A 112,918-nucleotide genomic window follows, 5' to 3' on the forward strand; every position below is an offset into this window, starting at 1 on the left:
ATGGAGGTCGGCAGGATCAGCAGCGTCGCCGGAATATTGATGTAGCCGAGGCTATAGGGTGGCAGCCCCGCCTTGCCCCAGCCGGTCAGGATGAAGCCGAGGGCGCCCGGAATACCGATGATGAAACCGATAGCCGCCGCCGTGCCGACCGCGCGGATGATCGGATAGCCATAGAGGCTGAGGATCGGCACCGAAAGCGTCCCGCCGCCGATGCCCATCATCGCGGAAACCGCGCCGATGAAGCCCGCCAGCGTATGTTTGCCGACACCGCGCGGCAGATCGTTGGCGATACGCCAGCTTTCCTTGCCAAACGCCATATGCAGGGCAACGACGGTCGCGATGGTGGCGAAGACGGCCGACAGCTCCGGCCCCTTCACATAACCCGCGACGGCGGTGCCGACGATGACGCCAACGAAGATCGCAGGCCCCCAGCTTTTCAGCAGGGCATCATCGACCGCACCCCGCTTGCGATGGGCGCCAATGGATTTGGCCGAGGTGGCGATGATGGTCGCAAGGCTGGTGCCGACCGCGACATGCATGCGCACATCTTCCGGTACGCCCAGTTCGGTCAGTACATGGAACAGCACTGGCACGATCACGATACCGCCGCCGACGCCAAGCAGGCCTGCGATCAGACCGGCCACGGCCCCGACCGCCAGCATCACAACTGCCAAAATCGCAAGATATTCCGGACTTACCGCCATTATTCTCTACTCTGCCGGTTCTGTTTCGGATGGGAGGGCGACCGGAGTCGCCGACTTTGCAAAAAATTCCGCCGATGCCCCGCCAGCCTTGGCCAGATGCCCCTGCATGGCCCGCCAGGCCCCCTCGCCGTCCCCTTTCAGGATCGCGGCAACCAGGGTCTGATGTTCGGCAAAGCTCTGCTCGATACGGCTCTTGTGGCGGAACTGGGCGCGCCGGTACGGCGTCGTCTGCCCCCGTAGACGCGCCACGGCATCCACCAGAAACTCATTCCGCGCGCCCTCATGGATCAGGGCGTGAAGCTGGCGATTGAGGCGGTCATAGCCATCGAAATCGCCCGATTTGACCATCGCGATGCTGTTCTCATGCAGCGCGGCTAGCCTTTCGCGCTGATCCAACGTCATCCGCAGCGCCGCATGCCGCGCGCAGGCGGCTTCCAGATCGGCGACCGCTTCGAACATCGAGGCCAGCCGCTCGGGCGAAACCTGACTGACGAAAACACCGCGATGAGGCTTTGCTTCAGTCAGCCCCATGACGGCCAGTTGCTTCAGGGCTTCGCGAATCGGGGTACGGGACACACCGTAGCGCTCGGCGAGTCCATGCTCGTCAAGTCGCACGCCCGGCGCAAACGTGCCCAGCAGAATTTCGTCCGCCAGGCGCTCGCGCACTTCGTCGGTAATCGTGCTGCGTTTCAGCACTGTCACGTCCGCCACCCCTTTGACCCTTCCCGACCGTTCGCTCTTATGGCGAAACTGTGGCCGGTTGATATGCATATTGCATACAATTTCCGGCAGACCAAGTAGCGAATCGACGGCACTGCCAATTAAATAAGCCGCTAAAAAACTAGCTAAATTTTGTGCAGATCCTGCGCGTCGGCTCACACAACCCCGGATACCGGGTTGTTTTTGTAATTAAATTCCGATTTCTGGCCGATTGGTCAAAGTTTCTTATCGGCACGCCAAAGCGCGGCTTTGCGTAAAGACGTTGACAGAATATCGACAATTTAATGATGATCCAACGATATCGGGCGCCGTGATGCGTCCCGCCGAAAACACGAGGAGACCATTAAATGGGGCAAGCGGACGATCAGGCATCGGGCTCTGCGCCCTTGCTGTCCCTACGTTCGCTGTCGATCGAATTCCAGACCGAGTCCGGCCCTTTGCGGGCGGTGCAGGATTTAAGTCTCGAAGTTTCTCCCGGCAAGACTCTGGCCATCGTCGGTGAAAGCGGCTCAGGCAAATCGGTCACTTCCCTCGCTATTCTGCGCCTCACCGACCATACCGGCGGCAAGATCGCCGGTGGCCGCATGTTGTTCCGGCGCGAAAACGGCTCGACGGTCGATCTATCGACCCTGGATGAGGCGTCGATCCAGCAGATCCGCGGCAACGAGATCGCGATGATCTTTCAGGAGCCGATGACCAGCCTCAATCCGGTCTTCACCATCGGCGATCAGATCGCAGAGGCGATCATTCTGCATCGCGGCATCTCGCGCAAAGAAGCGCGGGCCGAAGCTCTGGCACTGCTGGAGAAAGTCCGCCTGCCGGATGCCGATCAGATGCTGGACCGCTACCCTCATCAGCTGTCCGGCGGGATGCGCCAGCGCGCCATGATCGCCATGGCGCTGTCCTGCCGTCCCAAGCTGCTGATCGCGGACGAGCCGACGACCGCCCTCGATGTCACCATTCAGGCACAGATCCTGAATACGATCCGCGAGCTTCAGGCCGAATTCGGCACCGCCGTGATCTTCATCACCCATGACATGGGCGTGGTGGCGGAAATGGCCGACGATGTCGTCGTCATGTGGCGCGGTCGCAAGGTCGAACAGGGGCCGGTGTCGGAGATCTTCGCCACCCCTAAACATCCCTATACCAAGGCGCTGCTATCTGCCGTGCCGCGCCTCGGCAGTCTCACCGGCCAGCCCCTACCCAAACGCACCCCGCTGATCGTTATGGACGGCGAAGCTCAGCGCACCATCGGCAGCGAACAGATCCTCGACACGGCCGACTATAAGGCGCCGATCTTAAGCGTGCGCGACCTCACCACCCGCTTCACCATCAAGAAAAACCTGCTGGGTCAGGCGACCCACAACGTCCATGCGGTGGAGAAAGTCTCCTTTGATCTCTATCCCGGCGAAACCCTGGCGCTGGTCGGCGAATCGGGCAGCGGCAAATCCACCATCGGCCGCACCATTCAGCAGCTGGTGCAATCGACGTCCGGCAGCATCAGCTTCGAAGGCCGCGACCTTGCCAGCATGAGCAAGGGTGAGCTGCGCAGCTTGCGCCAGCAGATCCAATATATCTTCCAGGATCCCTTCGCCTCGCTCGATCCCCGCCGCACGGTGGGCTTTTCCATCGCCGAGCCGATCCACACCCATAAGCTGCTGGAAGGCAAAGCGGTCGAGAAGCGGGTGCATGAACTGCTGGAGCAGGTAGGGCTCAAGCCCGAACATGCCCGGCGCTACCCCCACGAGTTTTCCGGCGGCCAGCGCCAGCGCATCTGCATCGCCCGCGCCCTTTCCTGCGATCCCAAACTGATCATCGCCGATGAAAGCGTCTCCGCCCTCGATGTCTCAATCCAGGCGCAGATCATCGATCTGCTGATGGAACTGCAGCAGCGGCGCAAGCTCGCCTACCTCTTCATCACCCACGACATGGCCGTGGTGGAGAAGATCAGCCACCGGGTCGCCGTGCTCTATATGGGTCAGATCGTCGAGATCGGCCCCCGACCGGCCGTACTGGAAACGCCCCGGCATTCCTATACTCAGAAGCTGCTGTCCGCGGTGCCGGTGCCTGAGCCCGGCCGCCATGTAGACCGTCGCCTGATCACCGGCGAAATCCCCAGCCCGGTCAGGAAGGCCGGGGACGAACCGACGCTGAACCAGATGATCGAGATCGCGGGCGGCCATTGGGTCGCAGCCGAATCCCGAACCCCCTAAGGCTTCCAGAACAACAAGGGCGGTTTGCGCCCGAAATTCACAGGAACAGAGGAGAATTACGTGACACGCTTCACCCCCGCCCTCACCGCCCCCGCTCTAACTGTATGGGCGCTAGCCGCCACGGCCCTGGTTTCGCCGGTTTCGGCCTTCGCCGCTGGCACCCTGACGGTTGCTCAGCCGCAGGATCCGGGTTCCTGGGATCCCATCGACACCTTCGTCGTCAATTGGTCGACGGTTGCCGAGAATGTCTTCGACGGCCTGATCCGCCGCACCCCCGATATGAAGCTGGTCCCCGGCCTCGCCACCTCCTGGGAAGTGCGCGAGAACAACACCAAGATCCGTTTCAAACTGCGCGAGGGCGTGACTTTCCATAACGGCGAGAAGTTCGATGCTTCGGTCGTGAAATACAGTTTCGAACGCCTGCTCGGCCCGGAAGGCGCCAAGGGTCCGCAGCAGTCGAACTACAACGCCATCGGCAGCGTCGAGATCATCGATGCGAACACCGTCGATCTGGTGCTGAAGCGCGCAGACCCCGTGCTGCTGACCAAGCTGGCCGGTTATGGCGCCATGATGGTGCCGCCGAAGTATATCGCCGAAAAGGGTGAGGATTTCTTCAACGCCAATCCGGTCGGCACCGGCCCCTTCAAGATGACCGCCTATGAGCCGAAGGTCAACGTCACGCTGGAACGGTTCGACGGCTTCTGGGGCGATAAGGCCAAGCTGGACAAGGTGATCCATCGCTTCATCGCTGAACCGGCAACCGCCTCTGCCGAACTGCAGGCTGGCCGCGTCGACATCTTCGACAACGTCCCGGTGTCGCTGGTCCCGACCATCGCCAAGGATCCGAAGCTGACCGTTGCCAGCGTCACCGGCCCGACCGTGAACGCCGCCCGCTTCAACACCCAGCAGGGCATCGCCAAGGACGTCAACGTCCGCAAGGCGCTGATCATGGCCGTCGACCGCGACACCATCGTGAAGCAGATCCTGCAGGGCCACGCCAAGAGCATCGTCAGCTTCCAGGCCGACATCTCCTTTGGCTATGACCCCGCCCTGAAGGCTGTTCCCTTCGACCCGAAGACCGCCAAGGAACTGCTGACCAAGGCAGGCGTGAAGCCCGGCACCGAACTGCAGTTCGACATCCGCGGTTCCGACGCCACCTTCCGCGAAGTAGCCCAGGCTGTTGCCGGTTACCTCCAGGCCGTCGGTATCAAGGTCAACCTGAAGCCCTATGAAACCAACGTGCTGATCAACGAGATCATTCCGAAGGGCAAGGCGGGTGAAATGTACCAGAACGCCTGGGGCGGCTGGACCTTCGACTACGACAATACCGCCTACCTGATGTACCACACGGGCGAGCATTGGAACGCCAACTACTCCAACCCCAAGATCGATGCCCTGCTGGAAGCTCAGCGCGCCACCTACGATGTGGCTGTGCGTGAGAAGACCCTGCGCGAGGTAGCGGCAGCCGTGGCCGACGAGGCCCTGGAAATTCCGCTCTATAACCTCAACACGATCTATGGCGTCTCCAAGCGGGTGAAGGGCTTCGTTCCGCCCTCCGACCGCCGCTTCCGCCTGAACGAAGTCACTGTCGACTAACGAGCGCATCCGGTCATGGTCAGTTTCCTCATAAAGCGTCTGGCACAGGCAGCCTTCGTGGTGCTGGCCGTGACCTTGCTCGTTTCCTATGCCGTGCGGCTATCCGGCGACCCTGCGATCATGATGACACAGGGCGCCGGTAGCTTCACCGCACAAGATCTTGAAAATATTCGTAAAGCCCTGGGTATCGATCAGCCCTTCGGCGTCCAGTACACCAATTTCCTCAAGGGGCTGTTTGTCGGCGATTTCGGCAAAAGCTTCTTTGGCGGAACTTCGATCAACCTCTTGATCGGAAAGGCTTTACCGGCAACGCTGATGCTGGCTGTCACCTCGCTGTTCCTGGCGTTGCTGCTGTCGATCCCGCTCGGCATCCATTCGGCCGTGCATCGCGGCCGCTGGCCCGATCAGGTGATCCGTATCTTCTCGCTGATCGGCCTCTCCTTCCCGAATTTCTGGCTGGCCGTGATGATGGTGCTGGTCTTCGCGATCCAGCTTGGCTGGCTGCCACCCAGCGGCGCGGATGGCCCCGAAAGCATCATCATGCCCGCCTGCACCATGGCGATCATCCTGACGGCCACCAACGTCCGTCTGGTCCGCACCTCGATGCTGGACACCCTGTCGGCGCAATACATCATGGTCGCGCGCTCCAAGGGGCTGAAGGAACGCATCGTCCTCTACAAACATGCCCTGCGAAACAGCGCCATTCCGCTGATCACCTATGTCGGGGTGCAGTTCGGCAATCTGGTCGGCGGCATCGTCGTGGTGGAGCGCGTGTTCAACTGGCCCGGCATGGGCAGCCTCGCCTTCGAAGCCGTGGGCGCCCGCGATTATCCCGTGCTGCAGGCGGTCATCACCGTGCTGGCCCTGATGATCGTCTCCGTCAACCTGATCATCGACATCGTCTACGGGCTTGTCGATCCGCGCATCCGGACCGAATAGCATGAGCAGCGCAACCATCCGTCCACGCTGGGTTCGCCGCCTGCGCAGCCTTGAATTCATTGCGGGCATGGCCCTGGCCGGCAGCATGATCCTGGCCGTGCTCTTCTCCGGCCTGATTTTCCCCGGTGGCGGCGAAATGATGGATCTGACCGCGCGTCTGGTGCCGCCCTTCGAAAGCTGGGCCCATCCGCTGGGCACCGACCCCATTGGCCGCGACGTGCTGGAGCGCGTGGTGGTTGGTGGCAAGATCTCGCTGACCGTCGGTTTCCTGTCCGTGCTGGGATCGATGGTGGTCGGCACGATCATGGGTCTGATCGCGGGTTATTATCGCGGTTTCTGGGACATGCTGGTGATGCGCTTTGCCGATATCCAGCTGGCCCTGCCCTTCATCCTGCTGGCGATCACCTTCACCGCGATCCTGGGCGCCGATCTTTATAAGCTGATCCTGTTCATGATCATCTCGCAGTGGGTGCAATATGCCCGCCTGATGCGGGCCAGCGTGCTGTCCTTGCGCGAGCGCGAGTTCGTGTTGTCGGCCCGCTCCTTCGGCGTGCGCGATATCCGCATCCTCTTCCAGCACATCCTGCCGAATGGTTTCGGTCCGGTGCTGATCCTGGTGATGCTGAATGTCGCCAATAACATCCTGCTGGAAAGCAGCCTGACCTTCCTGGGCCTGGGCGTCGACCCGCTGATCCCAAGCTGGGGCGGCATGCTGGCCGACGGGCGCACCTATATGCAGTCCGCGTGGTGGATCAGTGTCTTTCCGGGCATCGCCATCATGTTGACCGTGCTGGGGCTCAATCTGCTGGGCGACTGGCTGCGCGATATTCTCGATCCGACCGCGAAGGTTCTTTAGATGACCACACTGCTCGACATCCGCGTTCCCCGCACCCTCGACGGCCTGGTCGAGCGCCTGGCCGACCAGAAGGGTGCGACGGTCGAGATCTGGACCTTCGACGATGCGCCGTCCCGCGCGGCCTATACGCGCCGCCTTGCCGATGTGGGGATCAAGGCGATCCTGCGCAGCGCCTATAAGCCGCTGTTGCATTTCTTCCTGGAGGAAGTCGGCCAGGGCGACCTCGCCTCCGCCGCAATCCGCTATCCCGTTCATGCAGAGGCGGCAGAGCGCCGATTTTTGTCTGAAGCCTATCCGCTGGCAGCCCTGCTGCCCCGCACAGCCCTGACGTTCGAAGCCGGTATCGCTAATCTGACCTATGAAGTCGGCATGAGCGATGCCGCTGGGCGGTCCTGCATGCATCCGGTCTTTGCCCCCAACCGGATCACGACCGACCATCTGGATCAGACCGTCCTGGCTCCCACCGGCTGGCTGCGCATTACGCCCGAGGGCGCCGATGTTCCCACCGTCGATGTCGCCCTGGAAACGGATTTCGAGATCCTCTTCAACCGGATCATCGCGGCCCTGCAGACCCATCCCTGGGGCAAGCAGGAACCCTATTTCAAGCGGCTCGATATCAGCGTCGACATGCCGGGCGAAGATCGACCGCTGCCCTATCAGGACGAAGTCGTCAGCCTGCGCGAAGCCCTGCATGAGGAGCTGTATTTCTCGGCGCTAGAGGTCTTCAAGCGCCATTCCGGCAAACCCGCCGACGACCGCACCCTCCAGCCTGGGCAGATCGTTCCCAATATCCGCCAGTCCAGCGGCGCCATCCGCGCAACGGTTTCCTTGGGTGGCTTCATGGAAGAAGCCCTCGCGCCCGTGTCGGACCATTCGCTGGCCGATAGCCATGCGCCGCTCGATACCGGCCGCATCCGCCAGGAACTGCATGCGTTGGGGGGCGAGAGCTTCTCCTCGACCTCCGTCATCGGCCGTCCGGTCGAAGGACGACTCTTCCCCGGCAACGCACCGGGGGTGCTGGTCTCCGCTGCGCAGCATGCCAACGAGACCTCGGGCATCGTCGGCCTGCTCCGCGCAGCCCCGCAGCTGCTGGAACGCGGCGAGGATAATATCGGCTTCATCGCCCTGGAGAATCCGGACGGCTATGCGATGCATCGCGAGCTGTGCCGCGACAATCCCCGCCACATGCATCATGCCGCGCGCTATACCGCGCTGGGCGACGATCTGGAATATCGCGCGGGCGAACCCTATTACGAGCGTGGCGCCCGTCTCGAGGCTTTCAAGCGCCTGAACGCGCGCCTGCACATCAATCTGCACGGCTATCCGGCGCACGAATGGACCCGGCCGTTGACGACATATCTGCCCCGCGGGTTCGAGCTTTGGAGCATCCCCAAGGGCTTCTTCCTGATCCTGCGCCACCATTCCGGCCTCGAAGCCCAGGCCGATGCGCTCATCCAGGAACTGACCACGCGCCTTGCCGCTTCACCGGCCCTGTCCGCCTATAATGCCGAACAACTGGCGACCTATCGCACCCATGCGGGTGAGGTGCAGTTCCCCGTCTATAACGGCATTCCGTGCCTCGTTTCGGTGAACGACACCCAGGGAGTGCCGTTCACCCTGATCACCGAATATCCGGACGAAACCGTCTATGGCGACGCCTTCCGCCTTGCCCATACGACCCAGATGGAAACGGTACTGAATGCCGTCGACATCTTCCGGCGGCTTGAGAGCAACGCGTAAAACACTTCGTCATCCCGTGGCTCGACCACGGGATCTCCTCCGGGAGCCTATCCATTTTTTACCCCGACAGCGCGAAAACGCCCCGGAGGAGACCCCGGGATCAAGTCCCGGGGTGACGGCCTTAATTCCCCCTCACGCCGCAGCGATTGATCCGACAAAGGCGTTCACTTCCCGCGTCAAGTCCTGCCCCTGCTGCGACAGCGACCGGATCTGGTCCAGCACATCGCGGGAGGCGGAGCGGTTCTCCGACACCTCGCCCGACACCCGGCCGATGCTGATCGTGACGTCATCGACAGCCCGCGAGGCCTCGCTGATGTTGCGGGCAATCTCGGATGTCGCGGCCCGTTGCTGTTCGACGGCACCGGCGATGGATGAGGTTACGTCGCGTACCTGATCGAACACCCGCACCACTTCGGCGATTTCACCCGCCGAGGTCTGGGTTTCGCTTTGGATATTGGCGATCCGGTTCGCAATCTCCTCCGTCGCCTTCTGGGTCTGGGAGGCCAGTGCCTTCACTTCCGAGGCGACAACGGCAAAGCCTTTACCCGCCTCGCCCGCACGGGCAGCCTCAATAGTAGCATTGAGGGCCAGGAGGTTTGTTTGGCTGGCGATATCATTGATCAGCCCGACAACCGATCCGATTTCCTGAGCCGAAACGGACAGCGCACGCACGCGCTCGGTCGCGCTGGCGATGGCGGAACTGGCCCCGGCCATAAAGCGCGAGGTATCCCCTACCTGCCGCGAAATCTCGCTGATCGAGGCAGTATACTCTTCGGTCGCCGACGCCACTGTCTGAACGTTCGAGGACATTTCTTCGGCCGATACCGACACTGCCCCAGCAAGCTCAGTCATGCTGTCCGCCGATTTTGCCATCGTCTGAGTACGCCCGCCAACGGCCGAGACGGCAGAGTTCAAAGTCACGACGATACTGCCGACCTTGCCTTCAAAATGCTTGGCGAGATCCTGCAGCGTCTGCTTGCGGGTAGCTTCAGCTTCGGCGCGCAGACGCTCTTCCTGATCCAGCATGCCCTGGTGCCGGGCCTCTTCCTCTGCGGCGCGATCCTGTTCCGCCCTGATCATCTGGCGCCGCCAGCCGAACAGGATATTGGCGAGAAACCCGAAGGAAATCAGGATCGCCACCAGACCGCCTGTCGACACCAGGATATCGAGCGTTCCACGGCGGGCCGAGGACGCTGAAGCATCCGCTACAATCGTGTCCACCAGCTTGGTCAGATCATCCAGCCCTTCAGCGAACTGGCGCTTGGCCGACCGATAGCTCTCGCCTGCCAGCAGTTTTTGCGCATCCTCTAGTTTTCCCGCCTTGGCAGCGTCAAAGGCCTTGGTCTCGATATCGACCATCGTGTTGTTGGCCGCATTGATTTTCTTTTCCGCCGACGCCCGACGTTCCGGCCCGACATAGTCCATCGCATCGGCAATCGCGGCATCGATCATCGGAACGGCTTCATCATAAGCCTTCTGAAACTCCGGCTTACCGCTATAGGCCGCCAGAGTCACCGCATCGGTCAGGCGCTGATCGCTGAGGCTTAGACGCTTGACGATATCGATGCCCGTCCCGGTTCGCGCCAGTGCTTCCTTACCGGTGGATCGGGTAACAAAACCGCTCTGGATCAGAACCCCCAGGACAGAAAGGCTCACGATCACGGCCGCCGCAAAGGCGCGGTAAGGAAATTTCGGGGCTCCGGAAATTGCTGTCACGACGGTCTGTCTCCTGCAAGAAAAGCGCTTCGAACAGCGCTATTCGCGACAGCTTTCTCCCAAATTTCTTAAAAATTCGTTGAGTTATTCTTTGTTTTAAGATGATATTATTTTGATAATTGCTCATTTCCGCGTTGTTGAACTAACGTCATCGCAAAAATACCTCCGCCAACTGACCAGTCCGAGTAATCATTTTCATGCATGAAAATGAAAATATCGGCAGGTTTGACTGCGGCATGCTGCCCGAGGTTACGGGCAATCGCCGCATAAAGGTCGCGTTTCATGGCGTCGCTGCGCCCGCGACGGAGGGTTATTTCGACCACCACGACGCCGTCGGATCGGCTATGGCCGTTGAAGGTACGGCTGAAATAGAAGCTGTTGTCGTCGAATTCCTCGACCAGATTGAACAGCTCGTCGTCAGGCATGTTGATAGCTTCAACCAGGGCACGGTGGATACCATGGACGATGGCCTCCTTGACGGCATCGGAGGTGCCTTTGCGAATGGCGGTGCGGATGAACGGCATTAGAATTTCCTCACTTAGGGGTCCTACAGAACGCCCTAGAAATCGTCGTTTTGAGCCGCTTTGAAAAACGAGTTTTTTCACCCTCTATGTGCTAATTTCTCAAATATGAAACGCCAGTTGCCTCCGTTAAATGCCTTGCGTGCCTTTGAGGCGGCGGCGCGCCATGGCCGCATGAACGCCGCTGCCGATGAATTGGGCGTGACGCCGGGCGCGGTCAGCCGACAGGTCGCGCTGCTGGAAGAAACCCTCGGCATCACGCTATTTGCCGGAACCAAGGCAAAACCCGAGCTGACCGATGCCGCCAAGGCGCTGCTGCCGGGGCTGTCCGCCGCCTTCGACCAGATCGCCCAAACCGTTCAGCAGGCCCGGCAGGCAGCAGCTGAGACGCTGGACGTTTCTTGCCTCGGTACCTTTGCGTTGCGTTGGCTGATCCCTCGCCTGCATCGCTTCCAGGAGGCCGAACCGACCATCACCGTGCGCCTGACGCCAACCAGCGTTCCCGTCGATATCACGCGGGAGGGCTTCGACCTTGCGATCATGCTGGACAACGAGGGCCGGGGCGACTTGATGCAGGTGGAGTTATTCGGCGAGGAAATCGGGCTTGTGACCGCCCCTGCGCTGGCCGCCGGCCTTAAGATCGACAGCATCCTGCCGCGCCTTTCCACCCGCACACGCCCCGACGCCTGGAACGAATGGGCGCGGCTCGAGGGCGTGCTGCTGCCCGACAGCGGGGAGCGCGAGTTCCAGCATTATTATTTCACCCTGGAGGCTGCCGTGGCGGGCCTGGGGGTTGCCATCGCGCCCCGCCATCTGGTGGCCGAAGACATCCGCGCCGGGCGCCTGGCCGCGCCCTTCGGCTTCCGTGCCAGTGGCGGACGCTACGTCGCACGCCATCGCCGCCGCCCCTCGCCCGCCGTCCAGCGTTTTTGCGAGTGGCTGCGGCAAGAGGCCGCCGGATAGAGGCTTTGCCTTGTTTTTGCCGCGCAGGGGCGGTTAGCTGGGGGCATGGCTCGATGGGCAAAAACACTCCTGGTCGCAATCCGTATGATCGTCGCGGTGCTCGCGCTCGTCTTAGGCGGCCCGGCGATGCACGCAGCCCAGGCACAGCCGCCTTCCCATGAGCACCACCACGGGCAGGATCATTCCAAGGTTGCCCCCGTGGTAGCCGCCTGCCCCATGGTCTGCTGCCCCTGCCTGCCTAACGGGCCTAGCGTCTCGACGCCAGCCCTCATCCCGCTCGAGAGAGTCGATCCGGCGACCTTGGTTTTCACGACCCGCACTCTCTTGCCGCCGACACCGCCGCCGCGCGCGGTTTGATATCGACAGAAACTCAACGATGTCAAACCATTGGAGACTAAAATGATCCGTTTTTCGACGGCGATGCTGCTTGTCGCCCTATCCGCTGGCCCGGCCCTGGCACAGGACCATTCCCACCACCCGGCGTCGCCCGCCACGGCCGCATCGACACAGGGCTTTCAAGCGGCAAATGCGAAGATGCACAAAGACATGGATATCGCCTTCAGCGGTGACGCGGATGTCGATTTCATGCGCGGGATGATCGCCCATCACCAGGGCGCCATCGATATGGCCAAGGTGCAATTGCAGTACGGCAAGGATCCGATTGTCCGGCAATTGTCTGCAGACATCATCAAGGCGCAGGAGTCCGAAATCGCCATGATGCGCGACTGGCTGGCCAAAAAAGGCAAGTAGCGGCTAGGAGATAGCCCGCAGATCGGCCCGTAGGCGGTCGGGGTCGCCGCTCTCCAGCAGCGTCTCGACCGCCGCGTGGGTTTCCGTCCAGATCGGCAGAGCCCTTGTCAAAACCTCCCTGCCCGCCGATGTCAGAGACAGGAGTTTGGCGCGCCGATCACCGGGATCGACGGAAATAGACAGTAATCCCCGGCGCTCCAATGGCTTCAAAGCCGCCGTCAAGGTGGTGCGGTCCATGGCGAGAACGTCAGCGACCGAACTCATGCTGGCTGGCCCGGGGCGGTTCAGCGACATGAGCAGCGAAAACTGCCCATTTGTCAGCCCCACTGGGCGCAACCCATCGTCAAACCGGCGCGCCAGCGCCCGCGCCACCCGCTGCGCATGCAGACAGAGGCAGGTGTCGCGCACCAGCAGGGTCATCTCAAACGGAATGTCATTATTTTTTGACATGCCGATATTATGTTGATATCAACCCAACCAGTCAAGCCTATAGCGATAGACCGGAGGAAGCCGATGCAACCCCATACGATCGTTACCCGCGAAGAATGGCTGCAGGCCCGCAAGGCCTTACTGACAAAAGAAAAAGAGGAAACCCGCCTGCGCGACGAAGTGCGCGCCCAGCGGGAGGCCCTGCCCTGGGTCAAGGTCGATAAGGATTATGTGTTCGAGACACCGGCGGGCAGGAAGTCGCTGGCCGATCTGTTCGACGGCCGCAGCCAGTTGGTGATCTATCACTTCATGCTGGGGCCGGGCTGGGATGCTGGCTGCCCAGGCTGCTCGTTCCTGGCCGATCATCTGGACGGCACCTTGCCCCATCTCAACAACCACGATGTGACCCTGATGGTCGTCTCCCGCGCGCCATTGCCAGAGATCAAGACCTATCAGAAGCGCATGGGATGGGAATTTCCCTGGGTTTCGTCCTTCGGATCGGATTTCAATTTTGACTACCACGTCTCCTTCACCAAGGAGGATCTAGCCAAGGGCAGCGTCGACTACAATTATCGCCAGACGCCCAGCAAAGAGGCGCATGACGAACTGCCGGGTCTCTCCTCCTTCTACAAGGACGAGGCGGGCCGCGTTTATCACACCTATTCCTCCTACGCCCGCGGCGCAGAGGAGATCATATCCACCTTCATGATCCTCGATCGGGCGCCTAAGGGCCGGAACGAGGGGGAGATCATGGATTGGGTGAAGCGCCACGACGAATACGAGGCGCAGCCAAAAGCCAACAATTCCTGTTGTGCTTAAAAAACAATAACTTATCTGGGGAAGAGATAATGAAAGCCGAATTGCAGAACGAACACCGCTGGCTGGAACAACTTGTGGGGACCTGGGTTACGATCCATGAGACCCCCGAGATGGATGGCAATCCAGCCTCGAGCGTGGAATGGACCGAAACCATCCGCTCGCTGAACGGTGCATGGCTCGTCTTCGAAGCGTCGGGCCCCATGGGTCCGGGTGAAACCGGTGCCAGCGTGATGACGCTGGGCTATGACCCCGCCAAGCAGCGCTACATCGGCAATTGGGTCGGCACGATGATGACCCACATGTGGGTCTATAGCGGCAGCGTGGATGCCAGCGGCAAGGTGCTGACGCTGGATTGCGAAGGGCCGGATTTCGAAGATCCTAGTAAAACCCTGAAATATCAGGACATTCACACGATCAAAAGCAAGGATGTCCGCAATCTCACCTCCCGCTGCCAGCAGGCCGACGGCAGCTGGCAGGAAGTCATGACCATGGATTATCACCGCAAGAAATAGCCCTCGCGAGGAGAGCGTCATGATGCAAAATAAATTTGTCTGGTACGAACTGCTGACAACCGACACGACCGCGGCGGCCGATTTCTATGCCAAGGTCGTGGGCTGGCGTGCCGAACAGCAGACTATGACCGGCATGGCTTATACGATCCTGTCGATGGGGGAACACCCTATCGGCGGATTGATGGCACTACCGGAAGCGGCCAAGGCTCAGGGCGCCCCCCCTGGCTGGATGGGCTATATCGCCGTCGATGATGTCGATGCCGAAACGAAGAAGGTCCAGTCCAAAGGTGGCAAGGTCTATCAGCCGCCGGTAGATATTCCGAACGTCGGCCGCTTCTCGGTGGTCGCGGACCCGCAGGGCGCGCCGTTTTATCTGTTCAAAGGGTCGAACGAGCCGCCGCCGCCCTATCCGCCGATGGCTCCCGGTAATATCAGCTGGCATGAACTCCATGCCGGCGACCGGGAACCCGCCTTCGCCTTCTATGCCGATATGTTCGGCTGGCAGAAATCCGATGCCTTGGACATGGGACCGGAAGCTGGGATCTATCAGCTCTGGAGTTATAACGGCGGCGATGCCGTCGGCGGCATGATGACCAAGATGCCTACTCTGCCGATGCCCTTCTGGCTCTACTACATCGGCGTGCCGGACATCGACGTTGCCATCGAGACGGTGAAAGCCAACGGCGGCACCATCCTGTTTGGCCCGCAGGAAGTGCCGGGCGATGCCTGGGTCATTAATGCTCTCGATCCGCAAGGCGCTATGTTCGCCCTAGTGGGGATGAGGAAGTAAGTAGGGCTTCTCTTTTTCTTCGTCATCCCGGCCGAAAAGCCGGGATCCCTCTCCGGCCATACAGCTTGAGTGAGATCCCGGATCGAGTGCGGGGTGACGAGAAAAAGAGTGCCTCCTACCCGCGCAGCGCCTCGGCAATCTTCAGCCCCAACATGTCTAGGGTAAAGGGCTTCACGATCAGATTGACGCCCTGATCCAGTACGCCGTTATGGACGATGGCATTGCGGGTATAGCCGGTGGTGAACAGCACCTTCAGATCCGGCCGACGCTTCAGCGCCTCGTCCACCAGCTTGCGGCCATTGAGTTCCGGCATCACTACATCGGTGAAGAGCAGCCGTACCTTGGGTTCGGCGTCGAGGATCCGCAAAGCAGCGGCGGCGCTATTGGCTTCCAGCACGCGGTAACCTAACTCGCGCACGAGCTCCACAGTCGTAGCGCGCACGGCGTCATCATCCTCGACGATCAGGACCAGCTCGCCTTCGGCCGAAGTCTGCAACGGCACCTGCGCCCCTGGGGCTTCCTCGGTGTCCTCGCCAAAGAAGCGCGGCAGATAGAGCTTCACCGTCGTGCCAAGGCCCGGTTCGGAATAGATCTTGATATGCCCGCCGGACTGCTTGATGAAGCCATGCACCTGGCTTAGCCCCAGGCCTGTCCCCCGCCCATCGGGCTTGGTGGTGAAGAAGGGATCGAACGCCCGGCTCAGCACTGCAGGCGGCATCCCGGTGCCGGTATCGGTCACAGCCAGCAAGACATATTGCCCTGGCGTCAGATCGCCATGATCGGCGGCGTAGGCCTCGTCCAAATAGGCGTTAGAGGTTTCGATCGTCAGCTTACCGCCTTCTACCATCGCGTCACGCGCATTGACCGCAAGATTGAGGATCGCGTTTTCAAGCTGATTGGCATCGACATGGATACGCCAGGCCCCAGCCGCCAGCACCGTTTCCATGCTGACCAGTTCCGGCATGGTGCGCTTCAGCAGTTCGGACATGCCCTGGATCAGCTTGTTCGGCTCCACCGGCTTGGGCGAGAGCGGTTGCTGACGCGAGAAAGCGAGCAATCGCTTGGTCAACTGGGCCGCGCGATTGGCGCTGTCGATCCCGCCTTTGACCAACATTCCGATATTGGTGTCGCCCTTCGCCATCCGGCTTTCAATCAGGCTGAGACTGCCGAGGATTGCCGCCAGCATATTATTGAAATCATGGGCTATACCGCCGGTAAGCTGGCTCACGGCCTCGGATTTTTGCAGCTGCCGGACCCGCTCCTCCACATCTTCGCGCTGCTTCATTTCAGCGATCAACCGCGAGTTGGTGGCCTGGAGCTCGGCAGTGCGTTCCCTGACCTGATCCTCAAGCGTATTGTTCAGGCTCAACAGGGCTGATTCCGCAAGGTCGCGCTGCTCGGTCCGTTCGCGTAGTTTATCCGCCGCCCGTTTGAGGCTGACCCAGGCGCTATGGATTTCCTTGACCGACGTTGGGCGGATCTTGATCGGTTGCCCCTGTCCCAGCGCATCGGCACCGACCGCCAAAGCCTCGATAGGACGGGAGAACATCCGCGCTAGGATGATGGCGCTGCCGACCGAAATCACGAGCAATATCAAGCTGATGATCGCCACCAGTTTGACCGTCCGCACAACGGGCGCTTCAAGGTCGGTGATGGGAACCGAGATTCCGATGGTCCAGTTGGACAGGTCGGACCGGCTGAAGAAAGTCACCACCGGCTCGCCATTGAGGCTTTCCGCGATGATGCGCCCCTCGCGCCCCGGCGCCCGCATCATGGCGCCCTTGGACGGGGTCGCAACCGCAACATCATTATCGCGCGAACGCGCCACGATTATGCCATTGCCGTCGATAACCGCGGCGATCTCGCCCCCTTCGAGGTTCGAGCGCAGCAGAATGTCGGTGATATATTGGGTGGCGAGGCTGAGACTGAGGAAATAGGCGAGCTTATCGCCCTGCACTATTGGGGAAACCACGGCAAAGGACGGGCGGCGCACCTGAAGACCATGAAAAAGCTCCGACACCTCAACCCGCAGCGAGGATGCTACTCGCTCGTCGGTGGAGCGCAGGGCCGTTGCAGGCGGCAGGGGCTGCCCCCATTCGATCACATTGTTAAGCACCTGCTGGCTCTGCCGATTGCGCAGAACGACGATGGCGTTGCGGGCCGATCCGACCTGCTTGATATATTCGTGAAAGGACCGAAGATCCTGGGTTTCCAAAGCTGGGGCGCTGGCAAGCGCATAAAGTGTGTATTGAAGCCCCGCGAGTTCCCGATCGATGGCGGATTTAACGGTCCGCGCCTTTTCCTGCATGCTCGCTTCGCTGCGCGCGCGCTCAGCCTCCGCCCAACTGAAAAAGAGTACGGCTGCCAGGATCAAGACCGGGGCAACGATGATTGCAACCAGGATCGCAACATGAATCTGCGTGGAGAGCAGCGCTCGGCTTTTGGGGAACATCCCGACTTTCAATCCTGGCGTCATCAATTAGTGCACCAATAGACAGTAGCGACATGCCGAGCCTGGACGAAGCTTATTTATCCAACTTGCGAACCGCTCGCACTTCTGTCTATAAAAGCAGCGGCTGATACAGCCTGCCGCTCGCGCCCGATTTCGGGTTTGGTGAATGTATCTCACAAGATTTCGCCCTCATCCGTTCATCGGCGAACCGTCGGCAATGCGAGCTCCTGACATAGATTTCGCCAGAAATACGGATTGAAGATGCGCAGCTTCCTCGACGCCAAAAATATCGCCAAGACTCTGCAGGCTTCCCTTGCCGAACGGAAGGTTGAGGTCTCCCACAGTGAGAGTCTGGAACTCGTCGCCAAGCAGTTCGAGTTTCGCGACTGGAACACCATGTCCGCCAAGATCAAGGCCGAGACCTCGACCGACGGCATTGATTTCGCCCGCACCTGCCCGCTGATGCGGATCTTCGACGAGGAAAAAGCCAAGGAATTCTATGTCGATTTCCTGGGATTCACCTTGGATTGGGAGCATCGCTTCGGCGATAATTTCCCGCTCTATTGCCAGGTATCGCGCGGCGGCCTCTATCTGCATCTGACCGGCCATAGTGGCGATGCTACCCCCGGCAATACCATCTGGGTCCTGATGCGGGGGATCCGCGACTATCACAAGGAACTGCACGCTAAGCAGTACAAGCATATGAAGCCGGGCATCGAGGAAGCGCCCTGGGGTTTGGAGATGACGGTCATCGACCCCTTCAACAACCATATTCGCTTCTGCGAACAATAGGATAAGGGAGGCCGCCGAGATAATCGGCGGCCTTTTTAGCCATGCGCCCCTGTCTTTTTTGCGCTATCGCCAATGAGACTATTCCAGCCCATATCGTCCATCAGGACGAACGGCTGATCGCCTTCCTGGATATCGGCCCGATCCGGCCCGGACATGTCCAGATCGTCCCGCGCGAGCATTTCAGCTTCTTCGACGATCTGCCACCGGATCTGGCGGCGGAGATCGTGCATCTCGGTCAGCGGCTGGCCAAGGCGTTGAAGGAGATTTATGGCGTGCCGCGTGTCGGCTTCCTGTTTACCGGCAGCGACGTGCCTCATGTGCATGCGCACATTGTGCCGCTGCATACCGGCGACGACATAACCTCACGCCGCTATATCGTCGAAGAGACGGTGACCTACCGTAATCCGCCGCGTCCACCCGAAGACGAGATGGCGCAAACGGGCACCCGCCTTCGGGAGATGCTGAAACCTTAAGCCCGGATACGGCTGAGGAAGCCGTCGACTTCCCCATGCAAGGCTTCGGACTGGCGCGAGAGCTCCTGCGCGGCAGCCAGTACTTCCACAGCCGTTGCGCCGGTCTGAGTGGCAGCCTGACGCACCTCATTCAGGCCCGAGGAAACACTGCTGGTGGCATGGGAGGCCTGGCTGACCGACCGGCTGATTTCGCCAGTTGTCGCCTGCTGCTGGGTGATCGCGCCGGAGATTGCAGTGCTGATCTCGCTCATTCGGGCGATGGTGCCGGAAATGCCGCGGATGGCACCCACGGCAGTCTCGGTCACCGTCTGCATGCCCTGGATCTGAGCGGAGATTTCTTCGGTCGCCTTCGCAGTCTGCCCGGCGAGGTTTTTCACCTCCGATGCGACGACAGCAAAGCCCTTGCCCGCCTCGCCTGCCCGTGCCGCCTCGATGGTCGCATTGAGGGCCAACAGATTGGTCTGGGCAGCGATGCTGTTGATCAGTTCCACCACTTCGCCGATACGCTGGGCGGACTGCGTGAGGTCGCCGACGACGCCGTTGGTCTGCTCTGCCTCAGTCATCGCCGAAGCCGCAACGCGGGTGCTTTCTTCCACTTGGCGAGCGATTTCGGCGATAGAAGCATTCATCTCCTCCGTCGCGCTAGCAACCGTCTGAACGCTGCTGGAAGTTTCATGCGAGGCATCGGCCGAGCTTGACGCCTGCTGCAGCGAGCGTTCGGCAATCGTGGTCATGCCGCGTGCCGTGCCTTCAAGCTGGACAGCCGCGCCCGCAACGCCCCGCAGGATGCCGGAGAGGTTCTGATCGAAGTTGCGGATCATGGCTTCCCGCTTGGCGGCCAGATCCAGGGTCTGCTGACGCTCGCGGTTGGTAGCAAGTTCGAGGTCGCGGCCTTTCACCAGCCCCTGGCGGAAGCTTTCGACCGACTGGGCAAGCGCGCCGATCTCGTCCCCACGGCCGGTATCCGTGACGGTGCGATCGATATCGCCATCACCCATGCGACCAACCGACTCCATCAGGCGACGCAGCGGCAGGACCAGCCCCAAGCGGGTGATCAGGACGGTGAAGATGGCACCGATCACCAGCGACAACACCGCCGTCGCCACGACAATCGTTTTCATCGTCTGCGATACCGCTACGGCCTCGGCCACCACGGCATTGGAGCGATCGGTGACAGCGTTGTTATAGGCCTTCACGGCATCGGTCATCGCCATCTGACCCTGGCGGCTGCGCTTCAGAGCATCAAGAATGGTCTGACGGTCGCCACTGAATTTGCGAGCGCTATCAATCATCGCCCGAACACTGGCTGCATAGGCCGCGTGACCCGCCTTTACGCCTTCCAGCAGCTTGCGCTGCTCGGCACTGCCGCGACCGCTGAGTTTTTCCAGACGGTCGGTAATCTCGCCGATGCGCTTCTCGCCCTGGGCGGCATATTCGTCGACTTTCGACGGGTCGTTCCCCAGTTCATATTCCATGCGCGACAAAGCAATAATGTCGACCCGCAGATCCAGGGCTTCGAACTGCGCGCGCTGCGTATCTATGAGGGCCCCGACGTTCTGCTCCTCCCGCTCCAGTCCATAAAATCCGGCAGCGGCGATGGCGACAGCGAACAGACCGATCAAAATAGTATTGAGCGCAATTTTAGTGCGCATGCGCATGTTGGAGAGCATGTTTTGATATCCCAAGAGAAGGCTAAGGGGAAAACTCCACCGTCAAGCCGTAGATTTTGGGCATGCTTATAGGGGCTCTTCATTACGCACATATTAATGCTGCAAGTTTTTGCCAATTATCTAGTGCACCCCTGCCATTCGTGGGCAGAAGACTTGAAAAGAAAACATCGGATGCACGCATGATGACAGAGACGCTGACGGGATCCTGTGCCTGCGGGCGCGTCCGATACGAGATCCGCGGAACCCTGGAAGGACCGGTCACCTATTGCCATTGCTGGCGTTGCCGGTTGAAGCCAGCGGCCACACTTTTTGGGGAGCGCGATTAAGGAACCGCGCACCCTCTCCACCGTTCCTTTCGACAGAAAAGAAACGTAAGGGAGTGACGATATGGCGGACGACACGCGCGGAGTTTCCCGCCTCCTGGTTCTAGGAGCGGGCATTATTCTGGGTTACGCGGCGGCGCTTTATCGTCGGCCCAGCGGTTTTCCGGCGAGGCTGCGGGCAGAGCCGCCGGAATGGATCTCCGACTATCGCAAACAGCCGGATGGAACCATCCATCCTGACGATCTGGTCGATGGGACCGGCGAAGATTCCTTCCCCGCCAGCGATCCACCGTCCTTCAATCGCTTCGCCTAAGCCTGGGCGGTCCGGGGCGCGGTCGAGGCCACGACCCGCGCCAGCAGCAGGGTCATCGTCCCGCAGACGGCAATCGCCCCCAGCATCGGTAGCACCGAGCCATCGAAGAAGGGTGCCGACAGGGCAACCATCAGACCACCCGCCAGCATTTGCAGTGTGCCACCGAGCGAGGACGCCAGACCGGCAATCTCGCCATGCTCCTCCAGCGCCATCACCATGGCCGTCGGAATGACGAGGCCGAGGCAAGCGTTGGCGCAGAAGAGACCGGCCATGACCACCGGCAGGCTGGCATGGCCGCTGATTCCGATCCCCAGGAGGATCAGGGTGGCGAGCCCGAAGCCGGTGCTGGCCCGCACCATCACGGGCATGGCGCCGTAACGCATGCCAAGCTTGGCCGCGAATTGCGAGCTGGCGAAGAAGCCGACCGCATTCAGCGCGAAAGCCAGCGAGAATTGCGTCGGCGTCAGGCCGAAAGCCTGGGAATAGACGAAGCTCGCCTGGGCAATGAAGACGAAGAAGCTGGCCAGACCGAAGCCGCCGAGGAAGGTCAATGCCAGGAAGCTGCGATGGCGCAGCAGCTTCAGCATGCCGGTGCGCATCGCAGCCAGCGACACCGGCTGACGTGCCGAGGGCGGCAAGGTCTCGGGCAACAGCGTGCGGGTGATCACCAAGCTGATAAGGGCGGCAGCGGCGAGAACGGCGAAGATTGCCCGCCAGCCCGCCAGATACATGAGCCCCGCCCCCGCCAGCGGCGCCAGGAACGGCGAGATGGAAATCACCAGCATGATAGCGGCCATCAGGCGGGTAGCCTCATGCCCTGTGTGGAGATCGCGGATGATCGCACGCGGCACCACCATAACGGCAGCCCCGCCCAGCCCCTGGATGAAACGCCCAACAATCAGCATGGTCGCACTCGGCGCGAAGGTGCAGACGAGCGAACCGATCATGAAGATCAGCAACCCGACATAGATCGGCAAGCGCCGTCCCGCCTGATCGGCCCAGGGGCCATAGATCAGCTGCGCCAGACCAAAGGCCAGGAAGTAGCTGGTGATCGTCCCCTGCATCACCGACGCACTGGTCCCCAGGCTCGCGCCGATATCCGGCATGGCGGGCAGGAACATATCGATGGCGAACGGCCCGACGGCAGACAGGAGGCCCAGGACGAGCGCCGGGCGCAGAATGGAAGCGGACATAAGACGATCTCCGAAACGATGCGCCCCGCTTATTACATAGAACCAGACTCGAAACAATCCCGATATCGGATGAGTCTGTTCAAGGCAGGTTTTCGCGCAGGATGATTTCGGTCCGGGGATGGGTCGTGCCGTGGAGCGCCGCCCGCCCTGCCCTCAAGTTGGCAAAGATCGACACACAATCCATCAGCGCGCTCTGGGGATGCTGGGTGATCACGGCATCCATGGTGCCGTCGATCAGCAGCTGTCGCGTTTCCGGCGTCAACCCATGGCCGACAAACGCCACCTCCTGCTGGCGGCCGGTTTCTTTCAGCGCCTTTGCGATGCCTTCCGGCGCACCACCGATATTATAGATGCCTGCAAGGTCGGGATGCTGGGCTAACAGGGTTTTCGTCTGGCGATAGTTCTTGGCTTCCTCGTCATGGCCTTCGCGCAGGCCCACCACCTCGATCTGCGGAAAGAACTCCTGGAAGAGGCGCAGGAACCCCATCTCGCGTTCCTCATGGGCGCGATAACTGAGGCTGCCCGCGATCATCGCGACCTTGGCAGGGCGCTGACCGATGAAACGCGCGATGAGATAGCCCGCCGTCCGCCCGGCGGAACGGTTATCGAGCCCGACATAGGCGACCCGTTTGCTGTTCGCGATATCGGAGATCAGGGTCACGGTCGGCACCCCACGATCCGCCAGATGATCGACGGCATCGCGCACCGATGGATGCTCCAGCGCCATGAAGGCAATTCCATCAACATCGCGCCCAACTTTGCGCAACTGCTGGGCCAGCAGTTCGGGTTTGAAGCTTTCGATATAATCGACCCGCGCCCGCATATTGAAGGAGGCCAGCTGGTCCTGGGACGAGGCGATCAGCCGCCCCAAAAGACCTAGGAAGCGATTGGTTCCGGCAGGCAGCAGGAACGCCAGCCGCAGGGGGCGCAGCGCCTGGGCCGGAAGCGCGCCATCCATCACATAGCCCAGCTCCGCCGCCGCTTTCAGCACGCGCTGAACCGTCACCGCCCGCACGCCGGGCCGCTGGTTCAGCACGCGGTCAACGGTGGCGGTCGAGACACCGGAGAGGCGCGCCACATCATCGACCCTCGCCGTTCGGCGACGGCGCGGCACTCGGTTACCAGTCTTCTCGGCAGGCTCGTCGTCTTGCGGTAAATCCATCAAAAACCATCAGTAAATGAGTTTGACGACCATCTTTTTCGATCCCTATCATTTCACCAAGAAAACCACAATCAATCAGATCGACTAACGATCCTTTGGGAGAGAAACGATGACCATGATCACCCGTCGTGCGGTGTTGAAGACGCTTGCCGCCACTCCGGCCGTCCCCCTGCTGGGCATGCCGATGATTGCCAAGGCCGCCGAGATCGAGCTGCGCTACGGCAACAATCTGCCGCTCAGCCATCCGCTGAATGTCCGCGCCCAGGAAGCTGCCGACAAGATCAAGCAGCAGACCGGCGGCAAGGTCGAAATCAAGATCTTCCCGAACAATCAGCTGGGCGGCGATACCGACATGCTGAGCCAGGTGCGCAGCGGCGGCATCACCTTCTTCACCCCCTCGGCCCTGGTCATCGCGACTTTGGTCCCTGTCGCCGCCATCAACGCGGTGGGCTTTGCCTTCAAGGATTACGACCAGGTCTGGAAGGCCATGGACGGCGGCCTCGGTGCCCATGTCCGCGAGGCGATTTCCAAGCTCAACCTCTTCGCCTTCGAAAAGATGTGGGACAACGGCTTCCGCCAGATGACCACCAGCGGAAAGCCGATCGAGGAAGCCAAGGATATGGCGGGCCTCAAGATCCGCGTGCCGGTCAGCCCGCTGTCGATCTCGATGTTCAAGGCGCTGGATTCCGCCCCGGCCAGCCTACAGTTCTCGGAAGTCTATTCCTCGCTGCAGACCAAGATCGTCGACGCCCAGGAAAACCCGCTGCCGATCATCCAGGTCGCCAAGCTCTATGAAGTGCAGAAGAGCTGCGCCCTGTCGAACCACATCTGGGACGGGTTCTGGTTCATCGCCAACGGTCGGGCCTGGAAAGGCCTGTCGGCCGAACATCAGAAAATCATCTCCGACGCGATCAACGAAGCGGGCCTGAAGCAGCGCGCCGACATCAAGGGCCTGAACGAGACGGTCCAGGCCGATCTTCAGTCCAAGGGTCTGGCCTTCAACAAGACCAATCCCGACAGCTTCCGCGCCAAGCTGCGCGACGGCGGTTTCTACAAGGAATGGCAGGAACGCTTCGGCCCCGAAGCCTGGGGTCAGCTGGAAGCGGCGGTCGGCAAGCTCGCCTGACCCCTGACAAAGCCCGCTCCCTTCCGCCAGCATCTTTAGGAATACGTGATGGAACACCCCAGCGCAGCCATGGCCGGTCTGCCCGCTTCCGGCATTCTCAACCGTATCGACCGCACCCTGGGCGTTACGGTGGAGATGGCCGCCGCCCTGCTTGTCCTCCTGGAAATCATCATTCTGGGGGCAGGCGTCACGGCCCGTTACGTCTTCCATGCCCCGCTGATCTGGTCGGACGAGCTGGCCTCGATCCTTTTCCTCTGGCTGTCGATGCTGGGGGCCGTCGTTGCGCTGCGCCGGGGCGAGCATATGCGCATGACGGGACTGATTGCCCGCGTCTCCCCTGAAACCCGGGCCCTTCTGGAGGCGGTGGCGGTCACCGCCTCCATCTCTTTCCTCCTGCTGATCCTGCCGCATGCGGTGGAATATGCCGAGGAAGAGCATTTCATCGTCACCCCGGCGCTGGAAATCTCCAATGCCTGGCGCGCCGGGGCTATTCCCGTCGGCATCGCGCTGATGCTGGCCGCAGCCGTCTTCCGCCTCGCACGCTTCGGATCGCGGAAGCCCGTTCTGCTGGCTCTTGGCCTGACCGCCGCCCTGATTGCGCTGTTCTGGGTCGCCGGTCCGGCCCTGAAGCCGCTGGGCAAGCTGAACCTCATCATTTTCTTTGTCGGCATCGTCGCGGTGAATGTCTTTGCCGGGGTGCCGATCGCCTTCTCCTTTGCGCTCGCCACCTTCGGCTATCTCGCCTGCACCACCTCGACCCCGCTGCTGGTCATGGTCGGTCGCCTGGATGAAGGCATGAGCCATCTGATCCTGCTGGCGGTGCCGCTGTTCATCTTCTTAGGGGCCCTGATCGAGATGACGGGCATGGCCAAGGCCATGATCCAGTTCCTGGCCAGCCTGCTGGGTCATGTGCGCGGCGGTCTTTCCTATGTGCTGATCGGCGCGATGTATCTCGTCTCCGGCATTTCCGGCTCCAAGATCGCCGATATGGCCGCCATCGCCCCGGTGCTATTTCCGGAAATGAAGAAGCGCGGCGCCAAGCCCGGCGATCTCGTAGCCCTGCTGTCGGCAACCGGCGCGCAGACGGAAACCATTCCGCCCTCCATCGTGCTGATCACCATCGGCTCGGTCACCGGCGTCTCCATCGCCGCCCTCTTCACCGGTGGCATGCTGCCCGCCGTGGTGCTGGGTCTTGCCCTCTGCTTCGTCGTCTGGAAGCGCCATCGCGGCGAGGATCTGAGCCAGATCACCCGCTATTCCAAGCGTGAGATCGGCAAGCTGGCCGTCATCGCCCTACCCGCCATCGCCCTGCCCTTCGTCATCCGGGCCGCCGTGGTGGAAGGGGTTGCGACGGCGACCGAGGTGTCGACCATCGGCGTCGCTTATTCGGTCGTGATGGGCATCCTGGTCTATCGCCAGTTCGACTGGCGCCGCCTGCCGGCCATGCTGGTTGAAACCGCATCGCTGACCGGCGCCATCATCTTCATCGTCGGCTGTGCCACCGCGATGGCCTGGGGCCTGACGCAATCCGGCTTCTCGCAGGATCTGGCGCAGGCCATGGCGAATATTCCCGGCGGCACCTGGGGTTTCCTCGCCATCTCCATCGTCGCCTTCGTGATCCTGGGCAGCGTGCTGGAAGGCATCCCGGCCATCGTGCTGTTCGGCCCGCTGCTGTTCCCCATCGCCAAGCAGGTCGGCGTGCATGAGGTCCATTACGCGATGGTCGTCATCTTCGCCATGGGCATCGGCCTGTTCGCCCCGCCGCTGGGCGTCGGCTACTACGGCGCCTGCGCGATCAGCAAGGTCAACCCGGACGAAGGCCTGAAATACATCTGGGGCTATGTCGCAGCCCTGCTGGTCGGCCTGGTCGTGGTCGCGGCCATTCCCTGGATCTCCACCGGCTTCCTCAAGTTTTAATCCCGTTCAAGAAAGCATCCATCATGAGCCGTTTTTTCGGTCAGATCCGTCAGGCTGGCTATGTCGTCCCCGATATCGAAGCCGCGATGGACTATTGGAGCCGTGTGCTCGGCGTCGGCCCCTTCTTCTATAACCCCAAGGTTCCGATCAAAAACTACCGCTACAAGGGTGAAAGCTACGAGCCGCATAACTCGGTCGCTCTGGCCAATTCCGGCCCCCTTCAGGTCGAGTTGATCCAGTGCCGCAACGATGTGCCGTCGATGTATCGCGACTTCACGCAAGCGGGTCACACCGGCCTGCAGCATGTGGCCTATTGGACCGATACCTATGACGAGGATCTGGAGCGCCTGACCAAACAGGGCTTCAAGTCGGTCATGAGCGGCGAAGTCGGCGATAAGGGGCGGTTCGTCTATTTCGACACCCATTATCACCCCGGCACCGTGATCGAACTCTCCGAAGTGGCTGGCCCCAAGGGCGAGATGTTCCGCATGATCCGCGAGGCAGCGGAAACCTGGGATGGCAAGGATCCCGTCCGCCCCTTCCCGGACCTGAGCAAGCTCTGATCCCATGGAACGGTTCGAGGCGACTTATCTGATCGAAACCCCGCTCGACCCTGGCAAAGTGGCCGAGGTCATGGCGGGGGAACAGTCCTGCGGCACCTTCACCCGTGTCGAAGGCGAGACGGAGGAGCTGCGCAACCGCGCCCGCGCCCTCGTCACTTCCGTCACGGAGCTGGAGAGCGCGGCCGAGCCAAGCCTGCCGAACGCGTGGCTGGCCCGCAAAGGCGTTCAAGGACCCTGGCGCCGGGCGCGGATTGCGATCTCCTTCCCGGTCGATAATGTCGGCGCGAACCTCTCCACCCTCGCCTCCATCGTTGCGGGGAATCTGTTCGATCTGGGCGAGGTCACAGGGCTGCGGCTCGACACCATCACCCTGCCGGCCTCTTACCGTCGGCTTTTCCAGATGCCGCGCCAGGGCATCGCCGGGACACGTGCCCTAACGGGCGCGACATCGGGCCCTTTGATCGGGTCGATCATCAAGCCGAACGTTGGCCTGCATGCCGACGAGATCGCTGCCCTGGTGACGCGCCTGTGCGACGCCGGTCTGGATTTCATCAAGGATGACGAGATCGCGGCCGATCCCGTCCATGCGCCGCTCGCCAAGCGGGTGCCAGCGGTGATGGAGGCGATCCGTCGCCATCAGGACAAGACCGGCAAACATGTGATGGTCGCCTTCAACATCACTGACGAAACCGACGCCATGCGCCGCCATGCCGATCTGGTGGCGCGCGAGGGCGGCTCCTGCGTAATGGCGAGCCTCAACTGGTGCGGTTTCTCGGCCGTCGAGACGCTACGCCGCTCCACAGACCTCGCCCTGCATGGCCATCGTAACGGCTATGGCGCCTTCTCGCGCCATCCCCTGCTCGGCATCTCCTTCCAGGCTTATCAGACGCTGTGGCGGCTGGCCGGGGTCGACCATATGCATGTGCATGGGTTGCAGGGGAAATTCGCCCAGGAAGACGAGGAAGTCGTCAGTTCCGCCAAGGATTGCGTCACGCCGCTGGCCGAGGGGATCGACGACCGGGTCATGCCCGCTTTTTCTTCCGGACAATGGGCAGGCACCGCGCAAGTCACCTGGGATGCCATCGGCCACACCGACCTGCTGTTCATGGCGGGCGGCGGCATTCTCGCCCATCCCATGGGACCGGCGGCCGGGGTTGCGAGCATCCGTCAGGCCTGGGAAGCGGTTGCAGCCGGGCAATCGGTGGCTGACGCCGCCAAAGCCCATCCGGAACTGCAGTCCGCCCTCGATTTCTTCGGCAAGGTAGCGGGATGAGTGCCGCCCGCTACGGCTGGTATGGCGACGATTTCACGGGGGCGAGCGATACGCTGGCCACCCTGGCGGAGCGAAACCTTGCCGCCCTACTGTTCCTGAAGGTACCGACCGCTTCGCAATTGGAGCGTGCCGGGCCTCTGGACGCCATCGGTATCGCCGGAGCAGCGCGCTCTATGGCACCGGAGGCTATGACAGCAGAACTGGAGGCTGTCGGGCGGTTCTTTGCCGCCGCAGGTGTGCAGATCCTTCACTACAAATGCTGCTCGACCTTCGATAGCGCCCCCCATGTCGGGAGCATCGGCGTAGCAACCCGCGCACTGGCGCCGCATTTCCCCAATCCGTTTGTGCCGATCCTGGGCGGTCAGCCGAACCTCGGCCGTTTCTGCCTATTCGGCACTCTCTTTGCGGCCGCCGGGGATGGGCAGATCCATCGCATCGACCGCCATCCGACCATGAGCATCCACCCCGTCACCCCGATGGCCGAGGCAGACTTGCGCCGCCATCTGGCGCTCCAGGGCTTGGCGGATCTGCGGCTGGTCGATTACCGCGCCTACGGCTCGCCGCTCGACATTCCGTCAGCACCTACTCTGCTGGATGTTTCGCGAGCCGAGGATCTGTCGGTCATCGGTCCCTTGTTATGGGCAAAGGCCGGAGCAGGTCCGATGCTGGCTGTTGGGGCAAGTAGCGTGGCTCAAGCCCTTGCCACCGCCTGGACGGACCGCCGGGCCAGCCAACAGCATCAGAAGCCTCCGCGGCACGATGGCCCGGTACTGGCCTTGGTCGGCAGCCTCTCGCCCGTCACCCGCGCCCAGGTCGAAGCGGCGCAAGGCTATCGGCACCTTGCCATCGATCCCCATCGCCTCTTGCAGGACCCAGACTACGTCCCGGCATTGCAGCGGCAGGTTGTGGACGCGTTGGGGCTGGGCAACGTCATGCTCGTCACCGATCCGCCCGGCGCCACGCCGGTGAATGCCGGTGCACTTGCGAGCGCAACCGGCCAACTGCTTGGCAATATTCTGAAAAAAGCCCGGATCTCTCGTCTGCTGATTGCCGGGGGCGACACATCGAGCCTCGCCGTGCGAAGCCTAGACATGTGGGGACTTTCCTATATCGCGCCTCTGGTACCTGGGGCGCCGCTCTGCCGGGCCCATAGCGACGACCCTAGCCTCGACGGGTTGGAGATCACATTAAAAGGCGGCCAGATGGGGCCGACTGACTTTTTCACCCTCGCCGCCCGATAGAGTCGGAACCTTCGCCCGACACCCGGTGTTTATCCGTTGCGACAACCATCCTTCCAAGGAGCGGATCATGCAGGATAAAGACCGCGAAAATGCCCCCCGTATCGCCGAAGACCGGGAACGTCCGGACAATCGGTCGGCCGAAGATTGGGTCCAGGCGAAACGTGATTTCGCCTTCAAATCGGAACAATCGACCCGGCGCGCACCTCCGCCCTATTTCGCTGAAACCACGGAAGAAGCGAATGCACGGGAGGAGGAAACCCGTGACCGAAGATAACGAGGTCTATGAAGCCTACCAATGTCTGTAAGAGGCGATGACCCTGCTTGAGCGCGCGTCCAAGCTTCTGCAGGGAGCCATCGTGAATCCCAGGGACCTTGAGACGTTAGACTAGAGATCATTCTCATATGGAATGATCTCTTGAGGAAGCATCGCTAACATCTGGCAAGATCCAGCAGCTACCCTGCCGCTCAGCATGAAGGATGGGCATAACCTCCGTCCTTTACTGAAAGTGACGCAGAGGTAGGCCCCATGACCCGCATCCATCTTCCGCCCGACGAGATCCGCACCCTGTTTTCCAGCGCGATGTCGGATATGTACCGGGCGGAGGTGCCGCTCTATCAGGACCTGCTGGATCTCGTCGCCGACGTTAATAGCGACACCCTGGAGCGCGATCCCGCCCTCAAGGCATCGCTTCAGGAGAGCGGCGAACTCGACCGGCTGGATGTGGAACGCCATGGCGCGATCCGTCTGGGCAAAGCGGAAGAACTCTTCACGATCCGCCGCCTCTTTGCCGTCATGGGCATGCAGCCGGTTGGCTATTATGATCTGTCGGTCGCCGGGATCCCCGTTCATTCCACAGCCTTCCGCCCGATTGGCGATGAGGCCCTGCGCAAGAACCCGTTCCGCGTTTTCACCTCGCTGCTGCGCCTGGATCTGGTCGACGACGCACAGTTACGCCGGGATGCTGAGGCGATTTTGGCCAAGCGCGATATCTTTACGCCCCGCGTCCGCGCCCTGATCGACGTTTGCGAAACCCACGGCGGCCTGACCCGCACCGAGGCCGAAGAGTTCGTCCGCGAAGCCTTGGAGACCTTCCGCTGGCACAAGGACAGCACGGTTTCCGCTGCGACTTATCAGCGGCTGCATGATGCCCATCGCCTGATCGCCGATGTGGTCAGCTTCAAGGGACCGCACATCAATCACCTGACGCCCCGAACCCTCGATATCGACGCTGTGCAGGCGGGAATGCCTAAGCGCGGCATTACGCCCAAGGCCGTGATCGAAGGGCCGCCGCGCCGCGACTGCACTATTCTTCTGCGCCAGACGAGCTTTAAAGCCCTGGAAGAAGCGATTGATTTTATTGACGAAGATAACGCTTCATCAACTGGAACGCATTCGGCCCGCTTTGGCGAGATCGAGCAGCGCGGCGTCGCGCTGACCGCCAAGGGCCGCAAGCTTTACGACGAGCTGTTGCTGTCGGTCCGTACGGCGAAGGCTGGCGACTATAATGCTGAGCTCGCCCAACGCTTCAAAGCGCTGCCGGACGATTGGGCGGAGTTGCGCCGCCAGGGTCTTGCCTATTTCCGCTATCGCGCCACCCCTGCAGGCATCGCCGATGCCGGGCGACTGCTGGCCGATGTCGAGGCCCTGATCGCCGCCGGTTATCTGATTGCCGAGCCGATGATCTACGAGGATTTCCTCCCCGTCAGCGCCGCCGGGATCTTCCAGTCGAACCTGGGCGGCGACACGCAGCAGAACTTTACGGAGAGCGCCAATCGCGATGCCTTCGAGGAAGCTCTCGGCGCTGCAGTCAGCGACGAGCTGGCCCTCTATGCCGCCAGCGAACAGGCATCCCTCGATGCAGCGCTGGCGGCCCTCGGACAGGTTAAGTCTGCGGCTGAATGATCCGTTGATGTCAGCAGCCCTGAAAGATGAAACACCCGAACAGGAAGGGTTAGCCCCCTTCCTGTCGGCGCTTGTCGCCAGCGGTTTCCTGGGCGAGGTTGCTACGGATGACGCCGCCCGCACCGTCTATGCGACCGACAACAGCATCTATCAGGTGCGTCCGCGCGCCATCCTCTTCCCCCGTGACGGCGCGGATATCAACCGCATCCTACGCCTTGCCGACAGGTTCGTGGTGGCGGTTTCGCCTAGAGGCGGCGGCACCGGCACAAACGGTCAGTCGCTGACGCGCGGGGTCGTGATCGATACCTCGCGTTTTCTCAAAGCAATTCACCACCTGGATATCGAACGCGGCCTCGTCACCGTCGATCCCGGCGTGGTACTGAACCAGCTCAACGACTTCCTGAAGCCCCACGGGCTGTTTTTCCCGCCGAACGTCTCCACGGCATCCCGCGCCACCATCGGCGGCATGGTCGCGACGGACGCATCGGGCAAAGGCTCGCGCATCTATGGCAAGACCTCCGACTATATCGAGGCGATGGACGTCGTACTGGCCGACGGCAGCGATATGCGGGTCGAACGCCTGACGCGCGAGGGGCTCGTGCCTGTCCTGGAACAGGCTGACCGGACTGGCGCCATCCACCGCGAAGTGCAGCGCGTGGTGACGGAAAAGACCGCGCTGATCAGCGAGACCTTCCCCAAGATGAACCGGGGCCTGACCGGCTATAATCTGGAGCATGTGACGGACGAAGATGGCGGCTTCCGCCTCTCCTATCTACTAGCCGGATCTGAAGGCACGCTGGCCGTCACCAAGGCACTGACACTGCGGGTCATCCCACGCCCGACCCACCGGGCTTTGGCGGCCATCCGCTATGCCGATTTCCAGGCGGCCCTGGTCGATGTGCGGCGCCTACTGCAGGCCGAACCGGCGGCTGTCGAAATCATCGACGACAAGATCCTGAGTCTCGCCCGCGATGATGTGCTCTGGTCCAGCATCGAAGGCGTGCTGGGCGGGCCGACACCAGTGCCGGTGGGTGGGCTGAACTTCGTCGAATTTGTCGGCATGTCGGCTGAAGAGGTTTCGACCCAGGTCGCGCGTCTGGAAAAGCTGTTGAAGCAAGGCGATGTTGCGACGCTTGGCTGGACGTTGGTCACGGATACGCCGACCATCAATCAGCTCTGGTCTCTGCGCGAGAAATCCGTCGGCCTCCTGGGGCGTCTGGGCGGACATCGGCCAGGCATTCCCTTTGTCGAAGATACCGCCGTTCCTCCGGAAAAGCTGGCCGACTATGTCGCCGAGTTTCGCGCGCTCCTGGATAGCCATAGTTTGAGCTATGGCATGTTCGGTCATGCCGATGTCGGCTGCCTGCATGTGCGCCCCGCCCTGGATATGAAAGATCCGGCCGACGCCGCCCTGATCCGGCCGATTTCCGATGGTGTAGCCAGCCTGACGCGGAAATATGGCGGTTTGCTGTGGGGCGAGCATGGGCGCGGCTATCGCGGGGAATATTCGCCCTTCTTCTTCGGGCCGGAGCTTTACGAAGAGTTGTGCCGGATCAAGGCAGTCTTCGATCCGAAGAACCTGCTGAACCCCGGCAAGCTGGCGACGACCGCTAAGGGCGCAATCGACCGGATCGACGCGGTGCCTTTGCGCGGCGAGTTCGACCGGCAGATCGGCAAGCAGTTCAGCGCGGACTTTGGCAAAGCGCTGGCCTGCAACGGCAACGGCGCCTGCTTCAATTGGGATACCGCCGATCCCATGTGCCCGTCCTTCAAGGCCACTGGCGACCGCACCCAGTCGCCCAAGGGCCGCGCAGCGCTGATCCGGGAATGGGCGCGGCTGGAAACGAACGGCCCCTCCGCAGCACTGACCCGGATTGAGGGACAGCTGCGGCAGTCGCTCAGCACCTGCCTGTCCTGCAAGGCCTGCGCCGGGCAATGCCCGATCAAAGTCGATATTCCGGTGATGAAAGCTCGCTTCCTCGACCGCTATTATCGAAAATATAACAGGCCCTTACGCGACTACCTGGTGGCGTCGATGGAGGTCTTCCTGCCTCTGCTGCGTCGCCTGCCACGCCTTGGCAACGCGGTGTTGAAAAGCGCGTTCCCGCGCTGGTTCGGACTGGTGGATTTGCCCGCTCTAAGCCACCGTACCCGCCGCCGGTCCTTGCAGGAGCTGCATGGAAAACCAGATCGCGCTGTCATCCTGATGGAAGACAGCTTCACCGGCAGCTTCGACGATGCCGCTGTCCAGGGGGTCTATGATCTGCTGGAGTTGCTTGGCTATAGGGTCTTCTGCGCCGCGCCCAAGGCTAATGGGAAGAACCTGCATGTGCTGGGGTTCCTCGGTCGTTTCGCCCCCATCGCCAAAGCAGCACGCGACCAGCTTGCAGAACTCAACGCGACAGGCCTGCCGGTCATCGGCGTCGAAGCTGTGACCGGCCTGATGTTCGAGCATGAATATATCCAGGATGGTGAGGCAGCCTCTGGCCGCCTGTGGTCGCTGGAGCAGTTCCTGGCCGCTGAGATCGCGGCGGGTCGCATCGCCCCCGTCGACCTCTCCCAAAAAAGCGATTACCGTCTGCTGCTCCATTGCACGGAGAAGACATCCCGCCCGCAGACGGCCACGCTCTGGACAAAGATCTTCGCGCATTTCGGCTTAGGGGTCGAAACCCCGGCCACCGGCTGCTGCGGCATGGCCGGGCTTTTTGGCCATGAACGTGAGCATAAAGATCTGTCGCTAAGGCTTTTCGAGTTGAGCTGGCGCCAGCAAATATCCCAGCAACCGCCTGAAAAGATTCTGGCAACCGGCTTCTCCTGCCGCTGCCAGACCGAACGTTTCGCCGACTTCCGCCCGCGCCATCCGGCCGAGGCACTTTTTGACCAGCTGACAAACGGGAAGACACCATGACCAGCCTGAACCTCCCCAAGGGCGTCGCCGCCGAAGTCACCTCGCTCCTCAAGGATCTGGGGGTAGATGCGGCGCGCCTGTCCGGCGGTACGCTTGCCGCCCGCACGCCGATTACCGGCGAAACGGTCGCCCATGTGAAGGAAGATGCCCCGGACGCTGCCCGTGCCGCCATCGATGGCGCGCAGACGGCCTTCCTTGCCTGGCGCTCGATCCCGGCGCCGCAGCGTGGCGAACTGGTGCGCCTGTTTGGTGAAGAACTGCGCGCCAAGAAGGCCGAACTGGGCCACCTCGTCTCGCTGGAAGCTGGCAAGATCACCTCGGAAGGCCTTGGTGAAGTTCAGGAAATGATCGATATCTGCGATTTCGCGGTCGGTCTGTCCCGCCAGCTTTACGGCCTGACCATCGCGACCGAACGCGCCGACCATCGCATGATGGAAACCTGGCATCCGCTGGGCGTGACCGGCATCATTTCCGCCTTCAACTTCCCGGTCGCCGTCTGGGCCTGGAATGCCGCGCTGGCCCTGGTCTGCGGCAATTCCACCGTCTGGAAGCCGTCGGAAAAGACCCCGCTGACCGCGCTTGCCACCGTCGCTCTCTTCGACAAGGCAGTTGCCCGCTACAACGCCAATGGCGGCAAGGCTCCGGCAGGTCTGGCAGCTCTGATCATCGGCGGGCGTGAGATCGGCGAACTGCTGGTCGACCATAAGAACGTCCCGTTGGTTTCCGCCACCGGCTCGACCGCCATGGGCCGGGCCGTCGGCCCGCGTCTGGCCGGTCGCTTCGCCCGCGCCATCCTGGAGCTGGGCGGCAATAACGCCGCCATCGTCTGCCCCAGCGCCGATCTGGATCTGACCCTGCGCGGCGTCGCCTTCGCCGCCATGGGCACCGCCGGCCAGCGCTGCACCACCCTGCGCCGCCTCTTCGTCCATGACAGCGTCTATGACACCCTGGTGCCGCGCCTGAAGAAGGCCTATGGCTCGGTCACCATCGGCAATCCGATGACCACTGGCACCCTGGTCGGCCCGCTGATCGACAAGGGTGCCTTCACCGGCATGCAGAAGGCGCTGGAAGCCGCCAAGGCCGCCGGTGGCACCGTGACCGGCGGCGACCGCGTAGGTGAGGCAGAGGCTGCCGATGCCTTCTATGTCCGCCCGGCCCTGGTGGAGATGCCCGGCCAGAGCGGGCCGGTCGAACATGAGACCTTCGCCCCGATCCTCTATGTCATCCGCTATACGGATTTCGAAGCGGTGCTGGCGCTGCATAACGCCGTGCCGCAGGGCCTCTCCTCCTCGATCTTCACCAACGATCTGCGCGAGGCGGAGACTTTCCTGTCGGTGCGCGGTTCGGACTGCGGCATCGCCAACGTCAATATCGGCCCCTCGGGCGCTGAAATCGGCGGTGCTTTTGGTGGCGAGAAGGAAACCGGCGGCGGGCGCGAATCGGGCTCGGACAGCTGGAAGGCCTATATGCGCCGCGCCACCAACACCATCAACTACGGCAAGACCCTGCCGCTGGCCCAGGGCGTCAAATTCGACGTCGCGTAAGGGTGGCCTGAGACATGAAAAAGGCCGGGGAGAGCGATCTCCCCGGCTTTTTTGTTTTTATTTCTCTATGCTGTCATCCCGGCCTTGAGCCGGGATCCGGCCGCCCTCGACAGCGCTCTATCCCGTCAAGCTATCGAATAAATCCGCCTATTGTGGATTGTCTTTGGCCACAAGCTCATACCTCCATTGGCGGGGCCAACGCTTGACCCGCTTCTCGCGCGAGATCGCTTCGGCGATCTCAGCATGCTCTTCAAACCAGACAAGATGTTTGATGGCATAGCGACGTGTGAAGCCATCGGTCAGCCCTTCGCGATGCTCCCAGACGCGGCGAAGCAGGTCATTCGTGACCCCGATATAGAGAGTGTCTCTTGGTCCACTCGCCAGAATATAAACCCAATACTGCACGCAAGAAGCATGCACACCTTTAGGTTGTCAGCAACATCCTTCGGCCGGATCCCGGCTCAAGGCCGGGATGACAGGACGTAGAGACTCCGGGATGACAAGATGAGTATAAATCTCAGAATCGATCCGCCGTCAGATGCGCCACTTGCGCGCCGACCTCGTAGAAGGCTTCGCGGATGGGGCGGAAGCTGGGGGTTGCCACCTCGGTCACCGGCAGCGGCAGGTCCGCCTCGCCGATCTTGCCGAGGATGAGGTCCGCCAGGGTTTTACCGAACACGGTTCCCGGTGCAATACCGCGGCCATTATAGCCGCTGAAGCCCACCCGCTTGTCCCCAAGCTTATGGAAGCGCGGCAGATTATCGGCGGTCATGCCGATCCAGCCAAACCATTCCTGCTCGAACTCCACCTTGCCCAATTGCGGGAACAGCTTGGCAATCGCCCGCTTGGCCCAGGCGCGATGCACTCCGAGACCTGTGCCGCGTAGGGCGCCGATGCTGCCCCAGACGAGGCGACCGCGCTGATCGAAGCGGAAAGAGGTCATGATGGTCGCTGTATCCCAGGCACCCTGGCGCTCCGGCAGGATCGCTGCCTGCTGTTCTGGCGTCAGCGGCTTGGTCGCCAGATTGAAATAGGGCAGATGCACCTGCTCGTCCCGGATCGCCTGCAACGGACCCTTGCTATAGGCATCCGTGGCATGCACCACCCAATCAGCCGTCACGCTACCCGCCCCGGTCGCGACCAGCCATTGGCTGCCCTGCCGCTCGATGGAGGTCACGGCGCTGCTGGTGAAGATTTTGGCGCCCGCCGCGATGGCCGCCTGGGCAAGACCACGGGCATAGGCCAGCGGCTGGATCGTTCCGGCCCGCATGTCGAGCAAAGAGCCCACATAAGCCTTGGTGCCGACCTTCTTGGCCGTCTCTTCAGCGCTGAGCAGCGTGACAGGGGCGCCCCGGGCCGCCCATTGCGCCTCGCGCTGTTTCAGTTCGGCCAGACCGGCTTCACCGGCCGCCAGATGCAGGGTGCCGTTGCGAATCGCTTCGCAGGAAATTCCTTGCTTTTCAATGATATCGAAGACGAGGCTCGGCGCGTTCCCCAACAGGTGCAGCAGCCGGTCGCCATGGATCGACCCCAGCACCTTGGGGAGATCGTCCGGCATCACCCACATGCCAGCGTTCACGAGGCCGACATTACGTCCTGCCCCGCCAAACCCGGCCTCCACCGCTTCCAGCAACACGACCTTCTTTCCCGCCTGCGCCAGGTGAAGCGCGGTGGACAGGCCGGTGAAGCCACCGCCTACCACGACCACATCGGCCGACAGCGCCTCGCGCAGACCTTGCGTGGCGGGTGCCGCCGGGGCAGTTGCTTCCCAGAGGCCGTGGGAACGAGGGTCGTTCAGCATCTCGATCGTCTCCATACCGGATGGGAATGAGTCCCCAGGCCGGGAAATGCGCAGATTTCTGCCAATCCTTGCTTGTAGGGCGGTTCACCGCTAGCAATGATTGATCAAGAGATCATTCTATCTGGGAATAACATGCAAGCCCCCCGGCGCTTTCTGCCTTCACTTTCCCTGCTGTCGGCCTTCGAGGCAGCGGCCCGAACCGGCAGCATCACCGCCGCCGCGCGGGAACTGTCGCTGACACAGAGCGCCGTCAGCCGCCAGATCAAGGCGCTGGAAGACCTATTGGAAGTGGAACTTTTCCACCGTGAAAAGCAGCGCGTTTCCTTGAATGTCGGCGGGGAATATTATGCGCGGGAGATCCGGGATGCGCTGCGCAAGATCTCGACCGCGTCCCTCAATCTGCGGGCTAATCCGACGGGCGGCATCCTCAATCTCGCGATCCTGCCGACCTTCGGCACCAGATGGCTAGCCCCGCGCCTGCCCGGCTTTCTGGCGCGCACACCGGGGATCACGATCAATCTCGTGACGCGCCTCTCCTATTTCGACTTCCGAGCCGAGGCCATCGATGCCGCGATCCATTTCGGCACGCCTGACTGGCCGGGGGCCGAGGTTGCCCTGCTGCGACATGAAGATGTGATTCCGGCCTGCAGTCCCGATCTCGCGGCGCGCAATGGCTATTCGAAGCCAGAGGATCTGCGGACGGCGCCGCTGCTACATCTGACCAGCCGCCCGGATGCCTGGGAGCGCTGGTTCGAGATGAGCGGCCTGCCCGCCTTCACGGTTCAGGGCATGCTGTTCGACCAATTCGCGACAGCAGCGCAGGCGGCAGTCGCGGGCCTTGGCGTCGCGCTATTGCCGACGTTCCTGATCCAGGAGGAATTGCAGACGGGCAAACTGGTGCGTGCGGTCGATCTGCCCATGCGCTCCAGCGAAGCCTATTACCTCGTCTGGCCGCATGAGCGTGCGGCCTACCCGCCGCTCGCCGCCTTCCGTGACTGGATCCTGACCGAGACCCGACCGGACCGCTAGGAAATCGAGTTCATAGGGGGCTTTGAGGATATATATTTCGTATACAGAGACAGGCAAAAATCAAGTCTTATGGCAGTCCGTTCGTAGCCACCGCAAGGACTACACAGACAAACATCATCACGAATAAACGCCCCAGCAGTGACACCACCCTCTCCCATCTTATCAACCGGCACTGAACTGTACGACGTCAGGTCGACATCACATCTTCTAGCTTTTTTTGACACAAGGGATGGCTGCATCGAAGCATTATCGACGGTCTTTTTACTAAAATACCGGCCAATACAACGACATCCCTTTTCATCGCATCCATCCGTCTCTATATAAGTTACGATTATTTCCACTTGGACAGGCAGCATGAAGAAGATCGGTTTTCTCTCGTTCGGGCATTGGACGCCCTCCCCGCAATCCCAGACGCGTTCGGCTGGGGATGCCTTGCTGCAGTCGATCGATCTTGCCGTTGCGGCCGAGGAGTTGGGCGCGGATGGCGCCTATTTCCGGGTGCATCATTTTGCCCGCCAGCTCGCCTCCCCCTTCCCGCTTCTGGCGGCCGTCGGCGCCAAGACCAGCAAAATCGAAATCGGCACCGCCGTCATCGACATGCGCTACGAAAATCCGCTCTATATGGCTGAAGACGCCGGATCAGCCGATCTGATCGCCGGCAGCCGCCTTCAACTGGGCATCAGCCGCGGATCGCCGGAGCAGGTGATCGACGGCTGGCGCTATTTCGGCTATGCGCCCGGCGAAGGCGAGGACGAGAGCGCGATGGCCCGTCGCAATACGGAGATCCTGCTGGAAGTGCTGAAAGGCAATGGCTTTGCCCAGCCGAACCCGCGCCCGATGTTCCCCAACCCGCCAGGCATGCTGCGGGTAGAACCGCATTCGGAAGGCTTGCGCGAGCGCATCTGGTGGGGCGCCAGCTCCAATGCCACCGCCATCTGGGCCGCGCAACTGGGCATGAACCTGCAAAGCTCGACCCTTAAGAACGACGAAACGGGCGAGCCTTTCCATATTCAGCAGGCCGCCCAGATCCGCGCCTATCGCGAGGCCTGGAAAGCCGCTGGCCATACCCGTACGCCCCGTGTCTCGGTCAGCCGCAGCATCTTCGCCCTCGTCAATGACACCGACCGGGCCTATTTCGGTGGCAGTGGCGAAGGTCGGGATCAGATCGGCAATATCGACGAAAAGACCCGCGCGATCTTCGGCCGCTCCTATGCCGCCGAACCGGATGCCCTGGTGAAACAACTGGCCGAAGATGAGGCGATCAAGGAAGCCGATACGCTGCTCCTGACCGTCCCGAACCAGTTGGGCGTCGCCTATAACGCCCATGTGATCGAGAGCATTTTGAAGCATGTAGCTCCAGCGCTCGGCTGGCGCTGAGATCAAAGAAAGAAGGGCTGGGATTTCCCAGCCCTATCTCAATTCTGTTCGAGCCAGTGCCGCACGATGGTTATCGTCTCGGCACCGATACTGTGGCCGAGGCCCACAGTCTCCTGGATCGTCACCCGGTGTCCCGCTCTCTCTAAGGCAGCAGATGCCTCCTTGGACAAGGAGACCGGCATGACCGCATCGCCCCGGTCATGGACCAGTATGACCGACGCAGCTTTCTCATCAACCGCCGCGACCGATGCGGCCAGACGCCCGGCGATAGCAATCGCGCGGCCTGGATGGTGACCACCTGCGACAGCCGCGAGCGTCATGATCGCGCCCTGGCTGAACCCCAACAGGATCAGATCGTGCCTGGGAATTCCCCGCTGGTCGGCGATATCCTGCAAGCGTGTCAGTAGCGGCGGCAAAGCAGCCGCCACCCGCGCGGGACGATTTTCTTCTGTCACGCCCGCAATCGAGAACCACTGACGACCAGGACCGCCCCGATCAAAAGCCTCCGGCCCCGGCAGGGCTATCACCTCTGCTTGGGCTTCCAGCGGCTGCAAGGCGGCAGCCAGACCTTCGGAACTGGCGCCCACCCCATGCAGTGCAACAATGATCGGCCGACTCATCTGTTTTCGTCCTCACGCATAATCCCGCCCCACGGAAGTCGCAGGGCGGGTCCGCCCACTTTAAGCGGCAACGGCCGTCCAGGTCGGTGCAATCGCCGTCCCGCGACCAAGGCCATAGCCCAGGCGGATATTAAGCATCCCCACGGGCTCCACCAGCTTTGCTGCATCAAGGCCGCCAGTCTTTTCGACAGCAAAGCCCGAAAGCGTGACAAGCTCGGCTACCCGATCAACCGCGGCCTCATCATTCCCCGCCACAAAGACCGGCACTTTGGCGGTCGCGGCCGGCGACACATCGAACAATTGCGCGAAGATCGTATTATAGGCCTTCACGACCTTGGCACCGGCGGCCAGCTTCTGGATTTCCTCGGCGGCAGAAGTGTTATGGCCGATCAGAAGTCCCGAGAAATCTGGTTTCACCGGATTGCTGATGTCGACAATGATCTTGCCGGTAAGGGCGGGCAGCTTTGCCAGTTCCAAAGCAGATGCATAGGGAACCGCCAGAACCACGATCTCCGCCGTTGCAATGGCGTCGGAAATGGAAGCGCTTTTCACGCCAAGCTCAGCGGCCAGACTCTTGGCCAGCGCTTCATCCCGCGCGGCAAGAACCAGTTCAGCTTTGCCCGACAGCCGCTTTGCCAAGCCCTTGCCCATGTTGCCAAGGCCGATGATTGCGATGCTCATTGTCTCAACTCCTGTGAGGGGTGTCTCTGCCAACACAGATAGTCCCCGAAGATTGAAACGTTAATTGCATTGATATTCAGAACATACTTGCACAAAAGTATTGAATGCAGGATCTCGCCAATCTCAAAACACTGGTCGCCGCAGCGTCATCCGGCAGCTTTGCCAAAGCGGCCAAACGCCTGGGCATCTCTCCCGCCATGGTCGGGCGACGGATACAGGCACTGGAGGAGGAATATGGCGTCAAGCTGATCGAGCGGACGACCCGCAGTCAGCATCTGACCGAGGTAGGCGCGCAGTTTCTGGAGAAAGCCGCCCGGATCATCGACGAGTTGGAGGCGCTTGAAGATCTGTCCCGCCCCAATGCGGGAACAGTTTCCGGGCGAGTGCGCGTCACGGCCCCGATCACCCTGGGGATCAAGCATTTCTCGGCCATCTCGGCCCGGCTGACGGCAGAGCACCCCGCCCTTTCGATCGAGCTTTACCTCAGCGACCGCACGGTGGATCTGATCGCCGATGGCTATGATCTGGCGCTGCGCATCGGCAGCTTGAAGTCGTCATCCCTGATCGCACGCCGGGTCGGCAGCTATCGCTTCACCTGCTGCTGCGCGCCGTCGTATCTGGCGAGGATCCCCGCGCCGCGCCATCCCGAAGAACTGGGCAACCATCGTTGCATCCTCAACCTGAACCTCGTCCCCCGCGACCTCTGGCCGTTCGAAACTGAGCAGGGGGAGAAATTCACGGTGCAGGTTCAAGGCAATCTGGAGATCGACAATGGCGATGCCCTGCGGATGGCAGCCCTGGCCGGTGCGGGCATCATCTATACCCCCATCGACCTTGTGGCCGATGACTTGGCCGCCGGTCGCCTGATCGAGGTGCTGGCCGACTGGCGCAAGCTGGTATTGCCGGTCCATACCGTGCACCCATCGCGGCAATTCGTGCCAGCCAAGGTCACAGCCGTGGTCGAGGCCATCGCCAAAGGGCTCCAGGGAACCGCATCGGCAATTTGAGGTCCGGGGCGAAAGCCCCGGATCCTTAAACGATCGTGATGTCGGTATTGGTGATGGTATTAGCGCCGGACGAAATCGTACCGACCTGATAGCCCGCCCCTGCCCCAGCGCCATCCGAGTCGACATACAACTTGCCGCCATCAAGCACGAAGGCCACCGCACCACTGGTATTGATGCCGCTCAAGGCCGCATCGACCCAGAACAAGGCCGGTGTCGCGGTATAGAGCGCCGAGACGACGGCATTGCCCTCAAGGTTGATGAAGCGCGTGTTGTCGAGCGTACCCGTGGCATAGAAGCTGAAAGCGGCCTGGTTGAACTCGAGAACATCCGTGCCACTCGTGAAGGAGGTGATGACATCGGTGCCATCAGTTCCGAGGGTAAAGGAGAAGGTATCCGCCCCCGCCCCACCGTTCAGCGTATCGTTACCAGCTCCGCCCTGCAGGAAGTCAGCACCGTTGCCGCCAACCAGCGAATCCGTGCCGGCGCCGCCATAGAGCTTGTCGTCGCCGACACTGCCCGTCATCGAATCATTGCCGTTCCAGAGGTTGGAGTTGTTGATATAGATCGCCGTACCGGAAGCACTGGCATCGACATTCAAGTCGCCGCTATTCGCGGTGCCGACGCCGATGGTGATGTGGCTTTGATAGGTGTTGGTGACATTGGCCCCAAGAGTCAGCGAGCGCGAAATCCCGGTGCCAGAGGTGAAATAGAGCGCCTCGAAATTATCGATGGTCGAGGTGCTGAAATCGAAGGTTCCAGCCCCTGCGAGCTGGATCGTATCGAAGTCCGCACCGGGACCGCCGATCAGCGTGTCGCTGCCATCGGTATGGGCCGCGACCATCGTCACCGTGTCGCTACCATAGCCGCCGTCGAAGTAGTCTGACCCAAAGTCCACCATGCCCATGTCATCGCCGTCACCACCGTAGAGGCTATCGTCGCCGGAACCGCCACTCAGCGTGTCGTTGCCATATCCCCCGCTGATAAGGTCATGGCCAATGTCGCCATTCAGGACGTTGTCACCGACGTTGCCGATAATCGTATTGTTGTCGGAGTTGCCGGTGCCATTGATGTTGGCGGAACCGGAAAGGCTCAGGACTTCGACGCTTCCGCTCAGATTATAGGACGCCGACGCGATAACCGTATCCTTGCCTTCGGACGAAAATTCGACCACCACGTCCGAGGCGGAATCGACGATATAGGTATCATCGCCGACCGAGCCGGTCATGGTGTCATCACCCGCACCGCCATCAAGGCTATCGTTGCCCTGCATGCCTTCGATCACATCGTTGCCGCCGCCACCGACAATCGAATTGGCCCCCTCGTTACCCCAGAAGTGTTCGGCGTCGGAACTGCCGACGATCGTCAGATCCCCAGCACCACCTGCGAGGCTGAAATATTCGACATTCGAGCCAGCCGTAACCGTGTAGGAGATGAATAGCTGAAGGGTGTCGGTGCCCTCGCCGCTCAGCTCAACGACCACGTCGCCCAGGTCATCCACAACATAGATGTCGTTGCCGATACCGCCGCTCATGGTGTCAACGTCGGTGCCACCGTCCAGCGTATCGTGCCCAGCGCCACCGGTCAGCACGTCGTTCCCCGCCGCCCCTGACAGAAGATTATTACTGGCATTGCCAATGATCGTGTCGCTGTCGCCGTCACCGGTCCCAGCGATTGCGGTCCCGATCAGGCTGAGCACCTCGATATTGGCGCCGAGCGTGTAGCTGACGCTCGACTGCACCGTATCGAAGCCGGAGAGTTCAACGATCACGTCGGCCGAGCTATCGACGATATACATATCATCGCCTGAATCGCCGGACATCGTGTCGGCGCCCGTTCCACCGTCGAGAGTATCGTTCCCCCAGCCCCCGGCCAGCACGTCGTTGCCCCCAGCCCCGGAGAGGCTGTTGTTACCTGTATTGCCGTAGATCGTATCGGCAACACCTGTACCCGTGCCATTGATGTTGGAGGAGCCGAGCAGGCTTAGGACTTCGACATTCGCCGCAAGCGTGTAGGACACGGAAGACGAGATCGTATCCGTCCCTTCACCCGCCAATTCGACCACTAAGTCTATTATCGAATCCACGACGTAACGGTCGTTGCCCGTACCGCCGCTCATCGTGTCGATACCGCCACCGCCAGCGAGCGTATCGTTGCCCGCCCCGCCAACGAGCACATCGTTACCAGCATCGCCTTCGATGTTGTTGTTGCCGCTGTTGCCATGGATGGTTTCGGCATCGGTCGTGCCGATACCGTCGATATTGCCACCGCCCGTCAGGCTCAGAACCTCGATATAGCTGGCAGGTGCCAGGGTATAGGAGATCGACGCCTGGATGGCGTCGAAGCCTTCACCGGTAAATTCGGTGACGACATCGCCCGCGTCATCAACGACATAAAGATCATCGCCGAGGCTGCCGCTCATGGTGTCGGCACCCGTGCCACCGTCGAGGGTGTCGTTGCCCGCACCCGCGAAGAGGTAGTCGTTACCACCGTCGCCGGAGAGAACGTTATCTCCGCTATTGCCGTTGATCGTATTGGCGTCGGCATTGCCGGTGCCATTGATATTGCCGGAGCCGTTCAGGGTCAGCCATTCCAGATAGTCACTGAGCGTATAGGAGACCGATGTACCGACGGCATCATTGCCTTCGCCCGCCTGTTCGGTGATCACGTCCGTTGCACTATCGACGATGTAATAATCGTTGCCGGCACCGCCGGTCATGCTGTCGTCGCCCGTGCCGCCATCCAGCGTATCAGCGCCATCGCCGCCGGTTAGGTCGTCGTTGCCTGCCATGCCGGACAGAGCGTTATCGCCGATGTTGCCGATAATCGTGTCGGCAACACTGGTCCCTTTTCCGTGGGTGTTTGCAGAGCCTATGAGGCTCAGAACCTCGACATTGGCACCCAGGGTATAATCGTACAGCGATTGGACAGTATCCGTGCCCTCGCCCGCCAGTTCGATGACCAGGTCGGTCCCTGAGTCGACGATATAGAGGTCGTCACCGACGCCGCCGCTCATGGTGTCGTCATTGAGGCCGCCATCCAGCGTGTCATTCCCGACGCCGCCGACAAGCGTATCGCTACCGGCACCGCCTTCCAGCGAGTTATTGCCGCTATTGCCGTAGACAGCGTCGAAATTGCTGGTCCCGACACCATTGATATTGCTGCTGCCAGTAAGGCTCAGCACCTCGATGCTGCTGCCCGCCCCAAGGGTATAGGAGACCGAAGACTGGACGGTATCCGTGCCTTGGCCCGAGATCTCCGTAACCACATCGCCCGAGTCGTCAACGATGTAGACGTCATTGCCAAGGCCACCGCTCATGGTGTCGACACCGATGCCGCCGTCGAGCGTATCGTTACCATCATTGCCACGCAGGATATCGTCGCCAGCCGCGCCCTGGAGAGAATTGTTGCCGCTATTACCGGTGATCGTATTGGCACCGGCGCTGCCCTTGCCATTGAGATTGGCCGATCCCGTCAGGATCAGAACCTCGACATTGCCGCCGAGCGTGTAGTTGACCGAGGCCTCGACCGTATCAGTACCCGCAGCGCTGTTTTCCGTGACCCCGTCCGTCGCGCTGTCGACGATGAAGTAATCATCGCCAAGGCCGCCGTACATCGTGTCGTTGCCGGTACCGCCGTCGAGAGTGTCGTTGCCATCGCCACCGTCCAGAACGTCATCGCCACCGGCGCCGGATAGGGTATTCCAGCCGGTATTGCCGGTGATGGTATCGGCGTTCGCCGTACCGATGCCCTTGATATCGACGACGCCGGTGAGGCTCAGCACCTCAGTATTCGCCGCCATGGTGTAGTGAACTGCCGAGACGACGGTATCGATACCCTCGCCAACCGCTTCCACCACAAGGTCGCCTGCTACGTCGACATAATAGATGTCGTCGCCGATACCGCCGCTCATGGTGTCAGCACCATTGCCGCCGTCGAGGGTATCAAGGCCCACGCCGCCGGAGAGCAGGTCGTCGCCGTCCATGCCGGACAGGGCGTTATTGCCGCTATTGCCGATGATGGTGTTGTTGTCGCTGCTGCCGGTGCCGTAGAAATTTCCCGAACCAATCAGGCTCAGCACCTCGACATTGACGCCCATCGCGTGGGAGGTCGAGGCGATGACAGTATCGCTGCCTTCGTTATAGACCTCGTGCACCTGATCCGACGTGCTATCGACATAATAGTGATCGTTGCCGAGGCCGCCCCACAGGGTGTCGTCGCCCGCGCTGCCATCCAGTGTATCGTTACCATCCGCGCCGCTTAGCAGGTCATTGCCCGCCGCGCCGACAAGGCTGTTGTTGCCGCTGTTGCCATAGATCGTATCGGCGTCGCCATCGCCGGTTCCATCAATGTTACCCGAACCGGTCAGGCTCAGGACTTCCAGATTGGCGCCCAGGGTGAAACTGACCGAGGAATGCACCGTATCCGTGCCTTCGCTCGCCGCTTCGACAACCTGATCACCGACATTATCGACATGATAGACATCATCGCCGAGGCCACCGCTCATCGTATCGGCATCACCGCCGCCATCCAGCGTATCGTCGCCGTCACCGCCGCGGAGGATGTCGTTACCGGCAAGGCCCAACAGGCTATTCTTGCCGGTATTGCCGTAGATCGTATTGGCTTCGCCATTACCGATGGCGTCGAGATTGCTGGAGCCGGTAAGGCTCAGGACTTCGATGTAAGAAGTACCGCCCAGCGTGAAACTTGCCGAGGAAATGACGGTATCCGTGCCTTCGCCCGTCAATTCGAAGACCTGATCGAAGGAATGGTTGACATGATATTCGTCGTCGCCGGTGCCACCGCTCAAGGCATCGGCGCCGTCACCGCCATCGAGTGTGTCATTGCCTGCACCGCCAAACAGCGCATCGCTGCCGTCGCCGCCTGAAAGCACGTTATTCCCGCTATTGCCGAAGATCGTTTCGGACCCGACATCGCCGGTGCCGTTGATATTGCCCGAACCCGACAGGCTCAAGACCTCGACATTATTGGAGATGGTATAGGAGATCGCGGCGATGACAGTGTCGGTGCCCTCCCCGGGGGATTCGGAAACGGCATCCGCAAGACTATCGACGATATAAACGTCATTGCCGAGCCCGCCATACATGACGTCGGTCCCCGTACCGCCGTCTAACGTGTCATCCCCGTCATTGCCCCAGAGCACATCATTCCCGGCTCCGCCCGAAAGCTGGTCGTTGCCGTCGCCGCCTTTGAGCGTATCGGCGGCAGCGCCGGTCTTGATCGTGTCGTTGCCCTTGAAGTTCGCGCCATCAAGGCTGAACGTCGAAGACCAATCGGTCATGTCCGATGAGTCGAAATATAAGGTGTTCGTCGTCGCAGCGTCGGCCTTGATGGTCATCACGCTGCCGTTGAAGTTATTCCCGGTCGTGATGTTGTAGTTGCCAAGCGACAGGTTCAGCGACAGAACCTCGATATCCTGCGCAACGCCGGTCGAGAAATCATAGGTGCCGGCCGCCGCAAGATCAATCGTATCGGCGCCGGCGCCGCCGAGGAACGTATCCTGGGTCGCTTCGGCAACACTATTGATCGCGAACAGGTCGTGGCCGTCGCCACCTTCCATATAGTCGCGCTCGGTGCCGCCCGACAGCGTGTCATTGCCGCTCGAGGCACTCATGAAGTCGATCCCGGCACCGCCCAGCAGCAACGCAGCTCCAGCGCCCGCCGACTTCAGCGTGTCCATGCCCGCGCCGCCTTCGAGCGTCAGATTACCGCCCCCGATATCGCCGATGGTCAGCGAATCATTGCCGCTGCCGCCGGTGATTGCGAGGTTCTCGCCATAATGCAGGACTGTCGTGTCTTTAACCGTCAAGGCACCGGTCATGGCGCTGCCGTTAATGGTCAGGGCACCCGCACCGACATAATAGCCTGTCGTCACCTCGATCGGGCCGCTGATGGCGCCCAACTCGATGTTGGCCGCACCTGTGAAATTTAGGATGATCTCCTCAACCGAATTGAAGAGATTGGTGCTTAGCGCCGCTGTCGGACCATAGTCGATCCGTAGTGCATCGGTCCCGGCCCCGCCATAGACGAAATCGTCTCCGCTGGTCACATGGTCGAAATAGATGAAGGTATCATTGCCCCCGGCGCCGGAGCCGGTATCGACACCATTGCGCAGCACGATGACATCGTCGCCAGCCTCGCCATAGAGTCTGTCGTTGCCGTTTCCACCTTCGAGAAGATCGCCGTCGGCGCCGCCATAGATCGTATCGTCGCCGTCATCACCAGAAAGGGTATCGAAGCCCGCGTCGCCGCTCAGAAGGTCGCCGCCGGCGCCGCCGCTCAGGGTGTCGTCGCCAGTGCCGCCGGAAAGCGTATCATTGCCGTCGCTGCCCAACAGCACGTCGGCGCCATTGCCACCGGTCAGAATATCGTCGCCCGTGCCGCCATCGAGCGTATCGTTGTCGTCGCCGCCATCGATGGTGTCGTTGCCGGTTCCGCCATAGACCTGATCGTTACCGGCGCCACCGAACAACTGATCGATGCCCGCATCGCCATGGATCTGATCGTTGCCATCCATGCCGAACAGCAGATCGTTGCCATCGCCGCCTGAAATGCTGTCGTAACCATTGCCGCCGTCCAGCGTGTCGTTACCGGCACCGCCGACCAGCGTGTCGTCATTGCCAAGATAGGTGCCGTCGACGTGGATATTACCCGCACGGCCATTGCCATTCAGGTTGAGCGTACCGCCGGCGCCGCTGAAGGTGGCATTCGCCATCAGCGACACCTGACCGGCCCCACCCCACAGGGTGAGGTTCACGGCGCTGGTCGCCTTCAGCGAGACCTGCTCGACATTGTCGACGGTAACGGCGGAGAAATTATAGTTCCCCGACCCTTCCATCTCGAAGCTGTCGGTGCCGCCGCCGCCGTTATAGACCTCGCCGCTCTGCACATGGCTTCCGGCCTGGAAGGAGATGGTGTCGTTCCCCGCTTCACCGGAAACCGTATCCTTCCCGGTACCCGCGTCGATCCAGTCGTTACCGCCGCCGCCTTCAAGCACGTCATTGCCCAGACGGCCATACAGCACGTCGTTGCCGAGGCTACCGCGCAACGTATCATGCCCGTCGGTGCCGGAGATCGTGTCATTGCCGTTGAAGCCGCTTAAGACATCGATGCCATAGCCGCTGGTTATGCCGCTGGCGCTGATACCGACATTGACATCAGTGGTGGCGCCATAGTCGACAGCGCCGCTGCTATTGGCCAGCGATCCGCCATTGGCAATCGATCCGGCGCGAACCGTGATGACACCAGTATCGGCCCCCTGCGCGAGATTGGAGGTCAGACTGACCTGTACCGAGATCTGGCCGGAGGTCGCCGTGACGATGGCCACATCGTCGATCCCTTGAGCATCAATGCTGAAGAAATCGAACTGGGCGGCATCATTGACGCTGTTGGAGTCGGTATCGATGGTGTTGGTCGCGAGATTCAGCACCAGCCGGTCGGTCCCCGCCCCGCCCGTCACAGCAACCGTCGCCCCGTCGAGAGCATCCAGGACGATGGTGTCATTGCCATTGCCGCCGTCGGCGACAAACAGGCTGGAGTTCTTGGCTGCACCGATGAGCAGATCGGCCCCGGCGCCGCCGGACAGGCTCTGCATGCCATAGGTCGGATGAAGCTGACCGATCAGCGTGTCCGCGCCGCTGCCGCCCGTGACCGCAAGATTGCCTGCGGAGATCGACGCATCGACAAAGACCTTCTGCGTGCTCGTCAGGCTGCTGGCATCGACGGAGCCGCCGCCATTGTTCAGATTGATGCGCAGATCGCCCGTCGTGCCGTCGACATTGGCATCCGAACCGCTGACCCAGGCGCCCTTCACGGTCACCGCATTTGTGCCGTTGCCGTTAAGGTCGATCACATCGACCGACGACAGGGTCAGTTTTGAGGTATTGCCGAAATTTGCATCAGCGATGACCGACAGGGTATCGACCCCGGCGCCACCACTCAACGTCGTACCCGATCCTGCTAGAAGATTAGTGAGGCTGTAGGTACTGAAGAGATCGTTGCCGGTCCCACCTTTATAGATACCGCCGGTCGCGCTGCTGACGCTCAGGGTATCATTCCCTGCGCCGCCATCAAGCGTATCGACACCGCCATTGCTGTACAGCACGTCACTACCCGACCCGCCGGTGAAGCGGTCCGCGAACTGAGTGCCGTTGAAGAGGATCGCCCCCGTCATGGCGCCGGCAAAGATATCGAAACCGCTGCCCGCGCTCGACCCCGTGATCGTAACCGCAGTATTGGAGCCGATCAGGCTGATCTGCCCGAGCTCATCGTCGGAAAGCCCTTCGCCGAGGAAAGCCGAATTGGCACCTGTAACATCGACATAAAGCTTTTCGACCTCGGTCACCGAGGCGTTGATAGTGACATTTGAGGCCGAGACCACACCGATGGTCGCCATGTCGGTACCGGCGCCACCCTTGATGACGAGGTTGGAGGTCGAGGCGACAGCGGCTTGAATGACGTCGTCACCCGCACCACCGTCGAGCTGATCGCCGCCCCGGACGCCAACCAGCGTATCATTGCCCCCCATGCCGCGCAGAATGTCATTGCCGACTGTGCCGATGATCAGCTCGTCACGGTCGGTCCCGGTCACGTTCGAACCATTCAGCGTCGCCGAACCCGGCTCAGGCTCAGGCTCAGGCTCGGGCTCAGGCTCGGGTGCAGGCTGAACGGTCGGCGGCGTTACGGAGGGTTCATTGATCGTCGAATTCTTGTTTTCGACCAACGGCTCCGTCGACTGACCGGTCGGGATCAGAACACCGCTATCCTCGTTCGGCGTGATCTCCGGCAGATCGATCTGCTTGTTCAAGAGATCAGCGAGCTTGGTGTCGATCTCGGTAACGACGACCTTCTCGGTGCCGCCCTGTAGCGTTGTCTGTTGTTCCGGAGTCTCGGTCGACGCAACGGCACGGACGACGGTGGCACGATCAGCAGCCTGAGCGGCTGCCACCTGCTGCAGCGCCTGAACCACTTCCGCCCCGACGATGTCATCGACGAACGCCAGAACCTGGGACAAGACATCAGCAAGCGCACTGGCGCCCGGCAGACTGCCCATGGGCTGCGGCGCGGTTGGCGCGCTATTGTAGCTGGAAATCTGCAAGCCGGTATTGGCTTCGGTGATGAACTGGGTCCCGGCGGCGTTCGAGACCACAATGGCGGCAGGACGCCCAACCGGATCAGGCAATAGCGAGAGAACAAGACCGTTTTCGGTATCGAGTGAACCCGCGACCTTGGTACCACGGACGCCGATGGTGCCAACGGGCGTGCGTATTGTCATGGCGTCTGTAGAGGACGGGGCAATCTCACCCGTCACCATCACAAAAGCGCCCCGCAACATCGACATCCCAAGCGAGCCGACTTTCGATTGCGGATCATAGATCATCTCGTCCATGCGCATCTGGCCATTTTCGCCCAGCGCAAACGTCGTATTGTCGACGAAAACGATACCGACCTTCCCGCCTTTGGCGGTTTCGACCATATCGCCTTGATAAACTGGCGTGCCTTTGCCTGCTTCTACAACGGTCCCATCAATACGGGTGATTCTCCCGGCGCCAGATACTGTATCGACCCGACCGATGGATTGCGCCCCTGATGCCTGAGCAACCAAGGAATCCGGGAGAAGCGAACCATCCATAGCTAATACCACTTCTGTGGAAAGACAAATCTAGATCAAATTCGATCTTATAGATTTTTAAGCGTAATACCACACCTCGGATGATCATCCAGGTTGCCACACCACTGAAGCGACCTAATTCACATTGATGGTTACGGCTTTGGCTCGATTTTTCAGAAGCTTAAATAGAACATTCAGAGTCTCAGAAACATGTGATTTCCTTAAAGAAGTCTTTCTATGCTCTTCATTGATCCCACGTATCGCTCTAGAAGCTTTTTCAACCAAACGTCGAAGATATTTATATCCTTCCAATGCGCTTTTACAGCGCCTTCAAGAACGGGACCAATTCCATCCCAATGCAGGATGAAAGGTCGAGGTCGCGCCGTCCGAAACAGCCTGCTTAAAGAGCACGGGGTAGCCTGGGCTAAGCACGAGATCCGAAGGGAAACGCGCCTCTCATTCTCCTGATGATCGGCGGGTGTGACAGCATGTAGGATGGCGCAGCACAGATCAGGGAATTCGGCAAATTGATTATCTCCGCCCCCACGGACTACCGCGAAGCCGCCCGCAAGAAGCTGCCCCCTTTTCTGTTCCATTATGCCGATGGCGGCGCCAATGCCGAGGAAACCCTGCGCAGGAACGTCTCCGACCTTGCCGCGATTGCTCTGAAGCAGCGGGTGCTGCGCAATGTGTCCGATCTGTCGACCGAGACCGAGCTGTTTGGCCGCAAGCTCTCCTTGCCCGTGGTCCTGGCGCCGGTCGGGCTGACAGGGATGTATGCCCGGCGAGGCGAGGTGCAGGCGGCCCGCGCCGCCGACAAGAAGGGCATCCCCTTCACGCTCTCTACCGTCTCCGTCTGCCCGATCGAGGAAGTGCAGAAGCAATCCACCGCCCCGATCTGGTTCCAGCTCTATGTCCTGAAAGATCGCGGCTTCATGAAGCATGCCCTAGAGCGGGCGCAGGCGGCCGGGATCGACACCCTCGTTTTCACTGTCGATATGCCCGTTCCCGGTTCCCGCTATCGCGATGCCCACTCCGGCATGTCGGGGAAGTCCGGCCCGCTTCGGCGGATGATGCAGGCGATGCTGCATCCAAGCTGGGCCTTTGACGTGGGTCTGTTCGGCCGCCCGCACGATCTGGGTAATGTGTCTGCCTATCTGGGCAAGCCCACCGGCCTTGCGGACTATATCGGCTGGCTCGGCGCCAATTTCGACCCTTCCATCGGATGGAAAGACCTGGAGTGGATCCGCGAGTTCTGGCGCGGTCCGATGATCATCAAAGGCATCCTCGACCCCGATGATGCACGAGATGCCGTGCGTTTTGGTGCCGACGGCATCGTCGTCTCCAACCATGGCGGGCGCCAGCTTGACGGGGTGCTGTCGACAACCAAGGCCCTGCCCGCCATCGCCGATGCGGTGAAGGGCGAGCTGAAGATCCTGGTCGACGGCGGCATCAGATCCGGCCTCGACGTCGTGCGGATGCTGGCGCTGGGTGCCGACGCCACCCTGTTGGGCCGCGCCTTCGTCTACGCCCTCGCCACCGGCGGCGAAGAGGCGGTGCTCAATCTGCTGACGATCTTCGAAAAAGAGATGCGCGTGGCCATGACCCTGACCGGCGCCAAAAACATCTCCGAAATCGGGCGCGACTGCTTAGCAAATTCATGAACCCGAATCAGCAGTCGTTAGCCACTCAGAGCAATCGGAGAACCTAGGTTCTAATTTTAGAATTTCTTATAAATTCAATAACTTGAGAAGTTGACTTTATAATAACAACCTCAATTTCCCCAATTTAAGACTGCCTAAATCTCGATCCCGCGACTCCACATCAATGTTTCCAGACACAATCCATTTATCCCCCCCATCCTTCACGATCAGGGGAGATTGAGAGGATAATTCCGCCTCTCCATAATGCCTTCGAATCAGCGCCTCAGATAAAGCAACGGCAATAGCTTCATCCACCAGATCAAACCCAGAGGCGCGCAGCATTTTTATTGAGATCTTCTCATCATTGCCCACCGCAGCGTTCCCCATAAAACAAAATCGATCTCTGTATGCCGTCGGATTTCGGCCTTTCGAACGAACAAGGACCGTCGCCGCAAACAAGCGGAACTTATTCGTCCGGCACGAGGTAAATGAGCATACGGAGCTAGCGGGGGACGGCAATATTAACCGGTCGCCTGCCGGTCAGCAAAGTCCCGCGTCTAACCTGACGCGACAGGGAGGCATAAACAAAAACTCCCGACTTTTCAGCCGGGAGTTTTTGTTTAACTTTGAACCATAACTCTTTGCGATTGCTCGCTCAAAGAGTGGCGACCCCAGCGGGGCTCGAACCCGCGTTACCAACGTGAAAGGCTGGTGTCCTAACCACTAGACGATGGGGTCGTCGTTGGCGTGGCGGGGTTTTAGTCGATCCGCCGACACCCCGTCAAGCACTATTCACGATAAAATCGCAACATCATCGATAACGAGCTGAACGCCCTCCCGTCCCTGCCAGTTATCCAGGCGCAAATGCCCCGCCAGATGGAAGAATCGACCGGCGTGGGTGAGCATCGCCTGACCCATTTCCGTTTCGGCACAGCGGAAGGCAATCGCCTTCAGACGCCCACCCGATGGCCCCGTCAGAATGACGCGCACATGATGTTCGCCAACCAGATCGGCTTTCGCGATCCGGGCCGGAGAGATCACGAAACGTGGCTCCGAATTACCGGCGCCGAACGGCCCCAGGCGCGCCACGGTCTGAACCAGCTCCGGCGTCGCTCCCAGGACGTCCAGGGCGCCATCCATGCCCATGGTGGGCACCAGCCGCCCCTCGCCCGCTCCATCACGTATGCGGGCCGCCAGGAAGGCCCGTAGCTCCTCCATGCGCCCTGCCTCGCCGGTGAAGCCAGCCGCCATGGCATGGCCCCCGCCATTCATCAGCAGCCCCGCCTGGCGCGCGGCAATCACGATATCGCCCAGCGCGATCCCGGGCATGGAGCGGCCGGAGCCCTTACCGACACCATTTTCGATGGCCACGACGCAGGCAGGCCGATTGTAGCGTTCCTTAAGGCGGGCGGCGACGATACCGATCACCCCCGCATGCCAGCCTTCACCCGCCGCGAACACCAGATGATCGCAGGCGGCGCCTCCAGCCTCCACCTGGGCAATGGCCTCTTCCAGCACCAGGGCCTCAATGGCACGGCGTTCATCGTTGAAGGCATGGAGCTGCCCGGCAAGCTGTCCGGCCTCTCCAGGGTCGTCGCAGGCCAGCAGACGGCTGCCCATGCCAGCCTCACCCACCCGCCCGCCCGCATTGACGCGCGGACCGAGGATATAGCCGAGGTGGAAGGCATCGGGCGTCTCCTTGACGCCTGCGATATCGGACAGCGCCACCAGCCCCGCATTGCGGCGCTGGCGCAGCACGGTGAGGCCCTGGGCCACCAAAGCGCGGTTGACGCCCGTCAGGGCCACCACATCGCAGACAGTGCCCAGGGCGACGATATCGAGCCATTGCAGCAGGTTCGGCTCCGCCCGGCCCTGTGCCGCGAACCAGCCCTGCTGGCGCAGCGCCCGGTTCGTCGCCACCGCCAGCAGGAACGCGACGCCCACCGCCGCCAGATTGCGATGCGGCGTTTCCTCGTCGAACCGGTTGGGATTGACCACGGCGACCGCAGGCGGCAGGCGCGGTTCGCCCACATGATGGTCGCAGACGACGATGTCGAGGCCCGCATCGGCCGCAGCCTGCAAAGGCTCATGGGCCGTCGCCCCGCAATCGACGGTGATGACCAGACCGACCCCTTCGGACTTCAGGCGCAGCAGCGCCGCCGCATTCGGGCCGTAGCCTTCCTTCATGCGGTCAGGAATATAGATCCGGGGTGGTACGCCCAGCGCCGTGAAGAAGCGATTGAGCAGCGCGGAGGAGGTTGCGCCGTCGACGTCATAATCACCGAAGATGCCGATCTTCTCGCCATTCGTAACGGCGAGGGCAAGGCGCGCGGCGGCCTTATCCATATCCTTGAAGCTGGATGGATCGGGCAGTGAATTCTTGAGTGTGGGGGAAAGGAAGCTGTCCGCCTCCTCAATCCCGATGCCCCGGGCGGCCAGCAGACGGCCGATCACCTCGGGCAGGCCTAAGCGCTGGGAGAGGGTCAGGGCGAGGCGTTCATCCCCGCCCCGCCCATACCAGCGTCGACCGGACAGCGACCGCTCCACCCCAAGATAAGCCTCTGAATCGGGGTTCTCGAGCGGAACGGTCGTCTTGGTCATTTAGCGGTCGAAAGGCTTACGGATGGTGTTGTGATGGGCTTCGACGTAACGGACGGTGCCGGAGGTCGAGCGCATGATGAGCGAATGGGTGGTCGCGCCACCGGCATACTTGCGGATGCCCTTCAGCATCGCACCATCGGTGACACCCGTGGCCGCGAACATGACATCGCCCTTGGCCAGATCCATCATCGAATATTTGCGGCTGAAATCGGTGATGCCCATGCGGGACGCGCGCGACTTTTCATCGTCGTTGCGGAACAGCAGGCGCCCCTGCATCTGACCGCCGATGCAGCGCAGAGCGGCCGCAGCCAGCACGCCTTCCGGCGCTCCGCCAGAGCCGATATAAAGATCGACACCCGAATTGGGCTGGGCGGTCGCGATGACGCCCGACACGTCGCCGTCGGAGATCAGCATGATGCGGGCGCCGGCGGCGCGCACCTTGGCGATCAGATCGGAATGGCGCGGACGGTCGAGAATGCAGACGACCAGATCGCCAATTTCGACCTTCTTGGCCTGGGCCAGGTTCTTGAGGTTTTCGGCCGGGCTGGCATCGATATCGATCAGATCGTCCGGCAGACCGCCGCCCACCGCGATCTTGTCCATATAGACGTCGGGCGCATTCAGGAAGCCGCCGCTTTCGGCCATCGCAATAACGGCAAGCGCGTTCTGGCCGCCCTTGGCCGTGATGGTGGTGCCTTCGAGCGGATCGAGGGCGATGTCGATCTTAGGGCCAAGGCCGGTGCCGACCTTTTCGCCGATGTAGAGCATCGGGGCTTCGTCGCGCTCGCCTTCACCGATGACGACGGTGCCTTCGATGGCGAGGTCATTGAGGGCGCGACGCATCGCGTCGACGGCTGCCTGATCGGCGGCCTTCTCATCGCCACGACCCATCAGGCGCGATGCGGAAAGGGCAGCAGCCTCGGTCACGCGAACCGCCTCAAGGGCGAGGTTACGATCCATGCTCGGCATTTATATCGTTTCTCCAGGTTCCCCGGCTCACACGGCCGAGAAAGAGGTTACAGACGTTCTATAATGCGGATGATGCGCGGAGGTTCAGTGACAGCCTCCAGCGCCGTTATCCGGTCGAGGGCGCGGACCATCGCCGCTTCCTCGGTTTCGTGTGTAGTTATCACCACCGGCACTACTTCGCCAGGGTCACGTCCACGCTGGATCATGGCTTCCATGGAAACCTTCTCGTCCCTAAGGGCAGCGGCCACATCGGCAATGACGCCGGGGCGGTCCACAACCATCAAACGCACGTAGTAGGCGCCACGGTGTTTCGCCATCGGAGCGGCAGGCAGCGCCTTCATGGCGGCAGGAGGCACCGCAAAAGCGGGCACATTATGGCCGCGTGCAAGGTCGATCAGATCGGACACCACGGCCGAAGCCGTCGGACCGGCACCGGCACCGCGCCCCTGCAGGAAGCTCGTCCCCACCGCATCGCCTTCGGCGACCACGGCGTTGAAGACGCCTTCCACATGGGCAATCGGCGTGTCGAGCGGCACCATGCAGGGATGCACGCGCTGCTCCAGGCCATTCGGGGTCAGACCCGCAATGCCCAGCAGTTTGATGCGATAGCCAAGCTCGGTCGCATAGGAAATATCGAGCGCCGAGATATGGCGGATGCCCTCCACATGCACGGCATCGAAGTTGGTCGGGCTGCCGAAAGCGACCGACGCCAGGATGCTCAGCTTATGGGCCGCATCGATGCCATCGACGTCGAAGGTCGGGTCGGCTTCGGCATAGCCCAGGCGCTGGGCTTCGGCCAACACATCGACAAATTCGCGCTTCTCCTGACGCATCTTGGTCAGGATGAAGTTGCAGGTGCCGTTCAGGATGCCGAAGACACGCTGGAACTGGTTACCCGCCAGCCCTTCGCGCAGGGCCTTGATGATCGGAATGCCACCGGCAACCGCCGCTTCGAACGCCAAGGCCACACCGTTGTCATGGGCCAGTTGGCCCAGACGCGCGCCATGGAGCGCCAGCATCGCCTTGTTGGCGGTGACGACCGGACGGCCCGCCTTCAGGGCAAACTCGACCGCTTCGACCGTCTGGCCTTCGCTGCCGCCGACAACTTCGACCAACACGTCGTAGTCGTTGCGCTTGGCAAGAGCCAGAGCCCCCTCTTCCCAGGCCATGCCGGAAAGATCGACGCCGCGATCCTTATTTTTGGACCGGGCGGCGACTGCCACAACTTCGATCGGTCTTCCGGCCCGCGCAGCGATCAGATCGCGGTTACGGGCCAGAAGATCGACGACACCCGCGCCGACCGTGCCAAGACCGGCGACGGCGACGCGCAAAGCTTTACCAGATGACACGGGGGACACTAGCTCTCGGACTGGAGGTTATTGGGCTGCGTTGGGCATGGGCGAGACGTAGTCGGGGTCCGTAAGATTGCTCTTGGACAGGAACGCCTTGATGTTGCGCGCGGCCTGACGGATGCGGTGCTGGTTTTCGACCAGCGCCAGACGCACATGGGTGTCGCCATATTCGCCAAAGCCGATGCCGGGCGCGACGGCGACGTCGGCTTCCAGCAGCAGGCGTTTGGAGAATTCTAGGCTGCCCAGGTGACGGAACTTTTCCGGGATCGGCGCCCAAGCGAACATCGATGCCTTGGGGCTGGGGATATCCCAACCGGCGGCGGCGAGGCTGGAGATCAGCACGTCGCGACGCTCTTTATACATCTTGCGCATCTCGGCCACACAATCCTGCGGACCGTTCAGGGCAGCCGTCGCGGCGATCTGGATCGGGGTGAAAGCACCATAATCAAGATAGGATTTGATCCGGGTCAGTGCGCCGATCAGTTCCTTATTGCCGACCGCATAGCCCATGCGCCAGCCGGGCATGGAATAGGTCTTCGACAGGCTGCCGAATTCGACGGCGATATCGCGCGCACCCGGCACCTCAAGGATCGAGGGCGGCGGCACATCGTCGAAATAGAGCTCGGAATAGGCGACGTCCGACAGGATCCAGATCTTGTGCTTGCGGCAGAAATCCACCACCCGCTCATAGAAGGCCAGATCGCAGACTTCAGCGGTCGGGTTCGACGGATAGTTCACGATCAGGGCCGTGGGCGGCGGCACGGAGTGCTTGGTCGCACGCTCAAGGGCGGTGAAGAAATCCATCCCATCATGCATCGGCAGATGGCGGATTGAAGCACCAGCCAACACAAAGCCGAAAGCATGGATCGGATAAGACGGATTTGGCACCAGGATGGTGTCGCCGGGGCTGGTGATGGCGTTTGCGAGGTTCGCAAGGCCTTCCTTGGAGCCCAGGGTGGCGATCACTTCGGTTTCCGGGTCGAGATCGACACCGAAACGGCGATCATAATAACCGGCAATCGCCTTGCGCAGACCGGGGATACCCTTGGAATTCGAATAGCGATGGGTCTTGGGATCCTGCACCGCTTCGACCAGCTTCGCCACGATATGCGGCGGCGTCGGGGTGTCCGGGTTACCCATGCCGAAGTCGATGATGTCTTTCCCACTAGCTCGGGCGGCGGCTTTCAACTTGTTCACTTCCGCGAAGACATAAGGCGGCAAACGCCGGATGCGGTGGAACTCGGTCGACATGGCACTTCCTAAGCAAATGGGACGCAGACAAAAAGACGTATACGGCGGGGGCGTCCGCCCCGCGCACGCCGTGGGGGGCTAGAGTCTTATCAGGCTCAATATTCCAGGTAAATCTCCACCCGGCGATTGGCAGCCTCGCCTGCAGGGCTTGCCTCGTCGAAAGTCGCCTCGGCATCCGAGACGGCTTCGGCGATCATCGCGTCGTTGGAAACGCCCAGGCCGCGCAGCAGACGCGTCACCGCATCGGCCCGCGAGGCCGAAACCGCGAGATTGCTCGTCTCGCGCTTCACCGGATCGAGCGTCCCCGCCCGGCGGCTGGCATGGCCAACGATCCGGATCATACCCCCACGATCCAGATGGATCCGCGCCACGTCCCGCAGAACAGTGCGGCCAGCGGTATCGATATTGGCCGAGCCATCGGCGAAATAGAGCGTCGCCACGCGAGAAGAAACTCCGGCAGCAGCCGGTTCAACACCCCCGCCGAGCGTAACTCCACCATCGGTCGACGCCACAGCGGCAGTCGCTGTCGCCGGACGCTGATAAGCATCGGCCAGCATCGCATTGAGACGGTCGTCAATCGACTGGCCGCTGGGAGCAGCCGAAGCGGAAACAGGTGTTCCCAGAGGCTGAGAAACGATGGGCGCGCTGCTGAGACCCGGCTGGCCTTGCGGTACGCCCATATCGGTCGGTGCCGGAGGCGGTGCGCTGGGGTCGGCCTGACGCGGTGCGCCGGAAGACGGGGTCAGCGGTGACTGGCTGGACGGCACCACACGGGAAACCGGTGCTGAGCCTGCGGGCGCGGGAGTCGGCGGGAAACCCGGCTGCACCGTGACACCTTCCGGACCGACTGTTGCCAGCGGCGTTGCGGGGACAGGCACCTGCGGATTGCGCCGGATGACTTCCTCGGTATAGCGGGCATTGCTCCGGTCGCCAGACAGGCTTTGAGCTGTCGCCTGACGACCGGCACTATCCTGGCGGAACGTCGGACGTGCCGGGACACTATTGACCGAGGGGGTCGGCTGCTGATCGGAAACCTTGGCGCCCGCAGACGGGCTATCGCTGTCGGAACAGGCCGCCAGACCCAAAGCCAGCGCCGTCGCAATCACCGCCGCACGACCGTTGACACCCCGCATACCACTCCCACTCCTTAAATCAAGTCCGGTACAAACGCGTAACGGGTTCGCACCCTTGGCCGTCCCGTGTTATCGCTTCTATATAACCCGGTGCCAATGCTGGACATAGCAAGGTCAATCGCGCTGCAAAAGGCAAGCGATTCCAGACGAGCGACGTAGAGAAGAAGCGGACATGGACAAAAAAACCGAAAACCCCGCCTCCAGCCTGCCCGATCCGGTCGAATGGAGCCGCACCATGGCCGAGATCGCGGAACGCAGCCAGAAACTGGTCGGCGACTTCCTGGTTCGCCAGAAAGACAGCCCCGCCCTGCAGGATCCCGCCCTGCCGCTCAGCCTGTCCGGCGCTTTCATCGAGATCGCAACCCGCATGATGGCCGACCCTGCCCGCATGATGCAGGCGCAGTTCGACCTCTGGCAGGGCTATATGAGTCTATGGCAGAGCGCGACCCGCCGCCTGATGGGCGAAACCGACGAACAGCCCCTCGTACAGCCCGCCAAGGACGACAAGCGTTTCAAGGACGCCGCCTGGAGCGAGAATGTCCTGTTCGACTATATCAAGCAGTCCTATCTGCTGACCGCCCGCTGGATCCAGGCCAACGTCCGTGCGACCGAAGGCCTGGACGCCAAGACCGCCCGCAAGGTCGATTTCTATACGCGCCAGTTCGTCGATGCGATGGCGCCGTCGAACTTCCTGATGACCAATCCGGAAGTGCTGAAAGCCACCCTGGAAAGCGGCGGCGACAATCTGCTGAACGGCCTCCAGAACCTGATCGAGGATCTGGAGAAGGGCGACGGCAAGCTGCAGATCTCCATGACCGACGAGAAAGCCTTCGAGGTCGGCCGCGATATCGCCGTCACGCCAGGCGAAGTGGTGTTCGAGAATGCGCTGATCCAGCTCATCCAATACACCCCGACGACCGACAAAGTTCACAAGATCCCGCTGCTGATCATTCCGCCCTGGATCAACAAGTTCTATATTCTTGATCTAAAAGAGAAAAATAGCTTTGTTAAATGGGCCGTCGGCCAGGGCTTCACCGTCTTCATGATCTCCTGGGTGAACCCGGACGAGCAGTTGGCCGCCAAGAGCTTTGAAGACTATATGCTCGAAGGCACGCTCGCGGCCCTCGACGCCGTGAAGGCGCAGACCGGCGAGGCCAAGGCAAATGTTATCGGCTATTGCCTGGGCGGAACCCTGCTGGCCTCCACCCTCTCCTATCTGGCCGTGAAGAAGAAAGCGCCTGTTAATTCAGCGACTTATTTCACGACGATGGTGGATTTCGCGGAAAGCGGCGAACTATCGGTCTTCATCGACGAGGAGCAGCTCAACGCCCTTGAAGAGAAGATGACGCGCACCGGTTATCTCGAAGGGCGCGAGATGGCGACCACCTTCAATATGCTGCGCGCCAACGACCTGATCTGGTCCTTCGTGGTGAACAATTATCTGCTGGGCAAGGACCCCTTCCCCTTCGATCTGCTCTATTGGAACGCTGACAGCACCCGCATGCCCGCGGCCATGCACAGCTTCTATCTGCGCAAGATGTATCAGGAAAACCTGCTCTGTAAGGTGGGCGGGATCGAGCTTGATGGCGTTTCCATCGATCTGCGCAAGATCAAGGTGCCGAGCATGATCATTTCGACCCGCGAAGATCATATCGCGCCCTGGAAAAGCACCTATGCCGCGACCCAGCTTTACGGCGGGGAGACCAAGTTCGTACTGGCCGGTTCAGGTCATATCGCGGGCATCGTCAATCCGCCGACGGCCGTTAAATACGCCCATTGGACCAACGAGAAGAACCCGGCAACGCCCGATGAATGGCTGGCGGGCGCGGCTCAGCACGAGGGCTCCTGGTGGCCCACCTGGTCGGCCTGGCTGAAGGAGCGCGCCGGTCCCCTGGTCGCAGCGCGCGATCCCAAGAAGGGGCCACTGCCGTCGATCGAACCGGCACCGGGACGCTATGTGAAGGTGCGGAGTTAGCTCTCCAATTGCCCGAACACAAACTGTCATCCCGGACTTGATCCGGGATCTTGTGTGGCCGAACTCTGCCCAACTTTTCGACGTGGCCTGTCTACACGAGATCCCGGATCAAGTCCGGGATGACAGGCTCGTTTTAGAACTGCCTATGTTTTTCCAATGGCAATCCATGCTTGCGAACGTATTCGTTCAAGCTTCGCAGAGCATCGGCATTGTCTTTTTGCCACTGCCCCTCGGGAGTTTGCTGCTTTTCTAATTTGATCTGTTTCTGAGACTCTTTCATCACACCTCCGTCCTAACTTGCCATAGCTCCGGGAAGAAAGGGCGATCCACGGCGCGGCGCAGATATTCGACACCTGCCGTGCCGCCGGTGCCGCGCTTGAAACCGATGACGCGTTGCACGGTCTTCATGTGGCGGAAGCGCCAGACCTGGAAGCTATCCTCCAGATCGACCAGCTCCTCGGCCAATTCGTAAAGATCCCAATGGCTTTTGGAGTTCTTATAGACCTCCGCCCAGGCAGCCAGCACACTCTCGTCAGCGTCATAATGCTGGGTCACATCGCGATTCAGCACAGTCTGCGAGATCGACAGACCGCGACGGGCGAGCAGCCGGATCGCTTCGTCATAGAGGCTCGGCGCCTCCAGAAGATCGGTCAGCAGCTTATGCAGATCCGGCCGATGTTCATGGGGCTTCAGCATCGCCCGGTCCTTGCTCCCCAGCAGGAATTCCATGCTGCGATACTGGTAGGACTGAAACCCCGACGACATGCCCAGCTTGTCGCGGAAAGAGGAATAATCGGCGGGCGTCATGGTCGCCAGCACGTCCCAGGACTGGATCATCTGCCCCTGGATGCGCGACACGCGCGCCAGCATCTTGAAGGCGGGTTGCAACTCGTCGCGCCGGATCGCCGCCACCGCTGCCGTCAGCTCATGGATCGCGAGCTTCATCCATAATTCGGATGCCTGATGGATGACGAGAAACAGCATCTCGTCATGGGCATCCGACAGAGGATTTTGGCAGCTTAAGAGCTTGTCCAGATTGAGATAATCGCCATAGCTCATCGACTTTGCGAAGTCGAGATGGGCGCCGTGATCAGGGTCCTTGCTCATGGGCTTATCGCTCAAAGGGGCATCCTCCCAAATGCTTTAGGCTTAAAGTATCAGGCTACAGATTACCCGTCATCCCGTGGCTTGACCACGGGATCTCCTCCGGGACGTTTCCGCAGGTGTTTTGGTAGAATTGGACGGGCTCCCGGAGGAGACCCCGGGATCAAGTCCCGGGGTGACGAATCGAGAGAGCCTTTAAATGTTAAAGACTCAACACCCAGCGATGGACGGCGCCATCCTCGGGGTCGATGACCATGCCTTCGTTCTCGAACCCTAAGCCCCGCAGCAGTCGGGCGGAAGGGCCTTCGTCGTCCATGGTATGGGCAATCACCCGGCGGGCTTCTTCCGAAGCAGCCGCCGTGGCGACCAGAGCGCCCGCCATAGCCGTGGCCACCCCCTGCCCTTCGTAACCGGCAAAGGTGAAGTAAGCGATCTCGACTTCCGCCTCTTCGTCCGGCTCGCTCTTGAAGCTGCAGACGCCGACGATGGCGTGATCGTCGCCGCGCTGCCCAAGATAGCTGACCCAGGGCGCCCGGACGGTCCGGGTCCCCATGAAGCGGATGGTGGCCGCAGCAACCTGCGCCACGGTCTCACCCACTTCATCCGAATTGCTGCAGAACTGCTCCAGCGTCTGCTCGGGATCTTCCATCAGCAGCTGGAGCAGCCCCAGATCCAGGGGAATCAGGTCGATTTCGGGATAGTCTTGGCTCACGTGGCTTCCTCGAAGGCCTTACCCGCCGCGCTGCGTTTGGCAGCATCGGCACGGATATCGGCAATGGTGGCGCGGGTGGTGATCTGTTCTGGATCGATCATCAGTTCCAGCACCGTCAGCGTCTTGCGCTTGGCAGCGGCGGTAAAGGCACGCTTGAAGTCTTCGGTCGTCTCGACCTTCTCCGCATCTGCGCCATAGGCCTTGGCCAGGGCAACGAAGTCAGGATTGTGCAGATCCGTCGCGCTGACACGGCCCGGGAAGCGACGCTCCTGATGCATGCGGATGGTGCCATACATGCCGTTGTTGAAGATCAGCACGATGGGACCAAGGCCCTGCTGCATCGAGGTCGCGAGTTCCTGACCGTTCATCAGGAACCCACCGTCGCCCACGAAGGAAACGACGGTGCTCTCAGGCCGGGCGAACTTGGCCGAAATCGCCGCCGGAACTGAATAGCCCATGGCGCCATTGGTCGGCCCAAGCTGACGGCCGGGACGGCGGAAATTGAAGAACCGCTGCGGCCAGCCGGAGAAATTCCCGGCGTCGATGGTGATGACGTGATCGTCCGGCAGCGTCGAATTGAGGAAATCCATGGCCGCGATCAGGTCGAGCTTGTGACCCGTCGCCTTGGCGGCTCGGCCAGCATCAAAGGCGGCGCGGCAGGACTTGCGCCATTCGGCCCAGCGCGGATTGCCGATCGGCTCCAGGTTCTTGAGCCCCTCTGCCGCCTGCACAACGCCGGACTGGATACCCAGCGTCGGGCGATAGACGCGGCCGATTTCCTCGGCACTCACATGGATATGGATCAGCGTGCGACCCGGTTCCGGAATACCGACGACGCCATAGGACTGGCTGGTGATTTCACCGACACGCGCGCCGACCACCAGCAGCAGATCGGCCTCTTTCACCTTGGCGACCAGCGTCGGGCTGGCCCCGGTGCCAAGATCGCCGCAGAAGATCGGCAGGCGGTTATCGACCACATCCTGACGCCGGAAGGAGCAGCAGACCGGCAGGTCGTTCTCGGTCGCGAAAGCGGCGATGTTCGCGCCTGCCTCGTCGGTCCAGCCCGATCCGCCCACCAGCACCATCGGCCGTTCGGCCTTGGCCAGCAGCTTCATGACCTCATCCAGATCATCAGCGCCGGGATGAGCGACGGTCGGGCGATAGGCAGCCTGCACGACGGCGGGATTGGCAACGACATCGCGCAGCATGTCTTCCGGTAGAGCCAGCGCCACCGGGCCAGGACGGCCGGAGGTTGCCACATGGAACGCGTGCGACATCAATTCGGGGATACGGTCGGCGATATCGATCTGCGCCGTCCATTTGGTGATCTCGCTATAGAAGCGGCGGTAGTCCACTTCCTGAAAGGCTTCGCGTTCCAGCTGCTGGCGCGACACCTGACCGATCAGCACGATCATCGGGGTCGAATCCTGGAAGGCGGTATGGATGCCGATGGAGGCGTTGCTCGCCCCAGGGCCGCGCGTCACGAACAGCGCGGCAGGCTTGCCGGTCAACTTGCCATAGGCTTCGGCCATGAATGCCGCGCCGCCTTCCTGACGGCAGGTGACGACCTTGATCGAGGGGGCATCCAGCAGGGCGTCGAGGACTTCGAGGTAACTTTCGCCCGCCACCGCATAAGCCATCTGGACCCCATGGGCCACGAGAGCATCGACGATCAGTTGGCCACCAGTGCGTTTCATCGCGCTTTTTTCCTCCCTAAGAGACCTCGGATGGCTAGCATCCGCCGTGCATTTGCTCAAGCCAGAAGCGTGGTCGCCACGATGATCACCTGGAGCGAGCAGAAGCAGATGACGGCGAACAGCCCGTTCCAGCGATGGCCGATCACCCGGCTATTCTCGGCAAACTGGGTGCCCAGGATCAGCGTCGTCGCCGAGAAGGGACTGGAAAGCCCAAACATATTCCAGCTGCCGACCAGGGTGACCAGCAGGGCCAGCGGCGGCACGGGAATCGGATGCATCTGCGACACCGCCGACCCCAGCAAGGTTACGGCCACCACCGGATTAAAGCCGACCTGCGCCACCGCCACGATGACGACCGACATCGCCATCAGCAGCACGGCGGGTGGCAGCCCCCAGACCTCCATGATATGGGCGATGGCAGCGGGCGGGATCAACGCGCCGATGGCCCCGCCCATGATCCCGGCACAGGTGAGCGAGATGACCTCGAACCTGCTTTTCGGCATCCGTTCGGCGCAGTGATGGGCAAGCTGAACCACGGTGCGGGTGACCGCCGATTTGGGATCGCGCTGCAATCCCTGGCGCAGCAGCCAGAAGGTCGAAAACAGTGGCGTCGCCACCATGACCGCCGTGCCCAGCGGCCAGTTCAGCCCCTGCTTCAGCACGACAACCAGCGCCAGGATTACCGCGACCAGCCCCACCATCGGGACAAGCGTACCCCGCGCGGTCAGATGGGTTTCCGAGACCTGAGCGCGGAAACGGGTGCGCTTGGAATAGCGGATGCGGTCCATCACCCAGCCCAAGGTCATATAGCCAATGGCCATGCCCAGGCCGAGCGGCAGATACTGGTTCCAGTTGACGCCCGGCACGATATCCAGGGCAACGGCGATGGTCAGTGAGGTCGGCGCCCAGAGCGTGACGGGGGCAAAGCCGCGCAGCATCGCCGTCACCATGCGCCGTGTGCGGATCTGCACGACCTCCGCATCACCGCCCGCCGCTTCCAGCGTATTGGACTGCTTCACCATCGCGCCCAGAAGCTGGAGCGTCCCAAGGTTCAGCACCACCCCGAAGAGATGCGCGCCGCCCGTCAGCGCGGCATAGCGCCTGCCCGGCCCCTGGTGGATGAGGTAGCTGCCGCAGTCCCGCACCAGCTGGCTGGCCGCCGCTGGAGCTTGCAAAAAGCCGAGCGCCAGGATCAGCGAGGCATAGCCGGTCCCCTTGGTCAGCGCCTCGATCAGCACCGGCCCCGCCTGGGCATGCAGGCTGACCGTCGCCAGCACCGCTGCCAGCGCCCCGATCATCAAGGGCGCCTCGCGCTTGGTGATGCTGGGCAGTATCAGGCCGATATAGGCGACGAAGCAGAAGGCTCCAAAATAGGCGAACAGCCGGAAATCAAAGGCCGCCGCCGCGATATGCAAGATCGCCAGAGCCGACAGCAGCGCCACCGTCAGCCGGTCGATGCGCTGCTCCAATGTCGGCCGGGGCGGCAATCCCGGCGGCGGCGGTGAGGCGATATCGCTCATAAACCATCAATGCCCTCGGGGGAGAGGAAGGTCAAATGGCGCTTCGGAATGCCAGGAGTGAAACGCTCGTTGCGCGCACTCCGCCGTCGCCTCTTTCGTCATCCCGCACTTGATGCGGGATCCCTCTCAGGCTGCTCCGCTTCGGATAGACCCCGCATCAAGTGCGGGATGACGGGTTCTTCTTTGAGCAGACAATCTTTGTTTACGGCACCAGCGAAGCCGCGTTCAGCACACCGATGGCAACGCTCAGGCTCGCAACAAAGGTTGCATGGGCCACGCTGCCCTCGCCGATATGCTCGGACAGATCGGGCTTCAGCCAGCGGGCAAAGAAGAACACCGCCGCCTGCACCACCAGTGTGACCAACCCCCAGAGCACCATGTCCAGCAAGCTCACCGCATGGGTGATGCAGACCGCCAGTGGCAGCACAAACCCCAGCATCGCCCCGCCCAGGCTTATTGAGGCCGCGACATTGCCCGCCCGGATCAGCGCGAACTCCTTATGCGGTGTGATCTGCAGATAGACCGTGACGAACATCACCAGCAGCACAAGCGACAGGCCGAAATAAAGCACGAAATTCGGCAGCGGGCTCAGATAATCCAGGAACGGCATCCCATTGATCCTATTCGAAATAATGCGGCAGAAAGCGGCTGGCGTCGGTGGTGATCGGGCTTAAGTCTTCGCGGATGCCGAGACCGGCCGACCTCTCCCCGATGACCCAGGAGCCGATCACCGGATAATTGCCGTCGATACAGGGCAAGGGCGCTGCCGCCTGATAGATGAAGCCCTCGGCCCCATAAGGCCCCGGCACGGATTGGTCGCCGCCAATGCCCATCAGCGCGACATTCGCGCCCTCCCGGCTGAAGAGTGGCTTCTTGACCATCGGCCCGGAAATATCCGACGCCTTGAAGGAAGCGGGCAGCAGAGCGGGATGGCCGGGGAAACGCTCCCACAGCAACACCATCAGCGCCTTGTTCGACAGGATCATTTTCCAGGCGGGCTCCAGCAGCCTCAAGCCGCTTGGGCCGATGTTCCCCGCAAACGCGTCCTGGATCATCCATTCCCAGGGGTAGAGCTTGAACAGCGTATCTATAGGCCGATCCTCGAAATCGACGAACCGCTGGCCGTCATAGCCGATATCAGCGATCTCCACGAAGGGCGCGATGCAGCCACCCTGCATGGCTGTATCGCGCAGATAATCGATGGTGCCGCGATCCTCTTCATTGTCCGGCAGGCAGGTGAAATGCACCCGCGCTCCCGGTGGAAAGAGCGCCGCCCAGCGCGCGACCAACTTCTCATGGATCGAATTAAACTGATCGGCGCGCGGCTTGACCTGCTCCAGCCAATCCCATTGGATCACCCCCGCCTCGAACAGGGATGTGGGTGTATCCGCATTATATTCCAGCAGCTTAGGGGTCGTCCTGCCATCATAACTGAAGTCGAAACGTCCATAGAGCGCAGGATCACCCCGGCGCCAGCTCGCCGTTATCAAGGCACAGGCGCGCGGGCTCAGCCCCAGACGGTCAAAATCTCCGCTCGTCACGATGCTGTCGACGATCTGCAGACACATGCCGTGCAGTTCGGCTGTCAGGTCGTCGAAGCCATCAATCTCTGCTGCAGTGAAGCGATAAGCTGCCGTCTCGTCCCAATAAGGCTCGCCGCCGATGGTATGGAAACCGAAGCCCAGGCGCTCCACCCGGCTGCGCCACATTGGCCGTTCGGCAAAACGGACCCGCTCCATCAGCCTCCGCCACTGCCAAACGAACTGCTGCTCCCGCCAAAGCCGCCCCGGCTGACGCTGCTGGAGGAATCGCTGCCGCTACTACTGCTCGACGAACTGTTGCTGGACGCGTGATACCAGCTGTTCAGGCCGGTTCGGTGGCTGGTCGAACTGCGGCCACAGTTATTGTTAGGATCGTTCCGGTCGCAGCCGTCGAAATAATAGATCGCGCTTCCCATCGCCCCAAAGCCGCCCAACAGCACGAGGCCAACGGTGCCTCGGCGGCGCAACGCCTGGGCTGGCGTCTCGGGAGTACTATCGTCGCTCATAGATAGATTCACATCGATACGAATGAAGCAAAAATATACTTAGATCAGAAATTAATACCCCATGAAATTCAATAATTTTTACAATCTATACTTCAGCGTCATCGCCATGATGCTTTACCAAAGCCGCCGCATAGCGTGGCACAGCAATCTGCGTGAACCCCTGGCCCGGTGGCACCTCGTCAATGCCAAAAACCCGCCCGACAAAATTCTGCTGCTTCAACAGGGCCGAAATCTCGTCGTGACGATCAGGCGGCAGCAGCGTTACGGGATCGCCGACCGCTACCCATCCGATGGGGACAACCGACTTTTCCGGCAGGACCGTTCCCACATGGACGATGCCGTTGATCCGAACGACGCTGCCCTGCCCGATCCTGGCACCATTGAAAAGCGCGCATCCGGTGGCGACAAACACTGCGTCTTCGAGGGTGCAGCCCGTCAGGCTGGCATGCGGCCCGATCATCACGCCGTTCCCGATCCGCAAGGGTGCGCCGACCACCCCGCGCAGCACGGCATTCTCCATCACCACGCAGTCGGCGCCGATGGAGACCGACCCGCTTTCCGCCGTTATCACCGCGCCAAAGCCGATGGAGGTTCCCGGGCCGATGGTCACATCCCCGCAGATCACCGCCGTCGGTGCGATCCGGGCCGTTGAGTCGATTACCGGGCGCTTTCCGCCATGGTCGAGCAGCATGATCAAGCTCCCATCTCGCCTATTTCCACGATGATAGGATGACACCCTGGCCCCAGGCGCGAGCTATACCTATTTAGAGGGTGTGCAGCGCAGCGAAAACCACAAGCTGCACTCGCTTTATCGCCACTTTTTCCCTATAACCGGTCGCTATGTCCGAATTCGATTTTGAAAAGCCCGTCAGGGGTCGCCGTTTCCTCGCAGCGCTGACCGGCGCGACCATGCGCAACAGCTTGCTCGTGGTGCTGCTGCTGTTTGCGCTCTACATTCCTGTCGGCATGCTTTTGTCGAGCCGGATCGAGGACGACACGACCTTCACGCCGCCTCCGCCGCCGACCAATGGCTCGAACGCGATTGCGATGACGGCCGCGCTCATCCTGCGCGAAACGGACCAGCACAACTGGACGCCGAACGACCCCTTCTTCCTGCCGGGCTATTACCTAGACAATACGCCCGAATTCCAGACCGGCATCATGCTGGCGCTGGGGCGTTTTTCGACCGAGATGATGGATCAGATCGGTCGTACGCGCGGCTCGTCCCAGACCGACCCCGATCTGTCGGCCGCCGTCGATTACCTGAAGTCGGCCCCGGACGTCTGGGTCTGGTCGCCCTCGGTCTCGCTGCTGCCGACCACTGCGTCGGACCAGAAGTACCGCAATGCCGCCCAGAGGCTGACGGCCTATAACCTGCGCCTGTCGAACGGTCAGGCGCTGTTCGAGCGCCGCGCGGATAATCTGATCGCCCTGGTGGATCGCATCTCGAACGATCTCGGCTCCATGTCCGCCATCATCGATCAGCAGATCCTGAATGGCCGCACGATGATGTTCGACAGCCGCGCGGACAATGTCTTCTATGGGATCAAGGGACGGCTCTACGCCTACTACCTGATCCTGCGCGAAGTCGGCATGGATTTTCAGAATGTGATCCGCGAGCGCGAGGCCCATTCGGCCTGGGCGCAGATGCTGGACAGCCTGCATGAATCCGCGATCCTCGATCCGCTCCTGGTGATGAACGGCGACCCCGACGGTCTCTTCCTCGCCAATCATCTGACCACTCAAGGCTTCTATCTGCTGCGCGCCCGTACCCAGATGCGCGAGATCAGCCAGATCCTTATTCGCTAGAGACAGAATATGCTCGATATCAATGAAATCACCCTGCGGGTTGCGGGGCGTGCGCTTTTGGAAGGCGCCTCCGCCCGTGTATCCGAAGGCCATCGCATTGGTCTGATCGGCCGCAACGGCACCGGCAAGACCACGCTGCTGAAGCTGCTGATGGGCCAGATGGAGGCCGATCAGGGCAAGATCTCCCTGCCCCGCGACTGCCGTATCGGCACCGTCGCCCAGGAAGTCGCAGGCGACGCCACCACGCCGCTCGACCTCGTGCTGGCAGGCGATGCCGAGCGCGCGGCCCTGATCGCTGAAAGCCTGACCGTCACCGATCCCGAGCGGATCGCCGACATCCAGATGCGCCTCGTCGATATCGGCGCCTATGCGGCCGAAGCCCGCGCGGCAACGATCCTCCACGGCCTCGGTTTCGATGCCAACGCCCAGAATATGCCGCTGTCGGCCTTCTCGGGCGGCTGGCGCATGCGTGCGGCCCTGGCGGCTGCGCTCTTTGCCGAACCCGATCTGCTGCTGCTCGACGAACCGACCAACCATCTGGATATCGAAGCGGCGCTGTGGCTGGAAAACTTCCTGCAGCGCTGGCCGCGCACGCTGATCATGATCAGCCATGACCGCGACTTCCTGAATGCAGTCTGCACCGGCATCATCCACCTGCAGGCTCGCAAGCTGACGGTCTATAGCGGCAACTACGACACCTTCGAGCGGGTCCGGGCCGAGCGTATCGCCCTGACCGAAGCCTCGATTGCCAAGCAGCAGGCCCAGCGCGCCCATATGCAGGCCTTCGTCGACCGTTTCAAAGCCAAGGCCTCCAAGGCCCGTCAGGCCCAGAGCCGCATGAAGGCAATCGCCAAGCTGGCCCCGATTGCCGGTGTCGAGCGCGATCCGACCATCAAGTTCGGCTTCCCGAACCCGGACGAACTGTCGCCCCCGATGGTCAGCCTGGACGAGGCGACGGTCGGCTATGATGGTCGCGCGATCCTGCGGGGTGTCGATTTCCGCCTGGATCCCGATGACCGTGTCGCGCTGCTGGGTGCCAACGGTAACGGTAAGACCACGCTCGCCAAGCTGATCGCCGGTCGCCTCGACACGATGGAGGGCGACCGCGTCGCCGCTGCCAAGCTGCGTGTCGGCTATTTCGCCCAGCATCAGGTGGACGAACTGCGCCTGGACGAAACGCCCATCGCCTCCATGTCCCGCGCCCTGCCCCAGGCCAAGCCGGAACTGGTGCGTGCACGCCTGGGTGCCTTCGGCTTCGGTGCGGAAAAGGCCAATACGCTCGTCGGCAAGCTGTCGGGTGGCGAGAAGGCCCGTCTGACCCTGGCGCTGATCACCATTGATGCCCCGCATCTGCTGATCCTCGACGAACCGACCAACCATCTGGATATCGAAGCCCGTCAGGCCCTGGTCGAAGCGCTGGCCGACTATACCGGCGCCGTCATCCTGGTGTCCCATGATCGCGGTATGGTGGAAATGGTCGCCGACCGGCTGATGCTGGTCGAAGACGGCACCGTGCGCGACTTTGACGGCGACGTTGAGGATTACCGCAAGCACATCCTGTCGAAATCGGCTGAAGCCAACGCTGACAAGCGCGCCGCCGCCCGCGCCGAGAAGCAGGAAAAGAAGAACGACGCAGAACGCCGCAAGCAGGCCGCTGCGCTGCGCGAACAGCTCAAGCCCCTGCGCAATCAGACGGACAAGGCCGAAAAGAAGCTGGCCGAGCTGACCGCCAAGAAAGCCAAGCTCGAAGTCGAGATGGCCGCCGCCAATACCCCGAAGGAGCGGATGATCGCGCTCTCAAAAGAACAGGGCGAATTGGGCGTGCAGATCAAAGCCGCCGAGGAAGCCTGGCTGGCCCTTGCCGATCAGCTGGAAACCGCCCAGGCGGTTGCGGCGGAGTGATTGAGGCGGCAAAAGCTTTCCTGGCTCTCCTGCAAGCGCCGCCAGCGGATGAAAAAGCCCGTCTGGCGGCCTTGTGCCGAACCCTCGATGCTCTTGTCCTTGCCTATCATGATGTTCCCGACAGCCACCCGGCCGACGGCGATCTCGAACCGCCATCGACGTTGGGCGACGATCATTTTGATCTCGTCGCCAATGCGTTCCCGGACTTCGGGCTCTATTCCGTGATAGCGCCGACGACCGATCCGGACGTCTCGCCCACCATGGCCGACGCGCAGGACGATCTGATCGACATCGCCGGGGATATGGCAGAAACCCTCTGGCGCTCTGAAAATCTGGGTTTCGATGATGCCGCCTGGTACTTCCGGCTGATGTATCGCAATCACTGGGGCCAGCATCTGCATGACCTGCGCCGCTACCTGTACGCGCGCGATCAGGGATGAAAAGGGCGGCTCGTTGGAGCCGCCCTTCTTCTTTAGATGCCCTGACCGCCCGACACCTCGATGCGCTGGGCATTGACCCAGCGGTTATCCTCGCTGAGCAGGCTCGCGATCATCGGGCCGATATCGTCCGGCAGACCGGCGCGGCCCAGGGCAGTCATATCGGCGAAGATCTTATTGATCTCCGGATTATCGCGCACCGCGCCGCCACCGAAGTCGGTCTCGATCGCGCCCGGCGCTACAGTATTTACAGCGATCCCCCGCGCGCCCAGTTCCTTGGCCATATAGATGCTCAAGACCTCCACCGCGCCCTTCACGGCGGCATAGGCGCCATAGCCGGGGAAGGAGACCCGCGTCAGGCCAGACGACAGATTGACGATCCGCCCGCCGTCCTCGATCAGCGGGAATAGTGCTTGGGTCAGGAAGAAGACGCCCTTGAAATGGACGTTCACCAGCCCGTCGAACTGCGCCTCGGTCATATCCTGGATCAGGGCATAATCCCCATGACCTGCGTTGTTGACGAGATGATCAAAGCTCTCGCGCCCCCAGGTTTCCCGTAAGGCAGCGCGCAAGCGGCTGACAAAATCGGCAAAGCCCGCAATGGCGCCGGTATCCAACCGCAACGCCACCGCCTTGCGGCCGAACAGAGCGCGGATCTCCTTGACCACGTTTTCGGCATCGGCACTGTTCTTCTGGTAGGTCACGATGACGTCCCCGCCCCGGCGGGCAATGCTGAGTGCGGTGTTGCGGCCGAGGCCACGGCTGGCACCGGTAACGATAGCGATCTTGGACATGACGAAGCTCCTTGGGTGTGAGGAGCCTTTTAATAAGACCTGGAACAGCCCAACGTCGTTACCTGAAGGTCGAGAGTCTTTGCCTAATCCTCCAATCCGCCTTTCTTCTCACCGGAAAGCTGGTTAGGATTGCCCCATGACAGAGACCCTGCTGAAAGCCGTTCGGCGCTATGTGGACGCGAATGCCGATCATACCGGCTTTGCTCAAACGCCCATCACCGGCTTGACCACGATCCGCTCGACCGTCCCCAGCGGCCTTGTGCATGCGATATCGCGCCCGCTGGTCTGCCTGGTGCTCCAGGGGCAGAAGCAGGTCACCATGGGCGCCGAAACTGTCACCTTCGAAGCGGGCGATTCTCTACTGATCACGGCCGATGTGCCCACCGTCAGCCAGATCACCCGTGCCAGCACCGATACGCCCTATCTGTCGCTGGTGCTCGATCTCGAAGCCAAGGTAATTGCCAACCTGACGACCGAGATGGGCGAGTTGCCTGTTTCCGAAGGCATGGCCGTGCGATGGGAGCCGACCGATAGCGAAGTCTCGGATGCTGCCCTGCGTCTGATGCGCCTGCTGGATCGCCCCGCCTCCCTGCCCGTGCTGCATGCCCAATTGGTGCGCGAGCTGCATTATTGGCTGCTGTGCGGGCGCCATGGCGCGGCGATCCGGCGGTTGGGCTGGTCGGGCGGACAGGCGCAACGGATCGCGCGGGCCATCGCCCTTCTGCGCTCGGACTTTGCCCAGACTTTGCCGGTCGAACGCTTGGCAGCACAGGCTGGGATGGGCCTGTCGTCCTTCCACCAGCATTTCCGCGCCGAAACCTCGCTCTCGCCGCTCCAGTTCCAGAAGCAACTGCGCCTGATTGAGGCTCGCCGGCTGATGGCGGCCGAAGGCATGACGGCGAGCAGCGCCGCGTTTGCGGTCGGTTATGAAAGCGTGCCGCAGTTCAGCCGGGAATATCGCCGGATGTTCGGCCTGCCGCCGATCCAGGACCTGAAGATGACGCGGGAAATTCAGGCGGCTTGAGACCCTGATTAGGGTCCGCCAGTTCACGGCTCAGCCCTATTCCAGCGCTGTAACCCCACAAGAACAGTCAGTAAAATAGCCGACATCGCCATGGAGATCGCGATGACAAGGGAGGCCGGTTCGGTAAAGCCGAACGATCCGAGCAAGCTTCCTGCGAGGACGGTGCCACAAAGCCAGAGACCCACATACTTCAGAATCTGGCCCAGAATCTCCATAGGTCGGGCCACGCTCCTGGGCAGAGTTAGCTCCCAGTCCGGCATCCGCGGCTGCAGATAGCGCCAGCCGCCGACAATGCCAAACGGCGCAACGGCAGAGACGGTGTAAAGCAGCCAGTCGTCCTTCATCCCCGAAGCCCCCAGAAGCAGCAGCACCAGAAAGGCAAGAACGAACCAAAGCCTAAAGGACGGCACGAACCAAAATAGGCCGCGCACCACATCCTCGGCATCGATATCCGGTTCAGGAAGATCCATGGGCGGCCTTCTTCAGCAAAACCCCTCCCTTAGATAGCAAGGCCCTGGAGCTTCTGCAATTGCCCAAACCCCAAGAATCCTCTGCGCCCCCTTCAATCCGCCGCATCGCCTGTGCTAGCGTCCGGGCCATGAGCAAGACTTCTTCGACGACCATCGCCGTGCTGGTTGCGGGCGGGGGCGGCAGCCGGTTTGGCGGCGATGTCCCGAAGCAATATCTGTCCCTCGCAGGCGTACCGGTGATCCGGCGCAGCGCGCTCGCCTTTCTGGAACATCCGAAGGTGGACGGCGTGATTGTCGTCATCCGGGCGGGCGACGAAGCCCTCGCAGCAGCGGCTCTGACCGGCCTTGAGATTGCAGCCACGGTCACCGGCGGTGCCGACAGGCAGGCGTCGGTCCTGGCAGGATTGGAAGCGGCAAGCGCCTTGGCCCCTGCCCGTGTGCTGATCCATGACGCCGCGCGGCCGCTCGTGACGGCCGGGATGATCGATGGCGTGGTCGACGCCCTCGCCCAGCATCCCGGCGCCCTGCCCGTACTGCCCGTGGTCGATACTCTGAAGCGCGGCAGCGGTCCTGTTTCCGAAGGCACCGTGGAGCGCGCCGGGCTGCATCGCGCTCAGACACCCCAGGGCTTCCGCTTTCCCGAGATACTGGCCGCCCACCGCGCCGTTGCCGGCCAAAGCCTGACCGACGATACCGCTGTCGCCGAAGCGGCGGGATTGACCGTCGCCCTGACGCCAGGGGACGAGCGCGCCCTGAAGATCACCACTGCCGGAGACCTCGCCATGGCTGAACGGCTGCTCGCCGGACCGGAGACCATCACCGTCACCGGGTCCGGTTTCGACGTCCATGCCTTTGCAGAAGGGGACTTCGTCACCCTCTGCGGTCTCGAAATCCCGCATTCCAAAGGGCTGGCGGGCCATTCGGATGCCGATGTCGGCCTGCATGCCCTGACCGATGCGCTGCTGGGGACGATTGCCAATGGCGATATCGGTGCCCACTTCCCGCCCTCCGATCCGCGCTGGCGGGGGGCCGATTCCGCGCAGTTTCTGCGCCATGCCGCAGATTTAGTCACCGCTCAAGGTGGCCAAATCCTGCATTGCGACGTTACTCTTATCTGCGAGGCGCCCAAGGTCGGCCCGCACCGCGACGCGATGCGTCAGCGGATCGCGGATATCCTGGGGATGCCGCTCGCGCGTATCTCGGTCAAGGCTACAACGACCGAGCGTCTGGGCTTTACCGGGCGGCAGGAAGGCATTGCCTCCCAGGCCGTTGCCACCGTTCGCCTGCCTGCCTGAAGCAAAAACAAAAAAGGGTCCGCCGCCATGTTCCATCGTCTGCCCGCCGGGGTTTCGCTGCTGCAACTCGACGTACTGCTGTCCACCTGGTTCGGCAGCGGGCTCATCGCCTTTGCGTCGGGAACCTGGGGCTCGCTGGCGGCTTTGCCCTTCGCGGTCGCCATCGCCTACTACATCAGCCCGCTCGCCCTCATCCCCGCCTCCATCCTCATCTTCCTGGTGGGCCTGTGGTCGAGCGGCAGCTTTGCCCGCAAGCTTGGCAAAAAAGACCCCTCGCCGGTCGTGATCGACGAGGTGGCGGGCATGTGGCTGACCCTCGCGCTCCTGCCGCTGGAACCGCTGGCCTATCTGATCGGCTTTCTGGTCTTCCGCGTCGCCGACATCCTGAAGCCCTGGCCCGCCAATTGGGCCGACCGCGATCTGCCCGGCGGCATCGGCATCATGCTCGACGACATGATCTCCGGCCTCTATTGCATGATCGCGCTCTGGGCCGTTTTCAAATGGATCCTCTAGGCGCCCTGGCTGTCGAGGTGCTGGAGGCTGCTAAAGCCTCCGGCCTGATGCTGGCCACCGTCGAAAGCTGCACCGGCGGCATGGTGGCCGCCGCCCTGACCGACATCGCCGGATCGAGTGCGGTGGTCGAGCGCGGTTTCGTCACCTACTCCAACGAAGCCAAGACCGACCTCGTCGGCGTTCCGGCCGCCCTGATCGCCCAGCATGGCGCGGTATCCGAACAGGTCGCCCGCGCGATGGCCGAAGGCGCATTGAAGGTAGCACCCGTGGACCTCGCCGTGTCAATCACCGGCATCGCCGGTCCGGGCGGCGGATCTGAGACCAAACCCGTCGGACTCGTCCATTTCGGCTGCGCCAGAAAAAACCGCCCCACACTGGTGGAGCGGCATGTTTTCCCTGGCGACCGAAGCGAGGTTCGACAACAGGCCGCGCTGACGGCGCTGCGGCTGCTGAAGGACGGGGCGGCTTAGTCGGGGCAGCGCGAGGCCACTATCTCGACATCCTTGCTATCCTGATCGGCGCCCATAATGCGGATATAGCCGGGTTCAATCTTCACAGAATAACAGCCCTGCCAAAAGACCTCGCCGCAGAAGCGGCCATCGGGCTGTTCCTCCAGGAAGAACTCCGTATAGCCCGCTTGCAGCTCTCCTGCCTCATATTGAGCCAGAATACGCTTTCCCGCCCCACCGGTTAGCTCAAAGACAGATCGTCTATCTTCAGACGCCAAGCAGTTTTCCGAATAAATTGCCATCACTCCTTGGGCAAGAGCAGCGAAGGAGGGCAAAAGCAGCAAAAACACTAAGGCGCGGGATATAAGCACCATACGACCCTAGATTGTTTTTATCGTCAATTAAAGCTCAGCTCGCTGACAATCTTTGACAAAGATTGTACTATCCTTTCCAGGAGGGTCCTGTGATGCATGTCTCATTGACGCCGAAGCTGGAAGAGATGGTTCGCGAGAAGGTCGAGTCTGGCCTCTACAATAACGCGAGCGAGGTTATCCGCGATGCCTTGCGTCTGATGGCGACACAGGACGAACTCTATCAGCTGAAGCTGGAGCGTCTGCGGGAAGCCATTTCTATTGGCGAGCGGGATGTGGCGACCGGCAGTTTCACCCGCATAGAAACCGACAAAGACCTGAAAGCCTTCTTCGATCAGATATGAGATCCCTGGATATCTCCGGCGCTGCCAAAGCTGATTTGATTGCGATTATAAATTTTGGTCGCCAAACCTGGGGCGAAAAGCGGGCTCAAGACTATAAACGACAGTTTTTCGAACGATTTCAGGACTTAAGAAAAACTCCCGACATGGGTCCACTACGCGACGATATCGCCCCTTATCTGCGGAGTTTTACCGTAGGATCTCACGTCATCTTCTACCGGGTCAACGAGGTGTCAGTCGGCATTCTGCGTATCCTGCATCAGAGCATGGATATTCACCGCCACCTCTCCGACTAACTAACCCCGCCGCAGTCGGTTGCTGGTGCGCACGCGGACCAGTGCCGGGCTGTCGGAGACCAGGAGGCGGCGTGGCCCCTCTTCCCGAGCCAGATTGGCGATGAGCCCGACGACGACCATATAGGCCACCATCGGCACCAGGGCCGAGAACGGCAGGATGACCGTGAAGAAGACGCAGGCATCGCTCGCCGCCAGCTGAGTTGCTAGCTGACCTGCCCAGCTCCAGTCGTTCGGGAATATCTCGCGGGGATAGAAATCCACCCAGGCGAGCACTGTTTCGGTGCTCAAGGGTTCCCAGCTGAAATCCGCCAGCCGCCACACGAGCAACGCCCAACCGGCGACCTCGCTCACCACCGCAAAAACGGCCAGGAAGACCGCAGGCAGAAACAGGATGCCCGCCGGTATGCCGCGACGGCGACGGGCAGGACGGTCGGAGAAATCGGAGATCGCGACGACGATGCTCAGCGCCGCGCTGGCAAGCACGATGAGCTGATACAGCGGAATATTGCCCATGTCGGAATGCCCTTGGAAGGTGAAGCCTTACCGAGACAATTCACGACATGGGCAAAGGTTCCATCCCCCCCTAGCCGCGCGCGATTGAGCACGCAGCTAGGGGAAGCAGCCATTACGGCTGCGGCCAAGAGCGCGGAGGCGCTCGCCCGGCGAGGGACCAAAACAACAGCCTATCTGTCGATGCCGTATGTGCGCACGCCGCGCGGACGATAGAAGTTCGACCGGAACTCCGCACGGTAAGCCCGGATACGCTCCGGCAGCGCCCGGCGACGGCGGACCAGGATGTACTCGTACTCGCCGTCCGGCACCTCCTCGTCGAAGAAGCCCGCGATGAAGCCGAACAGCACCACAAAGATCACCATCAGGATCAGCAGCGAGAACGGCAGGATGACCGTGAAGAAAGCCGCCGCATCCATGGTGGCGAGATAGGCTGCGCCGCGCGACGACCAAGGCCAGACGGTATTGATATCGAGGCCCGCCCAGAACAGCGCATCGCCTGCATTCAGCGTGTTCCAGACGCTGGTTTCGGCATAACCGATCAGCTTCCAGAACAGGATGCCCCAGCCGACGATCTCGCTGAAGATCGCACCAAACGCCAGGATCATTACCGGCAGGAACAGGATCTGGAACAGCACCCCGCGCCCTGGCGAGCGCGCATTGCGGTTCTCCGCGATATTCGCGATGGCGGCGACAACGGCCAGCGCCGCAATCGCCAGCAGAATGATCTGATAGAGAGGCATGATGCACCTCGCCTGAGAGATTAAAGCGTTACGACTTTAATTCCCGGCAGAGGTGGAGGTTCCGTTTTAGGGGCTACGGTTCATCAAATCGGCGTCATCCCGGGACTTGATCCCGGGATCCCCTCCGGGTGAATTTCAACCTTGCCTCAGTCTCCGGTGGACAAGCTCCCGGAGGAGATCCCGGTGTCGAGCACCGGGATGACGACTAAACGACAGGTTTGAAGCTACTTCGCCCCATACAGCTGCATCGCCCGCGTCTCGAAGGCGCCGACCATGCGTTTCACCGCCTCATTGAAAAAGACCTCGATGATCTTCTGCAGCAGCTTGTTGTTGAATTCGAAATCGACATAGAAGTCGATCTCCGTGCCGCCCTCCACCGGATTGAATATCCAGTGGTTGTTGAGGTACTTGAACGGACCTTCGGTATAGGCGACATCGATGCGCAGCGCCTCGGGCGAGAGCTTCACTTCGGAGGTGAAACGCTCGCGCACCAGCTTATAGCCGATGACGAGATCGGCCAGCAGGCGGCGCTCTTCCCGCAGCTTGATACGGGCCGCGACGCACCAGGGCAGGAATTCCGGGTATTTCTCGACGTCGGCTACGAGATCATAAAGCTGCTGGGGCGTGTGCGGCAGCACACGCCGCTCGGCATGGGTTGGCATAAGTCGCGGTTACTCGGCAGCGGCGGAAGCGGCCAGCTTCGCCTCGCGGGCTTCACGCATGCGGCGGAAGTCGTCCCCGGCATGATAGGAGGAGCGCGTCAGCGCCGATGAAGCCACCTGTAGGAAACCCTTGCCAAAAGCCTGGGTCTTGAGGCTGGCGAACTCGTCCGGCGTCCAGAAGCGATCGAGCGCGGCGTGTTTGGGCGTCGGCTGCAGATACTGGCCGATGGTGATGAAATCGACGTCCGCAGCGCGCAAATCATCCATCACCTGCAGCACTTCTTCGCGCTGCTCGCCCAGGCCGACCATGATGCCGGACTTGGTGAAGATCGACGGGTCCATTTCCTTGACCTCATTGAGGATTTTCAAGGAATGGAAATAGCGTGCGCCTGGCCGGATCGAGGCATAGAGGCGCGGCACGGTCTCGAGATTATGGTTGAAGACGTCCGGACGAGCTTCGACGACGATTTCAACCGCACCCGGCTTCTTCAGGAAATCAGGGGTCAGGACTTCGATGGTCGTATGGGGCGAGGACTTGCGGATCGCCTTGATGACCTTGGCGAAATGCGCAGCGCCGCCGTCTTCCAGATCGTCGCGGTCGACCGAGGTGATGACCACATGTTCCAGCATCATGCGGCCGACGGCTTCGGCAACATGCTCGGGCTCATGCGGGTCGAGCTTGTCGGGACGGCCGGTCGCGATATTGCAGAAAGAGCAGGCGCGCGTGCAGACGCTGCCCAGGATCATGACCGTCGCATGCTTCTTGGCCCAGCATTCGCCGATATTCGGGCAAGCGGCCTCTTCGCACACGGTATTGAGCTTCAGTTCTCGCATCATGTTGCGGGTTTCATGATACTCGGCCGAAACCGGAGCTTTCACGCGGATCCATTCGGGCTTGCGCGGAATGGGATTATCCGGGCGATTGGCCTTTTCGGGGTGGCGCAGAGCGGCCGGGGTCGGCGGGGTGGTCATGAAGGGTCACCTTCGCGGCGTAAAACTCAAGAAGACGATCATAGAGGGGACCGCCTTTTAAAGCTCATGCCCGATCCGAAGACCGGGCATGAGTTAAGCAATATAATTGCGACCTTGAACCTAGAAGTGCAAGGCCTGTCCGTAAGCGTCCAGCACCGATTCATGCATCATTTCCGACAGGGTCGGATGCGGGAACACGGTGTGCATCAGATCGGCTTCGGTCGCTTCCAACGTCCGACCGATGCCATAACCCTGGATCAGCTCGGTCACTTCCGCACCGATCATATGGGCGCCTAGCAGCTCGCCGGTCTTGGCGTCGAACACGGTCTTGACCAGGCCTTCCGGCTCGCCCAGGGCGATCGCCTTGCCGTTGCCGATAAAGGGGAAGCGGCCGACCTTGACCTCATAACCCGCAGCTTTGGCCTTGGCTTCGGTCAGACCGACGGAGGCAACCTGCGGGGTGCAATAGGTGCAACCCGGGATCTTGGTCACATCGATGGCGTGGATATGCTTGCCGGCGATGCCTTCGACGCACATGACGCCTTCGTGCATGGCCTTATGGGCCAGCCAGGGAGCGCCCGCGATATCGCCGATAGCATAGACGTTCGGCTCGCCGGTTTCGCAGCGTTCGTTGATCACGACGTGGGTGCGGTCGACCTGGATCTTGGTGCCTTCGATGCCGATATTCTCGACATTACCGACAATACCGACCGCGACGATCACGCGGTCGATTTCCAGATCCTGGGGCTTGCCGTCGACGTCGATGGTCGCCGTGACGCTATTGGCACCCTTCTTCAAGGCCTTCACCTGGGCCTTGATCAGCAGCTTCATGCCCTGCTTTTCAAAAGCCTTCTTGGCAAAAGCGCTGATTTCCTCGTCTTCCACCGGAAGCACGCGGTCCATCACCTCGGCCACGGTCACTTCGGCGCCAAGCTGGCGATAGAAGCTCGCGAACTCGATACCGATGGCACCCGAACCGATGACCAGCAGACGCTTGGGCATGGTCTTCGGCACCATCGCGTCCTTATAGGTCACGACCAAATTGCCGTCCGGCTCCAGACCCGGGAAAACGCGAGCGCGGGCGCCGGTCGCCAGGATGACGTTCTTGCCGGTGATCTCGCCGGTCGCAGCGCCATCCTTGGACAGGGCCACCTTGCGGACGCCGCCAGCGCCAACGCCGTTCAGCTTACCAAAAGCATCGAAGACCTGGATCTTGTGCTTCTTCATCAGCGACTTGACGCCGCCCGACAGCTGACCCGCCACCTTGCGCGAGCGTGCCACGATCTTCTCCAGATCGAAGCTGGCGCCCTGCACGCTCAGGCCATAGGCCGAGGCATGCTGCATTTGGGTGAAGACTTCGGCCGAGCGCAGCAGCGCTTTGGTCGGGATACAGCCCCAGTTGAGGCAGATGCCGCCCATGTGATTGGCCTCGACCACGGCGGTCTTGAGGCCAAGCTGCGAGGCACGGATGGCGGCAACATAGCCGCCAGGACCGCCACCGATGACAACCAGATCGAAATTGGTCTCGCTCATGTCATGTCCTCCAGACTAGAGCAGCATCGACAGCGGATCTTCGATCAGACCCTTGAAGGCTTGCAGCCACTGGGCGCCCAGCGCGCCGTCGACGACGCGGTGATCGACCGACAGCGTGCAGCTCATCACGGTGCGGACGGCAATCGCGCCATCCTTCACGACCGGACGCGGCTCGCCAGCACCAATGGCCAGGATGCAGCTCTGCGGCGGGTTGATGATCGCCGCAAAATCCTTCACGCCGAACATGCCGAGGTTGGAGATCGAGAAGGTGCCGCCCTGGAATTCTTCGGGCTTCAGCTTCCCGGCCTTGGCACGGGCTGCCAGATCCTTCACCTCGGCGGAGATGGTCCCCATGCCCTTCTTGTCCGCATCGCGCACAATCGGGGTGATGAGACCGCCGGGGATCGACACGGCGACCGAGATATCGACGCCCTTGAACTTCAGCACGCCTTCATCGGTCCAGGCCGCATTGGCGTCCGGCACCTTCTTCAGCGCCATGGCCGAGGCCTTGATGATCATGTCGTTGACCGACAGCTTCACGCCGTCCTTCTCGCCCTTGGCATTCAGCTGGGTACGCAGCGCGAGCAGCGCGTCCAGTTCGATATCCACGGTCAGATAGAAGTGCGGAATGGTCGACTTGGCTTCGGTCAGGCGACGCGCGATGGTCTTGCGCATGCCGGTGTGCGGAATGAGCTCGTATTCCGGCAGACCGACCAGAGACGGCGCAGCAGCGGCCTTGGGAGCCGGAGCAGCCGCCGGAGCCGGGGCAGCGGCAGTCGCAGCAGCCTGCGGAGCGGCAGCAGCGGCCGGAGCCTTCGCACCACCGCCAGCGATAGCGGCTTCGACGTCGGCCTTCACGATGCGACCGTTCGGGCCGGAACCTTTGAGGCCATCGAGAGCGACATTGTTCTGACCGGCGATACGCTTGGCCAGCGGGCTGGCAAGGACGCGGTTGCCGACCGGAGCAGCCGACTTGGCCGCCGGGGCAGCGGCAGCAACCGGAGCGGCAGCAGGTGCTGCGGCTGCCGAAGCCGCTGCGGGTGCAGGAGCAGCCGCAGGCTTGGCAGAACCGATGGAAGAGGCGTCTTCGCCTTCTTCCAGCAGAACGGCGATCACTTCGTTGACCTTGACCCCTTCGGTACCGGCCGCAACGACCAGCTTGCCGATGGTGCCTTCATCGACGGCTTCGACTTCCATCGTCGCCTTGTCGGTTTCGATCTCGGCGATCACGTCGCCCGCCTTGACCTTGTCGCCCTCTTTTTTCAGCCAGTTGGCCAGGGTGCCTTCGGTCATGGTCGGCGAGAGTGCCGGCATGAGGATATTGATGGGCATGGGTGCCTCCTCTTCCGGTCCGGTTAGCGATAGCAGACGGACTTGGCCGCCTTGATGATGTGCTCAGCCTGCGGCAGCGCCAGCTTTTCGAGGTTCGCGGCATAGGGCAGCGGAACGTCTTCGGCATGGACACGCACAACCGGCGCATCGAGCGAGTCGAAGCCGCGTTCCATGACGAGGGCCGAGATTTCCGAACCGATACCCGAGAAGCCCCAGCCTTCTTCGGTGGTGACCAGACGGTTCGTCTTGGCAACCGAGGCGAGGATGGTGTCGATATCGAGCGGACGGATGGTGCGCAGATCGATGACTTCGGCATCGATGCCGATCTTCGCCAGTTCCTCGGCGGCGTTCAGCGCATGGCGAACGGTCATCGAGAAAGCGGTGATGGTGACATCCTTACCCGGACGCACGACCTTGGCCTTGCCGATGGGCAGGACAAAATCGTCGGTATCCGGCACTTCGAAGGACGAACCGTAGAGCAGTTCGTGTTCCAGGAAGATGATCGGGTTCGGATCGCGGATCGCAGCCTTCAGCAGGCCCTTGGCATCGGCAGCGCTATAGGGCGCGATGACCTTGAGGCCCGGGCAGTGGGCATACCAGGAGGCATAGCACTGCGAATGCTGGGCGGCGACGCGGGAAGCGGCACCGTTCGGGCCGCGGAACACGATCGGGCACCCCATCTGACCGCCGGACATATAGAGCGTCTTGGCGGCCGAATTGATGATGTGGTCGATGGCCTGCATCGCGAAGTTGAAGGTCATGAACTCGACAATCGGACGCAGACCCTTGAAGGCGGCACCGACGGCCAGACCGGCAAAACCATGCTCGGTGATGGGGGTATCGACCACGCGGTTCGGGCCGAATTCCTGCAGCAGATTCTGCGAAACCTTATAGGCGCCCTGATATTCGGCGACTTCCTCGCCCATCAGGAAGACGTTCGGGTCACGACGCATTTCTTCGGCCATGCCATCGCGAAGGGCTTCGCGGATGGTCAGGGTCTTGGTCGGGCCGGTCCAGTCGGGTTCGGCAGGCTTGGTCACGACAGCGGGAGCTGCAACCGGAGCCGGTGCCTCGCCTGCGGCAGGCGCAGCAGCGGGAGCCGGAGCGGGCTTGGCAGCCGGGGCAGCGGACGCTGCAGAGGCATCTTCGCCCTCTTCCAGAAGCACGGCAATAGGGGTGTTGACCGCGACGTTTTCAGTGCCTTCGGCGATCAGGATCTTGCCGATAGTGCCCTCATCGACGGCTTCGACTTCCATCGTCGCCTTGTCGGTTTCGATTTCGGCGATCACGTCACCGGCCTTAACCTTGTCGCCTTCCTTCTTGGTCCAGCGCGAAAGAGTCCCCTCGGTCATGGTGGGCGAGAGGGCGGGCATGAGAATCTGGATCGGCATGGATCAGGCCTCGATCAGAACGTCGGTGTAGAGCTCGGATACATCCGGCTCGGGGCTGGCTTGCGCGAATTCCGCCGCATCGGACACGATGTCTTTCACATCCTTGTCGATGGACTTCAGGGCGTTTTCGTCGGCATAGCCGTTCTTCAGAATAAGAGCGCGCAGGTTATCGATGGGATCATGCTGCTCGCGCATCTTGGTCACTTCTTCCTTGGTCCGGTACTTGGCCGGATCGGACATGGAGTGGCCGCGATAACGGTAGGTCTGCATTTCGAGGATATAGGGGCCCTTGCCCGCCTTGCAGTGCGCCACGGCCTTTTCCGCCGCGACCTTCACCGCCAGCACATCCATCCCGTCGACCGATTCGCCCGGAATGCCATAGGCCTGACCGCGCTTGTAGAATTCGGTACCCGACGACGCACGCTCGATCGAGGTGCCCATGGCGTACTTGTTGTTCTCGATGATGTAGACCACCGGCAGCTTCCAGAGAGCCGCCATATTGAAGCTCTCGTAAACCTGGCCCTGGTTGACCGCGCCGTCGCCCAGATAGGTCAGGCAGACATTGTTTTCGCCGCGATACTTGTAGTTGAAGGCGATGCCGGTCCCGATGGGAACCTGGGCCGCCACGATGCCGTGACCGCCGTAGAAGTTCTTTTCCTTCGAGAACATGTGCATCGAGCCGCCCTTGCCGCGGGAATAGCCCCCGCTACGCCCGGTCAGCTCGGCCATCACGCCGCGCGAGTCCATGCCGCAGGCCAGCATGTGGCCGTGATCGCGGTAGGAGGTCAGCACCGAGTCGCCATCGACCAGAGCGGACTGCATGCCCACCACCACGGCTTCCTGGCCGATGTAGAGATGGCAGAAGCCGCCGATCAGGCCCATGCCGTAAAGCTGCCCGGCCTTCTCTTCGAAGCGGCGGATCAGCAGCATGTCCTTATAATACCCCACCACCTCTTCGGGCGTGGGCTTGGGAAGATTGCTGCCGGTACGGGCGGCGGGTTTTTTGGCGGTTGTCATTCCAGCGGTTCCCTCAAGGACAAAGGGTTTACGTCATAGGGGCCGGAAGACCGCACAGATGCGGCAGCCCCCTCGGCCAAGTCTGGACTTCGGATCGAGGCCTATAGATGGCCTCGCATTCCGTTCTGTCTAGCCTCAAGTCGGGGGTATTAGCAAGCGTGCCGAAGAACCGACACGATGTTGCCAAGCAATTGTAATTTCAGAAGAAATCATTCGTTACCATAAATCCAGGTAACGAGGTCATTTCGCGCTTGCGAAAGATTAATGCGCTAAGGCGTTGCCGTTGCTGCCAGACTGGCTTGGGGGCGTTGCAACAAAATAACCACCTCGTCCTTGTGACCCATGTTCAGCATGACGCGCGCACGCTCATCAAGCATGTCAGGATCGACGGAGTTGGGACGGAGCAACGCGACGCGCTTTTCCAGCACAAGGCGCTCGGCATGCACGAGATCGCGGGTGATCTCTGCCTTTTTGATTTCCTGCTGCAGCCGGATATAGGCAAGCAGACCACGGTCGCCATGCAGGGCGTGGTAAGCGAAATAGACGACGAATAATAGGCCCACCAACGGTGTCAGAACCGCACGCGCTTTCCGCCGAAGGATATATGCCAGGGCCATATTTCGTTAGAGTCCTGATTCGCTTTAGATTCTTGCCTCTTCTTAATGTTGGACCTTAACTGACGCAGATTCTTCCTGTCCAGCGTCATACCTGTGACCGACGAAGATTTTTTCGCCGATTCCTCAATGGACTCAATTCGTTCTGGAATTGGACTCATTTCCGACTCGTCGGCGGGACGTCCCCTCCCCTCGCGTCGCTCACTGCGCCCCTAAAGCGCCCAGCGATAGGCGACCACCGGCAGCTTGAACGTCCGCCGGTCCTGCACGCGCTCGCCCACCAGCTTGCCGCCCAGATGCTCATAGAACCCACAGGCGCCGGTGTTTCCCTTGGCGACCCACAGCCCCGCCGTGGCGTAGCCGCCGGTTGCCAGGGCCCGGAGCATCACCTCCATAAGGCCCCGCCCCGCGCCCTGCCCCTGCGCCGACTGCAGCAGATAGAGGCTGTTGATCTCGCCATCGCTTTCGAGCATCGGATCGTGATTAGGGCCGCAGTCTCCAAAGCCCGTCACCGCGCCGTCCGTCTCCAGCACCCAGCCGCCCCTTGAGGGCTGCTCCAGATGACCACGCCAGAAGATTTCCCGGGCCTCGACCGATTGTTGGGCCAAGACGTCATCAGGGATAAGGCCACGATAGCTTTCCTGCCAGGACGCGACATGCACGGCGGCTATCCCACCGGCGTCATCAACCCGCGCGGGTCTGATCGTATAGCTCATGGATTCCCTCCCCCTTTGGGAACCCGGCGCGAGTCTCTCAGGACTTCTTCGCCGGTATCGTCTTGGATTGCCCCGGTGTCAAGCCGCCCACCTTCTGCAGCAGGTCGTCGTAACCGGGATCGCCCTTCTTGTAGTCGACTGCGGTATCGCCAATAGCGGTGCCGTCAGGCGAACAGGCGGTCATCATGGCGTGGAGCACCCGGTCGCTATCCATCCAGACCGATCCGATGGTTTCCTCGCCGCATTTGGGCTTATGGCCCTGGGCAAAGGCTGTGGACGCGAGGACAGCGGCACCAAATGCCGCAAGCAGAAGGTTTTGACGCAACATCTGTACCCTTCCCGAGATAAATCCCAGACGTTACAGGGTCGGCTTTTCCTTGGACGCAGGGATCGGTTTGGAGTCACCCGGCCGCATGCCGCCAACCCGCGCAAGCAGCGAAGCGTAGTCAGCCTCGCCTTTCCAGAACGAGAGATAGCGATGCCCGACCGCGCCCGCCTGCGGATCGCAGATATTCAGCAGCGCATGGATGGAGCCATCCGAATCCATGGTCATGGTGCCGATGTAATCGAGGTCGCACTGCCTTGCGTCGCCTGCGCTCAAGGCAAACCAGCACAAACCGAGAGCCGCCGTTCTAGCCAACCACATGATCATCCATCGCCAAGAAATGCCAACATTCTTTCAACTGCAGGCAGCATACAGGAAAGAGCTGCCCCTCAGAAGCTTGCGCTTCAGGCTCAGGCCCCCAAAGCGCGCTGGAGGGGACGGAAGTTGGTTTCCATTGGTCCGAAGTCGTTTTCTTCGATGATGCAATCGTCCGCCAATATCAGGTGCCTGATCCCCTTGGAGCAGAGCACATAGAGACGACTATTTTTCACGCGATCTCCCACCACGGCCCGGACCCGGTCCATATCGTCGGTCGTCGGTTCGTCGAGGGCCAGCCCGTGAATGAAGTTCGGCAAGGACATGTAATGCACGCCAAAAAACATCATGTCGATGTTACGGCCATCGCCTTCCGAGCACCGCAGCAGTAACTTTGAGTGGGAAACATGAAAATCCCACAGACGAAACATCTTGTTCTGCAGATCCATGACCGAACGAGCTTCCTCGCGACAATAAAATGCCTGACCGGTCAATAATGATTGCGTTCATATGTGCCGATTTTCAATAGAAAAAGGCCCGGCAATGCCGGGCCTTTCCAACGTCGTAGGCAGGACCGATTAGCGACCCTTGAATGCCGACAGGCCCGGATAGTAGGCCACGTCGTCCAACTGCTCTTCGATACGGATCAGCTGGTTGTACTTGGCCATGCGGTCCGAGCGCGAGAGCGAGCCGGTCTTGATCTGACCGCAGTTGGTGGCAACCGCGAGATCGGCGATGGTGCTGTCTTCGGTTTCGCCCGAGCGATGCGACATCACGGCGGTGTAACCGGCGCGATGGGCCATCTGAACGGTTTCCAGGGTCTCGGTCAGGGTGCCGATCTGATTGACCTTCACCAGCACCGAATTGCCGACGCCCTGCTTGATACCGTCCTTGAGGCGCTTGGCATTGGTGACGAACAGATCGTCGCCGACCAGCTGCACCTTGCCGCCCAGAGCGTCGGTCAGGGCCTTCCAGCCTGCCCAATCGTCCTCGGCCATGCCGTCTTCGATCGAGATGATCGGATAGCGGGCGCAGAGGTCCTGGTAATAGGCAACCATGCCACCGGCATCCAGCAGCTTGCCTTCGCCGTGCAGGTTGTACTTGCCGTCCTTGAAGAATTCCGACGAGGCAACGTCGAGACCCAGGGCCACGTCTTCGCCCGGCTTGTAACCGGCGGCTTCGATGGCCTTCATGATGAAGCTTAAGGCGGCATCGGCATTGGCGATATCGGGGGCAAAACCGCCTTCGTCGCCGACGTTGGTGGCGAGGCCCTTGTCTTTCAGCTGCTTCTTGAGCGCATGGAAGACTTCGGCGCCGACACGGACGGCTTCCGACAGGCTTTCCGCGCCGACCGGCAGGATCATGAATTCCTGGAAGTCGAGCGGGTTATCGGCATGGGCACCGCCGTTGATGACGTTCATCATCGGAACCGGCAGGGTGTGGGCGAAGACACCACCGACATAACGATAGAGCGGCAGGCCATTGTCTTCGGCGGCCGCACGGGCCGTCGCGAGGCTCACACCCAGGATCGCATTGGCGCCAAGCCGCGCCTTGTTCTCGGTCCCATCGAGGCCGATCAGGGTGCGGTCGACGTGGATCTGTTCTTCGGCATCCATGCCGACCAGGGCGTCGAAAATCTCGCCATTGACGGCTTCAACGGCGCGCAGCACGCCCTTGCCCAGGAACTTCGACTTATCGCCGTCACGCAGTTCGACAGCTTCATGCGCGCCGGTGGAGGCGCCCGACGGAACAGCAGCACGGCCCACGGCGCCGGTTTCCAGCATGACATCGACTTCGATGGTCGGATTGCCACGGCTGTCCATGATCTGGCGCGCGCGGATGTCGGTAATGGCGGACATGTCCTATCCCTTATCTGCTGAGGGGTTGTTTTATGCGGCAGCTATTTGTTCAGAGGATGCCGTAGCTTGCAATCGGCTTTGCTTTGGCCAGCCGGTCGAAAGCGACCATATCGGCCAGCAGCGCCTCGAGTTTATCGACCGGCACCATGTTCGGACCGTCGCTCGGCGCCTTATCCGGGTTCTCGTGGGTTTCCATGAAGACGGCGGCGACACCGATGGCCAGCGCCCCACGCGCCAGCACCGGCACATACTGCCGCTGCCCGCCCGAGGTGGTGCCCTGCCCGCCCGGCTGCTGCACGGAATGGGTCGCGTCGAACACTACCGGCTGACCGGTTTCCGCCATGATGGGGAGCGAGCGCATGTCGGTGACGAGCGTGTTGTAGCCGAAGGAGGCACCGCGCTCGCAGACCATCGTGTTGGGATTGCCGGTGGAGGCGATCTTGTCGACGACGTTCTTCATGTCCCAAGGCGCCAGGAACTGGCCCTTTTTGACATTGATCGGCTTGCCCGTCTCGCCCGCTGCCAGCAGCAGATCGGTCTGACGACACAGGAACGCCGGGATCTGCAGCACATCGACTGCCTGGGCTGCAATCGCGCATTGCTCGGCCGTATGCACGTCGGTCAGGGCCGGCACGCCGAACTTGGAGCGCACCTCAGCCAGGATATCCAGCCCGTCGCCGATGCCGATGCCGCGCGCGGTCTTGACCGAGGAGCGGTTGGCCTTGTCGAAGGACGACTTATAGATCAGGCCGATGCCCAGGCGCTGGGTCATCTCGACCAGAGCCGCCGCCATATCCTGGGTATGGGCGCGGCTTTCGATCTGGCAGGGACCGGCGATCAGGGTGAAGGGCTTGTCGTTGGCGATCTCCAGACCGCCAACCTTGACCGTGCGCTGCTCGCTCATCAGACGATCCGCGACTGTTTGATCGCCGCGCCGACAAAGCCGGTGAACAGCGGATGCGGTTCGAACGGACGCGACTTCAGCTCCGGATGATACTGCACGCCGATGAACCAGGGATGGCCCGGCAGCTCGACGATTTCCGGCAGCACGCCATCTGGCGACAGGCCGGTGAAACGATAACCGACAGCCTCGATCCGGTCGCGGTAGTTGATGTTCACTTCATAGCGGTGACGATGGCGTTCCTCGATGGTCGCGGCGCCGTTATAGACCTCGCGCACCAGGCTGCCCTCGGCCAGGATGCAGGGATAGGCGCCCAGGCGCATGGTGCCGCCCAGATTGCCCGCCGCATCGCGCTTCTCCACCTGATTGCCGCGCACCCATTCGGTCATAAGGCCGACAATGGGTTCCTCGGTCGGGCCGAATTCGGTCGAGCTGGCGTTCTTGATACCCGCAAGATTGCGCGCACCTTCGATGACCGCCATCTGCATGCCGAAGCAGATACCGAAATAGGGGATCTTGTGTTCGCGGGCATAACGCACAGCTTCGATCTTGCCCGCCGAACCACGCTCGCCAAAGCCACCCGGCACCAGGATGCCATGGACGCCATCGAGATGTGGGGTCGGATCTTCCTGTTCGAAGATCTGGGCGTCGACCCATTCCATGCGCACCTTGACGTTATTGGCGATGCCGCCATGGGCCAGCGCCTCGGCCAGGGACTTATAGCTGTCCATCAGGTCGGTATATTTGCCGACCACGGCGATGCGGACTTCGCCTTCCGGATTCTCGATGCGATGAACGATCTTTTCCCACTTTGACAGATCGGGCTCGGTTTCCGGCAGATTGAAATAGCGGCAGACTTCGCGGTCCATGCCTTCGGCATGATAGGCCAGCGGAACCGAATAGATTGTCTTCACATCCAGCGCCGGGACGACGCGTTCCGGCTTGATGTTGCAGAAGAGCGCGATCTTGCGCAGCGAGTCCTTGTCGATCTCGCGATCGCAGCGCACCAGCAGCATGTCCGGCTGAATACCGATGGACAGCAGTTCCTTCACCGAATGCTGGGTCGGCTTGGTCTTCAGCTCGCCTGCGGACGGGATGAACGGCACCAGGGTCAGATGCAGGAACATGGTGCGTTCCTTGCCCAGCTCGTTCCCAAGCTGGCGGATCGCTTCCATGAACGGCAGGCCTTCGATATCGCCGACCGTGCCACCGATTTCAACGAGGCAGAAATCCTCGTCCGTCAGGTTCGACTTCACGAAATCCTTGATGGCGTCCGTGACATGGGGAATGACCTGGATGGTCGCGCCCAGATAATCGCCGCGGCGCTCCTTGGCCAGCACATCGGAATAGATGCGGCCGGAGGTGACGTTATCGGACTTGCGGGCGGAAACCCCGGTGAAACGCTCGTAATGGCCGAGATCGAGATCGGTCTCCGCGCCATCGTCGGTCACGAAGACTTCGCCGTGCTGGGTCGGCGACATGGTGCCGGGATCGACGTTCAGATACGGATCCAGCTTGCGCATACGGACCTTGAAGCCGCGCGCCTGCAGGGTTGCCGCCAGCGAGGCTGCCGCGAGCCCCTTGCCGAGCGAGGAGACCACACCACCGGTGATGAAGATAAAGCGCGTCGTCATGGGACTAACCGTTCAGCAAAAAAAGGCACGACCCGACGACCGGGAAGCCGGTTGTCGAGGGTTCGTTTTGGAGGGTTCGTTTAGAGGTAGGAAGCCCCTGGAGACGTCAATGGCGTCTCCAGGGAGGGTCGTCATTTACTTCGCGACCGGGACGCTGGGCGCCGCCGGGACCGAGCTGGCCGGAGCCGTCGGCTGATCGAGGATCGAACGCTGAGCCTGGGGTGCCGCACCGCGCGAGGCGATGATCGCCAGTGCAATGCTGGTCACCATGAACAGGCCCGCCAGCCAGGCAGTCGCCCGGGTCAGCGCATTGGCAGCGCCGCGCGCCGTCATGAAGCCTGCACCGGCCCCGCCGCCGCCGATCCCAAGACCGCCGCCTTCGCTGCGCTGGATCAGAATGACGCCAACCAGCGCAAGCGCGAGCAGGAGATGAATGACCAGAAGAACTGTCTGCATGCCGTGACGCCTAATTCCCAACATGGATAACGGCCGACGATCTGCTCCAATGGCCGATGCCGTCCGTAATCTCGCTATATGATGGGCCGCCGTTGTAACCGGAATGGAGGCGGCCCGCTAGTCCCAAACGACGCAAGCCCGTGTTGTGTTACGGGCAAGCCTCTACAATGGCTAGAAAATCGGCCGCTTTCAAGGAGGCGCCGCCCACCAATGCCCCATCGACATCGGGGATCGACAGGATTTCCTTAGCGTTCTGCGGCTTGACCGAACCGCCATAGAGCAGCCGGACGCCCGGCACCGTCATGCGGCGCAGGGCGTGGTGGGCCTCGGCGATCTCTTCGCGCGACGGGGTCATGCCCGAACCGATGGCCCAGACAGGCTCGTAGGCAACGACGATCTTGTCGCTGTCCGGCAGCGAGCCCTTGATGGCCGCCTTGAGCACATCCAGCGTCTTGCCGTCCGCGCGCTCATGCAGCGTCTCGCCGATGCAGATCACCGGGATAAGGCCCGCGTCAATAGCCGCCTGTGCCTTGGCCTTCACCGTGGCGTGGTCTTCCTTATGGTACTCGCGGCGTTCGGAATGGCCGACGATGCAATAGGTCGCGCCGATTTCCGACAGCATGTTGGCGGCGATATCACCCGTGAAAGCGCCATTCGGCTTCACATGGCAATCTTGTCCACCAATCGCGATGGGGAGTTCTTTGACGTAGCGCACAAAACGCTCAACCAGGGTCGCAGGCGGGCAGATCAGCAGATCGGCCTTCGGCGCGGCGCCGCCCAGTTTGGTGCGAACTTCTTCGATAAAGCCCATGGCTTCGCCGCCATGGCCAAACATCTTCCAGTTCCCTGCGATGAGTTTCTTCATGCTACGCCCCTGTTTTTTATAGCCATATCTCCCATCCATTCGCTTTAGCACGCGCAGGCAAGGATTGTCTTGTTGCTTGAAGCCGTCCCCCCTTCTATCGTGCGGGCCAAACCGTCAAACCGGATACGAGAGTAATGCTTCAAGCCTTTCGCGGACGTGCTGCTTCCTGGATCGCCAAGATCCTCTTCTCCCTCCTGGCGCTCAGCTTCATCGGCTGGGGCGCAACCGATTATCTTGTACGCGGCCCGCAGGCCGGTCCGGTGATCGAGGTCGGGAGCACCAAGCTCGAAGCTCCCCTCGCCCAGCGTATCGTCGGCCGCGAGATCGAGGTGCTGGGTCGCCAGATGCCCGGCCTGGATCGGGAGCAGTTGAAGCGCCTCGGTCTTGTCGATCAGGCGGTCGAGCAGGTCGTGTCGCGCATCGCCCTCGATCAGGAAGTTGAGCGTCTGGGTCTTGCCGTTTCCGACGAAGCCCTGCGCCGCACCCTGACCGGCAACCCTGCCTTCCGCGCGCCCGGCGGCGGTTTCGACCGCGCCCGCTTCAATGCCGTCATCAATCAGATGGGCTATACCGAGCAGGGCTTCCTGAACGAATTCCGCAAGGACATGGTGCGCTCCTATTTGGCGCGCGGCCTCGCCACCACCGGCAAGGCCCCCGGCGCCATCGTCGATCCGCTGCTGAAATATCGCGGCGAGAGCCGGACGCCGGAACTGGCCGTCTCGCTGGCCGGTAACCCCGACGCCCTGCCCGCTCCGACAGCTGAAGAGCTGAAGAAATTCTACGACGATAACTCGAACCGCTTCACCACGGCCGAACGTCGCAAGGTCTCGCTGCTGCTGCTGTCAATCGCTTCGATCAAGGCAGAGATCGCGGTCACCGATCAGGAAGTCATCGACAGCTTCGAAGCTCGTAAGGCCGAACTGACCAGCTTCGAGAAGCGCCACGTGGTGCAGGTGCTGGTCAATGACGAAGCCAAGGCAAAGGCAATCGCCGAAGCCGCCAAGGATGGCGATCTGGCCAAGGCCGCGACCGACAATGGCGCCCAGGTGACCGAACTTGGCACGATCACCCAGACCGAATTGCCCAAAGCTTTGGGCGATGCTGCCTTCGCCCTGGCCGAGAACGCCGTCTCCGCGCCCATCCAGGCTGAATTCGGATGGACCATTGTGAAGGTCCTGAAGATCGAGCCCAAGGTTGAGCCTAACTTCGAAACCCTGAAGGCCCAGATCGCGGACGACATCAAGACCGAGCGCGGCATGGACAAGCTCTACGAGCGTTCCAACAAGCTCGACGAGACCCTGGCGAATGGCGCGAGCCTACCCGATGCCGCCGCAGCTGCCGGTCTGAAGCTGGAGGAAATTCCGGTCTTCGATCGTCGTGGTCTGAGCGATACGGGCGAGATCCTGACGGGTCTGCCGGGCCGCAATCGCATCATCGACCTCGCCTTCCAGACCCCCAGCGGCGAAACCAGCCGCCTGATCGAACTGCCGGAAGGCACCGTCGCCGCCCTGCGCGTCGATGCCATCGAGGCCACCAGCGTGCGGCCGTTCGATGCCGTGAAGGCCGATGCCGAAATCCTCTGGCGTGTCGATATCGCCACCAAGGCTGCCCGCGTGAAGGCAGAGGCTATGCTGGCCGAGATCAAGGCCGGGAAGAGCTTCGACGAAGCCGCCGCAAACGCGGGCCTGACCATCGAGGAAAAGCCCGCCGTCACCCGTGAAGGTGCAGGCGCTGGCGATGCCACCGTCTCGGCCCAGGTGCTGGCCGCGCTCTTCGGCCTTGCCAAGGTGGGCGATTCCGAGATTGCCGATCTGCCGAACGGTGCAGCGGTCGTCCGCCTGAAGTCGATCAACGCCGCTGAAGCCGACAAGCTGAAGGTGGAACGCGAAGCACTGTCCAGCGAGCTGAGCGATGGGATCGGCGGCGACGCCGCCCTGGTCTTCCAGCAGTATCTGCGCCAGCGTTACCCGGTCGCCATCGACAAGGCCCGCCTGGACAGCCTGTTCTAGGCTTAGCTCCGACCAAAAAAACGGCCCCCTCGAAAGAGCGGGGCCGTTTTTCATTTATCGCCTGCGCTGCTACTCTCTTCCCCATGGATGAGGATCTGCTGTTCTGGGGAATTGCCATCGCCGCCGGGCTTGGCGTCCTCTGGCTGATACGGCGCTCGAACAAGACCGCTCACCCGGACTCCATGGGCGATTCTGATGGCAGCCATCTCTATGACAATCGCAGCAGCAGCCCGGCCAGTACCAGCGACGACAGCAACTGTACCACCGATAATGGCGGGGATAGCTGCAGCAGCGACGATTGACCATACCAGTTTCGGTATCGGCCATGGTGTAGCTGGAATGTCGCAAGTTCTTTTGAACTACAATCACTTAACCCGTGGACAAGCGACCTCGAATCGTTTCACCTGACACCGAAATGATCAAAGGCGACTTCCCGTGACTATCAAAGACCAGCCGTTTTTCTTCTCGCTTTTCTTCGACAAGCTGGCTGACCAGATCCTGTTGTTCCTGGTGCCGCTCGTGGTCTTCCAGGTGACCGGCAGCGTTTCCTGGTCCGGTATCGCCTTTTTCATCGAAACCTTGCCGCGTTTTGGCGCCTCGCCCATCTGCGGCGCGCTCTGCGACCGGTTTTCGCCCGCCAAGATGCTGCGCATCAGCCAGACCTTCCGTGCGCTCGCCTGCGTGCTGGGGCTGGCCGGTTATTATGCCTTCGGCGGTATCGGCTGGCTGATCGGCCTGTCCGCCGTCTGCGGCGCGCTCTCGACCCAAAGCATCCTGGCCCGCGAGGCGATGCTGCCCCAGGCGTTCAAGAACCATCCCTTCCGCAAGACCGTCTCCTACGCCCAGATCGCCGATCAGGTCGGTGCCGTCTTGGGGCCGATGCTGGCGGCCCTGCTGATCGAAATCGCACCCTGGGAATATGTCGTGGCGGCCACCGCCGCCGTCTTCCTGCTGGCCGATGCCACCATGGCTTTCTGGCGCCGCCTCAGCGGTGTCGTGATCCCCGACCCGCTGGCCCCGCCGGGCCATTGGCTGCTGCCTTATAAGACCGCGCTGCACCACGTGCTGACCCTACCCGGCCTGAAGAAGCTGATCCTGCTGACCGCTGCCGTGAACATCTGCCTGGGCGTGACTCTGGCGACCTCGGCGGCGATGGTCACGGGCGTGCATGGGGAAAGCGGCGCGCATTATGCGCTGCTGCAGGCAGCGGGCGCGGCCTTGACCGTCCTGATCCTGTTTTCGACCGCCCATGCTCCCTTCACCCTGGCGGCGATGGGGATCATCGGCTATGTCGCCATCTGCCTCGGCACCGCCCTTAGCAGCTTTGCCCCCAGCTTCTGGATCTATGGCATTGGCTTTCTGCTGGTCATCGGCTTCGACAAGATGTTCAGCATCTATATCCGCACCCTGCGCCAGCAGATCATCCCGGCCCAGGACTATGGCAAGACCACCGGCCTCGTCGTCTTCCTGAACAACCTCTCCCAGCCGCTGGCAGGCCTGCTGGTCGGCATCTTCGCCGGACCGACCGCCACCGGCATGCTGATCCTCAGCCTCGCCGGACTGATGGCCGTGGTCGGGATCGCGGTGTCGATCGTGGGGGTGCGGCCAGTGAAGCAGGCGAGTTAGGCCGCGCATAAAAAGACCGCGTCATCCCGGGACTTGATCCCGGGATCTCCTGCAATGGCGGATCCCATTCGACCTAGACTTCCGGGACAAGCTCCCGGAGGAGACCCCGGTGTCAAGCACCGGGGTGACGAAGTTTATTCAGTTCTAATACCGCTCCACCATCTGCTCGATAGCGCCGAAAATGCTCCTGCCCTTACGGTCCAGCATCTCGATACGCACTTTATCGCCATAACGCATGAAGTGCGTCTTGGGCGCACCATGCAGGATGGTTTCTACCGTTCGCACTTCGGCGATGCAGGAATAACCGAGGCCGCCTTCGCTGACCGGCTTGCCCGGCCCGCCATCCGCATCGCGGTTGGAGATGGTGCCGGATCCGATGATCGTCCCTGCGCATAGCGGCCGGGTCTTGGCGGCATGGGCGACAAGCGTCGGCATGTCGAAGGTCATATCCACGCCCGCCTCTGCCTTGCCGAAACTCTGTCCATTCAGATCGACCAGCATCGGCCGATGGAGCTTGCCGCCGTCCCAACCATCAACCTCGTCCGGGGTGACCGCCACCGGGGAAAAAGCGCTCGACGGTTTTGACTGGAAGAAGCCGAAGCCCTTGGCCAACTCGTTCGGGATCAGACCGCGCAGGGAGACATCGTTGACCAACATCAGCAGGCGCACCCGATCCTTGGCTGCATCGACCGACACGCCCATCGGCACATCGTCAGTAATGACTGCGATTTCCGCCTCGAAATCGATACCATAGGCCTCATCGGCCATCTGGATCGGATCGCGGGGCCCGAGGAAGCTGTCCGACCCGCCCTGATACATCAGCGGATCGGTCCAGAAGCTGGCCGGCATCTCGGCACCGCGCGCCTTGCGGACCAGTTCCACATGGTTGACGTAGGCCGAGCCGTCGCACCATTGGAAGGCCCGGGGCAGCGGCGACGCGCAGGCCGCAGGGTCGAAAGCCACCGCGCCCACTGCCTTGCCCTCGTTCAGCGCCTGATAGACGGCGCGCAACTCGGCCTCCAGCACCTCCCACTCATCCAGGGCGGCCTGGAGGGTTTTGGCGATCTTCGGTACGGCTACTGCCTTGGACAGGTCGCGCGAGACGACAACCAGCGTGCCGTCGCGGCCGCCGGTCTTTAACGAGGCAAGCTTCACTCTGCCGCTTCCTTTTTTGGTTTCCAGCTATCGACGTAGCCCGTCCATTCCACCGCGGCGGCGGCATCGCCCACTTCCAGGGCGTCGCGCGTATCCAGCATCACCGCCACCTCGTCCGTCTCGCCGGTCTTAGTAAAAGCGGATTGCAGGGCCTTGGGATGCGGGCCATGGGTGAAGCCGCAGGGGTGCAGCGTCACCATACCGGGGTGGATATTATCGCGGCTGAAGAAATTGCCGCGATGGTAGAACAGCACTTCGTCGTAATCGTCGTTCGAATGGAAAAACGGCACTTTCAGCGCACCGGGATCGCTTTCGAACGGACGTGGCACGAAGGTACAGACGACGAAACGCCCCGCCACAAACGTCGTATGGACAGACGGCGGCAGGTGATAGCGATGGCTCATCACCGGGCGGATGTCTCGCCAATTGAGCTTCACCGGCATCAGCGTACCGTGCCAACCCACCGCGTCGAGCGGATTGAAAGGATATGTCACGGTCGACAGCTGCCCGCGCCGCTTGATAACGACCGCAGTCTCCTGCTCGCCTTGCTGATCCTTGAAGGCCTCATCGAGCGCAGGAACCGCCAGCACGCCGGGATCGAAAACCGCATGCGGCCCCAGCATCCCCTTCTCAGGCAATTGATAGGACGTCCCCGTCGCCTCGATCATCAGCAGCGAGACGGGCGCGCTGGACTCGATCCGCCACATGGTTCCGCGCGGCAGCATGATGTAGTCACCGTCGGTGAAGCTCATATGGCCATAGTCACAGAAGAACTCGCCCGCGCCCTCATGGATGAACAGCAGTTCGTCGCCGTCGCCATTGCGGACCAGGTGGTCCATCTTGCCGCCCGAGCGCCAGAAGCGCATCTGGACATGCGGGTTATGGAGCATGGTCGGTGCCTCCCAGGGGCTATCCCCTGGGTGCTGGCTTTTGCCGAAATCGAAGGCGCGGGGCCGCAGCGGCCCTTGCCAGTCGATCCAGCCGGTGGGCGGATGGGCGTGATGCATATGGGTGGCGGGGCCGAAAAACCCCTCCTTACCCAATTCCCGCTCGAAGGTGCCGTTTGGCAGGTCGCAATGCGCCTGCCGGGATGACACACCTTCGGAGCGGGGAAAGGAGATCCAGTTTTTGCTGCTCATGCGGTCAGCACCCCGCGGCGGATCTGGTCGAGTTCCATCGATTCGAACAGCGCCTTGAAGTTGCCCTCGCCAAAGCCGTCGTCGCCCTTGCGCTGGATGATCTCGAAGAAGATCGGGCCGATGGCGGTTTCGGTGAAGATCTGCAGCAGGATGCCGCCGTCCTTGGTGGGGGCGCCATCGACCAGAATGTGGTTCTTCTTCATGCGCGCCGTATCCTGGCCGTGGTGCGGCAGGCGGTCGGGCAGCATTTCATAGTAGGTATCCGGCGTGACCAGGAACTTCACACCCTTGGCCCGCAGAGCCTCCACCGTCGCGAAGATATCGTCGGACGAGAGGGCGATATGCTGGATGCCTTCGCCGTTATAAGCCTTGAGGTATTCCTCGATCTGGCTCTTATCGTCGGCGCTTTCGTTGATCGGAATGCGGATCTTGCCGCAGGGGCTGGTCATGGCCTTGGAGAAGAGGCCCGTCATCTTGCCTTCAATATCGAAATAGCGGATTTCGCGGAAGTTGAAGAGCTTGGTGTAATAGTCGGCCCAGACCGACATGCGGCCGCGATGCACATTGTGGGTCAGATGGTCGATGGAGACAAAACCCGCGCCCTTGGGATGACGCTCGGCGCCGGGAATCGGCTGGAAATCGACGTCATAGATCGAATGGTCGGGGCCGTAGCGATCGACGAGATAGATCAGGCTGCCGCCAATGCCTTCGATGGCGGGGATGTTGAGTTCCATCGGGCCGACGCGATTTTCATGCACGCGGGCGCCCTGCTCTGCCGCGCGCTTCACGGCATAGGCGGCATCTTTGACCCGGAAGGCCATGGCGCAGGCTGACGGACCGTGGATCTTGGCAAAGGCCTGGGCGAAGCTGTCCGGCTCGGCATTCAGGATGAAGTTCACATCGCCCTGGCGATAGAGTGTGACATCTTTCGAGCGGTGCTTGGCAACGGCCGTAAAGCCCATCAGTTCGAAGAAGGCCGCCATCTCGGCGGGATTGGGCGCAGCATATTCCACGAACTCGAAACCGTCGGTCCCCATCGGGTTGATATCGGTGATCTCGACCATCTCTTGAAAAATCCTCGTCTGTTATCTGACGATGCAACGATCCTTGGGCTTGGCACGCCCGCGCCGCTTCATCACAATGGAGATGAGGCGATAATAGTTTCATTTGAAACTAGATGCAAGCCGCCCGGAGCGAAGTCACCCGTATGTCCAGCCATCTCGATCTCGATCACTTCCTGCCCTACCGCCTCAGTGTGCTGTCCAATCGCGTGAGCGGCGTCATCGCACGCCTCTATGCGGAGAAGTTCGACCTGACGATTCCGGAATGGCGCGTGCTGGCGGTGCTGGGCAAATACGGCAAGCAGACCGCGACCGACGTCGCCGCCCGCACGGCCATGGATAAGGTCCGTGTCAGCCGGGCCATCGCACGGCTGATCGAGCATGAGCGCGTGCATCGCCACGTCGATCCCATCGACCGCCGCCGCCTGACCCTCGATATGACCGAAGAGGGGCGCGACATCTATGATCAGATCGTCCCCTTGGCCCTGTCGGCCGAAGCGCGCCTACTGGGCGGCGTCAATAGCGCGACCCGCAAAGCCTTTGATGCCTTGAGCACCGCGCTGACCGATGCCGTTGCCAAGATGGAAGCCGAACTCGGCGGTGGCCCGACCCTGGGTGACGACGGGGTCTAATCCGGGTCCTTGTCGTGGGTCGCTATTCCGGGCGGCAGCTCTACCCAGGAATGCCGGCGACAGCCATAGACTGACACCTGGGGGGACGGAAAATTGGGGTCGGCAAAACAGCCCGCCGCCACGCTCACGCCCCGCGCCTCATATCCTTCCTCGGTATGGAACAGGTTGGTGCCGCAGACCGGGCAGAAGCGAAAACGGAACTGCGCGCCTGCATCCCCGGTGCGGACGTACTCGCTCGCCATTCCGCGCACCTTATAGGGCGGCGCGAATCCGGCCAAGGCAGCAAAGACGCTGCCGGTCCGTTTCTGACAGGCAAAGCAGTGGCATACGCCCACACCGCGCGGCTCGCCGGCGACCTCGATACTGAGTTGGCCGCAGGTGCAGGAGGCGGTGCGGATCAAGGCATCGTTCCTCAAAGTGACGCTTCATCCTCGGACCTGATCCGAGGATCCATAGGGGGGGCCAATCTTAAGCCGGATAGATGGATCCTCGGGTCAAGCCCCAGGATGACGGGGACCTTTTTAGGGCGACTCATGAGCCATATAGATCATTTGCAAACGATTGATCGATCTGACTCATGGGTCGCAAAAGGCTAGGCGACGCTTAAGCTCTAATCTGCTTCAGGAAGCCATCCACTTCGTGGTTCAAGGCATCGGCATCTTCAGCCATTGAGCGGGCGGCGGTATTGAGGTCGGTGGCCGACTGGCCAGCCGTCTCCGCCGCTCCACGCACCATATCGATACGACCCAGCGCATCGCCGGTATTGCCTGCCGCCTCATCGACAGAGCGTGCGATTTCCTGCGTCGCCGCACCCTGCTGTTCGACGGCAGCGGCGATGACAGAGGAGATCTCGTTCAGTTCGGTGACGGTCTTGGCGATCTGCGAAATCGCGCCCACCACCGCGCCGGTCGAAGATTGCACCGCCGCGATCTGCTGGGAGATTTCTTCGGTCGCCTGCGCTGTCTGGTTGGCGAGGTTCTTCACCTCGCCCGCCACCACTGCAAAGCCCTTGCCCGCATCGCCAGCACGGGCAGCTTCGATGGTGGCATTCAGCGCCAAGAGGTTGGTCTGAGCAGCAATACCGTTGATCAGCTTAACGACTTCATCGATCCGCTGGGCCGACTGCGAGAGCTCGGTAACGGTATTCTGCGTATCTTGCGCGTCGGTGACCGCCTTCTGCGTTGCGTTGCTGGAACGTTGAACTTGGGTTCCGATCTCGCGGATCGAGGACAGCAACTGCTCTGCTGCGGCCGCCACCGTATGCACCGAATGGGTTGCCCGCTGCGAGCTATCCGCCGCCGCCGATGCTTCGCGCATCGTATCATCAGCCGACTGCCCCACGGTTTCCGCCGTCCGGCGCAGACCCTGAACCGCATTGGTCACCCGGTCGACCACCTGTTTGACGCTGGCTTCGAAACCATCGGCCATTTCCAGGCGGGCCTGACGGCGTTCGGCAATCGAACGATCGCGCGCAGCTTGCGCTTCGGCCTGGGCATTGGCGATTTCCGAGGCGTTGGAGCGGAAGACCTCCAGCGCCTGTGCCATCTCGCCCACTTCATCCTCGCCGGACACATTGGTTGCGACATTCAGATCGCCACCGGCGATCTTGCGCATCGCATCCGCCAGCAGGGTCAGGCGCGCCACGATCCGGCGACCGACATAAAGCCACACGATTAGCACGGCCAGAATCAGCGACCCGATCACGATGACCCACAGCAGGTTCTTCGCCTGGACTGCTGCTTGCTCCACAGCCACACCAGCCGCATCGGCCTGAGCGCGGGCAGAGGCTGACAGCGCTTCCGCCGCCGCCACCATGCGCGTGGCGCGCTCCGACGTATCAGCCACCGCCGCTGCCGAGAAGGAGATCAGGTCCAGCTGTTCCCGTCGCAGGGACGGCAGGCTCTCAGCCCCTTCGGCAAAAGTCATCAGCTTCTGCGCCGCCAGGACGATGGCACCATAGGTATTGATATCCATCGTTTTTACGATGTTTTCGATGGCATCGGTGCCTTCCTGGATCTGGGCCTCCAGGTTATTAATCCGGTCGCCCGAATCTGCCGAAGCCGATTCTGCCAGCAGACTGACCAGATAATTGGTGCTGGCCGACAGCTGCAGGAGCCGCTGGTAATTAGCGATATCCTTGCCGATGAAGGTCTTCATCGCTTCTTCGATGGTGTAGGACAGATCGCGGCCACGAATGACGATGCTGGCACGGGTCCCTGTGATCGCCGGCCCAAGCGACTGATCAACGACGGCATATTCCTTCTGGGCCTTCGCCACTCGCTCTGCCACCGATTTCTGCGCGGTTGCCCGCTCATCAGCACTCTTTGCCGGATCCACGCTGGCGCGCATCACGTCGAAGATATCCACTGGCTCCGATAGGGTCGATGCCAGTTGGCTCATCTTCTGGCCAACCGCCTTCAGCTTGACATCCTCGCCCTGCTGCAGCACCTGCCCGGTCTGCGAGAGCTGAAGCAGCGCCGGAACATAGTCCGTCCAGGCGGCATAGACGCTCGCGACATCCGTCGCCGTTGCGCCCGTCTGCACCAGTTGCATCAGCTTGACCGAGTTGCGGCCACTTTCGAGCAGGGGGATCAGCACCTGGACGAAACTGTCCAGAACGCCGGTAATCTCATAATCCGCCGTCTGGGGGAGATCCTTAGCGGCCAGCGCCAGAACCTGGATCGCGGATTCGCTGGGGCCGAGCACTGCCAGGGCAAAATCTTCGCGCGTCACATTCAGCGAGGCGATACGGGCATCGCGCTCCGCCGTCTTCGCCAGACGCTGACGCACCAGCTGTTCCAGCTTCTTTTCGGCGATATCGAGGGCATTGAGTTCAGCCGCAAAACTGGCGGTATCGAACATCTTGCGCGCTTCCAGCGCTGCCAGCGCGGTCTTAAGGCGCTCCATCGCCTCAACGAGGACGGTAATCGCCTTTGTGCGCTCTTCCTCGTTTTCGACACGGGCTAGGCGAGCCGCCGCCGCAGCAACATCGGCCGTTGACAATTGCAGGAGAGCCACGCCGGTGACGGCAGGCATCTGCTGCGCCGTTACAGCATGTGTCTGGTTAGAAACGGACTGGGTCGACCAAAGGCCGACGCCCGCGGCAATCAGAGTCGTAGATACGACTGCCGCAAACGCAACCATAAGCTGCGCGCGAATTCCGAAACGCATGATAGTTTCCCCCAATCGGCGTTGCCCCCGCCGTTGGAACTAGCGTCGCTTGGAACCCCTGACACGTCAACGTCACATATTCACAAAGGGAATGAATTTTCCGCCTGTTCCATTAACCAAACCTTGAACATTCGCAGGTTGGAGTTGCGTTCGGCCCCACTCCGGTGCAGCAGGTAATAGCCACCGGCTTCGGAAAAGAGGTCCGGAACGGCTTGGATCAAACGGCCGGACCGCAATTCGGCGTCGATCAGAAACAGCGGGATGAGGGCGACACCCATGCCCGCAGCCGCCGCCTCCGCCAGCATGAAAAAATGCTCGAAGCCCTGGGCGCGTGACAGATCCGGGGCCGCGATGTCATGGTACTTCAGGAAGTTGCTCCAAGCGTCGGGCCGGGTCGTATGCCGCAACAGCCGCTGCCCCGGCAGATCCTTGACGCTTCGGATCGGGGGAGCGTGGCGCAGGAACTCCGGCGAACAGATGACACCCACCGCCTCCCCCATCAGGAGATGGGCTTCCGCCCCTGGGAATGGTGGCGCGCCAAAGCGGATCGCCATATCGCAGGCCAGGGTATCGAGATCCGCCGCGCCATCCCCGGCCGTCACCTCTACGTGCACCTCCGGATGACGGGCCTGGAAATCGGCAAGGCGGGGCACCAGCCAGCGCAGGGCCAGGGTCGGCAGCACATTGATCGAGAGTTTCGCGCCCTGCCCGCGTGGTCGGACATCGTCACTGGCAGCGGCAATCTCCAGCAGCGCGGCACTGATCCGCCGGTGATACTCGGCTCCGATCCGGGTCAGCTCGATGGATCGGCCACGCCGGGTGAAAAGCGCCACGCCCACTTCGCGCTCAAGGCTCTGCACAAGGCGACTGACGGCCCCTTGCGTGACATTCAGTTCCGCCGCCGCCGCGGTGAAACTGAGATGTCTGCCCGCGCTGGCAAAACTGCGGATGGCATTGAGGGAGGGAAGAGGATTTTTCATGAGATAATCTCATGAATCAACGCCAAGAACTCGTTTGTCAATCCGCGCTTTGTAGCCTTCAATGGGAATAGCCCAGCCGCTTACTCCTGAGAGGATCTCATGCCAGGCCTTCGTCCCTTCCATATCGCCTTCCCCGTCGACGACCTTGCCGCCGCCCGCCATTTCTACGGCACGGTCCTGGCCTGCCCGGAAGGGCGCAGTTCGGATGAATGGATCGATTTCAATCTCTATGGCCACCAGATCGTCGCCCATCTGAAGCCCCGCAAACCCGGCTCCGCATCGGACGAGCACCATAATGCCGTCGATGGCCATGCCGTCCCCGTACCGCATTTCGGCGTCGTGCTGGAGCTGCAGGACTGGGAAGAAATGGCCGAACGCCTGAAGGCCGCCGGGACCAAGTTCGTGATCGAACCTTATGTCCGCTTCCGCGGTCAGGTTGGCGAACAGGCGACCATGTTCTTCCATGATCCGGCCGGTAACGCCTTGGAATTCAAGGCCTTCAAGGACCTGTCGTCGCTGTTCGCAAAGTAAGGTTAAAGCAGCCGAAGATAGTTTCTATTGACGGCTGCTTCTCCTTCTGCGGGCAAACTGATACAAGGCCCATCGGAGGATGGGCAATGCAAATACCAACCTGGCAACGTCGCAAAATGTCGGCGGAAAAACGAAAAGCCCTCGAACTGGCGGAACAACAGGTACCGCCGGCTCAGAAGTTTGCCTCGCAGGGGTATACCTACCTTCATCCCTTTGCCTGCTTTAGCTGCCGGAAAAGCTTCAAACGGGCCAGCCAGACCAGGGCCGTTCTGCCGTGCCCCAATTGCGGCGGCCCTAGCATCGGCCTCACCAGAAAATTCAAACCCCCAAAACAGTCCGATCTCAGGCAGTGGGCCAAGGTGGAAGCTCTGGTCCGAAACGGCTTTCTGTTCTGGGGTCATCTCGGCACCTATCCGGAAACCTTGCGGGAAGTAGAGGCCTTTTCGATCAGGAATGCCGGTTTCGCGATACGACAAAGGCATCGCGATCTCGCTCAATTTCTCGAAATCGAAGCAGCTTTTGACGAGATAGGCCGCCGCCGGTCAGTCACCTAATCCCGATACCGCTGCTGTTTCCAGGGATCGCCGCGTTTGTGATAGCCGCGCCCTTCCCAGGTGCCATGGGCGTAGGTCTCCATGAACCAGAGCTGCTTCACCCACTTGGCGCTTTTCCAGAAATAGAGGTGCGGCACCACCAGCCGCACGGGCGCCCCATGGTCACGCGTTAAAGGCTCACCGTTCCAGTGGGTAGCCAGCACGACGGTATCGCGGTCGAAATCCCCGATCTCGATGGGTGTGCCGTAGCCATCCTCCGACCGCGCCATGACAAACTTCGCGTAAGTCCTGGCGCGCACCGCCTGCACGATGGCGCTGCCCGGCACCCCGCGCCAGACTTGCTTGCGGACCGACCAGCCGGTGACGCAATGGATATCCTCGGTCACCTCCACCGTCGGCAGCTTATGGAACAGCTTCCAGTCGAAGGTCAGCGGCCGCGCCACTTCGCCGCCCACCACCAGCTTCCACAGATCGGGACGCACCACGGGCCGGGTGCCGAGATCCAGGACCGGCGCCTCTTTCACCCACTTCTGTCCCGGCGGCGCACGCTCGTCGCCCTGGCGCCCGATAAGCTTGCGCTCCTCGGCAGCGCGGGTCTTCAGCTCGAACATTCTGTCGTTATAGGCATTCATGAGGGCGGCTTTCCTCGGGCTCGACAGCATGATATGTGGTGCCGCCATGAATTACCGCCATGCCTATCACGCCGGAAATTTCGCCGACGTATTCAAACACGCCGCTCTCACGCTGCTGCTCCAGTCCCTGCACAAGAAGGACAAGGGCATCTGCGTCATCGATACCCATGCCGGGATCGGTCGCTATGACCTGACCGGGATCGAGGCGGGAAAGACGCTGGAATATCAATCCGGGATCGAACGGGTGATGGCGGCCGAAGCCACTCCGCGCCTTGCCCCCTATCGCGAGATCGTCGCGGGCATGAACCCGGATGGCTCGCTGCAGCATTATCCCGGCTCGCCCTGGATCACCCGCACCCTGGCCCGCCCCCAGGACCGGATGGAGCTGTTCGAGCTGCATCCCGCCGATGCCGAGACCCTGGCCGAGGTTTTCGCGGGTGACGAAAGCGTGCAGGTCCGCGCCAAAGAAGGTTATCAGGGTGCCCTTGACCGCCTGCCCCCGCGTGAACGGCGCGGGCTCGTCCTGGTTGACCCGCCGTTTGAGAAGACGGATGAGTTTCCGACTCTGGTGGAATGGCTTGCCTATGCCTATCGCGCCTGGGCCACCGGCATCTTCATGCTGTGGTATCCGGTGAAAAGCCGGGGCGAGGTGGAGCAGTTCCTGGATGCCCTGCGCGACCTCGGCATTCCCAAGACGCTGCGGGCCGATTTCCTGCTCGGCACCGGGCCGGAGCGCGATGGTACTTTCCACGGATCGGGCCTGATCCTCATCAATCCGCCCTGGCAATTGGATGAAGCGCTGAAGGAACTCGGCGAAGAACTGAAAGCCGTCTTGGCTCAGCCGTCGGCGCTGTGCCGGGTCGACTGGCTGGTGGATGAAGACGGGCTCGTCCTTTAGACGAGCCTATTCCTTCGAGTTTGGCGGCAACGCCGCCGGGCTCGTCCTTTAGGCGAGCCCTATCTCAAACGTTTGGCGGCAACGCCGCCGGGCTAGTCGTCTGAACCAGCGGCTTGATGATCAGGGGCCAGAGGTACATCGGCACCTGGGCGATAGCGAAATAGAGCGTCACATCGGCGGGTGCCCCTGCCCCCAGACCTGCCCAGACCAGCCCCATGTTGCGGTTGCCTGACACCAGGGCATAGCTCCAGGGGTCGAGCGGCCTGAAGATCAGAGCCGCCCCGAAGGTCAGCACCAGATTGGCGACAAAAGACGCCCCCAGGTAAAGCGCGGCTGTCCCAGGGCTGTCGATGATGACCCAGGTGACGCCATCCATGATCGCGATGGCGAACAGGATCAGGATGACAACCGAGATCGCGGCAATAGTGTCCTTCCCGGCCGCAAGGCGCACCGGGCCTATAACTCGCCGTAATACAATCGCCAGCAGCGCGCTGCCGCCGACCACAAAGGCCAGACGCTGAAACACGATCAGCGGCGACAGATCGACGGCAATCCCCGCCAGTTCCAGTGCGATCCAGGGCAACGTGAGTGGCACCAGCAGGGTCCCCAGCACCGCCGTCATCAACGCCAGGGCGACATCCAGCCCCAGCAGCCCGGCAATCACCGTCGTCGCCGTGATCGGCGGCGCGGCGGCCATCAGGATGATTGCGCTTTTCAAGGCAGCAGGCAGCGGAATAGGCGCCAGCAACAAGGCCATGGCGGGCGCGCTGAGCAGCAGGCACCAGACCAGAGACGCGGTCAGGCGGCCTGGCTTGCGAAGGCGCTGGGTCAGTTCCGCCCAATCGACCCGCATCATCGCCATCACGGTGACGGCAACGATCAGCGCATCCAGGAAAGGCCGCAGCAGGCTTGCCAGCCAAGGCAGGGCCAGTCCGATAAAGACACCGGCCGCCAGGGCATAGGAGGCATAGCGGGCGATGAAGGTGATCACGGCTTCAGCAGCGTTTCGACGGCCTTGCCTATGGTCAGGATACGATGGTCGGAAAAAGCGCCGCCCGCGATCATCAGCGAGGTCGGAGCACTACCCGGCTCCATCATCGGCAGGGCCAGGCCGCAGCCGTCCAGCACATTGATGGTGGCGGCATTGCGCAGCGCGAGGCCGTTGATCCGGGTGAATTCCGCATCATCCTCCTCGATCGAGGCGATGGTCGGCGGAATGATGGCCGCCGTCGGCATCAGGATAGCATCCACCTCGGCTAGGATCGGCGCCCAGGCAGCCTGATAGGCCCGACGGGCAGCGAGGCAATCGAGATAATCGGCGGCACTCATGTCCCGGCCCGAATGGAGACGATGGCGGATGCGGCGGTCATAAAGCTCGCCCTTTTCCTCCAGCAGCCCACGATGCCACGTCCAGGCCTCGGCGCCGACGATGCCGCCCTTGGCGGCGGCGGCCATGCGTGCTTCCCAGCCGGGGAAGATGCCTTCGCTGAAGACGGCTCCGGCCTTCGACAGAAGATCCAGAGCCCTCTCGAAATCGGTAGCCACCTCCGGCGACAGGTCTTCGAGCACCTGGGTCGTCGGAACGAAAAAGCGCAAGCCCTTGATTCCAATCGACTGCAAGGCACGCGGCGTCTCGCCCGCCAGCACCGCATCGGCAAGCGCGCAGAGATCGACCGACTTCGCCAACGGTCCGATGCTATCGAGCGAGGTCGAGAGCGGCAGCACGTTGGCCGTCGGCACCCGCGCCGCCGTGGGCTTGAAGCCGACAACGCCATTCATCGCCGCCGGGACACGCACCGATCCGCCGGTATCCGACCCCAGGCCGATATCGGCCATGCCATCGGCAACCGAGACACCGGCGCCGCTGCTCGATCCACCCGGAATACGCCGGTTGTTCTTGCGATCCCAAGGGGATGCGGGCGTTCCATAGTGCGGATTATGGCCAACGCCGCTATAGGCGAACTCGCTCATGCCCGTGCGGCCAAGGGCGATGGCTCCGGCCTGACGCAGGCGGGAAACGGCAGGACAGTCTGCCGTCGCCGGAGCAGCGCCTTTCAGCGCAATGCTGCCCGCAAGGCTCGCCTCGCCCGCGACATCGAACAGATCCTTCACCGACAAGGTCAAGCCCGCCAGTGGACCCAGCGGCCCGCCTGCTTTGCGCAGGGCGTCCTGGGCGGCGCCTTCGGCTTTCGCACGGTCGGCGGCAACACTCATGAAGGTGAATTTGCCCTCGCCGCTGGGGTCGTTGATGCGGGCAAGGCTCTGTTCGACGGCAGCAAGCGAGGACATGTCGGCTCCTAGGTCAGACGATTTCCCAACGGACATCCTCGCCCGCCAGATAGGGCACCAGATGCTGGTCGGCGGCGGGAATGGTCGCCGCAACGAAACGGCTGCCGGGGCGCAGGGTGATCCGCTCCTCGTTCAGCGGCAGGCCATAGAAGTTCGGACCATTGAGGCTGGCGAAGGCTTCGAAATTATCGAGCTTGCCCTCTTCCGCGAACACTTGGACATAGGCTTCGACGGCGGCAGGCGCGGTGAAGAGACCGGCGCAGCCGCAGGCGTTCTCCTTGGCCTTGGCCAGATGCGGGGCGCTATCGGTCCCAAGGAAGAAACGCGGATCGCCGGAAGTCGCGGCATCCCGCAGGGCAAGGCGATGTTTCTCGCGTTTGGCGACCGGCAGGCAATAGAAATGCGGACGGATACCGCCCTGGAAGAT

The 112,918-nt window shown here is 61.5% G+C and carries 105 protein-coding genes and 1 tRNA gene (2 of these 106 cut by a window edge); 45 read left to right on the forward strand and 61 right to left on the reverse strand.

Translation table 11 applies throughout. The features are described 5' to 3' along the window. Both ACFSM5_RS09705 and ACFSM5_RS09710 read right to left on the reverse strand, forming a co-directional pair. Positions 1-704: the 5' portion of a sulfite exporter TauE/SafE family protein gene (locus ACFSM5_RS09705; protein ID WP_379876136.1), read on the reverse strand. Its footprint begins 121 nt before the window's first position; only the first 704 of its 825 coding nucleotides appear in the window; its start codon is at positions 702-704; the stop codon falls past the left edge of the window. Positions 705-710: 6 nt separating this feature from the next. Beyond that, positions 711-1,415, reverse strand: coding sequence for a GntR family transcriptional regulator (locus ACFSM5_RS09710; RefSeq protein ID WP_379876138.1), 705 nt, complete (start codon positions 1,413-1,415; stop codon positions 711-713). A 356-nt stretch (positions 1,416-1,771) separates the two neighbouring features. Between ACFSM5_RS09710 and ACFSM5_RS09715 the strand changes: the two genes are divergently transcribed. Genes ACFSM5_RS09715 through ACFSM5_RS09735 form a run of 5 tightly spaced genes read left to right on the forward strand, consistent with a single transcriptional unit; the run spans position 1,772 to position 8,768 of the window. Then, complete coding sequence (locus ACFSM5_RS09715) at positions 1,772-3,637, forward strand: ABC transporter ATP-binding protein (RefSeq protein WP_379876139.1); 1,866 nt, start codon at positions 1,772-1,774, stop codon at positions 3,635-3,637. Positions 3,638-3,697: 60 nt separating this feature from the next. After that, positions 3,698-5,233, forward strand: a complete 1,536-nt coding sequence (locus ACFSM5_RS09720; RefSeq protein ID WP_379876140.1) for an ABC transporter substrate-binding protein — start codon at positions 3,698-3,700, stop codon at positions 5,231-5,233. Positions 5,234-5,248: 15 nt separating this feature from the next. Continuing rightward, positions 5,249-6,172: an ABC transporter permease gene (locus ACFSM5_RS09725; RefSeq protein WP_379876141.1), complete on the forward strand. Its 924-nt coding sequence runs from the start codon at positions 5,249-5,251 to the stop codon at positions 6,170-6,172. A gap of 1 nt (position 6,173) precedes the next feature. After that, a complete protein-coding gene (locus tag ACFSM5_RS09730) occupies positions 6,174-7,028 on the forward strand; it encodes an ABC transporter permease (protein ID WP_379876142.1) in 855 nt (284 codons plus the stop codon). Then, positions 7,029-8,768: a M14 family metallopeptidase gene (locus ACFSM5_RS09735; protein WP_379876143.1), complete on the forward strand. Its 1,740-nt coding sequence runs from the start codon at positions 7,029-7,031 to the stop codon at positions 8,766-8,768. A 132-nt stretch (positions 8,769-8,900) separates the two neighbouring features. Here the strand turns inward: ACFSM5_RS09735 and ACFSM5_RS09740 are convergent, their stop codons facing one another. Both ACFSM5_RS09740 and ACFSM5_RS09745 read right to left on the reverse strand, forming a co-directional pair. Continuing rightward, complete coding sequence (locus ACFSM5_RS09740; RefSeq protein WP_379876144.1) at positions 8,901-10,424, reverse strand: methyl-accepting chemotaxis protein; 1,524 nt, start codon at positions 10,422-10,424, stop codon at positions 8,901-8,903. Positions 10,425-10,591: 167 nt separating this feature from the next. Then, positions 10,592-11,008, reverse strand: a complete 417-nt coding sequence (locus ACFSM5_RS09745) for a tautomerase family protein (protein ID WP_379876145.1) — start codon at positions 11,006-11,008, stop codon at positions 10,592-10,594. A gap of 117 nt (positions 11,009-11,125) precedes the next feature. On the opposite strand from ACFSM5_RS09745, the gene ACFSM5_RS09750 reads away from it, so the two are divergent. The 3 genes from ACFSM5_RS09750 to copM are packed head-to-tail and all read left to right on the forward strand — an operon-like array spanning position 11,126 to position 12,718. Beyond that, the gene (locus ACFSM5_RS09750; RefSeq protein ID WP_379876146.1) at positions 11,126-11,968 is read left to right on the forward strand and encodes a LysR substrate-binding domain-containing protein; all 843 of its coding nucleotides are present in this window, start codon (positions 11,126-11,128) and stop codon (positions 11,966-11,968) included. A gap of 45 nt (positions 11,969-12,013) precedes the next feature. Then, entirely contained in the window at positions 12,014-12,325 is a 312-nt protein-coding gene (locus tag ACFSM5_RS09755) for a hypothetical protein (protein ID WP_379876147.1), read from the forward strand. 42 nt (positions 12,326-12,367) lie between these two features. Beyond that, on the forward strand, positions 12,368-12,718 hold the full coding sequence (gene copM, locus ACFSM5_RS09760; protein WP_379876148.1) for a CopM family metallochaperone: 351 nt from the start codon (positions 12,368-12,370) through the stop codon (positions 12,716-12,718). A 3-nt stretch (positions 12,719-12,721) separates the two neighbouring features. On the opposite strand, the gene ACFSM5_RS09765 is transcribed toward copM, so the two are convergent. Beyond that, entirely contained in the window at positions 12,722-13,168 is a 447-nt protein-coding gene (locus tag ACFSM5_RS09765) for a MarR family winged helix-turn-helix transcriptional regulator (RefSeq protein WP_379876149.1), read from the reverse strand. Positions 13,169-13,231: 63 nt separating this feature from the next. Here ACFSM5_RS09765 and ACFSM5_RS09770 point away from each other — a divergent pair, with 63 nt between their 5' ends. Genes ACFSM5_RS09770 through ACFSM5_RS09780 form a run of 3 tightly spaced genes read left to right on the forward strand, consistent with a single transcriptional unit; the run spans position 13,232 to position 15,268 of the window. Further along, on the forward strand, positions 13,232-13,966 hold the full coding sequence (locus ACFSM5_RS09770) for a DUF899 domain-containing protein (protein WP_379876150.1): 735 nt from the start codon (positions 13,232-13,234) through the stop codon (positions 13,964-13,966). Between the two features lie 29 nt (positions 13,967-13,995). Continuing rightward, positions 13,996-14,478, forward strand: a complete 483-nt coding sequence (locus ACFSM5_RS09775) for a DUF1579 domain-containing protein (protein WP_379876151.1) — start codon at positions 13,996-13,998, stop codon at positions 14,476-14,478. A 19-nt stretch (positions 14,479-14,497) separates the two neighbouring features. Next, positions 14,498-15,268, forward strand: a complete 771-nt coding sequence (locus tag ACFSM5_RS09780; protein WP_379876152.1) for a VOC family protein — start codon at positions 14,498-14,500, stop codon at positions 15,266-15,268. Between the two features lie 115 nt (positions 15,269-15,383). Here the strand turns inward: ACFSM5_RS09780 and ACFSM5_RS09785 are convergent, their stop codons facing one another. Further along, positions 15,384-17,720 carry an ATP-binding protein gene (locus tag ACFSM5_RS09785; protein WP_379876153.1) on the reverse strand — a complete coding sequence of 779 codons (2,337 nt, stop codon included), beginning with the start codon at positions 17,718-17,720 and terminating at the stop codon, positions 15,384-15,386. A gap of 261 nt (positions 17,721-17,981) precedes the next feature. On the opposite strand from ACFSM5_RS09785, the gene ACFSM5_RS09790 reads away from it, so the two are divergent. Together ACFSM5_RS09790 and ACFSM5_RS09795 are read left to right on the forward strand one after the other, a co-directional pair. Then, positions 17,982-18,512 carry a glyoxalase superfamily protein gene (locus tag ACFSM5_RS09790; protein ID WP_379876154.1) on the forward strand — a complete coding sequence of 177 codons (531 nt, stop codon included), beginning with the start codon at positions 17,982-17,984 and terminating at the stop codon, positions 18,510-18,512. A gap of 41 nt (positions 18,513-18,553) precedes the next feature. Then, entirely contained in the window at positions 18,554-18,985 is a 432-nt protein-coding gene (locus tag ACFSM5_RS09795) for an HIT family protein (RefSeq protein ID WP_379876155.1), read from the forward strand. Here ACFSM5_RS09795 and ACFSM5_RS09800 read toward each other — a convergent pair. Next, positions 18,982-20,655 carry a methyl-accepting chemotaxis protein gene (locus ACFSM5_RS09800; protein WP_379876156.1) on the reverse strand — a complete coding sequence of 558 codons (1,674 nt, stop codon included), beginning with the start codon at positions 20,653-20,655 and terminating at the stop codon, positions 18,982-18,984. The genes ACFSM5_RS09795 and ACFSM5_RS09800 overlap by 4 nt on opposite strands. Before the next feature lie 182 nt (positions 20,656-20,837). Here ACFSM5_RS09800 and ACFSM5_RS22220 point away from each other — a divergent pair, with 182 nt between their 5' ends. Beyond that, a complete protein-coding gene (locus tag ACFSM5_RS22220) occupies positions 20,838-20,981 on the forward strand; it encodes a GFA family protein (protein ID WP_465261238.1) in 144 nt (47 codons plus the stop codon). Between the two features lie 61 nt (positions 20,982-21,042). Next, positions 21,043-21,291: a hypothetical protein gene (locus ACFSM5_RS09805; RefSeq protein WP_379876157.1), complete on the forward strand. Its 249-nt coding sequence runs from the start codon at positions 21,043-21,045 to the stop codon at positions 21,289-21,291. On the opposite strand, the gene ACFSM5_RS09810 is transcribed toward ACFSM5_RS09805, so the two are convergent. Next, entirely contained in the window at positions 21,288-22,484 is a 1,197-nt protein-coding gene (locus tag ACFSM5_RS09810; protein ID WP_379876158.1) for a multidrug effflux MFS transporter, read from the reverse strand. The genes ACFSM5_RS09805 and ACFSM5_RS09810 overlap by 4 nt on opposite strands. A 79-nt stretch (positions 22,485-22,563) precedes the next feature. Beyond that, complete coding sequence (locus ACFSM5_RS09815) at positions 22,564-23,646, reverse strand: LacI family DNA-binding transcriptional regulator (protein WP_379876159.1); 1,083 nt, start codon at positions 23,644-23,646, stop codon at positions 22,564-22,566. A 109-nt stretch (positions 23,647-23,755) separates the two neighbouring features. Between ACFSM5_RS09815 and ACFSM5_RS09820 the strand changes: the two genes are divergently transcribed. From ACFSM5_RS09820 to amaB, 9 genes are all read left to right on the forward strand, one after another. Continuing rightward, entirely contained in the window at positions 23,756-24,772 is a 1,017-nt protein-coding gene (locus ACFSM5_RS09820; RefSeq protein ID WP_379876160.1) for a TRAP transporter substrate-binding protein, read from the forward strand. A gap of 48 nt (positions 24,773-24,820) precedes the next feature. Then, positions 24,821-26,689, forward strand: coding sequence for a TRAP transporter large permease (locus tag ACFSM5_RS09825; protein ID WP_379876161.1), 1,869 nt, complete (start codon positions 24,821-24,823; stop codon positions 26,687-26,689). Between the two features lie 23 nt (positions 26,690-26,712). After that, positions 26,713-27,252 carry a VOC family protein gene (locus ACFSM5_RS09830; protein ID WP_379876162.1) on the forward strand — a complete coding sequence of 180 codons (540 nt, stop codon included), beginning with the start codon at positions 26,713-26,715 and terminating at the stop codon, positions 27,250-27,252. A gap of 4 nt (positions 27,253-27,256) precedes the next feature. Then, positions 27,257-28,525, forward strand: a complete 1,269-nt coding sequence (locus ACFSM5_RS09835) for a ribulose-bisphosphate carboxylase large subunit family protein (protein ID WP_379876163.1) — start codon at positions 27,257-27,259, stop codon at positions 28,523-28,525. Further along, positions 28,522-29,766: a four-carbon acid sugar kinase family protein gene (locus ACFSM5_RS09840; protein ID WP_379876165.1), complete on the forward strand. Its 1,245-nt coding sequence runs from the start codon at positions 28,522-28,524 to the stop codon at positions 29,764-29,766. Before ACFSM5_RS09835 ends, ACFSM5_RS09840 begins: the two co-directional genes overlap by 4 nt. 67 nt (positions 29,767-29,833) lie before the next feature. After that, on the forward strand, positions 29,834-30,040 hold the full coding sequence (locus ACFSM5_RS09845) for a hypothetical protein (protein ID WP_379876166.1): 207 nt from the start codon (positions 29,834-29,836) through the stop codon (positions 30,038-30,040). Positions 30,041-30,292: 252 nt separating this feature from the next. Then, the gene (hglS, locus tag ACFSM5_RS09850) at positions 30,293-31,669 is read left to right on the forward strand and encodes a 2-oxoadipate dioxygenase/decarboxylase HglS (protein WP_379876167.1); all 1,377 of its coding nucleotides are present in this window, start codon (positions 30,293-30,295) and stop codon (positions 31,667-31,669) included. A gap of 7 nt (positions 31,670-31,676) precedes the next feature. Continuing rightward, positions 31,677-34,577: an FAD-binding and (Fe-S)-binding domain-containing protein gene (locus ACFSM5_RS09855; RefSeq protein ID WP_379876168.1), complete on the forward strand. Its 2,901-nt coding sequence runs from the start codon at positions 31,677-31,679 to the stop codon at positions 34,575-34,577. Beyond that, positions 34,574-36,121, forward strand: a complete 1,548-nt coding sequence (gene amaB, locus ACFSM5_RS09860) for an L-piperidine-6-carboxylate dehydrogenase (protein ID WP_379876169.1) — start codon at positions 34,574-34,576, stop codon at positions 36,119-36,121. Before ACFSM5_RS09855 ends, amaB begins: the two co-directional genes overlap by 4 nt. 147 nt (positions 36,122-36,268) lie before the next feature. Here amaB and ACFSM5_RS09865 read toward each other — a convergent pair whose 3' ends face one another. Both ACFSM5_RS09865 and ACFSM5_RS09870 read right to left on the reverse strand, forming a co-directional pair. Continuing rightward, positions 36,269-36,526 (reverse strand): GIY-YIG nuclease family protein, encoded by a 258-nt coding sequence (locus ACFSM5_RS09865; protein WP_379876170.1) that lies wholly within the window; start codon positions 36,524-36,526, stop codon positions 36,269-36,271. Between the two features lie 112 nt (positions 36,527-36,638). Further along, positions 36,639-37,922, reverse strand: coding sequence for an NAD(P)/FAD-dependent oxidoreductase (locus tag ACFSM5_RS09870; RefSeq protein WP_379876171.1), 1,284 nt, complete (start codon positions 37,920-37,922; stop codon positions 36,639-36,641). A 132-nt stretch (positions 37,923-38,054) separates the two neighbouring features. Between ACFSM5_RS09870 and ACFSM5_RS09875 the strand changes: the two genes are divergently transcribed. Both ACFSM5_RS09875 and ACFSM5_RS09880 read left to right on the forward strand, forming a co-directional pair. Then, positions 38,055-38,951 (forward strand): LysR family transcriptional regulator, encoded by an 897-nt coding sequence (locus ACFSM5_RS09875; RefSeq protein WP_379876172.1) that lies wholly within the window; start codon positions 38,055-38,057, stop codon positions 38,949-38,951. Positions 38,952-39,305: 354 nt separating this feature from the next. Beyond that, positions 39,306-40,328: an LLM class flavin-dependent oxidoreductase gene (locus ACFSM5_RS09880; protein WP_379876173.1), complete on the forward strand. Its 1,023-nt coding sequence runs from the start codon at positions 39,306-39,308 to the stop codon at positions 40,326-40,328. Positions 40,329-40,366: 38 nt separating this feature from the next. Here ACFSM5_RS09880 and ACFSM5_RS09885 read toward each other — a convergent pair whose 3' ends face one another. Together ACFSM5_RS09885 and ACFSM5_RS09890 are read right to left on the reverse strand one after the other, a co-directional pair. Further along, positions 40,367-40,948, reverse strand: coding sequence for an alpha/beta hydrolase (locus ACFSM5_RS09885; protein WP_379876174.1), 582 nt, complete (start codon positions 40,946-40,948; stop codon positions 40,367-40,369). A 60-nt stretch (positions 40,949-41,008) separates the two neighbouring features. Then, positions 41,009-41,665: an NADPH-dependent F420 reductase gene (locus ACFSM5_RS09890; RefSeq protein ID WP_379876176.1), complete on the reverse strand. Its 657-nt coding sequence runs from the start codon at positions 41,663-41,665 to the stop codon at positions 41,009-41,011. 68 nt (positions 41,666-41,733) lie between these two features. On the opposite strand from ACFSM5_RS09890, the gene ACFSM5_RS09895 reads away from it, so the two are divergent. Beyond that, positions 41,734-42,636 carry a LysR family transcriptional regulator gene (locus ACFSM5_RS09895; protein WP_379876177.1) on the forward strand — a complete coding sequence of 301 codons (903 nt, stop codon included), beginning with the start codon at positions 41,734-41,736 and terminating at the stop codon, positions 42,634-42,636. Between the two features lie 25 nt (positions 42,637-42,661). Here the strand turns inward: ACFSM5_RS09895 and ACFSM5_RS09900 are convergent, their stop codons facing one another. Beyond that, positions 42,662-52,129 (reverse strand): FecR domain-containing protein, encoded by a 9,468-nt coding sequence (locus tag ACFSM5_RS09900; RefSeq protein WP_379876178.1) that lies wholly within the window; start codon positions 52,127-52,129, stop codon positions 42,662-42,664. Between the two features lie 662 nt (positions 52,130-52,791). Between ACFSM5_RS09900 and lldD the strand changes: the two genes are divergently transcribed. Then, on the forward strand, positions 52,792-53,928 hold the full coding sequence (lldD, locus tag ACFSM5_RS09905) for an FMN-dependent L-lactate dehydrogenase LldD (protein WP_379876179.1): 1,137 nt from the start codon (positions 52,792-52,794) through the stop codon (positions 53,926-53,928). Between the two features lie 96 nt (positions 53,929-54,024). Here the strand turns inward: lldD and ACFSM5_RS09910 are convergent, their stop codons facing one another. The 7 genes from ACFSM5_RS09910 to ACFSM5_RS09940 form a co-directional block, all read right to left on the reverse strand. Beyond that, complete coding sequence (locus ACFSM5_RS09910; RefSeq protein WP_379876180.1) at positions 54,025-54,279, reverse strand: NTF2 fold immunity protein; 255 nt, start codon at positions 54,277-54,279, stop codon at positions 54,025-54,027. Positions 54,280-54,570: 291 nt separating this feature from the next. Then, positions 54,571-54,645: transfer RNA gene (locus tag ACFSM5_RS09915), tRNA-Glu, on the reverse strand. A 54-nt stretch (positions 54,646-54,699) separates the two neighbouring features. Then, positions 54,700-56,508, reverse strand: a complete 1,809-nt coding sequence (gene recJ, locus ACFSM5_RS09920; RefSeq protein WP_379876181.1) for a single-stranded-DNA-specific exonuclease RecJ — start codon at positions 56,506-56,508, stop codon at positions 54,700-54,702. Then, positions 56,509-57,468, reverse strand: a complete 960-nt coding sequence (gene glpX, locus ACFSM5_RS09925) for a class II fructose-bisphosphatase (RefSeq protein ID WP_379876265.1) — start codon at positions 57,466-57,468, stop codon at positions 56,509-56,511. It lies immediately after the preceding gene. Positions 57,469-57,524: 56 nt separating this feature from the next. Next, entirely contained in the window at positions 57,525-58,826 is a 1,302-nt protein-coding gene (locus tag ACFSM5_RS09930) for a homoserine dehydrogenase (protein ID WP_379876182.1), read from the reverse strand. A gap of 27 nt (positions 58,827-58,853) precedes the next feature. Continuing rightward, complete coding sequence (locus ACFSM5_RS09935; protein ID WP_379876183.1) at positions 58,854-60,080, reverse strand: LL-diaminopimelate aminotransferase; 1,227 nt, start codon at positions 60,078-60,080, stop codon at positions 58,854-58,856. A gap of 95 nt (positions 60,081-60,175) precedes the next feature. Continuing rightward, positions 60,176-61,213 (reverse strand): OmpA family protein, encoded by a 1,038-nt coding sequence (locus ACFSM5_RS09940; RefSeq protein WP_379876185.1) that lies wholly within the window; start codon positions 61,211-61,213, stop codon positions 60,176-60,178. A gap of 172 nt (positions 61,214-61,385) precedes the next feature. On the opposite strand from ACFSM5_RS09940, the gene ACFSM5_RS09945 reads away from it, so the two are divergent. Continuing rightward, positions 61,386-63,188 (forward strand): PHA/PHB synthase family protein, encoded by a 1,803-nt coding sequence (locus ACFSM5_RS09945; protein WP_379876186.1) that lies wholly within the window; start codon positions 61,386-61,388, stop codon positions 63,186-63,188. A gap of 133 nt (positions 63,189-63,321) precedes the next feature. Here ACFSM5_RS09945 and ACFSM5_RS09950 read toward each other — a convergent pair whose 3' ends face one another. From ACFSM5_RS09950 to ACFSM5_RS09990, 9 genes are all read right to left on the reverse strand, one after another. Further along, the gene (locus ACFSM5_RS09950) at positions 63,322-63,468 is read right to left on the reverse strand and encodes a type II toxin-antitoxin system CcdA family antitoxin (protein ID WP_379876187.1); all 147 of its coding nucleotides are present in this window, start codon (positions 63,466-63,468) and stop codon (positions 63,322-63,324) included. After that, positions 63,468-64,295: a tryptophan 2,3-dioxygenase gene (gene kynA / locus ACFSM5_RS09955; protein WP_379876188.1), complete on the reverse strand. Its 828-nt coding sequence runs from the start codon at positions 64,293-64,295 to the stop codon at positions 63,468-63,470. Before kynA ends, ACFSM5_RS09950 begins: the two co-directional genes overlap by 1 nt. Positions 64,296-64,494: 199 nt before the next feature. Beyond that, positions 64,495-65,004 (reverse strand): GNAT family N-acetyltransferase, encoded by a 510-nt coding sequence (locus tag ACFSM5_RS09960; protein WP_379876189.1) that lies wholly within the window; start codon positions 65,002-65,004, stop codon positions 64,495-64,497. Continuing rightward, positions 65,001-66,701: a thiamine pyrophosphate-binding protein gene (locus ACFSM5_RS09965; RefSeq protein WP_379876190.1), complete on the reverse strand. Its 1,701-nt coding sequence runs from the start codon at positions 66,699-66,701 to the stop codon at positions 65,001-65,003. Before ACFSM5_RS09965 ends, ACFSM5_RS09960 begins: the two co-directional genes overlap by 4 nt. A 56-nt stretch (positions 66,702-66,757) precedes the next feature. Further along, positions 66,758-68,221: a hypothetical protein gene (locus tag ACFSM5_RS09970; protein ID WP_379876191.1), complete on the reverse strand. Its 1,464-nt coding sequence runs from the start codon at positions 68,219-68,221 to the stop codon at positions 66,758-66,760. A 202-nt stretch (positions 68,222-68,423) separates the two neighbouring features. Continuing rightward, positions 68,424-68,831 (reverse strand): DUF350 domain-containing protein, encoded by a 408-nt coding sequence (locus tag ACFSM5_RS09975; RefSeq protein WP_379876192.1) that lies wholly within the window; start codon positions 68,829-68,831, stop codon positions 68,424-68,426. 10 nt (positions 68,832-68,841) lie between these two features. Next, positions 68,842-69,960 (reverse strand): glutathionylspermidine synthase family protein, encoded by a 1,119-nt coding sequence (locus ACFSM5_RS09980; protein ID WP_379876193.1) that lies wholly within the window; start codon positions 69,958-69,960, stop codon positions 68,842-68,844. Further along, positions 69,960-70,268: a hypothetical protein gene (locus ACFSM5_RS09985; RefSeq protein WP_379876194.1), complete on the reverse strand. Its 309-nt coding sequence runs from the start codon at positions 70,266-70,268 to the stop codon at positions 69,960-69,962. The genes ACFSM5_RS09980 and ACFSM5_RS09985 overlap by 1 nt, the downstream gene beginning before the upstream one ends. A gap of 85 nt (positions 70,269-70,353) precedes the next feature. Beyond that, complete coding sequence (locus tag ACFSM5_RS09990; protein WP_379876195.1) at positions 70,354-70,959, reverse strand: gamma carbonic anhydrase family protein; 606 nt, start codon at positions 70,957-70,959, stop codon at positions 70,354-70,356. 149 nt (positions 70,960-71,108) lie between these two features. Between ACFSM5_RS09990 and ACFSM5_RS09995 the strand changes: the two genes are divergently transcribed. Genes ACFSM5_RS09995 through ACFSM5_RS10005 form a run of 3 tightly spaced genes read left to right on the forward strand, consistent with a single transcriptional unit; the run spans position 71,109 to position 74,419 of the window. Further along, a complete protein-coding gene (locus tag ACFSM5_RS09995; RefSeq protein WP_379876196.1) occupies positions 71,109-72,077 on the forward strand; it encodes a DUF2333 family protein in 969 nt (322 codons plus the stop codon). A gap of 9 nt (positions 72,078-72,086) precedes the next feature. Next, positions 72,087-73,979: an ATP-binding cassette domain-containing protein gene (locus ACFSM5_RS10000; protein WP_379876197.1), complete on the forward strand. Its 1,893-nt coding sequence runs from the start codon at positions 72,087-72,089 to the stop codon at positions 73,977-73,979. Continuing rightward, positions 73,976-74,419 (forward strand): DUF5063 domain-containing protein, encoded by a 444-nt coding sequence (locus tag ACFSM5_RS10005; protein WP_379876198.1) that lies wholly within the window; start codon positions 73,976-73,978, stop codon positions 74,417-74,419. Before ACFSM5_RS10000 ends, ACFSM5_RS10005 begins: the two co-directional genes overlap by 4 nt. Before the next feature lie 32 nt (positions 74,420-74,451). Here ACFSM5_RS10005 and ACFSM5_RS10010 read toward each other — a convergent pair whose 3' ends face one another. Further along, complete coding sequence (locus ACFSM5_RS10010; protein WP_379876201.1) at positions 74,452-75,210, reverse strand: SDR family NAD(P)-dependent oxidoreductase; 759 nt, start codon at positions 75,208-75,210, stop codon at positions 74,452-74,454. Positions 75,211-75,346: 136 nt separating this feature from the next. Between ACFSM5_RS10010 and ACFSM5_RS10015 the strand changes: the two genes are divergently transcribed. Then, entirely contained in the window at positions 75,347-76,234 is an 888-nt protein-coding gene (locus ACFSM5_RS10015) for an AraC family transcriptional regulator (protein ID WP_379876202.1), read from the forward strand. Between the two features lie 23 nt (positions 76,235-76,257). On the opposite strand, the gene ACFSM5_RS10020 is transcribed toward ACFSM5_RS10015, so the two are convergent. Beyond that, the gene (locus ACFSM5_RS10020; protein ID WP_379876203.1) at positions 76,258-76,704 is read right to left on the reverse strand and encodes a hypothetical protein; all 447 of its coding nucleotides are present in this window, start codon (positions 76,702-76,704) and stop codon (positions 76,258-76,260) included. Between the two features lie 128 nt (positions 76,705-76,832). Here ACFSM5_RS10020 and ACFSM5_RS10025 point away from each other — a divergent pair, with 128 nt between their 5' ends. From ACFSM5_RS10025 to ACFSM5_RS10035, 3 genes are read left to right on the forward strand one after another with little or no spacing between them, the layout of a single operon-like run. Continuing rightward, positions 76,833-77,999, forward strand: coding sequence for a bifunctional 2-C-methyl-D-erythritol 4-phosphate cytidylyltransferase/2-C-methyl-D-erythritol 2,4-cyclodiphosphate synthase (locus tag ACFSM5_RS10025; RefSeq protein ID WP_379876204.1), 1,167 nt, complete (start codon positions 76,833-76,835; stop codon positions 77,997-77,999). Between the two features lie 27 nt (positions 78,000-78,026). Then, positions 78,027-78,512 carry a phosphatidylglycerophosphatase A family protein gene (locus tag ACFSM5_RS10030; RefSeq protein ID WP_379876205.1) on the forward strand — a complete coding sequence of 162 codons (486 nt, stop codon included), beginning with the start codon at positions 78,027-78,029 and terminating at the stop codon, positions 78,510-78,512. Then, positions 78,500-78,982: a CinA family protein gene (locus tag ACFSM5_RS10035; protein WP_379876206.1), complete on the forward strand. Its 483-nt coding sequence runs from the start codon at positions 78,500-78,502 to the stop codon at positions 78,980-78,982. The genes ACFSM5_RS10030 and ACFSM5_RS10035 overlap by 13 nt, the downstream gene beginning before the upstream one ends. Here the strand turns inward: ACFSM5_RS10035 and ACFSM5_RS10040 are convergent. Continuing rightward, the gene (locus ACFSM5_RS10040; RefSeq protein ID WP_379876207.1) at positions 78,979-79,335 is read right to left on the reverse strand and encodes a hypothetical protein; all 357 of its coding nucleotides are present in this window, start codon (positions 79,333-79,335) and stop codon (positions 78,979-78,981) included. The genes ACFSM5_RS10035 and ACFSM5_RS10040 overlap by 4 nt on opposite strands. A 92-nt stretch (positions 79,336-79,427) precedes the next feature. On the opposite strand from ACFSM5_RS10040, the gene ACFSM5_RS10045 reads away from it, so the two are divergent. Then, on the forward strand, positions 79,428-79,676 hold the full coding sequence (locus ACFSM5_RS10045; protein ID WP_379876208.1) for a type II toxin-antitoxin system ParD family antitoxin: 249 nt from the start codon (positions 79,428-79,430) through the stop codon (positions 79,674-79,676). Next, complete coding sequence (locus ACFSM5_RS10050) at positions 79,673-79,969, forward strand: type II toxin-antitoxin system RelE/ParE family toxin (RefSeq protein ID WP_379876209.1); 297 nt, start codon at positions 79,673-79,675, stop codon at positions 79,967-79,969. The genes ACFSM5_RS10045 and ACFSM5_RS10050 overlap by 4 nt, the downstream gene beginning before the upstream one ends. Here the strand turns inward: ACFSM5_RS10050 and ACFSM5_RS10055 are convergent, their stop codons facing one another. The 18 genes from ACFSM5_RS10055 to tpiA all read right to left on the reverse strand — a co-directional run bounded on the left by ACFSM5_RS10055 (position 79,970) and on the right by tpiA (position 95,814). Beyond that, positions 79,970-80,482, reverse strand: coding sequence for a hypothetical protein (locus ACFSM5_RS10055; protein ID WP_379876210.1), 513 nt, complete (start codon positions 80,480-80,482; stop codon positions 79,970-79,972). Between the two features lie 170 nt (positions 80,483-80,652). Further along, the gene (locus tag ACFSM5_RS10060) at positions 80,653-81,222 is read right to left on the reverse strand and encodes a hypothetical protein (protein ID WP_379876211.1); all 570 of its coding nucleotides are present in this window, start codon (positions 81,220-81,222) and stop codon (positions 80,653-80,655) included. 224 nt (positions 81,223-81,446) lie between these two features. Beyond that, positions 81,447-81,884 (reverse strand): type II toxin-antitoxin system RatA family toxin, encoded by a 438-nt coding sequence (locus tag ACFSM5_RS10065; RefSeq protein ID WP_379876212.1) that lies wholly within the window; start codon positions 81,882-81,884, stop codon positions 81,447-81,449. A 9-nt stretch (positions 81,885-81,893) separates the two neighbouring features. Further along, a complete protein-coding gene (gene lipA, locus ACFSM5_RS10070; RefSeq protein ID WP_379876214.1) occupies positions 81,894-82,856 on the reverse strand; it encodes a lipoyl synthase in 963 nt (320 codons plus the stop codon). A 120-nt stretch (positions 82,857-82,976) separates the two neighbouring features. Further along, positions 82,977-84,389 carry a dihydrolipoyl dehydrogenase gene (gene lpdA, locus ACFSM5_RS10075; protein ID WP_379876215.1) on the reverse strand — a complete coding sequence of 471 codons (1,413 nt, stop codon included), beginning with the start codon at positions 84,387-84,389 and terminating at the stop codon, positions 82,977-82,979. Between the two features lie 15 nt (positions 84,390-84,404). Beyond that, positions 84,405-85,721 carry a pyruvate dehydrogenase complex dihydrolipoamide acetyltransferase gene (locus ACFSM5_RS10080; RefSeq protein ID WP_379876216.1) on the reverse strand — a complete coding sequence of 439 codons (1,317 nt, stop codon included), beginning with the start codon at positions 85,719-85,721 and terminating at the stop codon, positions 84,405-84,407. 23 nt (positions 85,722-85,744) lie between these two features. Continuing rightward, the gene (locus tag ACFSM5_RS10085; protein ID WP_379876217.1) at positions 85,745-87,112 is read right to left on the reverse strand and encodes a pyruvate dehydrogenase complex E1 component subunit beta; all 1,368 of its coding nucleotides are present in this window, start codon (positions 87,110-87,112) and stop codon (positions 85,745-85,747) included. Between the two features lie 3 nt (positions 87,113-87,115). After that, the gene (gene pdhA, locus ACFSM5_RS10090; protein ID WP_379876218.1) at positions 87,116-88,129 is read right to left on the reverse strand and encodes a pyruvate dehydrogenase (acetyl-transferring) E1 component subunit alpha; all 1,014 of its coding nucleotides are present in this window, start codon (positions 88,127-88,129) and stop codon (positions 87,116-87,118) included. Positions 88,130-88,398: 269 nt separating this feature from the next. Continuing rightward, a complete protein-coding gene (locus ACFSM5_RS10095) occupies positions 88,399-88,746 on the reverse strand; it encodes an FtsB family cell division protein (protein WP_379876219.1) in 348 nt (115 codons plus the stop codon). Between the two features lie 209 nt (positions 88,747-88,955). Further along, positions 88,956-89,459, reverse strand: a complete 504-nt coding sequence (locus ACFSM5_RS10100) for a GNAT family N-acetyltransferase (protein ID WP_379876220.1) — start codon at positions 89,457-89,459, stop codon at positions 88,956-88,958. Between the two features lie 37 nt (positions 89,460-89,496). After that, positions 89,497-89,787 carry a hypothetical protein gene (locus tag ACFSM5_RS10105; RefSeq protein WP_379876221.1) on the reverse strand — a complete coding sequence of 97 codons (291 nt, stop codon included), beginning with the start codon at positions 89,785-89,787 and terminating at the stop codon, positions 89,497-89,499. Between the two features lie 30 nt (positions 89,788-89,817). Further along, entirely contained in the window at positions 89,818-90,105 is a 288-nt protein-coding gene (locus tag ACFSM5_RS10110) for a hypothetical protein (RefSeq protein ID WP_379876222.1), read from the reverse strand. 89 nt (positions 90,106-90,194) lie between these two features. Further along, a complete protein-coding gene (locus ACFSM5_RS10115) occupies positions 90,195-90,548 on the reverse strand; it encodes a hypothetical protein (protein ID WP_379876223.1) in 354 nt (117 codons plus the stop codon). A gap of 129 nt (positions 90,549-90,677) precedes the next feature. Next, positions 90,678-91,958 (reverse strand): phosphopyruvate hydratase, encoded by a 1,281-nt coding sequence (gene eno, locus ACFSM5_RS10120; RefSeq protein WP_379876224.1) that lies wholly within the window; start codon positions 91,956-91,958, stop codon positions 90,678-90,680. Positions 91,959-92,007: 49 nt separating this feature from the next. Continuing rightward, complete coding sequence (gene kdsA, locus ACFSM5_RS10125; protein ID WP_379876225.1) at positions 92,008-92,862, reverse strand: 3-deoxy-8-phosphooctulonate synthase; 855 nt, start codon at positions 92,860-92,862, stop codon at positions 92,008-92,010. Continuing rightward, the gene (locus ACFSM5_RS10130; RefSeq protein ID WP_379876227.1) at positions 92,862-94,493 is read right to left on the reverse strand and encodes a CTP synthase; all 1,632 of its coding nucleotides are present in this window, start codon (positions 94,491-94,493) and stop codon (positions 92,862-92,864) included. Before ACFSM5_RS10130 ends, kdsA begins: the two co-directional genes overlap by 1 nt. Positions 94,494-94,628: 135 nt before the next feature. Next, a complete protein-coding gene (secG, locus tag ACFSM5_RS10135; RefSeq protein ID WP_379876228.1) occupies positions 94,629-94,949 on the reverse strand; it encodes a preprotein translocase subunit SecG in 321 nt (106 codons plus the stop codon). A gap of 148 nt (positions 94,950-95,097) precedes the next feature. Then, entirely contained in the window at positions 95,098-95,814 is a 717-nt protein-coding gene (tpiA, locus tag ACFSM5_RS10140) for a triose-phosphate isomerase (RefSeq protein WP_379876229.1), read from the reverse strand. 134 nt (positions 95,815-95,948) lie between these two features. Here tpiA and ACFSM5_RS10145 point away from each other — a divergent pair, with 134 nt between their 5' ends. From ACFSM5_RS10145 to ACFSM5_RS10155, 3 genes are all read left to right on the forward strand, one after another. Beyond that, a complete protein-coding gene (locus ACFSM5_RS10145) occupies positions 95,949-97,823 on the forward strand; it encodes a peptidyl-prolyl cis-trans isomerase (protein WP_379876230.1) in 1,875 nt (624 codons plus the stop codon). Between the two features lie 83 nt (positions 97,824-97,906). Next, a complete protein-coding gene (locus tag ACFSM5_RS10150; RefSeq protein WP_379876231.1) occupies positions 97,907-98,125 on the forward strand; it encodes a hypothetical protein in 219 nt (72 codons plus the stop codon). Positions 98,126-98,258: 133 nt separating this feature from the next. Continuing rightward, positions 98,259-99,449 carry an MFS transporter gene (locus tag ACFSM5_RS10155; protein ID WP_379876233.1) on the forward strand — a complete coding sequence of 397 codons (1,191 nt, stop codon included), beginning with the start codon at positions 98,259-98,261 and terminating at the stop codon, positions 99,447-99,449. Between the two features lie 144 nt (positions 99,450-99,593). On the opposite strand, the gene ACFSM5_RS10160 is transcribed toward ACFSM5_RS10155, so the two are convergent. Genes ACFSM5_RS10160 through hppD form a run of 3 tightly spaced genes read right to left on the reverse strand, consistent with a single transcriptional unit; the run spans position 99,594 to position 102,807 of the window. Further along, a complete protein-coding gene (locus ACFSM5_RS10160) occupies positions 99,594-100,604 on the reverse strand; it encodes a fumarylacetoacetate hydrolase family protein (protein WP_379876234.1) in 1,011 nt (336 codons plus the stop codon). After that, positions 100,601-101,743 carry a homogentisate 1,2-dioxygenase gene (locus tag ACFSM5_RS10165; RefSeq protein ID WP_379876235.1) on the reverse strand — a complete coding sequence of 381 codons (1,143 nt, stop codon included), beginning with the start codon at positions 101,741-101,743 and terminating at the stop codon, positions 100,601-100,603. Before ACFSM5_RS10165 ends, ACFSM5_RS10160 begins: the two co-directional genes overlap by 4 nt. Further along, positions 101,740-102,807, reverse strand: a complete 1,068-nt coding sequence (gene hppD / locus ACFSM5_RS10170; protein WP_379876236.1) for a 4-hydroxyphenylpyruvate dioxygenase — start codon at positions 102,805-102,807, stop codon at positions 101,740-101,742. The genes ACFSM5_RS10165 and hppD overlap by 4 nt, the downstream gene beginning before the upstream one ends. 113 nt (positions 102,808-102,920) lie before the next feature. Between hppD and ACFSM5_RS10175 the strand changes: the two genes are divergently transcribed. Next, positions 102,921-103,436 (forward strand): MarR family winged helix-turn-helix transcriptional regulator, encoded by a 516-nt coding sequence (locus ACFSM5_RS10175; RefSeq protein WP_379876237.1) that lies wholly within the window; start codon positions 102,921-102,923, stop codon positions 103,434-103,436. Here the strand turns inward: ACFSM5_RS10175 and ACFSM5_RS10180 are convergent. The 3 genes from ACFSM5_RS10180 to ACFSM5_RS10190 all read right to left on the reverse strand — a co-directional run bounded on the left by ACFSM5_RS10180 (position 103,433) and on the right by ACFSM5_RS10190 (position 107,587). After that, positions 103,433-103,852 (reverse strand): GFA family protein, encoded by a 420-nt coding sequence (locus ACFSM5_RS10180; protein WP_379876238.1) that lies wholly within the window; start codon positions 103,850-103,852, stop codon positions 103,433-103,435. The two genes, ACFSM5_RS10175 and ACFSM5_RS10180, sit on opposite strands and share 4 nt — an antisense overlap. A gap of 187 nt (positions 103,853-104,039) precedes the next feature. After that, positions 104,040-106,607, reverse strand: a complete 2,568-nt coding sequence (locus tag ACFSM5_RS10185; protein WP_379876240.1) for a methyl-accepting chemotaxis protein — start codon at positions 106,605-106,607, stop codon at positions 104,040-104,042. Positions 106,608-106,687: 80 nt separating this feature from the next. Next, a complete protein-coding gene (locus ACFSM5_RS10190; protein ID WP_379876241.1) occupies positions 106,688-107,587 on the reverse strand; it encodes a LysR substrate-binding domain-containing protein in 900 nt (299 codons plus the stop codon). Positions 107,588-107,686: 99 nt separating this feature from the next. On the opposite strand from ACFSM5_RS10190, the gene ACFSM5_RS10195 reads away from it, so the two are divergent. Beyond that, complete coding sequence (locus tag ACFSM5_RS10195) at positions 107,687-108,118, forward strand: VOC family protein (protein WP_379876242.1); 432 nt, start codon at positions 107,687-107,689, stop codon at positions 108,116-108,118. Between the two features lie 86 nt (positions 108,119-108,204). Then, positions 108,205-108,672 (forward strand): hypothetical protein, encoded by a 468-nt coding sequence (locus ACFSM5_RS10200; RefSeq protein WP_379876243.1) that lies wholly within the window; start codon positions 108,205-108,207, stop codon positions 108,670-108,672. On the opposite strand, the gene ACFSM5_RS10205 is transcribed toward ACFSM5_RS10200, so the two are convergent. Continuing rightward, a complete protein-coding gene (locus ACFSM5_RS10205) occupies positions 108,669-109,352 on the reverse strand; it encodes a molybdopterin-dependent oxidoreductase (protein ID WP_379876244.1) in 684 nt (227 codons plus the stop codon). The genes ACFSM5_RS10200 and ACFSM5_RS10205 overlap by 4 nt on opposite strands. Here ACFSM5_RS10205 and ACFSM5_RS10210 point away from each other — a divergent pair. Continuing rightward, on the forward strand, positions 109,351-110,202 hold the full coding sequence (locus ACFSM5_RS10210; protein ID WP_379876245.1) for a 23S rRNA (adenine(2030)-N(6))-methyltransferase RlmJ: 852 nt from the start codon (positions 109,351-109,353) through the stop codon (positions 110,200-110,202). The genes ACFSM5_RS10205 and ACFSM5_RS10210 overlap by 2 nt on opposite strands. Before the next feature lie 64 nt (positions 110,203-110,266). On the opposite strand, the gene ACFSM5_RS10215 is transcribed toward ACFSM5_RS10210, so the two are convergent. The 3 genes in view from ACFSM5_RS10215 to pyrC are tightly spaced (at most 13 nt apart) and all read right to left on the reverse strand, a layout consistent with a single transcriptional unit that may run on beyond the window. Continuing rightward, positions 110,267-111,193 carry a hypothetical protein gene (locus ACFSM5_RS10215; protein ID WP_379876247.1) on the reverse strand — a complete coding sequence of 309 codons (927 nt, stop codon included), beginning with the start codon at positions 111,191-111,193 and terminating at the stop codon, positions 110,267-110,269. After that, on the reverse strand, positions 111,190-112,491 hold the full coding sequence (locus tag ACFSM5_RS10220) for an amidase (RefSeq protein ID WP_379876248.1): 1,302 nt from the start codon (positions 112,489-112,491) through the stop codon (positions 111,190-111,192). Before ACFSM5_RS10220 ends, ACFSM5_RS10215 begins: the two co-directional genes overlap by 4 nt. Before the next feature lie 13 nt (positions 112,492-112,504). Continuing rightward, positions 112,505-112,918, reverse strand: partial view of a dihydroorotase gene (gene pyrC, locus ACFSM5_RS10225; RefSeq protein ID WP_379876249.1) — the 3' end only. The gene runs 621 nt beyond the window's last position; 414 of the gene's 1,035 nt are visible here — the last part of the coding sequence; its start codon lies beyond the right edge, outside the window; its stop codon occupies positions 112,505-112,507.

This window comes from Lacibacterium aquatile, from assembly GCF_042683105.1.
GTDB lineage: Bacteria > Pseudomonadota > Alphaproteobacteria > Elsterales > Elsteraceae > Lacibacterium > Lacibacterium aquatile.

Excerpts from the sequence above, each read along its gene's own strand:
- ACFSM5_RS09715 (WP_379876139.1), top strand. The coding sequence starts at position 1,772 with ATGGGGCAAGCGGACGATCAGGCATCGGGCTCTGCGCCCTTGCTGTCC.
- ACFSM5_RS09725 (WP_379876141.1), top strand. The coding sequence starts at position 5,249 with ATGGTCAGTTTCCTCATAAAGCGTCTGGCACAGGCAGCCTTCGTGGTG.
- ACFSM5_RS09730 (WP_379876142.1), top strand. The coding sequence starts at position 6,174 with ATGAGCAGCGCAACCATCCGTCCACGCTGGGTTCGCCGCCTGCGCAGC.
- ACFSM5_RS09735 (WP_379876143.1), top strand. The coding sequence starts at position 7,029 with ATGACCACACTGCTCGACATCCGCGTTCCCCGCACCCTCGACGGCCTG.
- ACFSM5_RS09745 (WP_379876145.1), bottom strand. The coding sequence starts at position 11,008 with ATGCCGTTCATCCGCACCGCCATTCGCAAAGGCACCTCCGATGCCGTC.
- ACFSM5_RS09755 (WP_379876147.1), top strand. The coding sequence starts at position 12,014 with ATGGCTCGATGGGCAAAAACACTCCTGGTCGCAATCCGTATGATCGTC.
- copM (WP_379876148.1), top strand. The coding sequence starts at position 12,368 with ATGATCCGTTTTTCGACGGCGATGCTGCTTGTCGCCCTATCCGCTGGC.
- ACFSM5_RS09765 (WP_379876149.1), bottom strand. The coding sequence starts at position 13,168 with ATGTCAAAAAATAATGACATTCCGTTTGAGATGACCCTGCTGGTGCGC.
- ACFSM5_RS09770 (WP_379876150.1), top strand. The coding sequence starts at position 13,232 with ATGCAACCCCATACGATCGTTACCCGCGAAGAATGGCTGCAGGCCCGC.
- ACFSM5_RS09775 (WP_379876151.1), top strand. The coding sequence starts at position 13,996 with ATGAAAGCCGAATTGCAGAACGAACACCGCTGGCTGGAACAACTTGTG.
- ACFSM5_RS09780 (WP_379876152.1), top strand. The coding sequence starts at position 14,498 with ATGATGCAAAATAAATTTGTCTGGTACGAACTGCTGACAACCGACACG.
- ACFSM5_RS09785 (WP_379876153.1), bottom strand. The coding sequence starts at position 17,720 with ATGTTCCCCAAAAGCCGAGCGCTGCTCTCCACGCAGATTCATGTTGCG.
- ACFSM5_RS09790 (WP_379876154.1), top strand. The coding sequence starts at position 17,982 with ATGCGCAGCTTCCTCGACGCCAAAAATATCGCCAAGACTCTGCAGGCT.
- ACFSM5_RS09795 (WP_379876155.1), top strand. The coding sequence starts at position 18,554 with ATGCGCCCCTGTCTTTTTTGCGCTATCGCCAATGAGACTATTCCAGCC.
- ACFSM5_RS09800 (WP_379876156.1), bottom strand. The coding sequence starts at position 20,655 with ATGCTCTCCAACATGCGCATGCGCACTAAAATTGCGCTCAATACTATT.
- ACFSM5_RS22220 (WP_465261238.1), top strand. The coding sequence starts at position 20,838 with ATGACAGAGACGCTGACGGGATCCTGTGCCTGCGGGCGCGTCCGATAC.
- ACFSM5_RS09805 (WP_379876157.1), top strand. The coding sequence starts at position 21,043 with ATGGCGGACGACACGCGCGGAGTTTCCCGCCTCCTGGTTCTAGGAGCG.
- ACFSM5_RS09810 (WP_379876158.1), bottom strand. The coding sequence starts at position 22,484 with ATGTCCGCTTCCATTCTGCGCCCGGCGCTCGTCCTGGGCCTCCTGTCT.
- ACFSM5_RS09815 (WP_379876159.1), bottom strand. The coding sequence starts at position 23,646 with ATGGATTTACCGCAAGACGACGAGCCTGCCGAGAAGACTGGTAACCGA.
- ACFSM5_RS09820 (WP_379876160.1), top strand. The coding sequence starts at position 23,756 with ATGACCATGATCACCCGTCGTGCGGTGTTGAAGACGCTTGCCGCCACT.
- ACFSM5_RS09825 (WP_379876161.1), top strand. The coding sequence starts at position 24,821 with ATGGAACACCCCAGCGCAGCCATGGCCGGTCTGCCCGCTTCCGGCATT.
- ACFSM5_RS09830 (WP_379876162.1), top strand. The coding sequence starts at position 26,713 with ATGAGCCGTTTTTTCGGTCAGATCCGTCAGGCTGGCTATGTCGTCCCC.
- ACFSM5_RS09835 (WP_379876163.1), top strand. The coding sequence starts at position 27,257 with ATGGAACGGTTCGAGGCGACTTATCTGATCGAAACCCCGCTCGACCCT.
- ACFSM5_RS09840 (WP_379876165.1), top strand. The coding sequence starts at position 28,522 with ATGAGTGCCGCCCGCTACGGCTGGTATGGCGACGATTTCACGGGGGCG.
- ACFSM5_RS09845 (WP_379876166.1), top strand. The coding sequence starts at position 29,834 with ATGCAGGATAAAGACCGCGAAAATGCCCCCCGTATCGCCGAAGACCGG.
- hglS (WP_379876167.1), top strand. The coding sequence starts at position 30,293 with ATGACCCGCATCCATCTTCCGCCCGACGAGATCCGCACCCTGTTTTCC.
- ACFSM5_RS09855 (WP_379876168.1), top strand. The coding sequence starts at position 31,677 with ATGTCAGCAGCCCTGAAAGATGAAACACCCGAACAGGAAGGGTTAGCC.
- amaB (WP_379876169.1), top strand. The coding sequence starts at position 34,574 with ATGACCAGCCTGAACCTCCCCAAGGGCGTCGCCGCCGAAGTCACCTCG.
- ACFSM5_RS09870 (WP_379876171.1), bottom strand. The coding sequence starts at position 37,922 with ATGCTGAACGACCCTCGTTCCCACGGCCTCTGGGAAGCAACTGCCCCG.
- ACFSM5_RS09875 (WP_379876172.1), top strand. The coding sequence starts at position 38,055 with ATGCAAGCCCCCCGGCGCTTTCTGCCTTCACTTTCCCTGCTGTCGGCC.
- ACFSM5_RS09880 (WP_379876173.1), top strand. The coding sequence starts at position 39,306 with ATGAAGAAGATCGGTTTTCTCTCGTTCGGGCATTGGACGCCCTCCCCG.
- ACFSM5_RS09885 (WP_379876174.1), bottom strand. The coding sequence starts at position 40,948 with ATGAGTCGGCCGATCATTGTTGCACTGCATGGGGTGGGCGCCAGTTCC.
- ACFSM5_RS09895 (WP_379876177.1), top strand. The coding sequence starts at position 41,734 with ATGCAGGATCTCGCCAATCTCAAAACACTGGTCGCCGCAGCGTCATCC.
- ACFSM5_RS09900 (WP_379876178.1), bottom strand. The coding sequence starts at position 52,129 with ATGGTCGAAACCGCCAAAGGCGGGAAGGTCGGTATCGTTTTCGTCGAC.
- recJ (WP_379876181.1), bottom strand. The coding sequence starts at position 56,508 with ATGACCAAGACGACCGTTCCGCTCGAGAACCCCGATTCAGAGGCTTAT.
- glpX (WP_379876265.1), bottom strand. The coding sequence starts at position 57,468 with ATGGATCGTAACCTCGCCCTTGAGGCGGTTCGCGTGACCGAGGCTGCT.
- ACFSM5_RS09935 (WP_379876183.1), bottom strand. The coding sequence starts at position 60,080 with ATGTCGACCGAGTTCCACCGCATCCGGCGTTTGCCGCCTTATGTCTTC.
- ACFSM5_RS09940 (WP_379876185.1), bottom strand. The coding sequence starts at position 61,213 with ATGCGGGGTGTCAACGGTCGTGCGGCGGTGATTGCGACGGCGCTGGCT.
- ACFSM5_RS09945 (WP_379876186.1), top strand. The coding sequence starts at position 61,386 with ATGGACAAAAAAACCGAAAACCCCGCCTCCAGCCTGCCCGATCCGGTC.
- ACFSM5_RS09950 (WP_379876187.1), bottom strand. The coding sequence starts at position 63,468 with ATGAAAGAGTCTCAGAAACAGATCAAATTAGAAAAGCAGCAAACTCCC.
- kynA (WP_379876188.1), bottom strand. The coding sequence starts at position 64,295 with ATGAGCAAGGACCCTGATCACGGCGCCCATCTCGACTTCGCAAAGTCG.
- ACFSM5_RS09965 (WP_379876190.1), bottom strand. The coding sequence starts at position 66,701 with ATGAAACGCACTGGTGGCCAACTGATCGTCGATGCTCTCGTGGCCCAT.
- ACFSM5_RS09970 (WP_379876191.1), bottom strand. The coding sequence starts at position 68,221 with ATGAGCGATATCGCCTCACCGCCGCCGCCGGGATTGCCGCCCCGGCCG.
- ACFSM5_RS09975 (WP_379876192.1), bottom strand. The coding sequence starts at position 68,831 with ATGCCGTTCCTGGATTATCTGAGCCCGCTGCCGAATTTCGTGCTTTAT.
- ACFSM5_RS09980 (WP_379876193.1), bottom strand. The coding sequence starts at position 69,960 with ATGGAGCGGGTCCGTTTTGCCGAACGGCCAATGTGGCGCAGCCGGGTG.
- ACFSM5_RS09985 (WP_379876194.1), bottom strand. The coding sequence starts at position 70,268 with ATGAGCGACGATAGTACTCCCGAGACGCCAGCCCAGGCGTTGCGCCGC.
- ACFSM5_RS09990 (WP_379876195.1), bottom strand. The coding sequence starts at position 70,959 with ATGCTGCTCGACCATGGCGGAAAGCGCCCGGTAATCGACTCAACGGCC.
- ACFSM5_RS09995 (WP_379876196.1), top strand. The coding sequence starts at position 71,109 with ATGTCCGAATTCGATTTTGAAAAGCCCGTCAGGGGTCGCCGTTTCCTC.
- ACFSM5_RS10000 (WP_379876197.1), top strand. The coding sequence starts at position 72,087 with ATGCTCGATATCAATGAAATCACCCTGCGGGTTGCGGGGCGTGCGCTT.
- ACFSM5_RS10010 (WP_379876201.1), bottom strand. The coding sequence starts at position 75,210 with ATGTCCAAGATCGCTATCGTTACCGGTGCCAGCCGTGGCCTCGGCCGC.
- ACFSM5_RS10015 (WP_379876202.1), top strand. The coding sequence starts at position 75,347 with ATGACAGAGACCCTGCTGAAAGCCGTTCGGCGCTATGTGGACGCGAAT.
- ACFSM5_RS10020 (WP_379876203.1), bottom strand. The coding sequence starts at position 76,704 with ATGGATCTTCCTGAACCGGATATCGATGCCGAGGATGTGGTGCGCGGC.
- ACFSM5_RS10025 (WP_379876204.1), top strand. The coding sequence starts at position 76,833 with ATGAGCAAGACTTCTTCGACGACCATCGCCGTGCTGGTTGCGGGCGGG.
- ACFSM5_RS10030 (WP_379876205.1), top strand. The coding sequence starts at position 78,027 with ATGTTCCATCGTCTGCCCGCCGGGGTTTCGCTGCTGCAACTCGACGTA.
- ACFSM5_RS10035 (WP_379876206.1), top strand. The coding sequence starts at position 78,500 with ATGGATCCTCTAGGCGCCCTGGCTGTCGAGGTGCTGGAGGCTGCTAAA.
- ACFSM5_RS10040 (WP_379876207.1), bottom strand. The coding sequence starts at position 79,335 with ATGGTGCTTATATCCCGCGCCTTAGTGTTTTTGCTGCTTTTGCCCTCC.
- ACFSM5_RS10045 (WP_379876208.1), top strand. The coding sequence starts at position 79,428 with ATGCATGTCTCATTGACGCCGAAGCTGGAAGAGATGGTTCGCGAGAAG.
- ACFSM5_RS10050 (WP_379876209.1), top strand. The coding sequence starts at position 79,673 with ATGAGATCCCTGGATATCTCCGGCGCTGCCAAAGCTGATTTGATTGCG.
- ACFSM5_RS10055 (WP_379876210.1), bottom strand. The coding sequence starts at position 80,482 with ATGGGCAATATTCCGCTGTATCAGCTCATCGTGCTTGCCAGCGCGGCG.
- ACFSM5_RS10060 (WP_379876211.1), bottom strand. The coding sequence starts at position 81,222 with ATGCCTCTCTATCAGATCATTCTGCTGGCGATTGCGGCGCTGGCCGTT.
- ACFSM5_RS10065 (WP_379876212.1), bottom strand. The coding sequence starts at position 81,884 with ATGCCAACCCATGCCGAGCGGCGTGTGCTGCCGCACACGCCCCAGCAG.
- lipA (WP_379876214.1), bottom strand. The coding sequence starts at position 82,856 with ATGACCACCCCGCCGACCCCGGCCGCTCTGCGCCACCCCGAAAAGGCC.
- lpdA (WP_379876215.1), bottom strand. The coding sequence starts at position 84,389 with ATGAGCGAGACCAATTTCGATCTGGTTGTCATCGGTGGCGGTCCTGGC.
- ACFSM5_RS10080 (WP_379876216.1), bottom strand. The coding sequence starts at position 85,721 with ATGCCCATCAATATCCTCATGCCGGCACTCTCGCCGACCATGACCGAA.
- ACFSM5_RS10085 (WP_379876217.1), bottom strand. The coding sequence starts at position 87,112 with ATGCCGATCCAGATTCTCATGCCCGCCCTCTCGCCCACCATGACCGAG.
- pdhA (WP_379876218.1), bottom strand. The coding sequence starts at position 88,129 with ATGACAACCGCCAAAAAACCCGCCGCCCGTACCGGCAGCAATCTTCCC.
- ACFSM5_RS10095 (WP_379876219.1), bottom strand. The coding sequence starts at position 88,746 with ATGGCCCTGGCATATATCCTTCGGCGGAAAGCGCGTGCGGTTCTGACA.
- ACFSM5_RS10100 (WP_379876220.1), bottom strand. The coding sequence starts at position 89,459 with ATGAGCTATACGATCAGACCCGCGCGGGTTGATGACGCCGGTGGGATA.
- ACFSM5_RS10105 (WP_379876221.1), bottom strand. The coding sequence starts at position 89,787 with ATGTTGCGTCAAAACCTTCTGCTTGCGGCATTTGGTGCCGCTGTCCTC.
- ACFSM5_RS10110 (WP_379876222.1), bottom strand. The coding sequence starts at position 90,105 with ATGTGGTTGGCTAGAACGGCGGCTCTCGGTTTGTGCTGGTTTGCCTTG.
- ACFSM5_RS10115 (WP_379876223.1), bottom strand. The coding sequence starts at position 90,548 with ATGGATCTGCAGAACAAGATGTTTCGTCTGTGGGATTTTCATGTTTCC.
- eno (WP_379876224.1), bottom strand. The coding sequence starts at position 91,958 with ATGTCCGCCATTACCGACATCCGCGCGCGCCAGATCATGGACAGCCGT.
- kdsA (WP_379876225.1), bottom strand. The coding sequence starts at position 92,862 with ATGAGCGAGCAGCGCACGGTCAAGGTTGGCGGTCTGGAGATCGCCAAC.
- ACFSM5_RS10130 (WP_379876227.1), bottom strand. The coding sequence starts at position 94,493 with ATGACGACGCGCTTTATCTTCATCACCGGTGGTGTGGTCTCCTCGCTC.
- secG (WP_379876228.1), bottom strand. The coding sequence starts at position 94,949 with ATGCAGACAGTTCTTCTGGTCATTCATCTCCTGCTCGCGCTTGCGCTG.
- tpiA (WP_379876229.1), bottom strand. The coding sequence starts at position 95,814 with ATGAAGAAACTCATCGCAGGGAACTGGAAGATGTTTGGCCATGGCGGC.
- ACFSM5_RS10145 (WP_379876230.1), top strand. The coding sequence starts at position 95,949 with ATGCTTCAAGCCTTTCGCGGACGTGCTGCTTCCTGGATCGCCAAGATC.
- ACFSM5_RS10150 (WP_379876231.1), top strand. The coding sequence starts at position 97,907 with ATGGATGAGGATCTGCTGTTCTGGGGAATTGCCATCGCCGCCGGGCTT.
- ACFSM5_RS10165 (WP_379876235.1), bottom strand. The coding sequence starts at position 101,743 with ATGAGCAGCAAAAACTGGATCTCCTTTCCCCGCTCCGAAGGTGTGTCA.
- hppD (WP_379876236.1), bottom strand. The coding sequence starts at position 102,807 with ATGGTCGAGATCACCGATATCAACCCGATGGGGACCGACGGTTTCGAG.
- ACFSM5_RS10175 (WP_379876237.1), top strand. The coding sequence starts at position 102,921 with ATGCAAGCCGCCCGGAGCGAAGTCACCCGTATGTCCAGCCATCTCGAT.
- ACFSM5_RS10185 (WP_379876240.1), bottom strand. The coding sequence starts at position 106,607 with ATGCGTTTCGGAATTCGCGCGCAGCTTATGGTTGCGTTTGCGGCAGTC.
- ACFSM5_RS10190 (WP_379876241.1), bottom strand. The coding sequence starts at position 107,587 with ATGAAAAATCCTCTTCCCTCCCTCAATGCCATCCGCAGTTTTGCCAGC.
- ACFSM5_RS10195 (WP_379876242.1), top strand. The coding sequence starts at position 107,687 with ATGCCAGGCCTTCGTCCCTTCCATATCGCCTTCCCCGTCGACGACCTT.
- ACFSM5_RS10200 (WP_379876243.1), top strand. The coding sequence starts at position 108,205 with ATGCAAATACCAACCTGGCAACGTCGCAAAATGTCGGCGGAAAAACGA.
- ACFSM5_RS10210 (WP_379876245.1), top strand. The coding sequence starts at position 109,351 with ATGAATTACCGCCATGCCTATCACGCCGGAAATTTCGCCGACGTATTC.
- ACFSM5_RS10205 (WP_379876244.1), bottom strand. The coding sequence starts at position 109,352 with ATGGCGGCACCACATATCATGCTGTCGAGCCCGAGGAAAGCCGCCCTC.
- ACFSM5_RS10220 (WP_379876248.1), bottom strand. The coding sequence starts at position 112,491 with ATGTCCTCGCTTGCTGCCGTCGAACAGAGCCTTGCCCGCATCAACGAC.